Origin of the sequence: Limnobacter sp. MED105 (assembly GCF_000170915.1) — a bacterium.
Classification (GTDB): Bacteria; Pseudomonadota; Gammaproteobacteria; order Burkholderiales; family Burkholderiaceae_B; genus Limnobacter.
Genome location: NZ_ABCT01000011.1, coordinates 1 through 115,343 on the forward strand (window position 1 = coordinate 1; position 115,343 = coordinate 115,343).

The 115,343-nt window shown below is 51.9% G+C and carries 96 protein-coding genes and 1 tRNA gene (1 of these 97 running past the window's edge); 69 read left to right on the forward strand and 28 right to left on the reverse strand.

Features of this window, described 5'->3' with window-relative positions; all coding sequences use genetic code 11:
- From LMED105_RS10595 to LMED105_RS16680, 5 genes are all read right to left on the reverse strand, one after another.
- On the reverse strand, window positions 1-326 hold a 326-nt coding region (locus LMED105_RS10595), incomplete at its 3' end, for a TetR/AcrR family transcriptional regulator (protein ID WP_008251048.1).
- A 5-nt stretch (window positions 327-331) separates the two neighbouring features.
- Window positions 332-1,186 carry an SDR family oxidoreductase gene (locus tag LMED105_RS10600; protein ID WP_198006840.1) on the reverse strand — a complete coding sequence of 285 codons (855 nt, stop codon included), beginning with the start codon at window positions 1,184-1,186 and terminating at the stop codon, window positions 332-334.
- Window positions 1,187-1,222: 36 nt separating this feature from the next.
- Window positions 1,223-2,290, reverse strand: coding sequence for an oxygenase MpaB family protein (locus tag LMED105_RS10605; RefSeq protein WP_008251050.1), 1,068 nt, complete (start codon window positions 2,288-2,290; stop codon window positions 1,223-1,225).
- A 217-nt stretch (window positions 2,291-2,507) separates the two neighbouring features.
- The gene (locus LMED105_RS10610) at window positions 2,508-4,589 is read right to left on the reverse strand and encodes an FkbM family methyltransferase (RefSeq protein WP_156799660.1); all 2,082 of its coding nucleotides are present in this window, start codon (window positions 4,587-4,589) and stop codon (window positions 2,508-2,510) included.
- Window positions 4,590-4,693: 104 nt separating this feature from the next.
- Window positions 4,694-4,933, reverse strand: a complete 240-nt coding sequence (locus LMED105_RS16680) for a DUF2798 domain-containing protein (protein WP_083797173.1) — start codon at window positions 4,931-4,933, stop codon at window positions 4,694-4,696.
- A 103-nt stretch (window positions 4,934-5,036) separates the two neighbouring features.
- On the opposite strand from LMED105_RS16680, the gene LMED105_RS10620 reads away from it, so the two are divergent.
- On the forward strand, window positions 5,037-5,522 hold the full coding sequence (locus LMED105_RS10620; RefSeq protein ID WP_008251053.1) for a hypothetical protein: 486 nt from the start codon (window positions 5,037-5,039) through the stop codon (window positions 5,520-5,522).
- Here LMED105_RS10620 and LMED105_RS10625 read toward each other — a convergent pair.
- Window positions 5,447-7,150 (reverse strand): acyl-CoA dehydrogenase family protein, encoded by a 1,704-nt coding sequence (locus tag LMED105_RS10625; RefSeq protein ID WP_156799661.1) that lies wholly within the window; start codon window positions 7,148-7,150, stop codon window positions 5,447-5,449. The genes LMED105_RS10620 and LMED105_RS10625 overlap by 76 nt on opposite strands.
- Before the next feature lie 177 nt (window positions 7,151-7,327).
- Between LMED105_RS10625 and LMED105_RS10630 the strand changes: the two genes are divergently transcribed.
- Both LMED105_RS10630 and LMED105_RS10635 read left to right on the forward strand, forming a co-directional pair.
- The gene (locus LMED105_RS10630) at window positions 7,328-7,651 is read left to right on the forward strand and encodes a hypothetical protein (protein WP_156799662.1); all 324 of its coding nucleotides are present in this window, start codon (window positions 7,328-7,330) and stop codon (window positions 7,649-7,651) included.
- Between the two features lie 74 nt (window positions 7,652-7,725).
- A complete protein-coding gene (locus LMED105_RS10635; protein WP_008251056.1) occupies window positions 7,726-7,929 on the forward strand; it encodes a YjfB family protein in 204 nt (67 codons plus the stop codon).
- 19 nt (window positions 7,930-7,948) lie between these two features.
- Here the strand turns inward: LMED105_RS10635 and LMED105_RS10640 are convergent, their stop codons facing one another.
- Window positions 7,949-8,554 (reverse strand): TetR/AcrR family transcriptional regulator, encoded by a 606-nt coding sequence (locus tag LMED105_RS10640; RefSeq protein ID WP_008251057.1) that lies wholly within the window; start codon window positions 8,552-8,554, stop codon window positions 7,949-7,951.
- 127 nt (window positions 8,555-8,681) lie between these two features.
- On the opposite strand from LMED105_RS10640, the gene LMED105_RS10645 reads away from it, so the two are divergent.
- The 8 genes from LMED105_RS10645 to LMED105_RS10680 all read left to right on the forward strand — a co-directional run bounded on the left by LMED105_RS10645 (window position 8,682) and on the right by LMED105_RS10680 (window position 16,780).
- The gene (locus LMED105_RS10645) at window positions 8,682-9,824 is read left to right on the forward strand and encodes an acyl-CoA dehydrogenase family protein (protein WP_040513244.1); all 1,143 of its coding nucleotides are present in this window, start codon (window positions 8,682-8,684) and stop codon (window positions 9,822-9,824) included.
- 335 nt (window positions 9,825-10,159) lie between these two features.
- A complete protein-coding gene (locus LMED105_RS10650) occupies window positions 10,160-11,764 on the forward strand; it encodes a methyl-accepting chemotaxis protein (RefSeq protein ID WP_008251060.1) in 1,605 nt (534 codons plus the stop codon).
- Window positions 11,765-11,790: 26 nt separating this feature from the next.
- Complete coding sequence (locus LMED105_RS10655) at window positions 11,791-12,858, forward strand: methyl-accepting chemotaxis protein (RefSeq protein ID WP_008251062.1); 1,068 nt, start codon at window positions 11,791-11,793, stop codon at window positions 12,856-12,858.
- 16 nt (window positions 12,859-12,874) lie between these two features.
- Complete coding sequence (locus tag LMED105_RS10660) at window positions 12,875-13,240, forward strand: response regulator (RefSeq protein WP_008251063.1); 366 nt, start codon at window positions 12,875-12,877, stop codon at window positions 13,238-13,240.
- Window positions 13,241-13,265: 25 nt separating this feature from the next.
- The gene (locus LMED105_RS10665; RefSeq protein ID WP_008251064.1) at window positions 13,266-13,574 is read left to right on the forward strand and encodes a lipid asymmetry maintenance protein MlaB; all 309 of its coding nucleotides are present in this window, start codon (window positions 13,266-13,268) and stop codon (window positions 13,572-13,574) included.
- Window positions 13,564-15,543: a chemotaxis protein CheA gene (locus LMED105_RS10670; protein ID WP_008251065.1), complete on the forward strand. Its 1,980-nt coding sequence runs from the start codon at window positions 13,564-13,566 to the stop codon at window positions 15,541-15,543. The genes LMED105_RS10665 and LMED105_RS10670 overlap by 11 nt, the downstream gene beginning before the upstream one ends.
- 16 nt (window positions 15,544-15,559) lie before the next feature.
- Window positions 15,560-16,066 (forward strand): chemotaxis protein CheW, encoded by a 507-nt coding sequence (locus tag LMED105_RS10675; protein ID WP_232222743.1) that lies wholly within the window; start codon window positions 15,560-15,562, stop codon window positions 16,064-16,066.
- A 24-nt stretch (window positions 16,067-16,090) separates the two neighbouring features.
- Window positions 16,091-16,780: a hypothetical protein gene (locus LMED105_RS10680; RefSeq protein WP_008251067.1), complete on the forward strand. Its 690-nt coding sequence runs from the start codon at window positions 16,091-16,093 to the stop codon at window positions 16,778-16,780.
- A 5-nt stretch (window positions 16,781-16,785) separates the two neighbouring features.
- On the opposite strand, the gene LMED105_RS10685 is transcribed toward LMED105_RS10680, so the two are convergent.
- Window positions 16,786-17,595: a sulfite exporter TauE/SafE family protein gene (locus tag LMED105_RS10685; RefSeq protein ID WP_008251069.1), complete on the reverse strand. Its 810-nt coding sequence runs from the start codon at window positions 17,593-17,595 to the stop codon at window positions 16,786-16,788.
- A gap of 151 nt (window positions 17,596-17,746) precedes the next feature.
- Between LMED105_RS10685 and LMED105_RS10690 the strand changes: the two genes are divergently transcribed.
- The 3 genes from LMED105_RS10690 to LMED105_RS10700 all read left to right on the forward strand — a co-directional run bounded on the left by LMED105_RS10690 (window position 17,747) and on the right by LMED105_RS10700 (window position 19,587).
- Entirely contained in the window at window positions 17,747-18,496 is a 750-nt protein-coding gene (locus tag LMED105_RS10690) for an MBL fold metallo-hydrolase (protein ID WP_008251072.1), read from the forward strand.
- An 87-nt stretch (window positions 18,497-18,583) separates the two neighbouring features.
- Complete coding sequence (locus tag LMED105_RS10695; RefSeq protein ID WP_008251073.1) at window positions 18,584-19,177, forward strand: isochorismatase family protein; 594 nt, start codon at window positions 18,584-18,586, stop codon at window positions 19,175-19,177.
- Window positions 19,178-19,257: 80 nt separating this feature from the next.
- Entirely contained in the window at window positions 19,258-19,587 is a 330-nt protein-coding gene (locus LMED105_RS10700; protein ID WP_008251074.1) for an H-NS family nucleoid-associated regulatory protein, read from the forward strand.
- A 73-nt stretch (window positions 19,588-19,660) separates the two neighbouring features.
- Here LMED105_RS10700 and LMED105_RS10705 read toward each other — a convergent pair whose 3' ends face one another.
- Together LMED105_RS10705 and gltX are read right to left on the reverse strand one after the other, a co-directional pair.
- Window positions 19,661-20,875 carry an O-succinylhomoserine sulfhydrylase gene (locus LMED105_RS10705; RefSeq protein WP_008251075.1) on the reverse strand — a complete coding sequence of 405 codons (1,215 nt, stop codon included), beginning with the start codon at window positions 20,873-20,875 and terminating at the stop codon, window positions 19,661-19,663.
- Window positions 20,872-22,293 (reverse strand): glutamate--tRNA ligase, encoded by a 1,422-nt coding sequence (gene gltX / locus LMED105_RS10710; RefSeq protein ID WP_008251076.1) that lies wholly within the window; start codon window positions 22,291-22,293, stop codon window positions 20,872-20,874. The genes LMED105_RS10705 and gltX overlap by 4 nt, the downstream gene beginning before the upstream one ends.
- 71 nt (window positions 22,294-22,364) lie before the next feature.
- On the opposite strand from gltX, the gene LMED105_RS10715 reads away from it, so the two are divergent.
- From LMED105_RS10715 to LMED105_RS10735, 5 genes are read left to right on the forward strand one after another with little or no spacing between them, the layout of a single operon-like run.
- Window positions 22,365-23,006: a DUF882 domain-containing protein gene (locus LMED105_RS10715; protein ID WP_008251077.1), complete on the forward strand. Its 642-nt coding sequence runs from the start codon at window positions 22,365-22,367 to the stop codon at window positions 23,004-23,006.
- A 40-nt stretch (window positions 23,007-23,046) separates the two neighbouring features.
- Window positions 23,047-25,329: an ABC transporter substrate-binding protein gene (locus LMED105_RS10720; RefSeq protein WP_008251078.1), complete on the forward strand. Its 2,283-nt coding sequence runs from the start codon at window positions 23,047-23,049 to the stop codon at window positions 25,327-25,329.
- Window positions 25,329-26,306 carry an ABC transporter permease gene (locus LMED105_RS10725; protein ID WP_008251079.1) on the forward strand — a complete coding sequence of 326 codons (978 nt, stop codon included), beginning with the start codon at window positions 25,329-25,331 and terminating at the stop codon, window positions 26,304-26,306. Before LMED105_RS10720 ends, LMED105_RS10725 begins: the two co-directional genes overlap by 1 nt.
- 14 nt (window positions 26,307-26,320) lie before the next feature.
- A complete protein-coding gene (locus tag LMED105_RS10730) occupies window positions 26,321-27,718 on the forward strand; it encodes an ABC transporter permease (RefSeq protein WP_008251080.1) in 1,398 nt (465 codons plus the stop codon).
- Window positions 27,719-27,722: 4 nt separating this feature from the next.
- Complete coding sequence (locus LMED105_RS10735) at window positions 27,723-29,552, forward strand: dipeptide ABC transporter ATP-binding protein (RefSeq protein WP_008251081.1); 1,830 nt, start codon at window positions 27,723-27,725, stop codon at window positions 29,550-29,552.
- Window positions 29,553-29,558: 6 nt separating this feature from the next.
- Here LMED105_RS10735 and LMED105_RS17110 read toward each other — a convergent pair whose 3' ends face one another.
- Both LMED105_RS17110 and gloB read right to left on the reverse strand, forming a co-directional pair.
- Window positions 29,559-30,809, reverse strand: coding sequence for a transglycosylase SLT domain-containing protein (locus LMED105_RS17110; RefSeq protein ID WP_008251082.1), 1,251 nt, complete (start codon window positions 30,807-30,809; stop codon window positions 29,559-29,561).
- 164 nt (window positions 30,810-30,973) lie between these two features.
- Complete coding sequence (gene gloB, locus LMED105_RS10745; RefSeq protein WP_008251084.1) at window positions 30,974-31,747, reverse strand: hydroxyacylglutathione hydrolase; 774 nt, start codon at window positions 31,745-31,747, stop codon at window positions 30,974-30,976.
- Between gloB and LMED105_RS10750 the strand changes: the two genes are divergently transcribed.
- From LMED105_RS10750 to LMED105_RS10795, 10 genes are all read left to right on the forward strand, one after another.
- Window positions 31,738-32,556 carry a class I SAM-dependent methyltransferase gene (locus tag LMED105_RS10750; RefSeq protein ID WP_008251086.1) on the forward strand — a complete coding sequence of 273 codons (819 nt, stop codon included), beginning with the start codon at window positions 31,738-31,740 and terminating at the stop codon, window positions 32,554-32,556. The genes gloB and LMED105_RS10750 overlap by 10 nt on opposite strands.
- Window positions 32,557-32,589: 33 nt before the next feature.
- Window positions 32,590-33,030, forward strand: a complete 441-nt coding sequence (rnhA, locus tag LMED105_RS10755) for a ribonuclease HI (protein WP_198006846.1) — start codon at window positions 32,590-32,592, stop codon at window positions 33,028-33,030.
- Window positions 33,027-33,749, forward strand: coding sequence for a DNA polymerase III subunit epsilon (dnaQ, locus tag LMED105_RS10760; RefSeq protein ID WP_008251089.1), 723 nt, complete (start codon window positions 33,027-33,029; stop codon window positions 33,747-33,749). The genes rnhA and dnaQ overlap by 4 nt, the downstream gene beginning before the upstream one ends.
- 11 nt (window positions 33,750-33,760) lie before the next feature.
- Entirely contained in the window at window positions 33,761-36,055 is a 2,295-nt protein-coding gene (locus LMED105_RS10765) for an AsmA family protein (protein WP_008251090.1), read from the forward strand.
- A 78-nt stretch (window positions 36,056-36,133) separates the two neighbouring features.
- Window positions 36,134-37,873, forward strand: coding sequence for a patatin-like phospholipase family protein (locus tag LMED105_RS10770; RefSeq protein ID WP_008251092.1), 1,740 nt, complete (start codon window positions 36,134-36,136; stop codon window positions 37,871-37,873).
- A 30-nt stretch (window positions 37,874-37,903) separates the two neighbouring features.
- Entirely contained in the window at window positions 37,904-38,683 is a 780-nt protein-coding gene (locus LMED105_RS10775; RefSeq protein WP_040513245.1) for a 3',5'-cyclic-nucleotide phosphodiesterase, read from the forward strand.
- Window positions 38,684-38,701: 18 nt separating this feature from the next.
- Entirely contained in the window at window positions 38,702-40,342 is a 1,641-nt protein-coding gene (locus LMED105_RS10780) for a ShlB/FhaC/HecB family hemolysin secretion/activation protein (RefSeq protein WP_008251097.1), read from the forward strand.
- 11 nt (window positions 40,343-40,353) lie between these two features.
- On the forward strand, window positions 40,354-45,738 hold the full coding sequence (locus LMED105_RS16385; RefSeq protein WP_008251101.1) for a filamentous hemagglutinin N-terminal domain-containing protein: 5,385 nt from the start codon (window positions 40,354-40,356) through the stop codon (window positions 45,736-45,738).
- A gap of 11 nt (window positions 45,739-45,749) precedes the next feature.
- Window positions 45,750-47,204 (forward strand): FecR domain-containing protein, encoded by a 1,455-nt coding sequence (locus LMED105_RS10790; protein WP_198006841.1) that lies wholly within the window; start codon window positions 45,750-45,752, stop codon window positions 47,202-47,204.
- Window positions 47,205-47,217: 13 nt separating this feature from the next.
- Entirely contained in the window at window positions 47,218-49,482 is a 2,265-nt protein-coding gene (locus LMED105_RS10795) for a CHASE2 domain-containing protein (RefSeq protein WP_008251105.1), read from the forward strand.
- A 30-nt stretch (window positions 49,483-49,512) separates the two neighbouring features.
- Here the strand turns inward: LMED105_RS10795 and LMED105_RS10800 are convergent, their stop codons facing one another.
- From LMED105_RS10800 to LMED105_RS10830, 7 genes are all read right to left on the reverse strand, one after another.
- The gene (locus LMED105_RS10800; RefSeq protein ID WP_008251107.1) at window positions 49,513-51,975 is read right to left on the reverse strand and encodes a cyclic nucleotide-binding domain-containing protein; all 2,463 of its coding nucleotides are present in this window, start codon (window positions 51,973-51,975) and stop codon (window positions 49,513-49,515) included.
- A gap of 3 nt (window positions 51,976-51,978) precedes the next feature.
- A complete protein-coding gene (locus LMED105_RS16390; protein WP_008251109.1) occupies window positions 51,979-53,328 on the reverse strand; it encodes a multiheme c-type cytochrome in 1,350 nt (449 codons plus the stop codon).
- Between the two features lie 3 nt (window positions 53,329-53,331).
- On the reverse strand, window positions 53,332-57,231 hold the full coding sequence (locus LMED105_RS10810; protein WP_008251111.1) for a hypothetical protein: 3,900 nt from the start codon (window positions 57,229-57,231) through the stop codon (window positions 53,332-53,334).
- A gap of 16 nt (window positions 57,232-57,247) precedes the next feature.
- On the reverse strand, window positions 57,248-59,482 hold the full coding sequence (locus LMED105_RS10815) for an SH3 domain-containing protein (RefSeq protein WP_008251112.1): 2,235 nt from the start codon (window positions 59,480-59,482) through the stop codon (window positions 57,248-57,250).
- Window positions 59,479-61,446: a heme-binding protein gene (locus LMED105_RS10820; RefSeq protein ID WP_008251114.1), complete on the reverse strand. Its 1,968-nt coding sequence runs from the start codon at window positions 61,444-61,446 to the stop codon at window positions 59,479-59,481. Before LMED105_RS10820 ends, LMED105_RS10815 begins: the two co-directional genes overlap by 4 nt.
- A 104-nt stretch (window positions 61,447-61,550) precedes the next feature.
- Window positions 61,551-63,017 carry a cytochrome c3 family protein gene (locus tag LMED105_RS10825; protein ID WP_008251115.1) on the reverse strand — a complete coding sequence of 489 codons (1,467 nt, stop codon included), beginning with the start codon at window positions 63,015-63,017 and terminating at the stop codon, window positions 61,551-61,553.
- A 6-nt stretch (window positions 63,018-63,023) separates the two neighbouring features.
- Window positions 63,024-63,839 (reverse strand): hypothetical protein, encoded by an 816-nt coding sequence (locus tag LMED105_RS10830; protein ID WP_008251116.1) that lies wholly within the window; start codon window positions 63,837-63,839, stop codon window positions 63,024-63,026.
- A 129-nt stretch (window positions 63,840-63,968) separates the two neighbouring features.
- Here LMED105_RS10830 and LMED105_RS10835 point away from each other — a divergent pair, with 129 nt between their 5' ends.
- From LMED105_RS10835 to LMED105_RS16400, 7 genes are all read left to right on the forward strand, one after another.
- Window positions 63,969-65,219, forward strand: coding sequence for a hypothetical protein (locus LMED105_RS10835; RefSeq protein WP_008251117.1), 1,251 nt, complete (start codon window positions 63,969-63,971; stop codon window positions 65,217-65,219).
- Entirely contained in the window at window positions 65,219-66,538 is a 1,320-nt protein-coding gene (locus LMED105_RS16395) for a heme exporter protein CcmB (protein ID WP_198006842.1), read from the forward strand. Before LMED105_RS10835 ends, LMED105_RS16395 begins: the two co-directional genes overlap by 1 nt.
- Window positions 66,539-66,540: 2 nt before the next feature.
- A complete protein-coding gene (ccmC, locus tag LMED105_RS10845; RefSeq protein ID WP_040513247.1) occupies window positions 66,541-67,233 on the forward strand; it encodes a heme ABC transporter permease CcmC in 693 nt (230 codons plus the stop codon).
- Window positions 67,234-67,417: 184 nt separating this feature from the next.
- Window positions 67,418-67,825: a cytochrome c maturation protein CcmE gene (gene ccmE, locus LMED105_RS10850; protein ID WP_008251122.1), complete on the forward strand. Its 408-nt coding sequence runs from the start codon at window positions 67,418-67,420 to the stop codon at window positions 67,823-67,825.
- Entirely contained in the window at window positions 67,822-69,813 is a 1,992-nt protein-coding gene (locus tag LMED105_RS10855; RefSeq protein WP_008251125.1) for a heme lyase CcmF/NrfE family subunit, read from the forward strand. Before ccmE ends, LMED105_RS10855 begins: the two co-directional genes overlap by 4 nt.
- On the forward strand, window positions 69,810-70,379 hold the full coding sequence (locus LMED105_RS10860) for a DsbE family thiol:disulfide interchange protein (protein WP_008251126.1): 570 nt from the start codon (window positions 69,810-69,812) through the stop codon (window positions 70,377-70,379). Before LMED105_RS10855 ends, LMED105_RS10860 begins: the two co-directional genes overlap by 4 nt.
- On the forward strand, window positions 70,376-70,792 hold the full coding sequence (locus tag LMED105_RS16400) for a cytochrome c-type biogenesis protein (RefSeq protein WP_008251128.1): 417 nt from the start codon (window positions 70,376-70,378) through the stop codon (window positions 70,790-70,792). The genes LMED105_RS10860 and LMED105_RS16400 overlap by 4 nt, the downstream gene beginning before the upstream one ends.
- Window positions 70,793-70,845: 53 nt before the next feature.
- On the opposite strand, the gene ettA is transcribed toward LMED105_RS16400, so the two are convergent.
- Together ettA and LMED105_RS10875 are read right to left on the reverse strand one after the other, a co-directional pair.
- Window positions 70,846-72,507: an energy-dependent translational throttle protein EttA gene (gene ettA, locus LMED105_RS10870; protein WP_008251130.1), complete on the reverse strand. Its 1,662-nt coding sequence runs from the start codon at window positions 72,505-72,507 to the stop codon at window positions 70,846-70,848.
- Between the two features lie 38 nt (window positions 72,508-72,545).
- Entirely contained in the window at window positions 72,546-73,688 is a 1,143-nt protein-coding gene (locus LMED105_RS10875) for an NAD(P)/FAD-dependent oxidoreductase (RefSeq protein WP_008251132.1), read from the reverse strand.
- Window positions 73,689-73,949: 261 nt separating this feature from the next.
- Between LMED105_RS10875 and bamE the strand changes: the two genes are divergently transcribed.
- Window positions 73,950-74,789: an outer membrane protein assembly factor BamE gene (gene bamE, locus LMED105_RS16405; RefSeq protein WP_008251134.1), complete on the forward strand. Its 840-nt coding sequence runs from the start codon at window positions 73,950-73,952 to the stop codon at window positions 74,787-74,789.
- A gap of 75 nt (window positions 74,790-74,864) precedes the next feature.
- On the opposite strand, the gene LMED105_RS10885 is transcribed toward bamE, so the two are convergent.
- On the reverse strand, window positions 74,865-75,920 hold the full coding sequence (locus tag LMED105_RS10885) for a trans-acting enoyl reductase family protein (RefSeq protein WP_040513248.1): 1,056 nt from the start codon (window positions 75,918-75,920) through the stop codon (window positions 74,865-74,867).
- 52 nt (window positions 75,921-75,972) lie between these two features.
- Window positions 75,973-76,437: an SRPBCC family protein gene (locus LMED105_RS10890; protein WP_008251138.1), complete on the reverse strand. Its 465-nt coding sequence runs from the start codon at window positions 76,435-76,437 to the stop codon at window positions 75,973-75,975.
- A gap of 387 nt (window positions 76,438-76,824) precedes the next feature.
- Here LMED105_RS10890 and LMED105_RS10895 point away from each other — a divergent pair, with 387 nt between their 5' ends.
- From LMED105_RS10895 to LMED105_RS10920, 6 genes are all read left to right on the forward strand, one after another.
- Window positions 76,825-79,320: an acyl-CoA dehydrogenase gene (locus LMED105_RS10895; RefSeq protein WP_008251140.1), complete on the forward strand. Its 2,496-nt coding sequence runs from the start codon at window positions 76,825-76,827 to the stop codon at window positions 79,318-79,320.
- A 115-nt stretch (window positions 79,321-79,435) separates the two neighbouring features.
- Window positions 79,436-81,235, forward strand: coding sequence for an MFS transporter (locus LMED105_RS10900; protein WP_198006843.1), 1,800 nt, complete (start codon window positions 79,436-79,438; stop codon window positions 81,233-81,235).
- 199 nt (window positions 81,236-81,434) lie between these two features.
- Entirely contained in the window at window positions 81,435-83,399 is a 1,965-nt protein-coding gene (locus tag LMED105_RS10905) for a PrkA family serine protein kinase (RefSeq protein WP_050771217.1), read from the forward strand.
- Between the two features lie 27 nt (window positions 83,400-83,426).
- Entirely contained in the window at window positions 83,427-84,683 is a 1,257-nt protein-coding gene (locus LMED105_RS10910; protein WP_008251146.1) for a YeaH/YhbH family protein, read from the forward strand.
- Between the two features lie 10 nt (window positions 84,684-84,693).
- The gene (locus LMED105_RS10915) at window positions 84,694-86,160 is read left to right on the forward strand and encodes a SpoVR family protein (protein WP_008251149.1); all 1,467 of its coding nucleotides are present in this window, start codon (window positions 84,694-84,696) and stop codon (window positions 86,158-86,160) included.
- Window positions 86,150-87,127 (forward strand): aminotransferase class I/II-fold pyridoxal phosphate-dependent enzyme, encoded by a 978-nt coding sequence (locus LMED105_RS10920; RefSeq protein ID WP_008251151.1) that lies wholly within the window; start codon window positions 86,150-86,152, stop codon window positions 87,125-87,127. The genes LMED105_RS10915 and LMED105_RS10920 overlap by 11 nt, the downstream gene beginning before the upstream one ends.
- Here LMED105_RS10920 and LMED105_RS10925 read toward each other — a convergent pair.
- The 5 genes from LMED105_RS10925 to LMED105_RS17090 all read right to left on the reverse strand — a co-directional run bounded on the left by LMED105_RS10925 (window position 87,124) and on the right by LMED105_RS17090 (window position 89,485).
- Window positions 87,124-87,591 (reverse strand): RDD family protein, encoded by a 468-nt coding sequence (locus tag LMED105_RS10925; RefSeq protein WP_040513249.1) that lies wholly within the window; start codon window positions 87,589-87,591, stop codon window positions 87,124-87,126. The two genes, LMED105_RS10920 and LMED105_RS10925, sit on opposite strands and share 4 nt — an antisense overlap.
- A 49-nt stretch (window positions 87,592-87,640) precedes the next feature.
- Window positions 87,641-88,051: a DUF3106 domain-containing protein gene (locus tag LMED105_RS10930; RefSeq protein ID WP_198006844.1), complete on the reverse strand. Its 411-nt coding sequence runs from the start codon at window positions 88,049-88,051 to the stop codon at window positions 87,641-87,643.
- A 26-nt stretch (window positions 88,052-88,077) separates the two neighbouring features.
- Window positions 88,078-88,578, reverse strand: a complete 501-nt coding sequence (locus LMED105_RS16410; RefSeq protein ID WP_008251155.1) for a DUF3619 family protein — start codon at window positions 88,576-88,578, stop codon at window positions 88,078-88,080.
- Window positions 88,575-89,135, reverse strand: coding sequence for an RNA polymerase sigma factor (locus LMED105_RS10940; RefSeq protein WP_008251156.1), 561 nt, complete (start codon window positions 89,133-89,135; stop codon window positions 88,575-88,577). Before LMED105_RS10940 ends, LMED105_RS16410 begins: the two co-directional genes overlap by 4 nt.
- 218 nt (window positions 89,136-89,353) lie before the next feature.
- Window positions 89,354-89,485: a hypothetical protein gene (locus tag LMED105_RS17090; protein WP_008251157.1), complete on the reverse strand. Its 132-nt coding sequence runs from the start codon at window positions 89,483-89,485 to the stop codon at window positions 89,354-89,356.
- Window positions 89,486-89,525: 40 nt separating this feature from the next.
- Between LMED105_RS17090 and LMED105_RS10945 the strand changes: the two genes are divergently transcribed.
- The 26 genes from LMED105_RS10945 to nuoN all read left to right on the forward strand — a co-directional run.
- A complete protein-coding gene (locus LMED105_RS10945; RefSeq protein ID WP_008251158.1) occupies window positions 89,526-91,238 on the forward strand; it encodes an acetolactate synthase 3 catalytic subunit in 1,713 nt (570 codons plus the stop codon).
- Window positions 91,239-91,252: 14 nt separating this feature from the next.
- Entirely contained in the window at window positions 91,253-91,744 is a 492-nt protein-coding gene (gene ilvN, locus LMED105_RS10950; protein ID WP_008251159.1) for an acetolactate synthase small subunit, read from the forward strand.
- Window positions 91,745-91,813: 69 nt separating this feature from the next.
- On the forward strand, window positions 91,814-92,830 hold the full coding sequence (gene ilvC / locus LMED105_RS10955) for a ketol-acid reductoisomerase (RefSeq protein WP_008251161.1): 1,017 nt from the start codon (window positions 91,814-91,816) through the stop codon (window positions 92,828-92,830).
- A gap of 175 nt (window positions 92,831-93,005) precedes the next feature.
- Entirely contained in the window at window positions 93,006-93,650 is a 645-nt protein-coding gene (locus tag LMED105_RS10960) for a phosphatidylserine decarboxylase (RefSeq protein WP_008251163.1), read from the forward strand.
- A gap of 2 nt (window positions 93,651-93,652) precedes the next feature.
- Entirely contained in the window at window positions 93,653-94,471 is an 819-nt protein-coding gene (pssA, locus tag LMED105_RS10965) for a CDP-diacylglycerol--serine O-phosphatidyltransferase (RefSeq protein ID WP_008251164.1), read from the forward strand.
- A 69-nt stretch (window positions 94,472-94,540) separates the two neighbouring features.
- Window positions 94,541-96,082 carry a 2-isopropylmalate synthase gene (locus LMED105_RS10970; protein WP_008251165.1) on the forward strand — a complete coding sequence of 514 codons (1,542 nt, stop codon included), beginning with the start codon at window positions 94,541-94,543 and terminating at the stop codon, window positions 96,080-96,082.
- Window positions 96,083-96,215: 133 nt separating this feature from the next.
- Window positions 96,216-96,479, forward strand: coding sequence for a 30S ribosomal protein S15 (rpsO, locus tag LMED105_RS10975; RefSeq protein WP_008251166.1), 264 nt, complete (start codon window positions 96,216-96,218; stop codon window positions 96,477-96,479).
- A 132-nt stretch (window positions 96,480-96,611) separates the two neighbouring features.
- Entirely contained in the window at window positions 96,612-98,756 is a 2,145-nt protein-coding gene (gene pnp / locus LMED105_RS10980) for a polyribonucleotide nucleotidyltransferase (protein WP_008251168.1), read from the forward strand.
- On the forward strand, window positions 98,756-99,775 hold the full coding sequence (locus tag LMED105_RS10985) for an NAD(P)H-quinone oxidoreductase (RefSeq protein WP_008251170.1): 1,020 nt from the start codon (window positions 98,756-98,758) through the stop codon (window positions 99,773-99,775). Before pnp ends, LMED105_RS10985 begins: the two co-directional genes overlap by 1 nt.
- Before the next feature lie 20 nt (window positions 99,776-99,795).
- The gene (tpiA, locus tag LMED105_RS10990; protein ID WP_008251177.1) at window positions 99,796-100,581 is read left to right on the forward strand and encodes a triose-phosphate isomerase; all 786 of its coding nucleotides are present in this window, start codon (window positions 99,796-99,798) and stop codon (window positions 100,579-100,581) included.
- Window positions 100,582-100,589: 8 nt separating this feature from the next.
- Window positions 100,590-100,952 (forward strand): preprotein translocase subunit SecG, encoded by a 363-nt coding sequence (gene secG / locus LMED105_RS10995; protein WP_040513251.1) that lies wholly within the window; start codon window positions 100,590-100,592, stop codon window positions 100,950-100,952.
- A gap of 34 nt (window positions 100,953-100,986) precedes the next feature.
- Window positions 100,987-101,072, forward strand: a tRNA-Leu gene (locus LMED105_RS11000).
- Between the two features lie 87 nt (window positions 101,073-101,159).
- The gene (locus tag LMED105_RS11005; protein WP_008251186.1) at window positions 101,160-101,519 is read left to right on the forward strand and encodes an NADH-quinone oxidoreductase subunit A; all 360 of its coding nucleotides are present in this window, start codon (window positions 101,160-101,162) and stop codon (window positions 101,517-101,519) included.
- Between the two features lie 75 nt (window positions 101,520-101,594).
- Window positions 101,595-102,071: an NADH-quinone oxidoreductase subunit B family protein gene (locus tag LMED105_RS11010; protein WP_008251188.1), complete on the forward strand. Its 477-nt coding sequence runs from the start codon at window positions 101,595-101,597 to the stop codon at window positions 102,069-102,071.
- Window positions 102,072-102,083: 12 nt separating this feature from the next.
- A complete protein-coding gene (locus LMED105_RS11015; RefSeq protein WP_008251190.1) occupies window positions 102,084-102,695 on the forward strand; it encodes an NADH-quinone oxidoreductase subunit C in 612 nt (203 codons plus the stop codon).
- Between the two features lie 2 nt (window positions 102,696-102,697).
- Window positions 102,698-103,951 carry an NADH-quinone oxidoreductase subunit D gene (locus tag LMED105_RS11020; protein ID WP_008251193.1) on the forward strand — a complete coding sequence of 418 codons (1,254 nt, stop codon included), beginning with the start codon at window positions 102,698-102,700 and terminating at the stop codon, window positions 103,949-103,951.
- A 15-nt stretch (window positions 103,952-103,966) separates the two neighbouring features.
- Window positions 103,967-104,446: an NADH-quinone oxidoreductase subunit NuoE gene (gene nuoE / locus LMED105_RS11025; protein WP_008251195.1), complete on the forward strand. Its 480-nt coding sequence runs from the start codon at window positions 103,967-103,969 to the stop codon at window positions 104,444-104,446.
- The gene (gene nuoF / locus LMED105_RS11030) at window positions 104,443-105,738 is read left to right on the forward strand and encodes an NADH-quinone oxidoreductase subunit NuoF (RefSeq protein ID WP_040513254.1); all 1,296 of its coding nucleotides are present in this window, start codon (window positions 104,443-104,445) and stop codon (window positions 105,736-105,738) included. The genes nuoE and nuoF overlap by 4 nt, the downstream gene beginning before the upstream one ends.
- Window positions 105,739-105,758: 20 nt before the next feature.
- A complete protein-coding gene (gene nuoG, locus LMED105_RS11035) occupies window positions 105,759-108,035 on the forward strand; it encodes an NADH-quinone oxidoreductase subunit NuoG (RefSeq protein WP_008251205.1) in 2,277 nt (758 codons plus the stop codon).
- 14 nt (window positions 108,036-108,049) lie between these two features.
- Complete coding sequence (gene nuoH, locus LMED105_RS11040) at window positions 108,050-109,099, forward strand: NADH-quinone oxidoreductase subunit NuoH (RefSeq protein ID WP_369746080.1); 1,050 nt, start codon at window positions 108,050-108,052, stop codon at window positions 109,097-109,099.
- A 13-nt stretch (window positions 109,100-109,112) separates the two neighbouring features.
- Window positions 109,113-109,604: an NADH-quinone oxidoreductase subunit NuoI gene (nuoI, locus tag LMED105_RS11045; protein WP_008251211.1), complete on the forward strand. Its 492-nt coding sequence runs from the start codon at window positions 109,113-109,115 to the stop codon at window positions 109,602-109,604.
- A 30-nt stretch (window positions 109,605-109,634) separates the two neighbouring features.
- Window positions 109,635-110,267 carry an NADH-quinone oxidoreductase subunit J gene (locus LMED105_RS11050; RefSeq protein ID WP_008251213.1) on the forward strand — a complete coding sequence of 211 codons (633 nt, stop codon included), beginning with the start codon at window positions 109,635-109,637 and terminating at the stop codon, window positions 110,265-110,267.
- Between the two features lie 16 nt (window positions 110,268-110,283).
- Window positions 110,284-110,589: an NADH-quinone oxidoreductase subunit NuoK gene (nuoK, locus tag LMED105_RS11055; protein WP_008251215.1), complete on the forward strand. Its 306-nt coding sequence runs from the start codon at window positions 110,284-110,286 to the stop codon at window positions 110,587-110,589.
- A gap of 6 nt (window positions 110,590-110,595) precedes the next feature.
- Window positions 110,596-112,581 carry an NADH-quinone oxidoreductase subunit L gene (gene nuoL, locus LMED105_RS11060; protein ID WP_008251217.1) on the forward strand — a complete coding sequence of 662 codons (1,986 nt, stop codon included), beginning with the start codon at window positions 110,596-110,598 and terminating at the stop codon, window positions 112,579-112,581.
- A 39-nt stretch (window positions 112,582-112,620) separates the two neighbouring features.
- Window positions 112,621-114,102 (forward strand): NADH-quinone oxidoreductase subunit M, encoded by a 1,482-nt coding sequence (locus LMED105_RS11065; protein ID WP_008251220.1) that lies wholly within the window; start codon window positions 112,621-112,623, stop codon window positions 114,100-114,102.
- 7 nt (window positions 114,103-114,109) lie between these two features.
- Window positions 114,110-115,343: the 5' portion of an NADH-quinone oxidoreductase subunit NuoN gene (gene nuoN, locus LMED105_RS11070; protein WP_008251221.1), read on the forward strand. Its footprint extends 263 nt past the window's final position; the window shows 1,234 of its 1,497 coding nt (coding positions 1-1,234); its start codon is at window positions 114,110-114,112; its stop codon lies beyond the right edge, outside the window.

Consider the following 115,343-nt stretch of genomic DNA (forward strand, 5'->3'; position numbering starts at 1 on the left):
ATGGCCAGGCCGTCGTCGGCACGTAAAAAGCCCATGCCAAAGTGAACTGACTTTTCGACCATGTCGCGCAGGTCGGTGGTTTTCAAAAGCACCAGCGTGTTCAAGCCTGTTCGCAAATTCTGGGTTACATCCTCCAGAAGTGCTTCAACCAGGTCTTCGCGTGAATCAAAGTACTGATAAAGCGAACCCACGCTAACCCCGGCCAGTTCGGCCACATGGTGGGTGGTGAACTTGTCCATGCCATGTTCTCGAACCGATTGCGCTGTAGCCTCAACCAGGCGCGCCACCAGTTCTTTCGAGCGCTGTTGTTGTGGAATTTTGCGCATGGTGTTCAGAATTTGCCGATGTAGAAGTCCCGTTGAATTTCATTTGCGCGCGCGGGGTTGTTGGCATATTGGGTGAAATCGGAAATGCCTGTTTCGCGCAGAACTTCCTCATCCAGCCAACTGACCTTCGATGAAAAACGGTCGCGCTGGTTGATCAACTCAAAGGCTGCATCGGCCATTATCTCGGGTTTGCGAGACACATTCAAACCTTCTTCGCCGCTGAACATGCCCACCGCCGCAGTCGCAATCAAGGTGGCCGGCCACAGTGTTTTTACTGCAATACCTTTGGCTTTCACCTCTTGCTGAAACCCCATGCTGAGCAGTGTCATGGCGTACTTGGTGCTGGTGTAAGGGATGAAAGCACCTAGCCAGCCTTCGTCAAGATTCATGGGTGGGCAAAGGTTCAATACGGTGCCCTTGCTGGCTTGCAAGTGTGGCAAACATTCGCGCATCGTAATCAAGGGGGCACGGGTGTTCAAAGCATGCATCAGGTCGAATTTTTTGGTTTCAGTAATGCCCAGTTGGGTAATACCCAAGAAGCCAGCATTGTTGACCAACAAATCAATGCCCCCAAACTGCTGCACGGTGGCTTGTACTGCTCGCTTGATTTGCTCCTCATCCCGTACATCGGTCGCAACGGGCAGGGCGTTGCCCCCTGCTTCACGTGCCTCTTGTGCCACAGAATGAATGGTGCCTGGCAGCTTGGGGTTCGGCTGGTCTGACTTTGCCGCAATGGTAATGTTGGCGCCTTCGCGGGCCAGTCGTAAAATGATTTCCCGACCAATACCACGACTGCCGCCGGTGATGAACACGGTTTTATTCGCCCAGCTTCCCATGGTGTCTCCCTTGTTTTTATTCAATCAAACGTTCAGTTTAATACGACTTAATGTTCGTATTCAATTCGCGTTGATAGAAATTGGGGCTATGGGTTGCTCGGCTTGTCGTTGTTGAAGTTCAGCCACGGCAATTTCTTGCGACTCGCGACCCAGCTTGCGGTGTCGGGCTGAAAGCCCAGGCACACAGCGGCTCAACAAGTGCGATGAGGCTCTGGCCGGTACAGCCAACAGGGCAATGAACGGGCCGAAAGGTGCGCGCAGCCCCAGCTTGTTAAACAGGCGTGGCCCCAACAAATACCAGGAAGAACTCAAGTGCTTTTGGTGTGCATAGTGCCTGCGCAGTGTTTGCAGCGAGGTGTAGTTGCGGCTTAACGGTTCACCGGCCAGCGCTGTGGCCAATCTGTGGGTTGACTCGTCGGGTGGGGAATGGGTGAATAAAAATTGTCGAAGTGCAATCAGTGCCTGTGTTTCGGTGTCTACAAGCCATTCTTCTTTCACGCCCATTTGCCAGCCAATCAGTTTCCACAATTGCATCACCGCTCTTGAATTGCGCGGTGTCACGACGATGCCCATTTTTCTCAAGCCAAGCAGCATGACCACGCTGAATCCCAAATAGGTGGCGGCCATGTCAACCTGGTTGATTGGCAAACCCCATTGGCTCGAATCCCAGTCGGAACTGTTTCGCAACTGGTGGCGAACCAAGGCATGCATCCACCGCACGCGAAGCGTGGCAATAGCGCCGGGGCCACCTGCATGGTTGGCACGTGGGTTGACCACTTTCAGCCACCATTGTGCAGTGCTGGCCAGCCGAGGCGCTGCACCTTTTTCAAGTTCACCTGTGAGAATCAAGGTTTTGTTGAACGCCACCATCAAGTAGCCGCCCATTAGTGCCATATCGCGCAACACATCGGTTGCAGCCCGCCCGGTGCTGTGAATAAACTGCACTCCTTCTTCAATCAATTTCCAGTCTACCCACACGGGGTTGATACAGGTGGACTGAATCAAGGTGTGGAGCGCATCGCTGCCTTGAAAGGCCAGTGGATCGTCTGCGAGCAGTGCTTGGTGAAACTCTCTCCAGTCGGCTTTGTGGGGCGATTGCTCAATGCGGGCTTGAATATAGCAATCCATTGCAGGGTCGCCTTCAAAAAGGCCGTGGTGCAGCCTTGCGTATTCCTCGGGCGAGGGGGCGAATGGCCGGCCCAAGAGTTTTCGAATGAGCCAAGGTGTTTTAATTTGCGTGAAATGGAATGGTCTAAGCCGTGCGGGGTGTGGATGATCTATGGTCGTCATGGGGCATAAACACACAATGTGAATGCCCAAGACTAAAGCGAATTTTTAGTCGCATTCAAGTCGCATTTTGAAACCATCGTCTGTCCATTGCGATCATGTCGAATTCATAGCGATAAAACACGTAGTCTTGAGCAAACAAGTCCTGCTCAAGTGCATGCATTTCGTCTGCGTTCAGGTTCACGATTTCAAGGTTGACAATGGTGGGTCTGAACTTCGAGAAATCGAGTTGTTTGAATACTTTGTAGTCGTATCCCTCGGTGTCGATCTGGAATACATCGATGTGTGGCAATGGGTTGCGCTCAATCAGTTTCATCAAGGGCATGCACTGTACTTCTTCCACTGTGACGTATTGTTGATAGTCTTTCAATTTGGTGTCACTGAATGTGGACATGCCTTTGAGCCAGTCAGGCAGCTTGTGTTTCACAATCACTTCAGGAGCAATGCGATACAGTGGTTTCGTTTCTACCTGTTCTGTAATTGCCACGTTTTCATACACAAGGCCAGTGCAGCCTTGATAGTTATTGCGTGTACGCTCCAGCATGTCGGGCAGGGGCTCAACCAACACGCCGTGCCATCCAAAGTTGCGAATAAACGGATGAATAGGGTCGTAGCTGACCCCGTCCATGGCACCCACTTGAATAAACTGAACCGGTTTTTTTTGCTGGCTGATGGCCAGGAACGCATCGTTGGGGCTTGAGTAAGGCAGTTGTCCGTGGCGCTGTTGCAGAGCGCGTTTGTAATCGGCGTAGGCACCCGCTGCGTGTTTTTGGTTGGTCACTACCCAGGTCAGCGCATTCTCGCCATGGTTTACGTCCATCAACCTGTCTGGCGCAATGCTGGCGAATTGTATTCCCCATTGGTGTTTGTTCGCCTCGTGGTGGCAGGCCGACAGGGCAATTTGATCGAGAAACCAGAGTGATTTTCCTTTGCGCAAATTGTCTTCAATGAAGGCGACTACCTGTGCAATGTAGCGTTGTGCTGCGGGGGTGTTGTTCAGGTACACCATACCAGCGGCCACATGCTCCCAGAAAGGTGCTGCCTTGGGTTGGCAAACGATGACATCGTTGTCACTGGCCAATTCACCGATGGTTTGCCTCCAGGGTTTACGCCACAGTGCATCGGCATCCAGCAATATAATGGGTGCGTCGAAATGCGCAAGCAATGCCTGACAGGCAGCAAACCGGCGGGTTGCAAATTCAACCACCTTGGTCGGCGATTTCAAATCGATTGGTTCGGACGTTGCAGTTATTTCAAGCTGCGGGTATTTTGCGACCAATTGGTGCACGCCCTTTACCACGCTGGCATTGGGTGTATACAGGTGAAAGTGAATCAGCAAATCGGCCTGGTTGTGTTCAAGTACGGAGTACACCAAGGCCAAGGCGTGCTCGTAGAAATATTTGTCATCACAGGCAATCAGCAGTGTGGGTTTGCTGCGGTTTGCGCTACCGGGCGCAATCAGCCATTCGTATGGAAATGCAGAATTGAGGGTTTCCGGTGCATTGGCAAGGCTTGCGAAATCAACTGGTTCATCGGGCAGTGCCCCCAGCTTGTACATGCAAGCCATACTCATCAGCTTGATCAGTGAGTTGCTTTGATGCGCACCCGAATCAACAAGCTTTAACAGGTAGGGCAACGCGTCTTCATAGCGTTCTTCCATGGTGTAAACCATGGCCACAATTTGTTGCAGGTGTGGTGAGGTGTCGACTACTTTTTCATTTTTGCGAACCAAGGCCATGGCCTCGTCAATTTCACCAATGCGATACAAAATCTGAATGGCATTGATCAGGTATTTCACGCTGGGCACTTTTTGCAGCACGCGCATCAGCCCGTCGCGAATCCCTTTTTTGTAGGCTGCAGGCAGCGGGCTTTGAATGCCATTGCGATGTTTATCCATCGACAAATGAGATTGCGCAATCAGCATGACCATTTGTTTGAGTGCCAAGTCTTTTGCAGCGGGTAACCCAGACTGAAAGTTGTGTAGCGCTTCAGCGCAGAATATGGGGTCGCAGGCACTGGAGTCGATCAGGGCGATCAACTTGTCCTTGGGTATTTTTCCAAATTCATCAAAAAAGTAGGTTTTCACCAGAATGTCGCGATAATACTGGTGCATTTCCTGAGTGCGCTTGAATTCCGTCACGTGCTGGCTCCTGAGCCTGTTACTTGGGTGTTGTTCACCACAAGGATAAGCTCGGGGCCGGTCTGTTCAAAACCAGAGAAAAGGGGGAATGCCGGTTCAGTGCATTAGTTCAGCAATTGGACTGTAAGTCGTCTGGCAATGGGGGCCAACATGTAAATGGCAGGTACGGCAGCCACATACCCGATGACATAGGTTTTGCCCCAGGTGGCCAGAAAATTACTGCCGAAACCAAAATTGCTGGCAGTAGTAACGAAGGTGACAATGCCCACCATGAGAAATCCCATAATGAGAGCAAAGACCAGCTGGAATAGTTTTCCGGGTTGGGCTTGGGGTACGGCGTTCATGTTGTGTTGTGGAGGTTCTCGAACTTGGGCATTTTAGCGACAATTGTGGGCGGTCACCCTCAGGGTAAACACCCTCATTTTTATCAACAGATTGGCTTTTTTAATGGATGTAGCGTTCATGGTGTTTCGTGTGGCCGTGGAAAATCGAACGACAGCCGTGTTCGGCACAGGAAGGCATGTGCTGGTGGATGCCTCGGGCGCCGGACAGGGGCGTTACTGCATGGCAGCGGTGTGCATGGAGAACGGCGAGGTTGTGCAACTGCACAGCAAGCCTTGTGAGGCGTTTAGTTCGGTGCTGGCCGAGCAGGAAAGCATTGAATGGGCTTTTACCTTATGGCCCCACGCCTTGGTATGGAACGACTGTATACCCGCTATTGAAGCAGTATTGGATCAGCAACCCGCGTTGGCTGGGCAATTGTATTGGCCCACTCCCCGCATGCGAAAGCCTTTTCACGACATGGTGCACAGTCTGTCGGTCAAGGCGCGGGGTGTGGCAATACCCGCTCAATGGAATTACGCTTTCACCACGCCTGGGTCGGCCCGCTCGATAATTGACTTCACATTCAAGCCTTTGGGTAATGCACCGTAGTTGTGGTGGCCCTGTGCTGCCAGGCGGCTTGCACAAAATGCCTCGCTGACCGCATCGGGCGCATGGCGCACCAGCAGCGATGCCTCAAAAGCCAACGCCATTTGATCCACCATGGTTCGGGCGCTGTATTGCAGGCCGTGCATGTCAGCAGGGTTCAATTGCATGAATTGGTCGTTCAATCTGTCCAGGTATTGGTCCAAAATTGAATTGCCGCCACGCGCCTTATTCAGTTCGGCATTGAAGGCCATGAGCACGGCTGGTGTTTTTCCAATGGCGCGAAGCACATCAAGGCATTGCACATTCCCGCTGCCTTCCCAAATCGGATTGATCACGCTTTCGCGGAACAGACGTGGATAAATCGAATTTTCCATCACGCCACTGCCACCAATGCACTCCATGATTTCGTAGCTGTGTTGCGGCGCGCGTTTGCAAATCCAGTACTTGCCCACGGCGGTGGCCAGCCGCGCCAGGTGTGCTTCGTGTTCGTCGCTGTCTTTCAAATCAAGTGCGCGGGCCATGCGCATTGAAAAAGCCATGGCACCTTCGTACTCCAGCTGTAAATCCGCCAGTACGTTTTGCATCAGCGGTTGATCAATCAGCTTGGCACCAAATGCCGCGCGCTGTTTGCAGTGGTGAATGGCGTTGGCCAAGCCAGCGCGCATCAGGCCTGCCGATGCACCCATGCAGTCAAAGCGGGTCAGGCTGACCATTTCAATAATTGTGGGTACGCCGCGCCCCTCATCGCCAATCAGCCAGCCCTGGGCACCGCGAAACTCCACTTCGCTGGAGGCATTGGATTTGTTGCCCATTTTGTCTTTCAGGCGAATCACGTTCAATGCATTCTTGGTGCCATCGGGCAACCAGCGTGGCACTGCAAAGCACGATACCCCTGCAGTAGTTTGCGCCAGAATCAAAAACACATCGCACATGGGTGCCGACAAAAACCACTTGTGGCCCACCAGGGAATACATTTGCCCGGCACCGGGCTGGTTCACTGGTGTTGCCACTGTGCTGTTGGCCCGCACATCCGAGCCCCCCTGTTTTTCGGTCATACCCATGCCCACAGTAATAGACAGTTTTTCATCGACGGGCAGGTTGCGGGGATCGTAGCCGCGATGCAGTATTTTTGACTCGAAAATGGCAGCCACTTCAGGTTGCAGGCGGAAACTTGGAATGGAGGCAAAGGTCATGGTGACGGGGCACCCATGGCCGGCCTCCACCTGGCTTTGCATGAATGCCTTGGCGCCGCGCACCACATGCGCACCCTCGCGTGGGTTCGTCCATGGCTGGCTGTGCAGGCCTTCTTCCAAGGCCGATTTCATCAATTCATGGTAAGCACCGTGATAGCGCACGGAATCGACCCGGTTGCCGAACCTGTCGTGTGTGTCCAGTTCAGGGGGGTATTTATTCGCCAGAAAACCCAACTCAAGGTACTCGGGTTTGCCACATTTGTCGCCAAAGGCCGCGATTTCTGGAATTCCCCAGGCACCACCTTCGCGCTTCACGCCTTCAAGCAGCGCCGCATCGGTGGTGAACAGGTTGTAGCTGTGCAATTCGCTGGCCACATTCTGTACTTGGTGGGTTTCGCCCACGATTGGGCTGGCTTGCAGTTCTTTGGCGGTTTTCATGGCGTTCATCCCTGTAATTTTTGGCTTATGTTTTAATAATTACTTAATTAAATCATAAATGCAAATATTTGTAATTATTTAATGGCCCAGTTTAAGGTTGGTATCCCACCCATTTTGTGCTGGTTTTCTGTACAGCGCTATGGTAGAACGAAGGTGTGCTCACCACGGAGAAACACCATGGCAACAACGCATCAAGTAGAAATTGATTTGAACACCCTTGTGATGTTGGTCAATGAAGTTGCCAAGGAGGACCCACTTGATTACGGGGACCTGGCCGTGGATGAAATGGCGCTGCGCCATTCTTGTTGTCTGGGCGCGTTGAATATTCTTCAAAATGCCGCCATGTTCAAGGCAGAAGACCTTATCTATGTATTGCTGAGCTCTATGGCAAAACTGATTGAAGAAAATGTTTTGTTGCATACCCAGAATGTGGAACGGGGTGAGCAAATACGCAGCGAACTGGTGGTTCAAATACTGGACCGTGCCAAAAAAGGGCACTGAAATCCTGCACCCATCAAACACTCAAGTTTCAGCGCAAACTGCCGTTATCAGAATTACAGATACGGAGAGAATAAATGGATGTTTCCCCAGCAGCCATGGTGAATGCCACGGTACAAATGCAGCAAGCACAGTCGATTCAACAAGGCCAAATTGCGGTGTTCAAGAAAACCATGGACATCGCAGAGTCTTCCGTGGCGCAGCTTATTCAGTCCATTCCCCAGCCCCCAGCATTGGCCACCAGTGGCAACTTGGGTACCCGCCTGAACGTTTACGCCTGAAGATTGGCTGCAAGGCCGGTCAGGCCTTCGTAGCCAACATCAAAAAGCTTTGCCTGGCAGCTTGTTCCAGTTGCTTTCGGCTAAGGCTTGGGTCGTTGTCTTGAGCCAGTTGTGAAACCAAGCCGTGAATTTGCACCACAATCATGGCAGCTCTCAACTTGTATTCCGCTTTGCTGATCTTTGGCTCCAAGCCGTAGATCAGTTTGAAGATTTCTTTTCTTTCCCGGGCGTACACCGCCTCGACCAAACGTGCTGCGAATGGCAAACGGTTTGACAAGGCATAGATTTCTGCCAGCACACCAAAGGTTTCAGGCCGGCGAATTTCAATCAGAATCAAGTCAATAATGGTTTTAAAACGCTCAAGCTGGCTTTTGTCACTCATTGCGTTCATTACTTGCTCAACCGCAGCCTGGTAGTTGTCCATCACATAGGTCAGCAAGGCTTCAATCAGTGCTTCCTTGTTGGTGTAGTAATGCTGCACCGTACTTAGCGAGATGCCCAATTGCGTGGCCACGCCGCGCATGCTCAGCCCCGCATAACCCTCGGCGGCCAATACAGCTTGGGCGGTGCTAAGAATTTCCTGCGAACGAATTTGACCTTTGTCTGTGGTGGCGTGTGTGTTCATGGGCGTACTTTAACTCAAATTTTGCTTCAAACGTGGGCTTGATTGTTGACAAATAGGTCATGTGACCTATAATCATTTCACGACATTCGGTCATGTGACCTATAACTTTGAGAGTGTGAAGAGACAAATGAGATACCCCAAGCCCAGCTGGATGAATTCCGACCTCGAACTTTACCGTTCCAACGTTCGCCGTTTTGTAGAAACCGAGATCAAGCCCAACCAACACAAGTGGGCCAAGCAGCAGCATGTGGACCGTGAATTGTGGAACAAGGCCGGCGAAATGGGCTTGTTGTCGGCGGATATTCCTGAAGAATATGGTGGTGCAGGCGGTGATTTCACGCACATGGCTGTGTTGTTTGAGGAACTGGCCTACAGTGGCGATCGTTCATTCGGTGTGCATGTACACGCCATTGCAGCCCAGTACATTTTGAATCACGGTACGGAAGAACAGAAACAATACTTCCTGCCCAAAATGGCAAGCGGTGAAATGATTGGTGCGATAGCCATGAGTGAGCCCGGTGCCGGTTCAGACCTGCAGGGTATTCGTACCAGTGCCGTGAAAGACGGCAATCACTACGTGGTGAATGGTTCGAAGATTTTTATCTCCAACGGTTACCTGGCCGATGTAATTATTCTGGTCACCAAAACCGACCCTTCCGCCGGTGCGAAAGGTACCACGTTGTTGTTGCTTGAAACCAAGAAAGCAGAGGGTTTTAAGGTAGGCCGTATTCTGGAGAAGCTTGGGCAGAAAGGGCAAGACACCTGTGAATTGTTCTTCGACAATGTGCGCATTCCAACCCAGAATGTGTTGGGTGCCGAAGGCATGGGCTTCATGCAGCTGATGGTTGAATTGCCCTACGAGCGTTTGATGCTGGGCGTGGGTGCGATGGCTGCCATTGAGATGGCCATTGAAATTACCCTGGAATACACGAAAGAACGCAAGGCTTTTGGTAAATCGATTTTCGAGTTCCAGAACACGCGTTTCAAAATGGCCGAACTGAAGTCTCAAGCGGTGGTGGCTCGAGCTTTCATTGACAATTCGATTGAGAAACTGGTGGCTGGTAAGCTGGATGCGGCGACTGCATCGATTGCCAAATTGCATTTGAGCGAGCTGGAATGCAAGGTGATTGATGAATGCCTACAGTTCTTTGGCGGTTACGGTTACATGATGGAGTACCCGATTGCACAAATGTATGCAGATGCCCGGGTGCAGCGTATTTATGGTGGTTCAAGCGAGATCATGAAAGAGATCATTGCCCGTTCGCTTTGAGCAGAACCGGCTGAAAAAGAACCCGCCTTCTGGCGGGTTTTTTTATGCCCGTACTCCCCCGCAAGTAGGGGGGATCCCCTTTTTTCAGACACTATTTTTCGTCCTTTCTTACCGACAATAAGTCATGGCTTTGGATTAACCCATCGGGTTGACCCAGCAATTCTTGCCTTGATCAAGCAGTTTGATTCCTGAATGACAAGCAGTTCCTCATCGGTTTCTAGATCACCTAAATAGACAAAGAAAGCCTTCCTGAAGTACGAACGACCCATTCATTCAATGGGCGATTCGTCACCGCCAAGCCATTGCAAAGAACACTTCTATTTGTGGGAACTCAAATGAAATTGACGCTGAAAAAATTACTACTGACCGCCTTTGTGGTCACCTCCATTCTTACGGCCGCGGTTGGCGGTCTCGGTTTGTATAACATGAACCAGATCAATGACGCGTCACGCGCAATTTATGATCGTGAGTTGATGGGCCTTTCTTACATCAAAGACGCGGGTATTCATCGCGCCGCGGCCGCGCGGGATTGGCGAACCATTCTGATTGCCAAAGATGAAGAAGCTCGCAAAAAGGCCCGTGCGGGTCTCGAAGGACGCTTTACCAAGCTGGAAGAGGTCATTGAAAAAGCGGATCCGCTTTTCATTTCTCCTGAGGGGCGTGAATTGATCAAACAGGTTCGCGAAAAACACAAAAACTGGTTAAGTGCGACCCGTGCTTTGGCAGACGCAGCAGAGAAAGAGCCATACATGGTATTGCCAGCCGAGTTTTTGGCCACTTGGAAAGTACAAGGCCAGCATGCAAAGGAAACGGATGCACTGTTTGAGCAATTGACTGCCAACAAGGAAGAAAATGCCTTGAAGACTGTCGGTTTTATTGAAAGTTTGTATGAATCATCCAAGTGGACATTGACGGTGTTTGTGCTGTTTGCTTTTGCAGCAGGCATTGCCTTGGGCTTCTTGATTACCCGAAGTGTGATGCGACAGATCGGTGGAGAGCCTTCCTATGCAGGTGATTTGGTGAAACGAATTGCTGATGGCGACATGACCGTCGATATTCAACTGGCCAAAGGTGACACCACCAGTTTGCTGTACGACATGAAAAAGATGACTGAACGACTGGCTGGTGTTGTAACCGAAGTACGTGCCAGTTGTGACAGCCTGGCCACGGCCAGCGAGCAGGTCAGTGCAACTTCCGGCAACCTGTCGAATGCAACAAGTGAGCAGGCTGCCAGCGTTGAAGAGACCACTGCGTCGATTGAACAAATCAGTTCATCCATCACCCAGAACTCGGACAATTCACGCGTTACATCGGACATTTCAACCAAGGCTGCTCGCGATGCAGAAGAGGGTGGCAAGGCGGTTGCAAGCACTGTAGAAGCCATGCGAAGCATTGCTGACAAAGTCATGATTATTGATGACATCGCCTATCAAACCAACTTGTTGGCATTGAATGCAGCCATTGAGGCAGCCCGTGCAGGCGAGCATGGCAAAGGGTTTGCGGTCGTGGCCACTGAGGTTCGGAAACTGGCTGAGCGCAGTCAGGAAGCGGCGCAGGAAATTGGCAAACTGGCAGAGTCCAGTGTGGATGTGGCCGAGAAAGCTGGCACTTTGTTAAACAAGATTGTGCCCGATATCAAGCGCACCAGTGATTTGGTACAGGAAATTACCGCAGCCAGTGACGAGCAAAAATCAGCGGGTCAGCAAATCAGTTTGTCAATGACTCAGCTCAGTCAGATCACCCAGCAAAACGCCAGTGCAAGCGAAGAATTGGCGGCCACCGCCGAGGAAATGAATGACCACGCAGCCCAACTGCAGAACCTGGTGGCTTTTTTCAAGACCAGCAGCCAGCAAATGAGCCGCATGAGCAAACCAGCGCGTGGGAAAGTAAAGCAAGGCAATGCAGTCGCGAAAACCGATGATGAATTTGGTGAATTCTAATCTGCATTCGCGTACTGGAGTCGGTCATGAAATTCATGAAAAAATGGTTTACAGGTCGTGGCAAGGCGGGTGGTGCACAGTGTACTGAAGAAAGGCTTTCCGCCTTGGCTACTGAGCATGCGAAGGCAGAAACCTTGATTGAAACAAGTCACTTGAACCTCAAGGATTTGGCTGAGCGATGGGCACCCACTTTGTGCTCGCAGTTAAACACTGCAAATGGGCAAATGGAACAAGGCGTTGTGAAACTGACCTCGGCTTTTTCATCCATCCATGAGCGCTTGAACGAAACCATGAGCCTGGCCACAGAGGCCGCTGGCATTATTGGTCAAGCGGGCGGGTCAGATCAAAGTTTGATCAACCAGTCCCAGTCAAGCCTCGAGGCCATGCAGCACAAGATTCGCCGGGCCTTTCTGGAGAAAGCCGAGTTGATGGAAGAAGTGAAAGGTTTTATCGCTTCAACCGAAGAGCTCAGCAAAATGGCTTCAGCAGTGGAGGATCTTGCTGCCAAAACCAATTTGTTGGCCCTGAACGCTGCTATTGAAGCTGCGCGTGCCGGTGAAGAGGGACGCGGTTTTTCGGTGGTAGCCGATGAGGTCCGGAAACTTTCAAATCAGTCTGCACAAACCGGGCAGCAAATCCGTACCCGTATTCAGCAAATTGCAATTGCCGCGAGAAAAGCCAGTGAAGGCGCCATTCGCATGGAAGCCTCTGATCAGGACTTGCTATCTGATTCAGACCATACCTTCAAACAGGTGATTCAGCAGTTTGAGGCGGTGACACGCCCCTTGCAAAGTGCCAGCGATGGCATTGTGAAAAACACCGGTTATGTCAGCAATGAACTCAGTGCTGCCATTGTTCATTTTCAGTTTCAGGACCGTGTCAGCCAGATCATCGGCCATGTGGATCACAGTTTGAAACAGTTTGGTGAGCAATGCACAACCGGGCTGGAGGCGATCTCGGTGGGCGAATTGATGCACACCCTGGAGAGTGGATACACCATGGCTGAAGAGCGTCAGAACCACGGCAGTGGCGCTACAGAGAACAAAGCCGCGAAGTCCGGAAAAGCAGGCAGCGATGAGCTGACCTTTTTCTGAATCAGGAGAATTGAGCATGAGTAAAACAGTATTGGTAGTTGACGATTCCACCTCACTGCGTCAAGTGGTGGGCATGACTTTGAAGTCTCAGGGTTTTGAAGTGATAGAAGGTTGCGACGGCAAAGACGCATTGACCAAGCTGGACGGGCGCAAAGTACATTTGATCGTGAGCGACTTGAACATGCCAAATATGGATGGTTTGAGCTTTGTAAGGGAGGTTAAAAAGATGCCCGATTACAAGTTTGTACCCATCATCATGTTGACCACTGAAACCGACGACACATTGAAAGCGCAGGGTCAGGCGGCAGGTTTGAAAGCCTGGATGGTCAAACCATTCAAGCCCGAGCAAATGCTGGCCGCTGTCAACAAGCTGGTGGCTTAACTGCTGCGCCACAGGAGGGTGAACCATGGAACATACTATCACCGGGCAAGCGCAGGTGTTGCGCTTCAATGCCTTGACGATTGCGCAGGCCAGCAACAACCTGAACCAAATTTCAGTTGCACTGGAAACTTCAGAAAACTTGCTGTTGGATCTTTCTGCATGCGACGACATTGACACCGCAGGTCTTCAACTGCTTGCAGCCATTCGACTCGATCCGATGTTTCAAAACAGGGTCGACTGGACTGGGGTTACACCCGAGTTTCTGGCCAAGGCAGAGCGACTCGGTTTGAGTGAATTGTTGGTACCTGGCAAGCGAGGTTCTGATGAGCACTGATATTGATCTGGACTCCATCAAGAGTGTGTTTTTCGCTGAGGCTTACCAGTTGTTGGCCGATGTGGAAAATCTGATTCTTCAACTGGAAAAAAATCCCGAAGACCTGGAATTGCTGAATGCAGCTTTCCGCGCCATCCACACCATCAAGGGCAGTGCGGGGGTGTTCGGTTTTGCAAACATTACTCACTTTGTTCACGATCTTGAAACCGTGTTGGATCGCGTTCGAAATCAGGAACTTCAATTTGATTCTGCGTTGGGTAATCTGGTGCTGGCTTGCTGCGATCAGGTTCACACCCTGGTTGAAAGTTTGGAGCGTGGTGTTGATGCAGCTGATCTCGATCAACAGTGTGTGGCTGAGCAAGCCGGGCTGACTGGGCAGTTGAAGGCCTATTTGCTGGATGAGCCAGCGGACGCCGTGTCAACTGGTACAAGCCAGTGGCTGATACAGGTTGAACTGGGCGTGGACACATTTCGCGATGGTTTTGATCCTTATTCGATTTTCAACTATCTGGCAAAGTCAGGAAAGTTCAAGTCGATGGAGCCTCAGTTACAACACATTCCAAAACTAGGCGAGTTTGATCCTGAATCTTGTTTTCTAGGGTTCAAAGCAATTTATGAAACAGAGCAATCGGAAGCAGAAATTCTTGATGCCTTTGAGTTCTTGCCCGAAGAGTGCAAGGTGTCTGTGACTTCTGCTGCCGTGGCTGTTCCTGTGACCGAAGAGAAGAACACGGTCTCAGAGCAAGTACGCGAGTTGAAAACTGCGGCCAGAAAAGCGCCAGTCAAAGCAGCCACTTCCACCATTCGAGTGCAGTCCGACAAACTGGACGCGCTGATCAATTTGGTTGGTGAGCTGGTAATTGCCAACGCGGGTACCGTTGAGCAAGCGCGAAAGTCTCAAAGCTTTGCCCTGTTGGAAGCCACCTGTGCAGTAGGTGCCCTCATCGAAGAAATTCGTGATGGTGCTCTGGGTTTACGCATGGTTGAAATCGGTGAATGTTTTCAGCGTTTTCAACGTGTGGTGCGTGACACAGCACAATCCTTGGGCAAGGAGGTCGACTTGATCATTCAGGGTGAGGAAACCGAACTGGACAAGTCGGTGGTCGAGAAAATCAGCGACCCGCTGATGCATTTGGTTCGCAATGCCATGGACCACGGGCTTGAAACACCCGATGAACGTCTGGGCGCTGGCAAACAAGACAAAGCCAAACTTACACTGAATGCCTATCACGATGGTGGTCATATTGTGATTGAAGTCAGCGACAACGGTCGGGGTTTGGTACATGAAAAGATTCGGACCAAGGCCATTGAGAAAGGCATTGTGTCGGCTACACAGTCCTTGAGTGAGTCGGACATCAATATGCTGATTTTCGCTCCAGGTTTTTCAACGGCGGCAGCGGTCACTGACATCTCGGGACGTGGTGTAGGTATGGATGTGGTCAAGCGAAACATCGAAGCACTTCGCGGCACCGTGAATGTTCGCTCCAAAGAGGGTGTGGGCACTACATTTGAAATTCGCTTGCCCCTTACGCTTGCAATTATTGATGGCTTTCAAATTGCCGTTGGAAATAGCGTGTATGTCATTCCACTGGCCTACGTGCGCGAATGTGTAGAACTGACAGGCCAGGGCGGCGGCAGCGATGCAGTGGACTTAAGTTACGACTTGCGAGGCGAATACTTGCCTTGCATTCGTCTGCGTAAAGTGTTTGGTGAAACAAGTGACAAGCCCAAGCGCGAAAACATCATCGTGGTAAGCCATGGCGGGCTGAAGGTTGGCATTGTGGCTGATCGTTTGCTCGGTGAATCTCAAACCGTCATCAAACCCTTGGGTGGTTTGTTTGAAGGCAACCCAGCTGTCAGCGGCGGCACCATTATGGGCAACGGTGAAGTGGCTTTGATTGTGGATATCCCAAAACTGATCAGTGAAGTGGGGCAGTCCATCACTCGCAGTTTCATGGGAAAAAACTGAATCTAAAGGAATGGAAATGAACGCAGAAATCAAGCAGTACCTAACCTTTCAAGTGAATCAACAAAAACTGGGCGTAGAAATTTTGCGCGTCAAAGAAATTATCGAACACGGCAATATCACATTGGTACCCATGATGCAGGCTTGTATCAGCGGTGTGATCAATCTGCGCGGCGCAGTGGTACCGGTCATTGATTTATCGGCGCGATTCGGTCAAGGCAAAACTTCAGTGAATCGCCGTACCTGCATTGTGATACTTGAATCAAGCGTACAGGATGAGTCGCAGGTAATCGGCTTCATGGTAGATGCAGTCAACGCCGTGGTTGATGTGTCCAGCGACTCCGTGAACCCGCCACCCCAGTTTGGTGCTGGTGTGAATACCGATTTTCTGAAGGGCGTTGGGCGAGTAGGCGAGGAGTTTGTGCTACTTTTAAATGTAGAACGCCTGATGGATTTCAATATTGATCAGGACGCTTTAACACAGGCATCAGCCGGCATCGAAGAGGAAGCCATTGCGGGTGCCTGAACTTCTTTCAGGAAACTTTTTTTGATGCGATTCGCCGCCTGTGCCTTGTTGATGTTGGCCAATATTCAATCGGCACAAGCTGGCCGCCCCATTGAAACTGACGATGCGTCGGCTGCAGAATTCAGAACCTGTCAGCTTGATTTTTGGACCGAATCATCGCGAGAACTGCGACGACATAATTTCAATGGTGGTTGTAACTTGTTGGGCCAGGGCGAGTTTAGTCTTGGGCTGGGTAGGGTTCATGGAAATCAGGAAGATCAACTCCTATCCTCGCTTGGTTACAAACATATTTTTCAAGACTTTACGAGCGACTCTCCTGGGTTCGGCCTGGCGGCCAGCAGAGAGTGGGGGCGCCTGAAGTCTACCGATGAGTCTTCACAAGAAACACTGCTGACCACGATTGCATCTGTGCCTTTGAGGGGCGAGGATTTACTGCTTCACCTGAATCTTGGCTATTTGCAATACAGTGATCAAATTCAAAGCGACAACAGTGTTTTCAAGGCCGCGGCGCTCGATTATTCACTCAACGAGCGAATCGGGTTTTCGGTTGAAACTTATTCAGGTGTCGAAGACGCTTTGAGTTGGCGGATCGGTGCGCGCTACACTCTCATTCCTGATTTTTTGCAGATCGATGCCAGCTATGGCAGTGACTACGGCACCTTTCAAAATGCCAGGGCATTCACCTTGGGTTTCGGAATTACGCCTGGATTTTGACAGGCTTAAATATTCTTGATCACCATCAGAATTGCGACCACGACGCACATTGCACCAAATGCTTTTTTCAACTGGGTACTTGGCATTTTGTTTGAAACCAAGCGGCCAAACAACATGCCACACAGCGCAGCGGCTGCAAAGGTAATACCTATTTCATAGTTGAAGACACCAGCGCCAACGCTGTTCAATACCCCGAAAGTTGAAACAATCGCTATCACTGCCAAAGAGGTCACCGTGACTGATTGAACGCTTAAATTGGTGAAGCGTTGCAAGGCGGGCACCAACACAAATCCGCCACCCACACCCAATAAACCCGATAGAAAACCTGCCACGGCACCCGAGAAAACAAGTGCCCGTGCACATGGCCAGGTCCAGATGAAGCGACCGGTTTCCGGACTTCGAATGCAAGGGCATTTACTTTTTTCGGAATCGGGTGGTGCATCAATCACATTCATTTCCGAATTGGCGGCCCCCCGAAATGCATTGAAAGCAACCCACAGCAGAACCACTGAGAAGGCCAGCCCCAGTGCCTTGGTGTCTACTTGCTGGGCCACCCAAAAACCAACTGGCGATAGCAGCAAGCCAACAAACCCCATAAGGCCAGCCGCCTTGTAACGCACCTCGCCTGCCCGCAAACCCAAAAAAGCGCCGAGTGTGGCTGCCAGGCCCACTGCCAGCAAGCCGATTGCAGACACTTCTTGCACGGGCAGCCCGGTGGTGAAAACCAGCAAAGGTACCGCCAGCACTCCTCCACCAGCGCCAGTCAGCGCCATGACCAAGCCCACCAAAAGCCCCAAAGCCAAGGTACCAATCATGCGAATGCCTGTTTCAAAAGTTGTCTGGGGATGTGTTGAATGTCGTACATTTTGACAGTGTGTGCCCGGATACAGTATTGCAGGCGACAAAAAAGAAAGATGTGTCTATTATATGCGTAGTTGCGCATATATAGAGCATTGAGGTTAAAAGATGATTTTCAAACAGCTTTTTGAGCCCGTATCCAGCACCTACACCTATTTGGTGGGTTGCGAACAAACCGGGCAGGCCGTGTTGATTGATCCGGTAGTGTCTGTGATGGAACGAGACCTCGCCGTGTTGAGTGAACTCGGTTTAAAACTGGCCTACACCCTGGATACGCACATTCACGCTGATCACATTACTGCCGCGCTTGAACTGAAAAGCAAGGTGGGCAGTAAAATTGCTGCGCCTGCTTTTGATCGTTTGCCTTGCACCGACCATGCGATCGAAGAGGGGCAGCCATTTGTGGTGGGCAGCGTGCAAATTGAACCGTTGCACACCCCTGGTCATACCGATGGCCACTTCTCTTATCGCTTGGGAGAACGCGTCTTCACCGGGGATGCCTTGTTGATTGATGGTTGTGGGCGAACTGATTTTCAGAATGGTGATGCACCCACTTTGTACAAAAGCGTGAAAGAGAAACTATTTTGCTTGCCTGAAGATACTTTGGTCTATCCTGGGCATGATTATCAAAATCGACGGGTTTCTTCGATTGGACAAGAGAAAAATCGAAATCCTCGCTTGGGTGATCAAAAAACGCTCGAAGAGTTTATCGAAATCATGGGCAATCTGAATTTGCCTTATCCCAAGTTTATTGATTATGCAGTTCCAGGCAATCGTCTTTGTGGAGTTTGTCCCAGCCATTTGCCGGAAGAGCTTGAAAAATATTGTCAGCAGATTACGGAAAGTAAACAAGGCTGATTCAATGATTGAGTTGTTCCATGGTTGGTGTTTTTGACATGAATTACCTTGTATGCTCTTATTTTGCACTTTGGTTTTTCACATCGAATGTTATTGAACCACGAATCCAGTCAACTCGTTTTAATTGATTATCAAGAAAAACTGATGCCAGCCATACACCAGGCTGACGATGTTTACAAAAACGCCTTGATATTGGCCACGCTGGCCAAAAAGCTGCGCGTGCCTGTATTTGGTACCGAGCATATGCCCGACAAAATAGGCCCTTTTGTGCCTGCTCTTGGTGCACTGTGCAAAGCCACCATGCGTAAAACTCATTTCAGCGCCTGCCCTGAAGGTTTGATTGATTTGTTGACCAGCAAAGCACCTGCTGGCAATGCACGCAGTTTACCCAAGCATTTGCAGAAAAATAATCAGGAATCAGAGCGTCCCAGTATTGTAGTTGCCGGTGTTGAAGCCCACGTGTGCCTGCTTCAAACAGCGCTCGATTTACTGAATGAAGAAATGGAAGTTTGGGTAGTCACCGATGCGTGTGGCTCGAGAACCGATAGAAATCGTGATGCAGCCTTTGATCGTTTGGCCGGTAATGGCGCAGAATTGGTGACCACAGAAATGGTCGTATTTGAATGGCTGGAAAGTGCAGAAAATGAGCATTTTAAATTTGCACTTGACCTCATTAAGTAATCAATTTAATTTCACGTTTGTGATTAACAATAAATTTAATTACAATCGGGCTTGTTAATAAACTTTTTTAAAAAGAAAAAATGAAAAAACTAAATCTATCCGCTTTAAGTGCTTCTGAGCTTCAGCAGTTGAAGTCAGACATTGAAAAAGAATTGAATGACCGCAGCTCTAAACTGCAAGCCATTGAAGAAGTCAAGAAATTGGCAGCGTCGAAAGGGTTGAAGCTTGAAGAGCTTTTTGCTGAGTTGGGCGGATCCAAGCCCAAAGGCAAACGCGAATTGGGCCCAGCGCCTGTGCGTTTCCGCCATCCCCAAGACGCTTCACTCACTTGGTCGGGTCGCGGCAAACGCCCAAACTGGATGAAAGAAGCCATGGCGAAAGGCATGACTGAAGACCAAATGCGTGTTTGATTTTGTGGTGTTGATTTATTAAAAAAAGCCGCTGGTTTAAATCAGCGGCTTTTTTGTTGAGCGCTTGGCTTAATTACCCACCCAAGCCGCGTAGCAAATCTTTCTTCAAGTCAGCCACATCTTCCAGGCCAATCGCCAAACGAATCAAACCTTGCTTGATACCCGCGGCTTCACGCGCTTCAGGGCTAAGCCTTCCGTGCGTGGTGGTGCCCGGATGGGTAATGGTTGTTCGCGTGTCACCCAGGTTCGCAGTAATTGACATCAACTGGCTGCTGTCAATGACATGCCAGGCCTTGGCACGGGCATCGTCCTCGTTGCTTGCCTTCACCTCAAACGACACAATAGCACCACCGGTTTTTTGCTGTTTCATGGCCAGCGCATGTTGCGGGTGGCTTCCCAGGCCGGGGTAGTACACCTTGCTGACAGCGGGGTGCGCTTCCAGCCAGCCTGCAATTTCAAGCGCCGCAGCAGACTGCGCCAGCATGCGAATGTTTAGCGTTTCAAGGCCTTTGAACAACACCCAGGCGTTGAAAGCAGACAAAGTGGGGCCTGCCGTGCGCAGCACGGGCAAAATTTTGTCTTTCAGCAAGTCTTTCGGGCCGCAAATGGCACCGCCCAACACTCGGCCCTGGCCATCCAGGTATTTGGTGGCGGAGTGAATGATGATTTCCGTGCCAAAGTCGACTGGTTTTTGCAAAGCAGGGGTGCAGAAGCAGTTGTCCACCACGTTGTAAATACCATGTTTCTTGGCCAGGTCGCTCAGTGCGCGCATGTCCAGAATTTCGGTCAGCGGGTTCGAAGGCGTTTCGCTGTAGAACAACTTCGTGTTGGGTTTGATCGCCTTTTCCCAAGCTTCCATACTGGTGCCGTCAACGAATGTGGTCTCGATCCCGAAGCGGGAGAGGATATTCACAAACAACTGCACTGTGGCGCCAAACAAGGCTTTGGACGCAATAATGTGGTCACCCGCATTCAACAGGCCCATGCAGGTTGTTGTAATTGCCGCCATGCCGCTGGACGTGGCCAGGCAATACTCCATGTCTTCAAGCACAGCCAGGCGCTGCTCAAACATTTGCACGCTGGGGTTCGTAAAACGCGCGTACACATTGCCTTCTTCGGTGCCGGCAAAGCGGGCTGCGGCTTGCGCTGCATTGTCGAACACAAAGCTGGATGTCAAAAACATGGCTTCAGAGTGCTCGCCAAACTCTGTGCGGTGGCTGCCCGCACGAATCGCCTTGGTGGCAGTGGCCCAGTCTGCCGGGTTGGCCTTCGGTTTGTTGTTGCTCATGATTGCAGTCCTTGCGCAATTCGAGTTTGTACAGTGTGCTTGCCCAACAGGTTCATCACCTTGTCGATTGAAGGCGTTTGTGTAATGCCAGTCAACATCAAGCGCAGAGGCATTGCAAGCTTTGGCATTTTCAGGCCATGGTTTTTAATGGTGGTTTTAACCAAACCGCTCAGCGCTTCCACATTCCATTCCACACTGTTCAAGCCTTCATTGAATTCGGCCAAGGCTGCACGCACGCCAGCTTCTTCCAGCATGGGTTTCAATTCTTCAACATTTACACTTGGCACCTTGTAGAACAGGGCGGCTTCATCGCGCAATTGCACCAAAGTGGAAGCTCGCTCCAGCACCACGTCGAGCACGTCGGCCAGCTTGGGGCCTTCAAACGCATTCACACCCTCTTTCTCAAGGCGGGTTTGCAAATCCGACAGCAATACTTCCTGCTGCGCTTGCTTCATGTAATGGGCATTAACCCACTTCAGCTTTTCCGGATCGAACTGCGCGGCCGATTTCGACAGGTTGGTGGAGTCAAACCACTCAATAAGCTGTTCGCGGCTAAACAATTCATCGTCACCGTGGCTCCAGCCCAAACGGGCCAGATAGTTGATCATGGCATCGGGCAAAAAGCCTTCTTCGTGGTACTGCACCACGCTGACCGCACCGTGGCGTTTGGACAGCTTTTCACCGTCGGGTCCCAGAATCATCGGGATATGCCCATAAATGGGTTGATCGCCGCCCAACGCTTTCAGGATATTGATTTGGCGGGGCGTGTTGTTGATGTGGTCATCACCGCGAATCACGTGGGTAATTTTCATCTCCCAGTCATCCACTACCACACAGAAGTTGTACGTGGGTGTGCCGTCCTGGCGGGCGATAATGAGGTCGTCCATTTCTTCGTTGTTGATCGAAATGGGGCCTTTCACCAGGTCGTCCCAAGTCACCGCGCCGCTAAGCGGGTTCTTGAAACGCACCACGGGTTTTACATCTGCAGGTGGCGTGGGCAGTACCTTGCCGGCCTCTGGGCGCCATGTGCCGTCATATCGAATACGTTGACCATTTTCCCGTTGCTTTTCACGCATTTGATTCAATTCTTCTTGCGTACAGTAACAAAGGTAGGCATCGCCTTTTTCAAGCAGTTTGTCGATCATGGCCCGGTAACGGTCCATGCGTTGCATTTGAAAAAACGGGCCTTCGTCGTAATCCAGATTCAACCAAGCCATGCCATCCATAATGGCCTGAACGGCTTCTGGGGTGGATCGCTCTACGTCAGTGTCTTCTACGCGAAGAATGAACTGTCCCTTGTGGTGGCGGGCAAAAGCCCAGCTGTACAAGGCGGTTCTGGCGCCACCCAAATGCAAATAGCCTGTTGGGCTGGGTGCAAAACGGGTGCGAACTGTTTGATTTTGGTGATCTGTTGACATGGATTAGTGACTTTTTTTCAAAGAACTCATATTATAAGTTCAAGTAAATTCTTAGGTTTCGGCTACAAGCTATGGCAATGCACAATTTCGACCGGCGTTCATTCATCAAGGCAGTAAGTACTTTGGCTGTTATTGGCTCAGTCGATACCTTTTTGAATCGGGGAGTATTGGCAGCTGGTTCAGACTTGGTGCCACCACCCGATCTGTTCGATCCAGGCTTGGTAGATCTGACTTTCTGGCTTCAACCACGCACCCTTGAAATGGTACGCCCACAATCGGGCGAGCGCTTGAACATTACCTACTGGAAAGACGGACATCTTAACCCAATCGCCTATGAACAGATTTGTGGTTTGCTTCGAGACGTGCAGGCAAATCAAGTTTTCCGCATGGACACGCAAATTATCGACACACTGTGGGCTGCACAGGCTTTCGTGCGTCGTTATGGCTTTGTGGCACCGGTTGAAATTACTTCGGGTTACAGAAGCCCAAAAACAAATGCCCGTTTAATCGAGAAAGGCTTGCCCGCTGCCCGCAATTCCCTGCATCTGAAAGGTCAGGCGGTTGATTTCCGTTTGCCTGGCCTGCATCCCAGGGTGCTGGGCGAACTGGTAGAGGGCTTCCGCGCAGGCGGCGTAGGTTTCTATTTCCGTGTGGGCGCAAAAGGTGGCTGGATTCACGCTGACACTGGTCCGGAGCGTGTTTGGCGTGGTTAAATAAAGCCATCTAAAAAAACAACAGTGCGAGGGTGGTTTTTTGGCAGTTTTCGGTCGCATTACAGGCAGTTTCGCAGTGGCGGTGGCTTTGTGCCTGTCGCTCGCTGCATGTGGCAAGGCGCCCAACAATCCTTACGTTGAAACTGCGGAAGACAAAAAGCTCAACACCCTTTACACCGCCTTCACGGCACGCCCCAAGCATCTGGATCCAGCGCAGTCTTACACCTCCGACGAAGCGGAATTCACTTACCAAATTTACGAGCCGCTGTTTCAGTACCACTACCTGAAACGGCCCTATCAGCTAGAGCCCTTGGCTGCTGCTGCCATGCCTGTACCGGTTTACCTGGATGAGGCGGGCAACGAATTGCCCGATGACGCGCCGCTTAACGCGGTGAGGACCAGCGTTTATACCATTCAATTAAAGCCTGGCATTCAATATCAACCGCACCCGGCTTTTGCGAAAGATGCCCAGGGCAATTTTTTGTACCACCAGCTCGGCGAAGAGGCCCGCAAATACAGCAGCCCCTTGCAGTTTGAGCAGCAGGGCACGCGCGAATTAACGGCGCACGACTATGTGTATGAAATCAAGCGGCTTGCAAGCTCGCGAATCGTGTCTCCAATTCTGGGGCACATGGGCGATTACGTGGAAGGCTTGGGGGACTTGTCAAAAACCCTGCAAGAACACGACAAAGCGCTGAAAGAGAAAATCCAGAAAGAAACCGGCAGTGCCTTTCCGCCTGCCACAGCTGACTTGCCCTGGCTTGATCTGCGTGAATTTGATTTGCCTGGTGCCAAAGCGCTGGACGACCACACACTAGAAATTCGCGTGAACGGCAAATACCCCCAGTTTATTTACTGGCTGGCCATGCCTTTTTTTGCACCCATTCCCTGGGAAGCTGATGCGTTCTACAGTCAAAAAGGTTTTATAGAAAACAACCTGGTGCTGGATTGGTGGCCTGTGGGCACGGGTGCTTACATGTTGACTGAAAATGATCCGAATTCCCGCATGGTGTTGTCGCGCAACCCGAACCACCGCGGTGAGCCGTATCCATCAGAGGGTGAGCCCGGCGACAAGGCCAAAGGCCTGTTGGCCGATGCCGGCAAAACAATGCCCTTTATCGATCGAGTGGTGTTCACGCGCGAGAAAGAGGGCATTCCTTACTGGAACAAGTTTCTGCAGGGCTATTACGACACCTCTGGGGTCAGTGCAGACACCTTTGATCAGGCCATTCGTGCCAGCGCCGATGGCGATGCAGCTTTAACCCCGGACATGGCGGAAAAGGGCATTCGTCTGGAAACATCATTGTCCACCAGCATGTTTTATCTGGGTTTCAATTGGCTGGATCCCGTGGTGGGGCCGGGCAGCTCCGCCGAAGAGGCGCGCCGTGCCAAATTGCTTCGCCAAGCCATTGCAATTGCCATGGATTGGGAAGAGTTCTCGCAAATTTTCACCAACGGTCGAGCTGTACCCGCACACGGACCAGTGCCACCTGGCTTGTTTGGCTTCGAAGAAGGTGAGGCAGGCTATAACACGCAGGTGTACAACATTGTTGATGGCAAGCCAGTGCGTAAACCGGTTGAAGATGCTTTGGCCTTGTTGAAACAAGCGGGTTACGAGAACGGAATAGACCCGAAAACAGGGCAACCTTTAACCTTGGCGCTCGATACAACAGGCGGTGGCCCAGGCGACAAAGCCCGCTTCGATTGGTACCGCAAGCAGTTCGCCAAGCTGAACATTCAATTGGATATTCGTGCCACCGACTGGAACCGTTTTCAGGAAAAAATCCGCAAGGGCAATGCTCAAATTTTCTTCCTTGGGTGGAATGCGGATTACCCCGATCCGGAAAACTTTTTATTCTTGCTTTATGGCCCCAACAGTCGTGCCAAAACTGCAGGTGAGAATGCCTCCAATTACTCGAATGCCCAGTACGACGCCATGTTTGAGCGCATGAAAACCATGCCCAATAACGAAGAGCGTGCCGCGATCATTTCGCAGATGACCGACCTGGTTCAAGACGATGTGCCTTGGTTGTTTGCCTTTGTGCCCCAACAGTTTGGCTTGATTCACGAATGGTATGGCAACGTGAAACCCAACGACCTGGCCCGCAACAGCATCAAATACAAAACAATTGACACTGCCAAACGCGATGCCGCCCGAAAGGAATGGAACCAGCCAGAGTGGTGGCCAATCCCGGTGTTGTTGTTAGCACTGGCCCTGTTCATATGGCCCGCTTGGGCCGCCTGGAAGCGCCGTGAGCAGGCCATGGGTATTCGCGAAGATTTGGCCGCCACCGTGGCAAGCAGCACAGGGGGCAAGCGCTGATGGGCAATTATCTGCTACGCCGTGTGCTGTACGGCTTGTTGGTATTGTTGGGTGTGAACCTGATCACTTTCGTTTTGTTTTTTCAGGTGAACAGCCCCGACGACATGGCCCGTTTGGCCCTTGGCGGCAAGCGGGTTGCGCAAGAGTCGGTGGATCAATGGAAACGTGAAAAAGGATACGATTTGCCTTTGCTGATCAACAGCGAAGCGCCAGGCTCTGACAAACTCACTGAAACGATTTTCTTTCAAAAGTCGGTGCCCATGTTCGTGGGTGAATTTGGCAGTTCCGACGATGGTCGCAACATCGCCAATGAAATCGTAAAGCGTGCAGGGCCAAGCCTGGCTTTGGCTGTTCCCGTGTTTGTGCTGGGTTTGTTCCTGAACATTGTGCTGTCACTGCTGCTGACTTTTTTCCGTGGCACCTACCTTGATTTAACTGGCGTGGTGTTGTGCGTGTTGGCTATGTCCATTTCAGGTTTGTTTTACATCATTGGCGGGCAGTACCTGTTTTCCAAAACGCTGGCGCTGGTGCCAATTTCCGGTTACGACGCAGGCGTTGATGCATGGCGCTTTTTGATACTGCCGGTCATCATCGGTGTAGTCAGCGGTTTGGGCGGTGGCACCCGCTGGTATCGCACCATTTTCCTGGAAGAAATCAACAAAGACTATGTACGCACTGCGCGTGCCAAGGGCTTGTCTGAAGTTCAGGTGCTTGGTCGCCATGTATTGCGCAATGGTCTAATTCCAATTCTGACTGGTTCGGTCACAGTCATTCCACTCCTGTTCATGGGTTCATTAATCTCTGAGTCTTTCTTCGGTATTCCGGGCTTGGGCAGCTACACCATCGAGGCCATTCAGTCGCAAGATTTTGCAATTGTGCGTGCCATGGTGTTCATTGGTTCGGTGCTTTATTTGGTGGGTTTGATTTTGACTGACATTGCTTACACCATCGCGGACCCTCGGGTTCGTTTGGCATAAGGAGCGCCAGCCACATGATGCCTACCTTATTGCTTACCGATGTGTTGATCTGGCTGCTGGTATTTGGCGTGTTGGCCTATGCCCGAAGCGTGATCAAGAACCCGCTGTCCCGCGCCTCATGGGGTTTGGTTTTTCAATCGAAAATTGCCAGTGCCAGTTTGGTGGTGTTGTTGTTGGCGGTGGTGATTACCCTGCTCGACAGTGTGCACCTTCGCCTGAATGCCGAGCAGCAAAGCCGTTATGCCAGTCCGATCATTTCCGTACTCGACGTTGCCCTGGGTCCTTTGGCCTATGAACGTGAAAAGTCTTATTCAGCGCCTTTGGCCACCCGCTCCCTGAGCAAGGAAACCATGGAAGTCGATGGCAAGCCGGTGCGTGATTACGCCCGTTTGCAGTTTGGCGGTGCGCATTTGAGCGATGAAAGCATGAAGGTGCAAGATCTGCTCAAGCGCGCTTACCAAGGCGCTTTGGGCGGTGCCGTGCTGTGGGCATTTTTCCTGGCAGCGTTGTGGGTGATCCGCCGGGCCATGGTGCCTGTGGATCATCAAAACAGCATCACCGTGTTTACAGGCAGTGGCGCCTACCAAGCCGTTGTGTGGACTTTATTTGTACTTTGTATTGTGGGTGGCGTTGTGTGGAAATGGGCCGAGGCCTACCACGTGCTGGGAACCGACAAAGTGGGCGTAGACGTGTTTTACATTGCCTTGAAAGGGCTGCGCACCGCCATGCTGATTGGTTTGCTGACCACCTTGCTTACGCTGCCGGTGGGCATTGCAATGGGGTTGGCGGCGGGTTATTTCCGCGGTTGGGTTGATGACATTATTCAGTACATCTACACCACGCTGAATTCAATTCCATCGGTGTTGTTGATTGCCGCCACGGTCTTGATGTTGCAGGTGGCCCTGGATGCCAATCCAGAGGCCTTTGCATCATCAATCGAAAAAGCAGACCTGCGCCTGTTTTTCCTGTGTGCAATTTTGGGGCTCACCAGCTGGACTGGATTGGCCAGGTTAATTCGCGGCGAAGTGTTGAAAATGCGCGAGCAAGATTACATTCTTGCTGCCCGGGCCAGTGGCGTATCCAGCGTGAAAATTCTGTTCTCGCATTTGTTGCCCAATTTGATGCACCTGATTTTGATTGCCATGGTGATGGATTTTTCTGGCCTGGTACTGGCCGAGGCAGTGCTGAGTTATGTGGGTGTGGGCGTAGACCCCAGCACCTTCAGTTACGGCACCATGATCAATGCGGCAAGGCTGGAGCTAAGCCGGGAACCTGTTGTGTGGTGGAGCTTGGTGGCCGCCTTCGTATTCATGCTGTTGTTGGTGCTGTCGGCCAACCTGTTTGCCGACGCCGTACGCGATGCGTTCGATCCGCGCGCGCGCCAGTTGAAACAATCTTTGGTAAGGGTGTAAGCGTATGAGTTTGCTCGACATCCATGGACTGACTACCCGATTGGCCAGCGAGGCCGGTTGGGTGCACGCGCTCGACGACATTTCACTGGCCATTGAAAAAGGCCAAACTTTCGCCCTGGTGGGTGAATCAGGTTGTGGCAAGTCAATGACCGCACTCAGCATAGCTCGCCTGTTACCCGACAGCGGCGCAATTGTTGCAGGGCAGGTGAAATTAAGCGAGGCCAGTCAAGCTGACACCGATGTGTTGCGTATCAGTGAAACCGCCATGCGCACCTTGCGCGGCAAGCGGATTGCCATGATTTTTCAGGAACCGGGCACCAGCTTGAACCCGGTGATGACGGTGGGCGATCAGCTCACTGAAATCATCTGTTTGCACACTGGTGCCAGCAAGTCGCAGGCTTTAGGTGAGGCTGAAGAGTGGCTGGGTCGGGTCGGTATTCCAGAACCCAAAAAGCGCTTGCAGCAGTATCCGTTCGAAATGTCGGGGGGGCAAAAGCAGCGTGTCATGATTGCCATGGCGCTGAGCGTAAAGCCCGATTTGCTGATTGCCGATGAACCCACCACTGCGCTGGACGTGTCCATTCAAGCGCAGGTACTCGATTTGCTGAAAACACTGCAGCGCGAGCAGGGCATGGCCATGCTGCTGATTACCCACGACCTGGCGATTGTGAAACAAATGGCCGACACAGTGGGGCTGATGTACGCTGGCCAACTGGTTGAAAAAGCCAGCACCGCTGAGTTTTTTGCTGCACCACGCCACCCCTATGCACATGCACTGGTGAAGTCGCTGCCCAGCCAAGCCCAACGTGGGCAGGCTTTGTACGCGCTTGAAGGGCGTGTTCCGTCGTTGGTAAATCCCAAACCTGGCTGTCGGTTTGCCGCACGCTGCATGCATGCGCAAGACCACTGCACCCAGAACACCCCCGAACTTGATCTGGCCACCACTACGCATGAAGTGCGTTGTTTTTATCACGCCGACCTGTCGTTTCACAAGCCGCAGTCGGGCTCGCAGCCGGGTGGTGATTCCACCCAGTCCGGTCAGGGCAAGGTGGTGTTGCAAACCGTGTCTTTGTCGGTCGCTTATCCCGAAAAGGGTGGGCTACTGCGCAAGCAATTCAAGCCCGTGTTGAATCGGCTTGATCTCACGTTGCAGCAGGGGCGTACGGTGGCCTTGGTGGGCGAATCGGGTTCAGGCAAAACAACTGCTGCTCGCGCATTGTTGGGTTTGATCGGCAGCAATGCAAAAGTGGAAGGCGATGTGTTGATGGACAGCAGGCCGCTTCGCCAATGGGCGGAGCGCGGCCCTGAGGGCTGGCGCTCGAAAATTCAATTTGTATTTCAGGACCCTTTTGCTTCTCTGAATCCTCGCCATCGAATTGCAGAAATTCTGGAAGAACCTTTGCTGAGCTTGCGCCCCGATCTTGATGTGGCAGCGCGCAAGGCCCGGGTGCTGAAAGTGATCGAGCAAGTCAGCATGCCCGAAGAAGCCCTGGCCCGATTCCCCCATGAATTTTCGGGTGGGCAGCGGCAGCGCATCGCAATTGCACGCGCCTTGGTTTCTGAACCCAAAATTTTAATTTGCGACGAACCGACTTCGGCGCTGGACGTATCAGTTCAGGCCCAAATACTGAATTTGCTGAAACGGTTGCAGAATGAAACCGGCGTGGCCATGCTGTTCATTACACACAATTTGGCTGTGGTTCAGTACCTGGCCGATGAAGTGGTGGTGTTAAGGCATGGCGATGTGGTTGAGCGCGGTTCGGCAGAACAGTTGTTTGCCAACCCGCAGCATGCATACACCCGTCAGCTAATCGATGCGGCGCCACTGCTGTAAAACGGTTCAAGATTCCCAGCTGCCTGGTTTCGGGGTGTGTGGAATGCTTAATTTCATGCCGGGTTTGATCAACTTCTTCTTGCCCAAGCCATTGAGTTTCTGCAAGGCCTTCACGCTCACATCAAAGCGTTGGGCTATTTCTCCCAAGGTGTCGCCTTTCTTGACCGTGTAGCTGCGTTGGGTTTTGGGTGGTTTGTACTGTTTCAGGCTGGCCTGAATTTTCGCGCTGTATTCAACAGGCACCAGCAGCGTATTGCTGTGGGCCGCGTACAAAACCGGTTGGTTCAAACCGGGGTTCAGTTTGCGAATCAACTCCAGTTCCACGTCAGCCAGGCGAGCAATCTCCCGAAGGTCCACATCAGCGCTGCGTTTGATTTCAGCAAAGTAAGGTTTGTTCGGGAACTTGGGTAAACTCAGCCCAAAGCGTTCCGGGCTTTGAATCAGGTTTTTAAGCGCTTGTAGTTTCGGAATGTAATGTCTGGTTTCCAGAGGCAATTCAAGGTTGTCCAAGGTAGGCTCCAGGCCTGCCTCCTGTGCTTTTTTAACTGCCCGTAGCACTGAACCTTCTCCCCAGTTGTAAGACAGTAAAGCCAGGTGCCAGTCGCCATGCATATCGTAGAGGTACGTCAGGTAGTCTAGTGCCGCGCGAGTAGAGGCCACCAGGTCTCGCCGCTCATCAACCCACTTGTTTTGTTTCAAGTCAAACTGACGGCCCGTGCTCGGTATAAATTGCCACAAACCTTCGGCGGCTGAGGGGGAGCGGGCATGTGGGTTGAACTGGCTTTCAATGAAAGGCAGCAAAGCCAGCTCAGAAGGCATGCCACGTTTGGCACATTCTTGCGCAATGAAATAAATATATGGTTCGGAGCGTTGCAACATATTGTTCACCATGCGCTTGTTTTTCAGCAACGCGCGTTCGCGAACATCGACTGCTTGTGTTTCCAGATCAGGTATCGAAAAGCCTTTGCGGATATCAGCCCACACATCTCCAGCTTCTTCAGCCAGGTCGAGGGTGATCAGGTCGAATGGCCCAGACATCTTCAGTTCAAGACCGGGGTTGGGGGCAACCAGGCCAAACAGTTGAACCTCCTCGCTGTCAGCATTCAGCGCAATCTCGGCCTGTTGCGCGTTGGCCCAGCTTAGGTTGGGCCCAGCGGCGATAAGTCCAGCCAAAATACCAAATACCGCCTTGAAACGACCGTTGGTGGCCGCTTTGGTATAAGGCTTGATTCCATTTTTGAACGAGTCAGATTTCAAAGGGCTTGGGTGCCGGACAGGGCAAAGAGCGAAATGAAAGTGCATCCTATGTTGAACTTTTGTGTAGGTCAATCGAGAGTTGACCCATGCCCCAGCCTGAGTGACACCCCTTGAATTATTTCAAATAAGTGATTTTGTAAAAAATTGTTAACTCGTTATTGCAATCAGAAAGTGTCTTTTGCGTCGCGTATTTGTTTGAATTCAATGGGGTTTTTGGCATTGATAAACAAATTGCTGAGCCGCTCAATACCCAACGTTGTCGGAATAGTGCTTAAGCCCTGTTCCCGAATTCTGCGGACTTCATTTTCCCTGGCTTCAATATTTTTGGACTCGGGTGAATAGGTCCGTGCAAACCGCATATTCGATTCCGTGTATTCATGCGCGCAGTAGACGCGGGTGTTTGCCGGAAATTGATTGAGTTTTTGAAGGGATTCAAACATTTGTTGGGCGCTGCCCTCAAACAGGCGTCCACAGCCGCCCGAGAACAGGGTATCGCCTGGAAACATCCAGGTCTCTTCGCTGTTCATGGTGTCTTTTAGCTCAATCACGTAAGCCAAGTGGTCCACCGTGTGACCAGGTACTTCCAATACCTGAGCGACCAGGCAGTGCACATCCACGGTGTCACCTTCCCGCACCGGGCGGTTGATCTGTGCAATTCTTCCACTGGCTGGGCCATACACCGGAAGGTCTTTACCCGCTTTACTCAACAGCGCGTCGATTCCACCCACGTGGTCCATGTGGTGATGGGTAACCAAAATACCGCTAAGATGGTAACCATGAGAATCCAGAAATTCTTGAACTGACTTGCTGCAACCGGGGTCTACCACCATGCAGGCCTTACTCGGTTCATGAACAATCGCCCACAGGTAGTTGTCCTGAAAGGCCGGAATGCCATAGACCGACCAATTCGAAACTTGAGAAGACTTGAATGATTCCATCTGAACCCCTGAACGACTTGAGTACACAACAAGCCCAAATGTTAGCACTCGACGCCTGGTTGAACACACCGGCGGGGCGGTACTTCACAAGCCGTGAGCAGGCCTGGATTGATTCTGTTGTGCCCGATCTGTTCGGTTTCAGGGCTGTGCAACTGGGTACCAGGCTGGTCGATGGCTTGAAAGAAAGCCGCATTCCCCATAGGGCTTACGTGCAGCAGGGTTTGGTGGCCAGCAAGCCCGAGGGTGTGGAAGTGGTTACACCTGATTGCTTTGCCGAGTTTGAAGAACTGCCTTTCGAGAGCCAGTCGCTGGACATGATTGTGCTTCCTCACGTGCTCGAATTTTCAGAAGACCCGCACCAGCTGCTGCGTGAAGTGGAGCGTGTGCTGATGCCCGAAGGGCGGGTTGTGATCACTGGTTTTAACCCGATGTCGCTGTGGGGTCTTCGCCACGCAGCCCTGAAACGCTGGGCACCGGTGTGGCCCGAAGGGTGCGAGCCGATCCATTTGAGTCGCTTGAAAGATTGGCTGAAGCTTTTGTCTTGCGAACCCGAGTTTGGTCGTTTTGGTTGTTACCGTTTTCCGGCATTCACCGAAAAGGGGCTAAGCCGGATGGGTTTTATGGAGCACGCGGGCGACCGGTGGTGGCCGGTCTGTGGTGCCGTTTATTTTGTGTGCGCGGTAAAAAGGGTGCGTGGCATGCGCTTGATCGGGCCAGCCTTCAAAGACAAGAAAGTATCCGCACGCCAACTGAAACCTGTGGCCAATAAGGCGCTGAATAAAACACCTACAATAGGCGACCGTGGATAAGGCCAACAGGATTGAATTGTGACAGAACAAAGAATTGCCAGCGTCGTGATGTATGCCGACGGGGCTTGTAAAGGCAACCCAGGGCCTGGTGGCTGGGGTGTGTTTTTGCAATCGGGTGACCATGCCAAAGAATTGTGCGGTGGTGAATTGAACACCACCAACAACCGCATGGAATTGACCGCCGTGATCGAGGGTTTGAATGCGTTGAAGAAACGTTGCAGCATCGACGTGTACACCGATTCGCAGTACGTGCGTAAAGGAGTATTGGAGTGGATGCCAAAGTGGAAAATGAATGGCTGGAAAACCTCGGATAAAAAGCCGGTGAAAAATGCTGACTTGTGGCAAATACTCGATGAAGCCAGTGTTCGTCACTTGGTGCGCTGGCATTGGGTGAAGGGCCATTCCGGTAATCCCGGAAACGAAAAGGCCGATGCGTTGGCCAACTTGGGTGTAGAGAAGGCGATGAAACAATGAGATATGTAGTACTGGACACAGAAACAACAGGCCTGGAAGTTCGGCAAGGTCACCGCATCATCGAAATTGGATGCATTGAAGTGAACGGTCGGCAAGTGACTGACCACCACTTTCATCAATACATCAACCCCGAGCGTGAAGTGGATGAGGGCGCCTTTCAGGTGCACGGTATTTCCGACGAAATGCTCGCGGACAAGCCCAAATTCAAGCAAATCGCGAAAGATTTTCTCGATTTTGTGCAAGGCAGTACGCTGATTATTCACAACGCATCATTCGACATTGGCTTTCTGGACGGTGAACTAGAGCGCCTTGGTTTGGGGAAGATGGCCGACTATGTGGATGGCGTGATCGACTCCTTGGGTATGGCGCGCGAAATGTTTCCGGGCAAGCGCAACAATCTGGATGCACTGTGTGACCGACTTGGCGTGAACAATGCACACCGCCAGTTACACGGGGCGCTGCTGGACTCGCAAATTCTGGCAGAAGTCTATTTGGCCATGACCCGCGGGCAAGATAGTTTGGTAATTGACCTGAATGCGCAGCACGATGACGACGGTGTAGAGAGAATCAAACTTAGCGCACTGAATTTGCCCGAACCTGAGCCCACTGAAGAAGAGTTGGTCTTGCATCAGGCGTATTTGGCTGACATTGAAAAAGCGGCCAAAGGGCCAAGCGTGTGGAGCAAAATTAGCCAGGCGACTGAAGAACCCGCAGTTTAAGGAGGTTTGCCATGAAAAAGGCAATTGTATGGGGCATGGGCATTGTGGTTGGTGTGCCGCTTGTGTTGGCAGCCACCGCAGCGATCTTGGTGAATACGATTGACCAACAGGCTTTGTTGAACAAAGCCAGTGCCATCGTCAAGGAAAAGCAGCAGCGTGATTTGGCATTCACCGGCCCCGTGCAGTTAAAGTGGTTTCCCTCGATTGGTGCCGACCTGAATGGCGTAACACTCTCGGAATTTCAAAGTACCGATCAATTTCTGAAAGCTGACAAAGTCAGTATTTCATTGGCTTTGTTGCCTCTGTTAAGTTCAGAGGTGGTGGTTGACGCGATACAAGCCAGCGGCGTCACTGTCAATGTCGCAAAAAATGCGGATGGCAAGTTCAACTTTGATGATTTAAGCAAATCCGACAATCAAGATGAAGTTCAAAGTGAGTCTGAACCAAGTCCGGACACTGGTGAACAGGCACTTAATTTTTCAGTGGATTCAATTGCACTTGAAAATCTGAATGTAGCGTACATTGACAAGCAGACTGGCTCGGAAGCCTCGCTGAACAACTTTGCCATGCAAAGTGGTCGCATTGAGCCTGGTGTGCCCACCGACATTGAACTGAAAGGCAATGTGAAGGCCAACAAGCCGCAGGCCGATTTGAACATCGACCTGAACACCCGCCTTGAATTTGGTTTGGGTGAAAACCTGTATGCGAATTTTGAAAATTTGAAATTTGCGGTGTTGGGTCAACTGGATCAGCAACAAGCCGATGTGAATGTGCAGGCCAGCACCTTGAATGTGAATCCGAATACTTTGGAAATCAAGGCGCAGTCGCTGGATGCCAAAGCCAAAGGACAACTTCCCAATGTGGGTGCATTCGATGTCAGCTTGATCTCACCCTCACTGGAGCTCAGTGAAACTGTGGCGCGTGGTGAGGCCTTGAATTTCAAGGCCGACTTGAAGCAAGCCACACGCAGTATCAACGCCACGCTTGACTTGGCAGGCTTGCAGGGCAATTTGAAGCAGGCGGTGTCTGCTGCATTGAAAACTACAGTGAATTTGGTGGAAGGTGAGCGCACGGTGAATTTGCAGCTGGCCAGTCCCATGACCTTGAACATGAAAAGTCAATTGATCGAATTGGCAGCGCTGACTGGTCAACTCGATGTGAAAGATCCTGCTCTGCCTAAAAAGCAGGCCAGCATGCCCTTGGCTGGCCGGTTGGCAGTGAACAACACGGAAAAAACTGCCGAGCTGGATTTGAACTCGAAATTTGAAGCCACCAGTTTTGATTTGAAAGCGGCCGTTAAAAATTTTGCCAAACCAGCGATTACCGCAGTACTGAATGCTGACAAGCTGGATATCGATGCCTTGTTGCCTCCCAAGAAAAACTCAGGCACCAAGACCACGTCAAGTTCGGCTGAAAAGCCTCAAGACACGCCTGTTGACCTAAGCCCGCTGCGCAACTTGAACCTGGATCTGACTGCCAATATCGGCGAACTGAAAGTGTCGAATATTCAAGCCCAGCAATTGAAAACAAAGGCAGTGGCGCGAGGGGGCAAGCTGACCATCTCGCCGCTGGATGCAAAGTTGTACGGCGGTTCAACCACGGGTGTGATTACTGCCGATGCGAATACTCAAACAGTGACCGTGAACCAGAACATGACCGGCGTGCAAATTCAGCCTGTGATCAAAGCGCTGCTCGACAAAGACATGGTCGAGGGCAAGGGCAATGTAGGTATCAATATTCGCACCACAGGCAACACGGTGAACCAGATGAAAGCTGCCTTGGATGGCAAGGTTTCGGTCAGTCTTCAAGACGGTGCCATTAAAGGTATTAATCTGGCTGAACGGTTCAGAAATGCAAAATCGCTGTTAAGCAGCGGCAGCAACTCCACCCAAAAAACAGACACTGCCCAGAAAACCGATTTCAGTTCATTGGCGGTCAGTTTTGACATTGCCAATGGCGTGGCCAGCTCCAATGACTTGAATGTGATGGCCCCCCTGTTTCGAATTGGCGGCGAAGGGCGGGTGAATTTGGTGAACAATTCTCTGGATTACCTGGCGAAGGCATCGGTGGTGGCCACCAGCACAGGGCAGGGTGGAAAAACCCTCGACTCGGGTTTGAATGGCGTGACTGTGCCGGTTCGCCTGTACGGTCCGTTCACGGGCGTTCAGTGGGAGTTGCAGTTCAAAGAGTTGGCCAAAGAAGCGGCCAAAGCCAAATTGCAACCCAAAATTGATGAGAAGAAAGAGGAACTGAAAAACAAGGCTGAGGAAAAAGTAAGGGATGCTTTGAAAGGTTTCCTGAAATAACCGCCCCGTGGGGGTTGGTGCTTTGGGGGGCAATAGTTTGCTACCATCAAGGCAAATTATTCTTAAAACGGTGCCCCTGTGTCCGAACCTGCTGACTTGCCAGTCATTGAGCTAAGTTATGCCATCGAGCTTTTGTCCAAAAAGCTTGAAATTCAGCCCGCTGAAGCTGAACAGTTAATTCGACTCGCAAAACTGGTCCACTTGCCTCGTGGCGCTACTTTGTTTGAACAAGGTCACCCCAGTCATCACTTTTATCTCTTGCTGCAGGGGCAGTTGAAAGGGCAGCGCTTTCGCCCAGATGGTTTGCAAGACCTGACTCTTTCTTTTTTCCCGGGGGAAATGATCGGCGAGCTCGGTTTTTTCGACCAGGCGCCGCGCACACTCACCATCTCTGCCCGCCGGGACAGCGTACTGCTTGAAATTGATCAAACCGCCTTGGAGCAGTTTGGCGAGTTCAGCCGCTCGGTCTATCACCACTTGATCCGAATGCTCGTTTCCCGGTTCAAGCGTGAACTGGGCTACAGCGGCCCTTTGAAACAACACCAATTCATTTTGTTTCAGTCTTTTGTTCGCCCGGAGGGTTTTAGCACTCAGGCGATCGAGGGATTTCAGTCTGCCATGGCTCGGCATTGTGAGTTGCGGCGCTGGAAGCAGCTTAGTGATGTAACGCCGCCAGTTTCGGCCCATATCAAAGACTGGGTGGTGGAAATGATCGAGACGGAGCCCTTGGAGGTTTTGGACGACCGCCTGATTGAAGAGCTTGATTGCATGGTGGTCATGCTGTGCGCAAGCACTTTGAATGATTCGCGCAGTTGTGAGTTGTTGAAAGCCCAGCTAAAGAGCGCAGACGACGATTTGCCCGTGTGGTTTGTACTGGTGCATGAAGCCGCGTGGGTTGAGCAGTCGGTGGTGGAACGCATACGCAGCAAATTTGGCACTGGATTCAAGCTGTTGCACGTGCGGCGCGGGCATCACTCTGACAATGCGCGTGTGGCACGACACATTCTGGGACTGACCTTGGGTTTGGTACTGGGCGGTGGCGGTGCCCGCGGATTCGCGCATGCTGGTTTTTTTCAGGCACTCGAGGAGGCCGGCGTGGTGGTGGACACTGTGGGTGGAACGTCCATGGGTGCTTTGGTCGGTGCGCTCATTTCCTCTGGGCGCTCAGCTGTCGAGGTTAACAAGGCGCTTGCCATCAGTTTCAAGAAAGGTTTGCCGTTCAAACTGACAGACTACTGGATACCCAAGCATGGTTTTGTGAAAAGCAAGGCCGTTGACGAGGTGTACCGCAACGCATTTGGCGATCTGTTGATTGAAGACCAACCCATTCCGTTTTTCGCCATCAGTTGCAATTTGACCACGGGCAACCAGTATTTGTTTGAACAAGGCCCCTTGTGGAAAGCCGTGCGTGCCAGTACTTCTATTCCTGTTTTTTTTGAGCCGTTCATGGCCGGAAGACATGTGATGGTGGATGGGGCACTGGTTAACAATGTGCCGGTAGATTGCATGCGTACCCGTGGCGCACGAAAAATTCTCACAGTGGATGTGGGTCTTGAGGAAGACATTACCGCGCACATGCTGGATGACAGCAGTGTACAAATGCCCACCATGATGAAATCGCTGATGCGGGTGATTGAACTGGGCGGTATTGAGAAGTCAAGACAGGCCAAAGTCATTAGCGACCTGTATGTTCAGCCTTCCATCGAAAAAATCGGTTTGATGGAGTTTGAGCGCAGAGAAGAGATCGTTGCCTTGGGTTACGAGGCTGGGCGTAAGGCAATTCCGGATATACTGGATTTGCTTCACAAAACTACATAACAACGCAGTCGTCATTCTTACGAGGCTTTGATGCAAAAACACTCTACGGTAGAGGTGTTGGGTTGCAGCGGCAGTATCGGTATTCCCGGACAAGGAACAACAAGCTTCCTGATTGACAGCGATATTTTGATCGATGCGGGCACAGGCCTGTGCGAACTCGATTTCGCCCGTCTTGAGCAAATCGAGCATGTTTTCATAACCCACTCCCACTTGGACCACATTTGTGGTTTGCCATTTTTGATCGACACAGTTGGCGTGGGCCGCAAAAGCCCTTTGCGTGTGTACGCCACCCTCCCCACAATCAGGGCCTTGCAGCAACATATTTTCAATGAGGAAATATGGCCTGATTTCTCAAAGATTCCTACAGCGGAAAACCCGGTTCTGGAGTATGTTGAGATAAAGCCTGAGCAGGAGCTGTTGTTTGGTGAACGTAAAATTACCACTGTAGAGGTGGATCACACGGTGCCCGCCGTGGGTGTTTTCTTGACTACTCCCACGGGTGGGTGGTGCTTCTCCGGAGATACGCACAAAACAGACCGGTTATTCACCCTTATCAACCAAGCAAAAAAGGTAGATTATTTCTTTATTGAAGCTGCTTTTCCTGACAAGGAGAAATGGCTGGCAGATTTGGCCAAGCATTTGTGCCCAAGTTTGTTGTTTGGTGAGCTTCAAAAATTAAACGCGGCATGTGAAATCTGGATTAGTCATCTAAAGCCCAGAGAGCACGACGAGATTCAAAAAGAGTTACAGCAGTATCCGGGAAGCCAGCCGCTGCGCATTTTATCGGCCGGAATGATTTTTAACATTTAACGGTTACACAACAATTCTATGAAATTCAAACTTTCCGCAGTCGCCTGTGCAGTGGTGCTGTTGGTCAATTCGCATTTGCAGCTTGCAAATGCGCAAACCCTGCCTGAAAGCACATCAGGTTCTCAGTCAAGCAGTGAAGAATACAAGGAACCCAGTTTCGCGGTGTCGGGTTTTGAGGTGTTGGGACCGGAATTAATTCCGCGGGACCAAGTCATGGCTGTGCTGAGTGGTTTTTCCGGTCGTGAAATCACTTTTTCCGATTTGCGAACTGCCACCGTGGCCGTTGAACAATTACATGCCGAGGCGGGTTATGAAGTAGTTCGTGTGTTGATTCCTGAGCAGGAAATCAAACCCGGTGAACAGCTTAAACTGCAAATTGTCGATGCGCGGCTGGATGTAGTCACGGTTGCGGGTAACGACTACTTCACGGCGGAGTCCATTCAGGAAAGCTTGGTGGTGCTTCAACCAGGGGCCTTGATCAACACTGTGGACATGGATAAAAACCTGCGTTTGATCAATGACAACCCGGCGAAAATCGTCCGTGTACGCCTGGAGCCCAGCGACAAGCCAGGCTTGGTGGACGCGAAAGTGCAGGTTTCTGATCAAAAACCATTGGCTGCATATTTGACGCTGGACAACTCTGGTACCAATGCCACGGGTGACTTCCGCATGGGCTTGGCCTTGCAACACAACAATGCCTTTAACAAAGGTCACATGGCTTCGTTTCAATACGTGACCTCGCCGGGGCGTTGGTCAGATGTCGAGGTATTTGGCCTGAATTACAAAGTACCGTTTTACAGCATTAGCTCCATGCTTGAATTGGCGTACAGCGATTCGAATGTGGACGCGGGTAACTTGAGCGTTGGAGCCAGTTCTGTGTCAGTGGCCGGTGCCGGTACCACTGCTGCAATTCGGTGGGTGAAGTTGCTGGATCGTTTGGCCGGGTTCGATGCTCGACTTACCTTTTCTCACGAAATCAAAGAGTTTGTCAGTCAGGTTCAATTGAACGGTTTTGGGCCAAGTTTGGTTCCAGAACTGGAAAGCAGACCTGTGGGCGTGTCTTATTCCCTTTCCGAGGCACTTGATTCGCGGCAACGGGCTTTTCAAATCGGGTACTTTAAAAACTATGTCACCGGTGGTAACAATTCAACCACCCAGTACCGCATGACCAACCCGGCCGCCGAGGCCAATTTTGATGTCATTCGAGCCAACGCCAGTTGGTCTGAGCAGGTGATGCCTGGCTGGCGCCTGACCGCGCAGCTGGATGCACAACACACCGATTACTCTTTGATTCCCGGCGAGCAGTTTGGTGCGGGGGGTGTTTACTCCGTGCGTGGTTTTGAAGAACGGGTTATTTCCGCAGACCGCGGTACCCGCCAGTCGCTCGAGCTGATGGGCCCGAATGTCAGCAAAAATTTCGGCACTTTGTTTGAGCGTTTGCAGTTTGTTGGTTTCGTGGACGCCGCTCAGTTGAAGTTCAACAACCCAGTGTTCGGATCACCTGTCGAGCCGCATTTAATGTCCTATGGTGTGGGCGCGCGTTTCGCATTTTCCCCCAAACACCAATTCCGAGTCGACCTGGCCAAGGTGGTGTCAGGCGTGCCCATTCAACCGCATGGTGATGTGATGTTGCACGTCACTTTTGCCACTTCCCTGTAAGGAAAGACACCATGAAATCCAATCGTCTTTCAAGCCGCAGCTCAGTTCGCAGTTCAGGTACCCAGTTTCGACGCAAGGCCGTGGCTTTGGGTGTTGCCATGGCCATTGCCAGTTCAGCTTATGCAAACCCCACCGGGATGTCGGTGGTTGCTGGGCAGGCCACCGCGCAAACCATTGGCAACCTGATGCAGATTACCAATACGCCGGGTGCCATTCTGAATTGGCAACAGTTCAATATTGATGTTGGGCAAACCACGCAGTTTGTTCAACAAAATGCAGCCAGCCAAGTGTTTAACCGTGTTACCGGTGGCGATGTGTCCCAAATTCTTGGCACCTTGCAAAGCAATGGGCAAGTATTTTTGATCAATCCGGCGGGAGTGTTTTTTGGCCAAGGTGCCGTGGTTGACACCGCAGGCTTTTTGGCCAGCACCCTGGCAGCTTCCGATACAGATTTGCTGAACGGACATCTGCGTTTCAACGACTCCGCGGGTACGGCGGGCAACATCGTCAACCAGGGCTCACTGACTACGCACTCGGGTGGCTCCATTGTTCTGTTGGCCCCCAGCATTGAAAACAGCGGCATCATTCACGCCGATGGTGAGGTTTTGTTGGCCGCAGGTCACAGCGTTACCATTGTCGACATGAGGCATCCCACCATTGGCTTGACCGTTGCCTCCAAGGACGGCGACAAAGCAGTGAATCTGGGCCAAATCATCAGTAAAAATGCATCACTGTTTTCGCATTTGGTGAAAAACAGCGGCGTGGTTGAAGCCACTGGTGCGCAAGTGGGTGAAGGTGGCGTTATACGGTTCATCGCGCAAGGTGATGCATTGGTGGGCGGACAGGTGCTTGCCGAAAGTACCCAAGGCCAAGGTGGTGAAATTGACATCACCGGCCAACGCGTGGCTGTGCTGAGCGGAGCACGCATTTCTGCCGATGGTGGTACCGGTGGCGGCACAGTGCATGTGGGTGGGGGCTGGAAAGGGCTAGATGAAAGCCTGGCCAATGCGCAGCAAACCGTGGTGCAGGCCAACACCCAAATTTCTGCGAATGCGACGGCCAATGGCAATGGCGGAGAAGTGGTGGTATGGGCCGATGGCCACACTGCTGTGGATTCTGAAGTGCAAGCCAAGGGCGGTGCCCTGGGTGGCAATGGCGGTCGGGTAGAAACCTCGGGTAAGCAAAGCCTGGCAGTGAATGTGGCTGCGAATACTTCAGCAGCCCAGGGGGAAGCAGGGCAGTGGCTGATCGACCCGGCTAACTTGACGATTGTGGATCAAATTCCCCAAGGTGGTTTCAACCTTGAAAACAGCTCACAAGGCCCATTTTTTTCCACCGACGATATTTCTTCAACCTTCTCGCCCACTGAGTCATTTCTTTTGAACACCACGGTAGTGGCTGGTTTGGAAAACAATGGTTTTGTCCAAATTTACACCACTGGTACGCAACCAGGCGACGGTAATTTGACCATTGCTGCACCCATTTTGATTGATCAAAACTCCTCTCAATCGACTGGTTTTAATCCGGAACTGTTTTTGGAAGCCAAAGGTGAAATCAATATTGATGCAGCCGTGGGTTTGATGCCTGGGCAGCAAGTTTTTGATGGCTTCGATCTGTTCTTGAGTTACGACATTGCAAAGCCTGTGTATGTCGATGCCCCGCTGTACTTGGGTAACACCGGTAATTTGATTTTGTCGCCGTACGATCTTGGTACGGCTTTACCCACCAACACGCAGGGCCAGTTGCCCCTGGATGGTGTGAATTTGTTGTCGGGTATGAACACCGGTATAAGTGGCCCATTGGCGTTAAATCGAATATCCGTGACCAGTGCGGTGGCCACCGATCCAATGACCCAGCAAAGCTACATTGTCAGTCCCGAGAAAACGGTGAAATTGAATGTGCTTGGGGCCAACTTGATGGTGAATGATCTCAGCTTGTTTGGCATTGAAACTACCCCAGCTACTGATATTCGCGTTGGTGTAGACAATTTTGACTTGCCCGCACCCATTCAAGGCAATTTGCAATACAACTTCCTGGATGCGAATAGTCTGACTGTAGATGCCGGTAGTACAGTGTCGACCTTTACACGATTTGATCCCGAATTTTCGTTTGATTTGAATCCCAATACCACCTTGAACCAATTGGTCTCCAGTGGCACTGTCAATTTCAACGGTGGCTTCAACGACATTGTCGAAATTGACACCAATGCCGGCACTTTGAATTTTTCAAGTAGTGCTGGCAGCAGCAGCTCACCTTTTGGTTTTTACCAAATTGGTGATATTGCAGCCGGTACGGGAAGTACCATCAATCTGGTGGGCTCTAGTTTGTATTACCAAAAGGCAATTCTGAACGGCACATTCAATATGATGTCCAACGAGTTTGGCTCATCCTCTTTCCTGAGTGCGATTGATACTGATTTAAACGGAAGTTTCAATATTGGTGCAGGTTTTAACAATGCAAGTTTCCAGGCACTCGGCATGGGTGCCAATTCCCGAATTACCCTGTCGACTGGCTCTTTTCTTGAACTGGGGCGTGCGTTTAACTCCTCCTCTTCAGAGGTGAGTGTTACCCCGATGGTTCCAGCCAAGCAACCTGGTGCGTATATCTCAACAACACAAGGGCAGTTTGTGGCTCAACAGGGTGCGCGTATTGTGATGAACGGGGCGGCCACAGATGACATTATTCACTCGATGCCACCTTTGGAAACTGCCAGCTTTTCCGGTTCTCCCTCGGGCGGTGCGATTGTTGACATCACTGGTTTGGATGGGCGCCTAGAGGCTCCTGTGACCATTGAAGTCAAAGGTTTCCTGAATTCCATCCAAACCAGTACTGAGAACTTTGACCTCAACTCTGAGGTCAGCATGTCGACTCCCATCAACACCATGTTGATTCAGTCTGCCAATATTCAGGTCAATGCTGGGGGTGACGGCCGCTCACTCAGGATTGGTGAAGTTCAATTCTCGCAAATGCTAAACACTGATTTTGAACCCGTTGTGGATCTCGATTTCAATGGTTCGCTGACTGTGAACAGTGGGCGGGTACGCCTCGAAGGCAAAAATGTATCGTCCGCGGACGGTACCCTGAATGTAAATGGTATGAATTCCACCCTGGTGTTGTCAGGCAATTTCACTTCTGCAGATTTGTACGATGTAAACCGTACGAATGGAGGCCGCCTGGCCGCTGAAGGTTTGTGGGACAACAGCCTCGTTAACGCAAGCAACGCCGCAACTTCAGCCCCGCTGAGCAAGGGCAACATTCTGGTGGGTGACGATTTGGTGGTAACCGGTGGTTTACTGACCAGCGCCGGTACAACCAATGCAATCAATATTGCGCCAGACAGTTTTCTGGAACTGCGCAACACCGAAGTAACTACTACTATCAATGTATCGCCAACTGGTGTGGTCTTGTTGGCAACCCAAGATGGAAATGGCGCACCAGTGACGCCCGCCGTTTTGAATGGTGCGACCATCAATATGGGCGGCGATGCATTCCTGATTGTGGAAACAGATGCTGCGGGCGTGGCCAACTTGAATGGCTCTGCAACGATCAGTTCAGGAACGCAAGGTAACTTGATTATTGCTGGCAGACGAGCTTATGACCCGATGGCCGCTGATTCCATTCCAGACTCAATGACCTTGAATGTAGGCAGTGGTATTCGTTTGAATGTAACCGGCAATGCGCCAAGTTTGCCACCGGCTTTACAACTGTTTTATGGTTCATCAACGCCACCACAGCGTCCCGTCTTCCTCGTGGGCCAACTGACCCCAGAAGCTGTGGCTTTGGCTGAGTATGATGATTTTGACGGTTTCTCCACGCCAGTCACTACTGTGTTAAACGGATTTGCCAACCCTTCCTTCGTGATTGATGGCACCCCTGATGCATCGGCGGTCAATGGCTTGACCTGCTCGGTGTCAGATTTCTGCGTGAAATTCGATGTGGCCCAGGCTGGCACTTTTGCGGGCTCAGTGATTACTAATCTCAACTCAGCAGGCGTCACGGGAAGTGGGGTTGAATTTGCCCCCGATTTGACATTGAATTTTTCTCAGATTCAAACGCCTACCGACATTATGTTGATGGGAGGTCTCACCACGATTACAGCCTCAGACCTGATGAGCGGAAGAAGGCTGCTTGTCGGGAGTGATGCAATCGCCCGGTTCGTCAATAACGCATCCAATGAAAATATTTCAAATAATCTGGAAAACAACGGTACGCTTGAGTTTCAGGGTAATTACACACTCAGTGGCTTGCTGACCGGCACGGGTATGTTGAACAACAGCGGTGTTTTGAACCTCAACAATACCAGTGGGGGTATTGTTCAAAATTCGATTGTAAACAGCGGCACAATTAACAACACTGGCACCTACACTTTTTCAAATTTGGTCTCCGGTACAGGTCTGTTTTCTAACGCAGGAACTTTGAACTTAACCGGCTCTGGCCTATTTGGAAATAGCTTCGTGAATGTGGGCACTGGCTCATTGAACTTCTCAGGTGGGTCGGTGCAGGACATTTATTTCGGTGGTTCTTTTCAGAATGCTGCGAATGTGTTCTTCAACGGCGGATTGTTTACGTTTGATACAGGTTACAGTCAATCCGCCGGTAACCTCACTGTCCAGCCAGGAACCCAGTTGGTGGGTAACATCAACATCAACGGCGGGGCCTTGCGTGGATTTGCAAATATCACTGGCAATTTGAATGCCCAAGGTGGTCGAATCGTTCCAGGTGCATCTCCCGGCTTGATGACAGTGAGTGGTGACTTGAACCTGGATGCCAGCAGCATTATCGACATTGAAATTGCCAGCAACGGTGGGGTTCAGGGTACTGATTTCGATTGCATCGTGGTACAGGGCAACGCCAACCTGGCGGGTCAATTGAATTTAATTGATATTTCAGGTGGTACGCTGGTTGCGGGTAGTCAGTACGCCTTTTTGGAGGCCAACACCATCAACGGCACTTTCGGAGGTATTTCCACTTCACCTGCCAGTTCTGCTTACACCTTCTCTTCACCTGTAATTGCCAACGCCACAAATGGGCAGCAGTTGCCAATTCAGCAAATGAGTACATCAACAGTGGCTGTAAGTTCACCGCCGCCAGTGACCCCCGAGCCCACCTCGCCAACAAGTCCAACCTCGTTGACGCAAAGCACCGGAACCGACAGTACTGCAGTGGGGCAAAACCTGAATCAGGCCTTTACGCCCACGTCCACTTCCACAAGCAGCACCGAGCCAAGCTCGGGTACCACATCCACAAGCAGCACGCAGCAAACCCAGCAGGAAGAGGAGGCTGTCGAGGTGGCCAATCAAAGTACCGCAGGTACCACCATCTCACAGCAGTCCAATGACATTGAGTTGAAGACCACCCAAAGTGATCCACAACGGGCTTCGGCGGTGTGCAAATGAGGACCAACAACATGCAAAAATTATTGGCCTTCAGCTTGCTAGCCTTGAGTGTTTTTGGCAACAACACAGCGTTCGCCCAAAATATTCAACCCAAAGACCTCGCACCCACGGGTGGGCAATCGGCAAGTCAACCTGCTAAAGCAGTGGTAGGTACCATCAAAGTAGTGACAGGCTTGGTTAATCTGCAAACTTCGGAAGGCAAAAATAAATTTGCCAGTGCAGGTACCAAGTTGAATGTGGGCGATGTCATCAATACCCAGGCAAAAAGCACTACAGTGCTGGAGTTTGTGGATACCACGCAAGTGGCGTTGCGTCCAAATACGCGCTTCGTGGTTGAAAACTACGAGTATCAACCGGAGCATCCCATCGCCGACAAGGCAGAATTCAAGCTGGTGAAAGGTGGTTTGCGTACTCTCACTGGTTTGATCGGCAAGCGCGGCAGCGCAGATGCTTTTGCACTGAAAAGCGAAACAGCCACCATCGGCATTCGAGGAACCGACTTCACCGCCCGAATTTGCAAAGGCAATGAATGTACTCGCCTGGCCAAGGGCGAGTCTGACAAAGCCACAGCCACAAATACTTCTACTGCTGATGTGGCGGGGCGTATTTCCCAACTGACTGGCGAATTATTTGCAGTGTCGGTTGAAGGCAAGCGACGCGCTTTGCAAAAAGGCTCGGCAGTGTTTGCCGGAGAAACCATTGATGTATCGGAAGGCGGGTTTGCCGTGGTCAGCATGGCCGATTCTACTCGGCTCACTTTGCCGGGCGGCAGTTCCATGCAAGTGGCAGCCTATCGATATGCGCCCGCTTCGCCACAAACCTCTGTAGCGTCCTTCAAGTTGCTCAAAGGCGCAGTGCGCGCTGTCACTGGCGCAATTGCCAAAGCTGAACCCAACAACGTGAAGTTTTTTACTGAAACTGCGACGGTGGGTATTCGAGGCACGGCAATTGATATTTCATGTACATCCGTGTCGGGTGGTTTGGTGGTTTGCTCGGGTGGGGCCAATTTGACAGTCGAGCTTCGTGACGGTCAGATTATCGTAACGTCGGGCGGTGTGAATTCAATCATTAATGCCGGGCAATCTGCTGTGATTCCGGCAGATAATGTGAATATTCAAGTGATCAATTCATTGGCCAATGTTCTCGGCAATATACCCAATGCCGGCCCGCTGCCTGAAACAACACCTGCAAATTTTGAAACATTGTCGTCTACGCCAGTGCAGTCACTGACTCAAGGTGGTGCTTCTTCTGACGAAGGTTCGCAATTGTTTGTTGCCGTGAATGACGGCACCATTGTGATCAGCAACTCGAATCAGGCCCCGCTCGAGGTGAACCGGGGTGAGGGCGCTTTTGTGCAAACGCTGAGTAATTTGCCTCCGCAATTGCTGACTGCACCGCCCGATGTGATTGTTCAAGACGTCACCTTGTCTGCTCCGCCATTTTCGGCGCCGCAATGTGCGCCTTGATGGGTATTAAGGCATGAGCAAATTGATCAAGTCCTGGCGAAAAATCGCGGGCAAGGCATTCCGTATTGGTGTCGGTTTTTCGTTCACGGCAGTCGCTTTGTTACATGTGTTGGGTTTTGCACCCAGTGAAGTGGTGAAGCGCCTCGACTACCTGGTTTACGATGTGCGCCTTCGGGCAGAGGCACAGCTGCCCGAGCTAGACCCGCGCATTGTGATTGTTGATATTGACGAACAAAGCTTGAGCGAGGTGGGGCGTTGGCCATGGTCTCGCGATGTGGTGGCCAAGCTTGTGGTTGAGTTGACCGACAGGTTGGGCGCCGCTGCAGTGGGTTTTGACATTGTGTTTGCCGAACCTCAGCAAAGTGATGCGCTTCTTGCTTTGGACACTATCATTGAAAACAAACCTGCGCTGGGCAGTCAGTTGCAGGAAATGCGATCTGGAATTCAAGCGCAGTTTGATCGAGATGCCCAGTTGGCCCAAGTTCTGGCTGATCGCCCTGTGGTGTTGGGGTACTACCTGAATCAGGATGCGACAGCATTGTCTGGCGCGCTTCCGCCTGCATTGTTCAAGAAAAGCCAGTTGGGCGAGTTGAGCCTGGACAGCACAAGCTGGCAGGGCTATGGCGGCAATATACCCGTACTGCAGAAAAACGCAGAGGGTGGGTACTTCAACCCGATTGTGGACGAGGACGGCACCGTTCGCTCCATTCCATTGATTGCGCAATTCAATGATGCTTATTACCAGAGTTTTGCGCTGGGTACCCTACGACGTGCCTTGGGTAACCCACAGGTCATACCGGTGTTTCCGGAAGGTGTGCCAGACGACTATGGTGCAGTGGAGCTGATTGCATTAAGGTCTCCTGAAGTCGAGTTGGACATTCCAGTTGAACGTGGCTTGTTAACCCGTGTTCATTTCCGGGCCAAGGGTGGTCCGAATGCTGGCGGCTATCGCTATGTGTCTGCTGCCGATGTACTTGCGGGTGCGTTGAAGCCTGAAGACATTGAAGGTCGAATTGTATTGATCGGTACTACAGCGCCAGGCCTGCTTGATTTGCGAAGCACACCCGTGAACCCGGCCTACCCGGGGGTCGAAGTGCATGCCAATGTGATCAGTGGCATGCTCGACAGCATTTACAAACTTCGACCCGAGTATTCGCAGGGTTTGTTGTTCATTACGGTGTTGGCAGTGGGTTTCGTGCTGAGTGTGATGATGCCCATTCTGAGCGCCACCTGGTCTCTTTTGGTTGCGCTTGCGGTGTTGGTGGCCAGCGTGGCGATCAATTCCGTGCTGTATTTCCAGGCGGGCCTGGTCTTGCCAGTGGCGGTGGTGTTGTTGCTGGTGCTTGCCATATTCATGTTCGACGTTGCCTATGGATATTTGGCAGAATCGCGCAGCAAGCGGCAAATGGTGGATTTGTTCGGGGAGTATGTAGCGCCAGAATTGGTGTCTGAAATGGCCTCAGACCCCACGCGTTATTCCATGGAAGGTGAAAGCCGCGAACTCACGGTGCTGTTTTCGGATGTTCGAGGTTTTACCACCATTTCTGAATCGCTTCAGCCCAATGAGTTGCGTGAGTACATCAATGAATACCTCACCGTGATGTCAGAAATCATTCGCTCCCATCGAGGTACCTTGGACAAATACATCGGTGACGCCATTATGGCCTTTTGGGGCGCACCCATTGCCGATGCCGAACATGCCGAGTTGGCCACCAAAGCAGCCATTGCCATGCAGGAGGAGGCTGTGCGTTTGAATGAACGACTTTTGGCGCGCAATTGGCCCACGCTGGCCATTGGGGTGGGTGTTAACACAGGGCAAATGCGAGTGGGCGACATGGGTTCAAAAATTCGCCGGGCTTACACCGTCATGGGCGATGCTGTGAATCTGGGTTCGAGGCTGGAGGGCATCACCAAAACCTACGGTGTGGGCGTTATTGTTGGTCCGCAAACCAAAGCCGCTGTGCCCGGTATGGTGTTTCAAGAGCTGGATGCCGTCAAGGTGAAAGGGAAGAATGAGCCCGTTTCAATTTATGCCCCCTTGGGGGAGCGCACAGTGCTGACCCAAGCCAGTCTAGATCAGTTGGAACAATGGAATCGGTTTTTGAAGGCATTTCGTGCCCAGCAATGGCTGCCGGCACGTGAACAGTTGGCAGGTTTGCAGGGCAGCTTGGTTACGAATCCCACTTTGCATGCCCTCTACGAAAACCGCATCGCGTATTTTGAATTGAATCCACCACCTGATAACTGGGATGGTGTAACCCAATTCGACACGAAGTAAAACGAATCGACTTGATTGAATCTGGTCGACTTAGATCAATTCGTTTTGCTGGTTCAAATACACCTCGGGTGAAATTCGAAAGGCTGCGCCGGTAGGGCATGCACGAACACAAGCTGGGCCGCCATCTTTGCCGTGGCATAAGTCACACTTGTAGGCTTTTTTGATGGAATTCGCGTCGTATTTCACTGGACGTTCACCCAGGGGACCGCCCGAGCCAAACAGCAACCAAGACAACAAGCCAGTTTTTCTGGGGGGTGGTTTTACCCGCAATTCAATGGCGTTGTAGGGGCAGTTTTTGGCGCAATTACCGCAGCCAATACAGGTGTCCGCAATCATCACCTCGCCCTTTTCATTGCGGCGAATGGCATCGGGTGGGCAGTCTTTCATGCAATGTGGTTGTTCACAATGTCGACAGGAATGCGCCAGGTGAATGTTCTGGAAGGTGGGGCCAGCGTCTCGATCCAGGCGAGGTATCCCGTCGTGTGTTTCTGCACATGCACGTTCGCAATTGTCACAATGCACACACAAATTCTCATCGATAATCAAGGCGTTGGTTGCATCTCCCAAACCTTGCTTCATCAGAAAATGAATCAAATCGCTTTCACGTTTCGCTGTACTTTCCCGGAAAATCGCATCATGAACGCGTTTGCCAATCTTGGCTTGCAGGGCTTTTTTCCAGTTGCTGTTTTTGCTCAACACGTCGATGACCGCGTCTGCTTGAATCAACAGCACTTCGGTGAGTACCGTCGCGGTACATGTCGTTTGGCGATCCGTACCATTCACCAAATCAATTTCACCCACATAGCTGCCTGCGGATACATACGACAGTACGGAGTCTTGATCATCAATCAACTTGGATACAGACACTGACCCGCGCCGAATCAGGTGCAAGCCGTCAGTTTTGTCGCCTTCACTGAACAGTTTTTCACCTCGCACGTAGCGGGTCACACTGATGCCTGATGCGATCAGTTGTTCGATTTCCTGGGGTTCTAGCTGCGGGGCAAGGTGTGTAGACAAGGCTCTGCGCACAAACGTTTCGTCGATGGTTCGTCGCACTGCATCCACCGAGGCAATTAGCTTCAACATGGCTTTGCGAGGCGTTTCAATCAATACGCAGTTTTCTCCCGCGTAAACCGTGGCTGTGCGGCGTCGCCCGGAGATCAGACCCATCTCGCCAAAATAGTTGCCTTTGTCGAGATTAAGAATGAATGGTTTGCCTTCCTTGTTCACCAATTCAATGCCCACGCCACCCTGCACAATCGCAAAGAAAGTGCTGGTGTAGTCACCTTTGTGGAAAATGACAGAACCTTTCTTGGGTTGGTGAAGTGTTGATTCCAGCATGAATTCCCGCAGCTGAAGGCGAGTCATCTGGTTGAACAGAGGAACGTTTTCCAGAATCATGTCCAGCACGGTCGAGACTGAAACATCGCCCAAGGGTTTGAATTTCTCAGCCAGCAATGGTTCGTCTGCGGGAACCACCGGCAAGCCCATGATGGAGTCAACTACTTCATGGCCCTGGTTCATCGCCTGCTTGATCAAAGGGTAGCCGCCCAGCGCACCTACGATGAACAGGCCCGGCACATTGGACTCATAAGTTTCACTCAGTGCGGGCACTGCGTTTGGATCACTGTTGGGAAATGTCACCCCGAAGCTTTCTACCAGGCCGCGGGGTGGTGTCGCCCCCAAACGGGCAATAATTCGGTGAACTGGCATGGCCTGCTCACCTTCGGGGCCTTTATAGCGGTAGTTGAGCGAGGGCTCTCCCTCTTTGGCCTCTGGGATTTCTTCTACTGCACTCGTACTGGTGTTGTAGAAGATACGCAAATCTTCATTCCTGTCTGCCGCAAGAATCTGATTCAGATTGCCTTCTTTACAGCGGGCAAATTCATCTTTGCGGTTGATCAATACCACCTTGTTGTTCTTCATCAAGGCCAGGGCGTTTTCAATGGCGGCATCACCCGCGCCAATTACAATAATCGTTTCATTGTTGAATTCGTCAGGGTCAGCCAGGGTGTATTGAACATTCGGAAGGTCGTCACCAGCGGTTCCAATCTTTCGAATATTGCCCTGCAAACCAATCCCCAGAATCACAGTTCGGGCAGTGGTTGTGCTTCCGTCCTCACAGGTCAGCTCAAATGGCCCGGCGCCATCATTGAGTTTGATTATTTTGCTAACCGTTTTCTTGTACTGAATATTGATTTTTTGATTGAGCAACTGAGAATCCCAGGTACCCAAAATACTTTCCCGTTTTCCAGCTTCGAATGACATGCCACTGCGAAGGGGCAGAAAGCCGGGCTCGGCCATGACGTGCTTGCCCTTTTGGTACTTGTAAATTGTGTCCGATGCGTGGTTCTCTGATTCAAACAACACATACTTACAACCCAGTTGCTGCGCCCGTGCAGCAGCGGATAAACCTGCCGGTCCGGAACCTACAATGGCGACATCAAGTTCTGCTTGTATTTCGGCGAACATGGGTTTGAGATTGTCTTGCATGGTTTACGCTCCCACCGCGGCTTTCAGGGCCAGCAGTTCGGATTGGAATGCTTCGCGATCGTAGGCCTCATCATTGCTGAGTAATTTCAGCAAACGGTCCATTTTTGAATTCACGGTTTGCGCAATGCGCGAATTTCCTTTGCGGGCCAGGCCGTTGGCTACGCTGCTGATCGACATGTAGGCTTGCTCGGCCCCTGCGAAATCAGCGTACTGATTGTTGGCTGCCATGTTCACCAGGTCCTTCAGGATTTTTTCCAGTACCTGCTCCGTAAACGGCACGGTGGCCACCACTTTGCGCACTGTGTTGAGTTGGGCGTGAAGTACATTCGCGGCACGTTCAACTTCGTTGAAGTTGGCGGCTGGCGATGTACTTGCAATGTGCAACTGGTTCACCAGTTTTCCGATATCGCTGCTGTGTTGTGGCGCAGCCGCACGAATAATTGCTTGAACCATGATGAGGCTTGAGTTGTTAATACGTGCTTGCCCGGGGCTGCGCGCCAGGTCTTTGGACCAGTCTTTTTTGCTCATGGGTGAATGGCAGGCGTGGCAGTCGAACATCATGAGCTCGGGCATGATGCCCTGGCGGTTCCGCTTGGTGTCTGCAATCAATTCCAGCAAATTGGCGCTGCTGGCGAATTGCCCCATTGCCCAAATTTTACCGGCATCGTAAACGCCTTTGCGCTGCACCCAATCGTCGTCAATTTTGTAATGCGGTGGCTCCAAGGCCATAAAGGTTTCTACTTCAATGGAAATGCGTGGGTGACCCGCACCCATAATTTGGTGGGTAATGGGGCGGCTTGAATCACCCACATGGCAACTGGTGCACAGCTTGGCAGCAGCATAGGGATCACTGGTGGGGTACAAGCCATTTTCAATGTTTTTTGCATGGCTTGCCTTGGGTTCAACATGGGTTTTAATCCATTTTTCGGCTGGGCCATGGCAGGCCTCGCAGTTCACGCCGTCGCTTTTGTCAAACCGCGGGCCTTGCTTGCTGGCCGGCACGTTGTGGCTGTGGCAATCCAGGCAAACTTTGGCTTCATGGGCTGGTTGGGCAAGCCCCAGGTTTTTTGCAATGCGTTGCGATTGTGCGTTTTTTAGTACGGCATAGGCTTGTGTGTGAGGGTCTTCACGTAGCCAAGTGGTGTATTCGTTTTGCAAAACAGGTGTCGCCGTGCGTTCAGCAATGCTGCCGTGGCAGGTGCTGCTTGCACAGTTCACTGTGCCCACCGATTGGTGTTGCGACTGGTGTGGCATGGTTTGGGCCATACCGCCTGTGGGCGCAGCCATCAGCACGCTTGTGCCCAGCGCAAGCAACAGGCGATTGAAGCATCGATTCAAGGCGTTTGCTTTCATGGCTTAATCCTTTCTGAAAGCCACTGAATTGACTTTGGGCTTGGGCAAGTAGTTTTCCTTTTCAACCTTGTCGGTCACAGTCCACAAACGGCCATCCGGGCGCAGGTAAAACGCTTCCATTTCCTTGCGGGTAAATGGGCGCGAACCAATGCGGCCAAACACGGCAATTTGCCCACCTGTTTCATCCACGGCACGATCGCGGTCCAACCCTTTCGACACCGACAAAGCCGGGCTTGGGGTTTTACGCCATGCAATCAATTCCGGCATGGGCGCAGGCGAGAAGCCGTAAAATTTGGGCTGCGTGTCGGGCGATGTCAGTTGCAACACTTTCAAACCATTCACACCGTCGGCCACATACGCAAACAGCGATGCGTTGGTAGAACCCACCACCACATCATGCGCGTCATTCAGTTGCCCGTCAGCAGTAAATTGTTGATACACCACGGGCTTTCGCGGACGTTCAATGTCTACGATGACCAAGCCCTGTCTTTTTGCAGCCACGTAGGCGTAGGTACGCGCCAAATAAACCCGTTGCGCATCGGCCAGTGCTACCACCGCACCGGTGTGCTCGGGTTTCTCGGGGTGGGTAATGTCGATCACTTCCAGCCCTTTGGCCGTGGTGGCAAACAGGTAGCGGAATTGAACCGCTGTGGCGCGTGCATCCTGCAAGGGCAGGGTGGTGATGTGGCGCGGCTTCAAGGGGTTGTTGATGTCGACAAACACCAGGCCTTTGGGGGTGGTGATGTAGGCATAGTGCCCGCCCAGGGTAATGTGGCTGGCGCCGTTCAATACGCCGTTTTCATTCCACGTTACAGCGCGCTCGAAAAAGTTGTTGCGTGGTTCGCCGTCGGCCAGTGTATTTACATTCACAGCAATCAAGCCCTCTTCGCTGTCGGTGATGAAGGCATAGTTGTAAATGGGGTGGAAGGGCTGTTCCATATTGGTGATGCGCATCAAGTCACCCTGGTTTTTCTCGGGGTTGATGGGCTGGTTAGTGGGCAAGGCCATGCACGTCGCGTTTTTCGTGGCCACATGGGTGTCGTGCCCCAAGGGGCTGAATGGTGCCGTAATTACGCGCTGGCCATAACCCTTGTTGGCGACACTGGCTGCATCATAGGCGCGAAAGCCTCCTTTGCCTTCAGCCACAAACACATATTCGCCGCGCAGTTGCAGGCAGCTGGCCACGCCCTTGGTGGTGTGGTCCATCAGCGCTGGCACCACGGTATCGGCCAGTTCTCGGTTGCGATTCAAGTGGTTCTGGTAATAGTCGGGGTAGGCATACTTGTGCAGGTAACTGCCCAACACGGCCTGGGGTTCGTCCCACTCTGTCACAGTGACTGCCGCAATGTGTTCGCTGCCACCCAGCCAGGCGTTGAAGCCAATGAAGTTCACGAAGTTGGTGCCCTGCAGCAGCAACTGCGCCATGATGGCGTTGTTGTCATCTTCTCGTGACAAATGGCAATCGCTGCAGGTTTTGGTTTCTTCCTTGCGCTCGGTGTGCGGGTAGTGTGGTGCAAAAGCCTGCGAGGAAAAACCACTGGCTGCAATCGGTGGCTGCTGAATGTAAATACGCTCGCGGTTCGCGTTCATTGACGACAGAATCAAAGCCGAGCTTGAACGAATTGGCGCTATGCGGTTGCCTTTCACCGGGCCATGTACGCCAAGCTGGAACATGTCGTCGCGTGCCACTTGCGGGTTGTAGGTGGCGTAATTCCGGGTTTCTCCACCCTCATAGTGGAGGCGTTCAGTTTTCCAGTTGGCTTGAATGGGCAAGTGGCAACCCGCGCAGCTGGTGGTCCAGCTCAAGTGACAGGTGAAGCAGGTCATCTTGTCGTTGTCGTGTGCCAGTTCTTTTACGCCCGGGCCCCATTTGCCATCCTGACCCTCTGCGCCTGCACCCATCAATTTGGCGCGTGCTGCTTTGGCGTTGTACTCAGGGTGGGCCGGGTTCATGTTGTCTTTCACCAGACTCATTTCCCATTCTTTGTTGGGGTCCAGTGCCGCGCGCTGGTATAGCTTTCCATCGCGCCACTCGAAACGCTTACGCCCGTCTTGCGTTCGCAATTGGGTCAGATCGCTGCCGCCGGGTGGTGCGGCAGGCCCGCTGGTGCGCAAGGTGGGGTATTTGGTGGCAGTGCCATGGCAATCGGCACAATCCACTTCAACTGCAGCAGCCACTTCGCCGTAAATGTGGCCATTGCCGTGCATGTCTTGCGCAAAGTGGCAATCCACGCAGTGCATGCCCACGTCCAGGTGAATGGAGCTTAGGTGTACTGCCTTGTCGAATTTCTTGGGGTCGTCGTCGGCAACAACATTGCCCTCGGCATCCAGCAATGCGCCTTTGCGGTTGCGCTTGAACACCGCGCGGAAGTTCCAGCCATGGCCATGGTAATCAGCAAACTGGGTGTCTTTCAATTTGCTGTTCAGTGTGGACACGTTTTTAAGAAACTCAGGGTCACTCCACTTGCCACGCACCGCCGCTTCTTCGGGGTTGCGATCCAGAATTTCGCGCATTTCCGAATCGGTGGGGTAGCGTTGCTTTTCTGGCCACATGTGCGGCGCATCGCTTTCGTAGTCCCACATGATGTAGCCGTAATAGCTGTTCACAAACACGTTAGGCTGGTGCATATGGCACACCATGCACTGCGAGCTTGGAATGGCGCGGGTGAATTCATGCTTCACCGGGTGGCCACTTTCATTTTTTGCAATTGTTGGGTCAATGGTTTGTGTGGTGCCATCGTGACCAAACTTGGCGTAGGGTCCTGCGTGCTTTGGGTCGCGGTCGTTGGTGTAAATGGTGTGGCAACCTGTACAGCCGGATGAGCGGTAGTCACCCGGTTGCTCATTGGTGCCCAGAAACCACAGGTGCGGGTCGTTCAAACGGGTTTTCGTCACGTTAATCAAAGGTACCGCAATTCGCTGGCCCGTGCCGGGACCCCGGTTGGACTGTTTGATGTCGGGCCGCCCTGGTTCATCCAGGCGCTGAATTTGACCCAGCACGTTGGGCAAGCCCACCTCGGGAAATATGCTGTTAATCACCTTCCCACCGCGTTCAAATACGCGGAATATGTCGCCCGGGGGCGTGGTTTCCCACGCGGGCAATGGCGCCAGTTCATTCAGAATGCCCTTGTGAACAAACAGCTCGTTGTTGGCCTCCACCGGGTTTTTCAGCAAACCAGGTTGACCATCTTGCGTGTAAGCCTCGCCAAGAATGTAGCGCTTGTAAGGCAAGATTCCATTGTTATAAGAAGCACCGCCCCACAGCATGGCCGAGGTGCTCATCAGGCTACGTTCCTGGGCTTGAATGACCGGCAAATGACATGCACCACAGGCCTCGCGTGCAACACGCAAATCGCCCGGGTTGATGAAACGAATGTAAGCAGGGTGCTCTTTGTTCAGCTTGGCATAAGAACGTTTTGGGTTGGCTGACGAAGGGTAGTTCCAGAATTTCTCGTTGCGTGGCGCAATGTGCGCTTTGTCCAGCGCGGCACGGTATTCGGGTGCAAAGCCTTTTTCACGCGCAGCGCGGGTGTGGTCGTATGCCAACGAGCCTTGCTTGTCTTCTTTGCCGTTCCATTTCACGGTGGCGTCACCGCCATGGCAATCGGTGCAGCCCAACACCACGCCAGGGTTGGCATGCATGGTGTGTTGGTCGGTTTGTGTGTGGCAGGTCATGCAGCCTTCGGTTTTTGCAAAGGCCTGTTGCGCCGTTTGGCGTTCAGGCGCTGCAGGCGCCATGGTGTAACTTTTTTCAGGCAGCTTTTCACTGGCGGCATGAGCCACCGGGGCGATACCCAGAGTGGAAACAGCGGCCACTGCGAAACCCAATGCAAACAGCCAGCCCTTCCAGCGATTGTTGCTGGCGGGCTTTGTTGGAGGAGCAATGGCGGTATTCAAATTCATCAACAAACAACCTGCTTTAGAAACTCAAAATCACGTTAAACAGAAAGGAGTAAGGGTCCTTGTCTTCCGGAAACAATTCTTTGTAGCCCTTGCCAGGCAACAGCTTGGCAAACGACCCGTTCACCACAATATTTTGTGAGAAGAATGGTCGGTACTGAAAACCCACTGACGCATCAATGCCCAGGTCGGTGGAGGGAGGGCGCTGTTGTCGCAATGTGCCCAGCACATTGGTGTTGTCGAACTCAAGCTTGTTCAGGTTGGCCACCAAACGCAACTCGGGCAATACATCAATATCGGCACCAATACCCACTAACAACAGCCCTGGGTTGATGAAATTCGATTGTCCCTGTTCTTTGCTTGAACGCAGGGAGGGCAACACGCCGTTTCGGCCTGACAAAGCCACTCCACCGCCGCCGATCAAAGGAATATTTTGACGGATGAAAAAGCTGGTGTCGGCCCCTGCAAATTGGGGGTTCTCAAAAATTGCATCGAAACCTTCGGCTTTGCCATCAAAGGGATCTTCATCACCCGATGCATACAGGAAACTGCCACGCAAGCGGAACCAGTCAAAGTCGCGCGACAATTCCGTGGCATGAAAGAATGCATCAATGTCTTGCTCGCGCTGGGCGAGCGGGTGTCGATCCGTTTTACCTGTGGCGTAATAAGTTGACGTGGTAATGTTCATGCGGCCGTAATGGCCGTCACCGCTGAAACCAAAATAGTCCACGTGGTAGCCAAATGGTTTTTGATCGCCAAGCGATGAAGGGCGCGCCAGAAATCCGTTCGCATCAAAGTAACGCTCACCGTCTTCATCATTGCGGTTGTGAATATAGGAAACCTGGCTGGTGAAACCCAAAAACGGGAAGTCTTGCCGATACAGGTTGGCCACGAAAAAATCATCGTCGCGCAAGTCTTGCCGAATGTCGTTCAAACCGCTGTTGGTGTCTTTTTCAACCCGCTTGAAGTAGCCAATGTTGTACTGGTAAATGTTGTTGTTGCGGTTGCCGAACAGGCGGATACCCATGGGCAAATCCTGAAACAGGAAACCACGGAAATCGCTGATGAATGGCTGAATACCCACACGCAAACTGTCGAAATCGTAACGATCGGATACGTTGCGCAGGTGTACATCGACAAATGCTTCCTGAATACCCACAAACCCTTCACGGCGAACATCACCGGAAGAGGATGCAATTTTCAGCAGGCGATCTTCATTCACTCGCACATCGGTGTAGTTGAATACCGGTGTTAAACGGAACTCGTAGTCTGGTGGTTTGAACGTGGTGTTGCCTTTGGTCAGCGACAAACTCACGATCAGGTTGTGGGCAAATATGGATTGTTCACCATCACCAAAAATATTGGCCTGCCCAGGGGTACTCGATGTGGCCGGTGGCACAGGCACCGGGAAGTTGCGTTGCTCGTACAGCGTGTCGGCAATAATACCCAGGTTGAAAAACCAGTCGGGGCCGAGTGTGTTTTGCAACACGGGCAGGTCGCCCTTGATCACGTTCTGGTTGTAAGGGTCAAACAAGGGAAACTTGAAACCCAGTGACTGCATGATGCGCCAGCGATCCGGCACTGCCACGGTTTCACGGGGCAGGTTGGGCAAAGGCGGGGGCACTTGGCTGGGGTCGATCACTGGTATTGCAATGTCGCGCGGCACGATTGGTGTGTCTCGGCCCGGAATGGCACGTTGTACCTGCGGTGTTTGAGGAACCAGGCCAGGTGTTGCAGTGCTCGAAGGGCGAATGCCAGTGCCTGGCTGGTCTTGCAGCACATCGGCGGAAAAAGCGCGGGGCGCGAATACGCCCAGGGATTGCTCGCCGAATTGGCCGGTACCCTGTTGAACCCAGCCGTCGGTGCTGCCTAAGAAGCCACCCAAGAGGCTGTCTTGAATACGAACTCGGTACCAGCCGTCTTTCTCTTCATACGCATCCACCAATTGGCCCTTGAAAAACTCGCCGATTGCGCGAGATTCCTTGTTGGGCTTTGCATGCACAATGCTGCGGTTGTCGAAAACCTGCAGTAACACCAGTGGGCGTTCGGCGTTTTCAAGTTCTGCCATGTCCGGTATGCCCGCTACTTTTCGGGTGACCTTCTCAACAGTGTCCGTGACCTGGGTAACCAAATTGGGCTTTGTTTCGCCTCGAATGTCTGCCCGAATTTGTGCTATTGCGGGCAGGGGCAACAAACCGGCCAAGATAAGCCCCACGGCCAAGGGTTTCAAACGCATGATGTTGTTCTTGTTCATGGTGTTGGGCACACGTTTTGTTCACTGCTGTTGTTGAACGGAGTTTGCGGGCATTGCACATACTTCAAAAATTCACCAGAACTGGACAGTTCATTCGCGGTCAGCAAGGTTGAGGGGAACGGCCGCATGGTACTGCCCACAGCTGCTGCACCATTGATCACGCCCAGGTAGCCCACCATGTCATCCTGGTCCACGCCATCACCGGATACGCCGACCGCACCCACCAGTGCATCGCCCTTGTAAATCGGGAAACCCCCCGGGAATATTTGCATGCCATTTGCAAAGCGGTTTTGTCGACCTGCCGGAATATTCGCGTCGTCAACACAGGTGAGCGCTGCTGGTGGTGAAAATTGATTGGCTGCGCGTGTAGTGGCGGTGAGGGTACCCAGCACCTTGTTGGTCACAATGTTCAGTTGAAAGCCAACGTTGAATGGGCTCCATTGTGCGATCGGGGAGGAAAGCGGTCCTGTTGGGGTACCCACTTCACCGTCTGGAAAGTAAGGGCGGTGCACGTTACCAATTGCCCGCGCTGAGTAGGCCGCAGAGCCGTTCAAGGCTGTTGTCGTTTGTGTGAAAAACGTATTCATTGCGTTGGCAAATGCCGCATGGTTACCTGCATCAATTGCATTGAAGTCAGTCAATGCTTCAGCTGAACTGAATGTGAGCGCAGAGCGCGCTTTTTGTACTGACACATCGGTGCCAAATATCGGTGCATCGGATGAACGAACCAAACCCAAAACCTGACCAGTGGTGTCAACCACGCTGACTGTAACCTGTGCGGCGGCACCTAGCGGTATGCGAATTTGTGCACGGGCCCGGTTGGCAATCTTCATGCCTTCAACCAGAATATTTTGAACCTCAGTTTGGGTCAGATTGCCGCCAGCACTTGGAGGAAAACGTACCGATGTGTTGTCCGCGGGGTTGGTGATCAGGGTAAATGTATCCAAGCCGTTGAAGGCAGGGGCTGTGGTTGCCACGTAGCCGGATTGACTGGTGCCATAGGAGGTTCCGGCAATGACACCTGCAGCTGTTTTGTATCCGGCAACCGCTACAAAATTTCCGTTTCCACCCAAGGCCGCCGCGCCAGCCACTGCGGGCGTGGTGTTGGAAAACTGGAAGGTTTGTCCATTCGCTGTAATGCGGTTTGCACGAATTTGGGCGGGTGCCCGGAAGGCCTCAGGCAATGCGGCAAACGCGATTTCTTCTTCCAGGTCGACTTCATTGGTGAGGATGTCACGGTCCAGGCCGTACACGCCTTGGGTACCGGCATCGGTTGATGCAATCACGCCAATGCCACCCACCACCCGGCCTTCCTGATAAATCGGGAATCCGCCCGGATCGGCCGACAATCCCAATGGCGATCGTTTCGGTCCAATAGTCGCATTCTGGGAAAGCCAAACATTCAGATCAGAACAGGGCAGTTGACTGAATTGCACACCGTAAAGTGGACCGCTTGGCTGGCCTGTTTCCCCTGGCTGAAAAAATTCCTGAACAATTTGGCTGGCCGTACGGGTGCTAAATGCATTGCCGGTCGAAGACAAGTAGGCTCCGGTAATTGCTTTCGCAATCGCAGCCAATTCGCTGGGTACCGGTGTAAACCCGTCGAGGCCTCTGCCATTGGCACCGCTCAATCCGCTTGTGATGATGACCGTCGGACTGGAGTTTGTCATCCGATAGACAGCCAACACATTGCCAACCCGGTCTGTAATGGCAATGGTTGATTGCACGCCGCGGGAGATCGAAGCCTGCACCGCGCGGGCCACAATATCGTTCACCTCCGGGATGGACAGGCTTTGTGTTCCCAAAGGTTCGATATTGAAATTAGTCTCGGACGAGCTTCCACCGCCACCCCCGCCACCGCAAGACACCAAGATGAATGGTGTTGCAAGGCATACGGCCACTCCCATGGCCATTCTTTTTAATTGGGTTGCTGTGCCTGTCATGGCATTTGTGCGTTTGCGCATCGACTTCTAACTCGCTCATCTTTGTTTTTCAATGGACTTGCTTGCCTGCAAAGTCCCCAGTTCACTGCTGGTCTGTCTACTCAAGCTACTGCGTCGAATGGCGATTACTTCACTGCCACTTCTTTTTTATGTATATGGTATTCGTGGCAAACGCCACAGTCTGACTGAACTTTGTTGAGCACGGGTTTACTGCCCGCATGACAAGTTTGACAACCTTCAATTGCGGGCATCAGTACATCACTGGCTTCTTCGGATTTGGCCGCTTTGTGACAACTGTCACAACTTTCAAAGGCGTGTGCCTGGTGGTCGAATTTGGCCATGGGCATCCACGGGTGGGCAGGATTGATCTCGGCAATCTCGTACTGTGGCATTCTGGAGCCAGAGGTTTTCGTATTGCCCAGACCATCCACGGCTTTTACTTCGTGACATACCGAACATGCGGTGTTCTCAAACAACTCCACTGTGGCAAAAGCAGCCTGCGCACGTGGGTTTCCGCTCAGGTTTCGCAGGTTGGATCGATTCGGGTCTTTCTCGCTAGGGCGCGCCCGTAAAACAGCGCGTTGCGCATTTACCCTGTTCCGTTCTTCAGGGTGAAGTGCCAGATAACTGTAAAACTCTTCAACGGTGCTCAGCACTGCATCGACTGGGCCGTGGGGAACCTGTCGATCAGGCAAAGCAGGCTCAAAACTCAGTTTGTGACATTCCTGGCAGTGGCTTTCCATGCTGAGTGTTTTAAACCCTGTAGCTGTGTCCGCTGGCTCGTGACAGTTGGCGCATTCCATAACAACCTTCTTGCTCGGGCTGTCAATGCCCTTGGGGTCGAGATGAATGTCGTGGGGGAATTTCAGGCTGGTTTTCTCGGTAATGGGTGTGTTTGCCACCATCCGAATTCGGCGCAAATCACTGGGTTCCGGACCAGTAGCCACTGTGATTCTGAATGCCGGGTGTTTGTCTGCGGCAAAGTCGTTGACTGCCAATGTTTCAGTTTTGGGCGCCACAGTTTTAATATCTGCATGGCAAGCCGCACAGTCGGTGCCCACAAAATGTTTGTTTTGTTCTGCAAGGCTTTCGCGCCCTTTGTGGTCTCGATGGCAGCTTGCGCAGCGGCCTTCCTCAAATGAGGTGTCGGGCAGCGTTTGCTCGGTCACATGCAGACCCATATTGCTGTGGCACACCAAGCAGCTTTCGTCTTTCACTCTTGAGAAATTACCGGTATGACAAGCTTGGCAGTCGCCTTCCAGATTCGAGTGCGCTGAGGCCAACGGGCCCGGGTTCCAGATTGAATCGAGTGCCAGTGCCGTGGTGTTTCTCGTGCTTGAAACCTGGGTACTTTGAAGGCTTGGGTGCGCATTTACCGGCAATTGGTCGGCAGGCACAGTTTGCGTCTTTTCGTCAGAGCCTTTGGACTCAAAGCCAAACAGCTCAGGTGCTTGCATGGCCACTAAAGGCAAAACAAAGAACGCAAAGAGAATGGGTACGAAAAATATCCAGGACAGGGGGCGCTTTAGCCCCAAGGGTTTTTGTAATGCCTGTTGCTCACGTTGAAGCGGGCTTTTTTCTTGTTCGGCCATGTTCGCTTACCAGTAAATAAAAACAGACAGCACGTGCGTAATCAACGCCGCCAGAAGGCCAAATGACAATGGAACGTGGATGGATAGCCACAGCTCAAGCCAGTACCGTAAGTGGTAATAACGGCGCAATTGTTTCAAGGCGCGCAATCGCTGCACCTGGTTTCTGTACAGGTCAGAGAGGTTGTCAGCCTGCGTCATTTCCCGCTGCAGATAATTGACAGCATTCTCGGTGGCGCAGTCTTTAACATTCCCCCTGCGTTGGCTTTTGCGATTGGGGTAAATGCTTTGTTTGAGTGAAGCAGCGATAACACGCCCGACCATATCAGCTACATTCTTAAGCTGTTTTTGTGCCTCGCGGTCGAGGGTTTGAATTTGTTCCACTATTTGTTCGGGACTTTGGCGATTCAGAACGTTCGACATTTCAGTGGGATAACGCAAATAAAAACTGAGTCCCCAAACACCTGTGCCAATGGTTGCCATGGTCAGCACATACGCCAACGAATGCACGTTCCAGCCAATCTGAAAGCCGGTGTGCAATGTTGCTACCACCGACAAAGCCAAGCCCAAATAAATATGTGCGGATACCCAGCCGCGTAGGTTGCCTGTTTCGTTGGCGTACTGGCGCTTGCGTACACCAAACCACATCAGCCAAACAATGAGTAGGGCACCAATGGTTCCCAGGGTATAGCCCAGCCAGGTTCCGCCATTGGCATTGATTCTTGGTTGATCGAAAAGGTAGGCAAACGATGAAATGAGCGTCAGCAGCAAGGCCCATTTCAGGAAAACAAATCGTTTGTAGTTGAACAGGTTGTCCTGAATCATGTGTTCAGCGCCTAGGCGAATGGTCAGAGGTAATGCTGCTCAGGGTTTACGCTTAATTCTGTATAGCCGTTAATGTTACGTGATCATTGGTGATGTTAGTATCCCTACTTCATGTCTGGGGGTTAACAATTGAGTCTTGACGTGGCCTTTGTCGGCTTTATCTTCCTGTTTTTCCTAGTATTTTGCCTGTATTTTGCGTGGAAAGGATTTTTTTTCTCCAATGATCAAAAAACCACGAATGAGGTAGGGTCTCTGGAAGAAAGCCCTGAGTGGCGGGCTTTTTTGAACCGGCGCCAGGAAATCGAAACAGACCCCACGCTCGACACTTCCAGTAAACAGGTATTGATCGACAATTGGCTAACCATGGCCAGCGAGAGCAAGCCGCACATGGCTTCGGCCGCAGTTGTTTCTCCCCTTCGTCCGTCTTGGGCGCGACCAAATACCATGTCATGGTTGATCGTGGCCAGTTTGGGGTTTGCAGTTTTGTTTACCTACCTCATTGGTGCAATACATCCCGGTGCGTTGAAATGGCCTGAAGCGAACTCAGTGAATGCGCTTGCGCCCAGTGTTGATCAATCAGTGGTTGCTTCCGCCGGGCATCCTGGCGATGGTGCCAGTCTCGAGGACCGGCTTGCGGGCTTGCAAGCAAGGCTTGCGCAGCAGCCTGATGATTTGCGTGGTTGGGTACTGCTGGCACGAACACATGCCTCCATGTCCAATTACCTTGAAAGTGCGAATGCTTTGAAAAAAGCGCTGGAATTAACGCCAGGGCATCCAGACATTCTTGCGGATCTTGCTGACATGACCGCGATGGCACAGGGCAGGCAACTGGCAGGTGAGCCTGAAACTTACATTGCAGCTGCGCTGCAAAACGATCCCCGCCATGAAAAGGCGCTTGCCTTGGCTGCAAGTGCAGCGGAGCAAGCCGGTGACAATGACAAAGCGCAGGTGTACTGGCAATTGCTTAGCCAGGTTCAGCAAGCCAGTTTGAAAAATTCAAACCCAACGCCCGAGGACATTCTCACTTCCGTGAACGTCACTATTCCCGAGGCAGCCTTAAGTAGATTGAAAGAAAACTCTGCACTGTTTGTTTTCTTAAAGGCGCAGCCTGGCCCTGGCATGCCCTTGGCTGTGGTTCGTGTACCCGCATCTCAATTGACGGTGGGTGAACAGGCTGTGCGAATAGGGCCTGGTGACTTTATCCAGGAGGGTGGCGTTGCGGCCATGCCCGACACGGTTCATATTCAAGCACGTTTGTCGATTCAAGGCATGGCCCAAACTGGTATGGGTGATATCGAGTCAAGTTGGCAAACGCTTTCCCGCAATCAACTCGCTTCAGGTGTGGATTTAAGTTTGCCGGAACTTACGGCCAATCGATGATGCATATTTCACTCTCCGCCACTCGTCTGCAAGTTAAAACGCAGGTACTGGAAGCAGCTGGTGTGGTGTTGTCCGGTCCAATCGGATTTGCATTAATGCCGGGTGAGATCAATGTGATTCGTGGTGGAAACGGCGTTGGAAAGTCGACCTTGCTGAGGTTGATGAGTAATGCGTTGCCGGGCCAGTGTGTTTTGTTCAAGCCCGAGTTTGGCCTGCGCGATGAATTGTTGGTCCACACACATCTGCAGATTGTGTTGGATCATTTGGGCGTTGACAGTGCCCAAATTGAACCGTTGCTTGACAGGGTAGGGTTGGCCAATTGGCAATACGAGCGAATTGGAACCCTGTCCTCAGGGCAACGTGCACGTTTGGGTCTGTGTACCTTGATGGCTGGGCAGTTCAGGGTGTGGTTGCTCGATGAGCCTCTGAATGCACTGGACCACCAAGGCGTTGCAACATTGGCCAGGGTGTTGGCCGCGCATTTACAGCGGGGTGGCATTGTACTGATGGCCACACATGTGGATGCATCGGTATTAACACAGCACTTGGCGGGCGTCTCCGTGAAAGAAGGCAGGATTGACCAGGGTGCCTTGATCGGAGATTTCTCAACGGATGCTGGCGTGGGTGATGCTTGTACTCAAGCAATCGAGCAGGCCGCAAAAGTCAATTTGCGTGCATTGCTCAAACGCGATTGGGCGGTGGCTTTGGGCAATCCACAAGCCCTGTTGTGGGGTGCTTTGTTTCACTGGATGGTGTTGAGTTTTTTTGGAATCGGGCTTGGAAAGCCAAGCGCCGAATTTGCACAGGTGGCCGTGTGGGTCAGCTTGTTGCTCGCATTGATGTTGGGTGCCAAAGACTGGTTTGCAGACGATTACCGCACAGCTTGGCTTAGTTTTGTATCAGGCCTTAATCCCGATAATATCGCTTTGTATTGGTTGGTGAGGGTTATATTTTTGGTGCTGTGCCAAGTGATCGTGCTGGTACCTGTTACTGGTCTGGTGGCGTTACAACTGGGTTTGCACGCCACGCAAACCTTCGACTTGGCCTTGGCTTTGAGCCTGGGTATTTGGGCTGTGGCACCTGTGTTGGGATTGATTGCCCTGTTGGTGATGTTGACCCGCGGTGGTGCAGTTCTGGTCTATTTGTTGGCTTTGCCATTGTTGGTCCCGGTTTTAATTTTTGGGCTTGAGGCCAGTCAGGCCAATGGCTTGGGTCGCAGTGCAATTGCACCGCTCGCTGTGCTTGCGAGTGTGGGAATGTTGGGTTATTTGCTCGGGCCTTTTGTGGCCAAGCGCCTTGTTGGTTTAATACAGGAATAGTGATGTTTGCACAGTTGGCTTCACCCCCCAAATTCCACGCCCTGGCCAGTTGGCTTTGGGTGTGGCTGCTCGCAGCGGGCGTGCTGCTGCTGGGGTTTGGTTTGTACACGGGTTTGTTTCTGGCTCCTGTCGATGGGCAGCAAGGCGAGGTGTATCGGGCCATTTATGTGCATGTTCCAGCCGCCTGGATGTCGATGTTCCTGTATTTGGTGGCCTGTGCCTATGCAGGTTTGAATTGGGTGTATCGCAGCGATGTATCTGCAGTGATGATGCGGGCTTTGTTGCCTACCGGTGCTTGGATGACTGTGTTGGCCCTGGTCACTGGTGCGCTGTGGGGCAAACCCACTTGGGGTACCTACTGGGTTTGGGATGCACGGATGACTTCCGAGCTTTTGCTGTTGTTCATCTACTTAGGTCTCATTGCTTTGGGCCAACTGACCACCAACCCGGCCAAGGCTGATCGTGTGTTGGCTGTTGGGCTGTTGATTGGTGCTGTGAACATTCCCTTGATTTACCTCTCGGTGGTTTTCTGGAATACGCTTCATCAGGGTTACAGCGTGTCGATGAGTGGCAGCCGAATTCACCCTGACATTGCCATGGGCATGTGGCTCAGCGTGTTGGGGTTCTGGTTGATTTGTGCCAGCTCGGTGTTGAACCGAGCGCGGCGTTTGTTGGTACAAAGGCGTTGGGTGTAAAGGGCAGAAGGCAAAACAATGATTCTTGATGCATGGCAAACAATTTGGGCTTGCGTAGGTTTAAGCCTCTTGATTCTGGTTGTGGATGGTGTGTTGGCTGGCCGAGCAGGCCCCAGCAAAACCGATCTGGTTCGTCAAAAAAAGAGAGATGACCGAATGGTTGGGCTCGGTAAAGGGGTAGGCAATGAGTAATGCACGCGCGCATCGCGCGGCTTGGCTGGCAGCCATTGTTGTGGTGGCTTTGGGTTTTGGTATTGCCTTGGTTAAAGTGTTTAACGAGAACCTGGTTTTTTTCTACACCCCCACTCAAATACTGGGTGGCGAAGTGCCCACAGGTGAAAAAACCTATCGCCTGGGTGGCATGGTCGAGGTGGGCAGCGTTCAACGCGAGGCCGACTCATTGAAAGTTCGTTTCGTGGTCAGCGACCTGAACAACAAAGTGCCGGTTGAGTTCAATGGCATTGTTCCGGATTTATTCAAGGAAGGCACAGGCGTTGTCGCAGATGGCCAATGGGACGGCACCACATTCAAAGCCTCTGAGGTGTTGGCCAAACACGATGAAGACTACATGCCACCCGGAGTTGAGCAGTGATCGCGTTGATATCCCAGTTCAGTTTGGCACTGGCCACTGTCTTGGCCCTGTTTGGTGCGGTGGCGGGGTTCGCCGCAGTGCGCGGCGTGTACAACCATAATCCAGCAGTTCCTTTGTTGAAATCGATTCAACGCAATGTGTTGCTGGTCTCCGGGCTGGTCAGTACTGCTTTTGTTGGCTTGGTGTATTCCTTTGCTATCAGCGATTTCTCTGTTCGCAATGTGGCTGAGAATTCCAATTTGGCTTTGCCTGTTTTTTACAAGGTGGCTGCAAGCTGGGGTTCTCATGAAGGCTCATTTTTGCTTTGGGTGCTCATGTTTGCGGGTTGGACTCAAGCAGTGGCATGGGCCAAATTCGAGGTGTCTGCCTGTTTCAAAGTGCGCGTACTGGCCACCTTGCAATTGGTGCTGGTGGGTTTTCTGCTTTATTTGTTAATTGCCAGCAACCCCTTTGAATACCTGTACCCCACACCTGTAGATGGAAGAGACCTTAACCCGCTGCTGCAAGACATTGGCATGATCATTCATCCGCCCCTGTTGTACATGGGTTATGTAGGTTTCGCAGTGACCTTTGCTTTCGCAGTGGCAGGTTTGCTCGAGGGGCGCTTCGACATGACTTGGGCACGCTGGAGCCGCCCCTGGACCAATGTGGCCTGGGCCTTTTTGACCATGGGTATTGCCTTGGGCAGCTGGTGGGCTTATCGCGAACTGGGCTGGGGTGGTTGGTGGTTTTGGGACCCCGTTGAAAACGCATCCTTGATGCCATGGCTGGCGGGTACAGCATTGATCCACTCTTTGGCCGTGTCTGAAAAAAGGGGTGCCTTGCGCAGTTGGACTTTGCTGCTGGCGCTCACCACGTTTGCTTTGTCGCTGTTGGGTACATTTCTGGTTCGCTCGGGTGTGCTTACCTCGGTGCATGCTTTCGCAACAGACCCTGAACGTGGCGTGTTCATTCTTGCCTTGTTGTTTCTTGTGGTGGGTTCTTCCTACATTCTGTATGCCCTTAAAACAGGTGAGGTCGGGCAGGGTGGTAACTTCAAGGCCACTGGGCGCGAGTCGCTGCTGTTGTCCAATAACGTGCTGATGAGTGCTGCTTTGGTGGCTGTGATGTTGGGCACCCTTTACCCTTTGGTCGTCGAGGTGATTGGTGGTCGAAAAATGTCGGTGGGGCAACCTTACTTCGAGGCCATGTTTGCGCCTATTTTGTTGCCTGCGGTCTTACTGATGGCATTGGGCCCTGATTCACGCTGGCGCGAAACGCGTTTGGCGCAATATATCAAGCCGGGGGCGGTGGCTTTTGCTGTGGCTGTGCTGGTGTTGTTGGGCGCAGCGCTATTCAATGGTTATTTCAGCCTGTTGTGGGCTGTTGGTGTGGTGTGTGCGGTGTTCATGGCGGTGGCCACGCTGGCCCACGCAGCGGTGGCCACACGCAAAGCAGGGGCCAACATTCCCGAAAGCGGTTTGCTTTATCGCATACGCCGTTTGTCCTTGTCCTATTGGGGCATGGTGCTTGCGCATTTGGGAGTGGCGGTGTTTGTGGTGGGTGTCAGCTGGGTAAAAACCTTCGAGACTGAAACTGATTCTGTGCTTAAGCCAGGAGAAACCTCTGAAATTGGCCCATGGCGTGTCACTTTCATTGGCGTTGATTCCGTACAGAGGCAAAACCATGTGGCTGCTCTGGGCGTGTTCGAGTTGACCCGTGGCGATGGCACCTTGATCCACTTGCTGGAACCGGAGAAACGTCGCTATCAAAGTTCAGAGCAAATCATGACTGAAGCGGCCATTCACAGCGATTGGTTTTCCGACGTGTACATCGGCCTCGGCGATGCAGTTCAAAGCAGTGAAAACGCCGGGGCGTGGGGCGTGCGCCTGTATTACAAGCCTTTGATCAACCTGATTTGGTGGGGCTGTGCGCTCATGGCACTGGGTGGTTTACTCACCGTATTTGATCGCCGTTATCGCCCCAGAAAGAATGCGGTGGCGTCATGATCAAGAAACGCTTGCGCCTGTATTTGCCAATTTTGGTCTTGTTGTTTTTGGGTGTGTTTTTGCTGCGTGGTTTGTGGCTTGACCCCAAAAAATTACCCTCGGCCCTGATTGGCAAACCTGCACCTGCGGTAGTGCTGCCCGTGCTCAGCTTTACCGGGCCTGAAGCCGGTGCAGTGCAAATTGCCGACATTCAAACACTGCAAAATATTGATGCACTAAAAGGCCAGCCTTGGGTGCTGAATGTGTTTGCATCCTGGTGCCAGGCTTGTCTGGTTGAGCACCCGCACTTTATTGCCTTGGCCAAACAGAAAAAAATAAAGCTGGTGGGCTTGGCTTACAAAGATGATTTGGCCAACACCCGCCGCTGGCTTGCGCAATATGGCAACCCCTACGATTTGATTCTTGTGGACCAGCAAGGCCAGTACGGCATTGAATTGGGTGTGTATGGCGTGCCCGAAACTTTTTTGATGAGTGCCAACAACACCATTATTCACAAGCAGGTGGGGCCAATTCCCGCCGATTACTTTGACAGCATGGCACTGCCTGCCATCGAGGCTTCCCGATGAATGTGAACGACCTGAATGCAGTTGAAAAAGAACAGTACAAGGAAGTGGCCAGCGAGTTGCGTTGCCTGGTGTGCCAAAACCAGTCGCTGGCCGATTCGCATGCTTCTTTGGCAGTCGATTTGAAAGAGAAAATCGCTGAACAAATTCGCGCCGGAAAAACCAGTGAAGAAATCAAAAGCTACATGCAAGACCGGTATGGCGAGTTTGTGATCTACAAACCTGCTTACAGCATGGAAAATGCGGTGCTGTGGCTGGGTCCTTTTGTGGTGCTGGTTATTGCCATGGTGCTGGCGCGCAAAGTGGGCAAGGGTTACAAAATACCGAAGGATGATATGCCCCCCACCATGGCCGGCGACAGTGACTGGGCAGAAAAACTTTACGACGACGCAAGAAAGCGCGAAGCGAAGAAATAAAAAAACCGAACCGTGATTGCTCAGGGTTCGGTTTTTTGTATCAAACAACAGCTTTACTTCAATGGCTTATAACGCACTCGCTTCGGGCGAGCACCTTCTTCACCCAGTCGCTTGATTTTGTCGGCTTCGTATTCCTGAAAGTTGCCGTCAAAAAACACCCACTGGGAATCGCCCTCACAGGAAAGAATGTGTGTGGCAATGCGGTCCAGGAACCAGCGGTCGTGCGATGTCACCAGCACAGTGCCCGCAAATTCCAGCAGTGCGTCTTCCAGCGAACGCAGTGTTTCCACGTCCAGGTCGTTTGATGGTTCGTCCAGCAGCAACACGTTGCCGCCGGAAATCAGTGTTTTCGCCAAGTGCAAACGGCCACGTTCACCACCGGACAAATTGCCGATCAGCTTTTGCTGGTCGCCACCCTTGAAGTTGAAGCGGCCCAGGTAAGCGCGTGAAGGCATCTCGAACTTGCCCACGGTCAGAATGTCTGCACCATCGGCCACGCCATCAAACACGGTTTTGTCGTTGGGCAGCGAATCACGGGCCTGGTCTACAACAGCCATGCGCACAGTTGAGCCAACTTTGATTGAACCACTGGTAGGCTCTTCCTTGCCCGCAATCATTTTGAACAGGGTTGATTTACCCGCACCGTTGGGGCCGATTACACCCACAATTGCACCAGGTGGAATCTTGAAGCTGAGGTTGTCGATCAGCAAGCGGTCGCCAAAGGCTTTGCTCACATTTTCAAATTCGATGACTTCATTGCCCAAACGCTCGGCCACAGGAATGAAAATTTCCTGTGTCTCGTTGCGCTTCTGGTACTCATGGCTAGACAATTCTTCAAAGCGTGCAATACGCGCCTTTGACTTGGCTTGTCGGCCTTTGGGGTTTTGACGAACCCATTCCAATTCTTTCTTCAAGGCTTTCTGGCGAGCGCTTTCGCTGCTTTCTTCCTGCTTCAGGCGATCCTGTTTCTGGTCCAGCCAGGAACTGTAGTTGCCTTTCCATGGAATGCCAGATCCACGGTCCAGTTCCAGAATCCATTCCGCAGCGTTGTCCAGGAAGTAGCGGTCGTGGGTTACAGCAACCACAGTGCCGGGGAACTTGTGCAGGAACTGTTCTAGCCAGTGCACTGATTCAGCGTCCAGGTGGTTGGTGGGCTCGTCGAGCAGCAACATGTCCGGTTTGCTCATCAACAGGCGACACAAAGCCACCCGGCGTTTTTCACCACCGGACAAATTGGCCACATTGGCTTCCCAGGGTGGCAGGCGCAGTGAATCGGCTGCAATTTCCATCAAGTGTTCTGCATCATTGCCTGCGGCAGAAATGACCGCTTCCCACTTGGCTTGTTCTTCAGCCAGCTTGTCAAAGTCGGCTTCCGGGTCGGCATAGGCAGCGTAAATTTCTTCCAGTTTTTGCTGGGCCATGCCCAGTTCACCCAGGCCTTCTTCAACAGCTTGGCGCACAGTGTGTTCCGGGTTCAGTTCAGGTTCCTGGCTCAAATACCCAATGTTCAAATTGGGCATGGGCACGGCTTCGCCTTCAATGTCTTTGTCCACACCCGCCATAATTTTCAGCAGGGTGGATTTGCCAGAGCCGTTCAAGCCCAGCACACCAATTTTCGCACCGGGGAAAAAGCTCAGCGAAATGTTTTTCAAAATCTGGCGCTTGGGGGGAACAATTTTCCCCACGCGGTTCATGCTGTAGACGTACTGGGCCATTCGGTTTCCAATTCAATAGGTTTAACGTTGCCGCAATTTTAAATCATCGCAGGCAGTTGGGGGGTTAAAGCTTGGCGTTCTTTGCTGGCCTCACCCAGCAGGGCCATGCCAAGCAGGGCACCGTCCTTGCCTTTGAACAAGGCTTTCACGCCGTTCTCGTCTGCTGTTATTTCCCATTCACCCTCATGTTCAGGCAAGGGTGGGTTGACCACTGCCGGGCAATCGGGCGTTTTGATGCTGACCGGCATGGCCGGGAATTTGATCTCGGTGGGCTTGCCAGCCAGTGTTTGCGCCATGGCGCGTGCGGCTTGCATCACTGGCATGATGTAGGGCAGAACGAACTTGCCCAGGTATTCTGCGCAATCACCCAAGGCATAAATGTTTTTGTTGCTGGTCTGTCCAAGGTTGTTCACCACGATGCCGCGCGACACATCAAGATTCGCATGTTTCGCAAGTTCAGTACGTGGCTTCAAGCCGACGGCTGATAACACCAAATCAGCTTGCGTTGTTTCGCCTGTGGAATCAGTGAGTGTGTAGCCTGCCCCGTTCTTTACAACGGAACTCACTGTGCGACCCAGTTTCCAGCTCACGCCTTTCTCGGCCAGTTTGTTTTGCATGAAGGTACTGGCTTGTTCGGGCAGCAGGCGCGCCAAAGGGCGATCGGCCAAGTCAAACACGGTGGTGTGAATGTCAGCTTTCAACAAATCGTTGGCAAATTCACAACCAATCAAACCCGCACCCAGCACTGCGACTTCTTTCTTGCCGTCCAGCAGTTTTCTGAATTCCGCATAATCATTCAGGTCGTTCACGCTCACCACATCGCCAGCACCATCACCTTCAATCGGCAGTTTGATGGTGTCGGCACCCAGAGCCAATACCAGATTGTCGTAGCTGAACTCGCCTGCGCTGCTGGCCAATTTGCGCGTTGATGCATCGATCGAGCTCACGTTTGTATTGGCGATCAGTTCAACTTTTTGCTGGTCTGCAAATTTGGCTGCTGGTGTCATCACCAGGCTTTCGGCTGTCTTGCCGCTGGCCAGTGCATTGCTCAACATAGGCTTGGAATAAAAGTCACCGCTGTCCGCGGTAATCAGGCGAATTTCCGCCTCGGGGTCGGCTTTGCGGAGTTCTCGTACCAAAGTCCAAGCGGCCACGCCGCTGCCAATGATGGTGGTGTTCATAGTTTTAATCCTGTGTGTTGCACTTGAATTGCAATAGTCAATTTCTATAGTTGGTGTTTATCAATCGCCAATCGCTATCGTAAACGCTGAGTACTGGCATTGTAAGCGCAATCCAAATGTATACGGGTGTTTACCAAACAGAGTGGCATTGGTTAAGATGCGCGTAGACATTCGGTTTTCAAGCCATATTCTCAGTTAGGCTTGCTACATTCCTTTATTATCAAACGACTTTTACACAATACACATCAAAGGGAGACAACTTTGAGTACATTTGATCGCGTCGGCACTTCTCGTTTTATCAAAACCGCAGCCTTGGCTTTGTCAGTGACTGTTTTGGCCGCTTGCGGATCAATTACAGGCATCAAAGACATTCCTGAGTATCTGGATTCCGATTTCGAACACGTGGGTCCGCGTGATTTCATCACGAATATCGATTTGGCCCGAATCAAGCTGGGCATGTCGCCGCTTCAGGTGCAAAACCGTTTGGGTATGCCCATGTTGAGCGCGAAAGATCAGGACGATCGCTGGGACTATGTGTTGAAAAAAGGACAGGGAGCCAGCGAAGAATTCGTACCCTATGCTGTCTACTTTAAAGACCAAAAAGTGGTGCGCTTGGCACCGTTAACCCCACCGCCAGCCCCTGTGGCTGAAGCCCCTGCCGAGGCGCCGGCAGTTGATGCGTCTGCTGTTGCAGCGCCTGAAGCCAGCGCAGGCGAAGTGATGGCTCCAGAACCCAGTTTGGCTGTTGGTGCCGATGTGGGCGATGCTGCGGCAATCAACGATATGTTGAGCAACTGGGCCGCAGCCTGGTCTTCCAAAGACGTTCAAGGCTATTTGGGTTTCTATGCAGATACTTTTGAACACGGTAAAAAGTCTCGCGCTGCATGGGAAGGTCAGCGTCGCGCACGCTTGTCTGACAAAGAAACCATTTCTGTCAGCGTGTCTGATGTACAAATTGATGTGCAGTCCGAGGCCTTGGCCACCGTCAAATTCAAACAAGACTATTCATCGAATCGCTACAATGACTCGGGTATTAAGGTACTAACTTTGTCCAAGGCCAGTGGTGCCTGGAAAATTCAACGCGAAGAATTTCAGAAGTAATTCTTGGCCTGAATGAAAAACCCCTTGCTGAATCAAACAGCAAGGGGTTTTTTTTATGGTGATTGCTTGGAGAATTTACTGTTCGAAAATCTGAATTTTTCCACAGCCATCGAGACGCTCAACCAGATCACTGCCCATCAGTTTTGATGGAGTGTATGCGCCACCTGCCACATTCTTCTCCATCAAAATAAAGCTGGCCACTGCCAGTGATCCCATCACTGTCAAAGAATATCCGTTGGCCGTTTTTACACGCGCCACCACTTTTTTGCCCTCGGCATTCGTTGCCTCACCCCACACATAAGCTGGCATCTTGGCACGTTGTTCTTCGTTGGGCCCTTCCACTTTCGCAGCCTGTTTTTTCAGAATGCCTTGAATCAGAGACATGCCTAGAATAGGGCGGGCCAGGTTTGCAGCGCGCATCATCCGTACCGATTTAGGTGAGGAAGGAATGTACACCTCAATATTCCGAATCCCAGTGCTGTGGAATGCCGTGGATACATCGCCCCAAGGAATCGTGACTGCAAATTTGGTGCCATTGCCAAAGTTGATTTCACGGGTACTGTAACCCAAGCCTACCGCCTTGATTTCACCATCTTCTCGCACCCGTCCACCCAGCTTCATGGCTTCGACTGTTGTTTTGGCGGTGCCAGCCGACAGTCCGCTTCGGGAATCAAATCCCAATGCCAGGTGTGTTGCATCAGGCAACAATTCATGCAGGCGGGAAGCCACGCAATCTGTGGGAATCACGTCGAACCCTACGCCAGGACACAGCACAATTTTTTGTTTGCGCGCCTTGCCGCTCAGCGACTGGGCCAACTCGAACACAGAAATTTCACCAGTGATGTCCAGGTAGTGTGTTTTGGTCTGCAGGCAAGCCATCATCATCGGCTCGGCTGTCTCTGAAAACGGGCCTGCACAATGCAAAACCAGATCAACCTCATTCAAGCCTTCAAGCACCGCAGCTTCATCATTCAATGAAAAGACACGGCTAGGCAAACTCAATTTGTTGGCCAAGGCCGTCACTGCTGCCTCGTTGCGACCTGCCAGAATGGGGCGCATGCCGCGTTTGGCGGCTTCACGTGCAATCATTTCACCGGTGTAACCATTGGCACCGTAAATCATCCAGGGCATTGCGTCTCCTAAAGCGCTTTGGAGCCCGTGTAGGGCTCCCTTGTTGTTTTGTTCAAGATTCCAGTTTGGCTTTTACGCGATCGAGAAACGTACCGACCTGTGCGTCGAATTCAGATTTCACAATGCCTTCTGCAATTCCTTTCATCAGTCTGGGCACAGGCATTTCGAACTCGCCGGTGGAGCGGAACGAGATTGTACATGCCTTGGGGCTGTCTTCCTTAATTACCCAGCCGCCCGACACGGTGGCATTGCCTTCGCCAGGAACCGGATTCCAGTCGATTTTCGATTTGCCGTCGTTTGTGTATTTCACTGCGTACTTCACTTGATGAGAAATACCTGCTGCACCAATCTTCGCCATTTCCCAGCGCCACACCGCATCGCCAAGATCAACAATTTTGTCCAGTTTGGGAAACAGGGCCACGGTGTCTGCAACATCTGCCAACTGGTCGAATGCTTTCTTGGCACTGCATGCCACTTTGAACGATTTTTCGATTTTCACATTCACGTTAACTGCCATATGTCCCTCGCTTTTTATTGTGGATGTTGTACTGCATGGGTTGAAGTGTATCGGTTAATTGGCGCGCTTGTTAGCCCGATGAGGCAACTGGGTGGCGCTTGATCGGGGGCTTGTGAAATCTCGTGAAATACCGGGTTCAATCAAAAACAGCTGTGTTGCGGCGCACTCGAGTGATTGTGTGTTCAAACCGTTGTCCAGACTGATTCTCTTCTATTGAGCCGAGAGATTATGCTGCGCTGCAATGTAAATCATTGATTTTTTTCGAATTGAGGCTCTAGAAAAGTCGCTGTTTTTTTGGTGCAATGAGGTTGACAGTTGTTCACTGAAAGCGCATGTTACGCCTAAGTAACTTAGAAGTAACTTTGATGACATTCAAGGGGTATAAACATGTCAAATTCTCTTTTCGCCGTTTTCTCAGCAGTTGTGCTGATCGGCCTCGTCTACAGCGGTGCGAACCTGCTGACCTTCACCGCCGCAATCGGCGCGTCTGCTTTGGGCTTCTATGCTTTGGGTGGTCTCGGTGAGTTCGGTCTCATTGTGTTTGCAGCAATTTATCTGCCCATCGCCGTGGTGCTGAATGTATCCAGCCTTCGCCGTGGTGTACTGACCGCACCAATTTTCAAAGCCTTCAGCAAGGCCCTGCCAGCCATGAGCCCCACTGAAAAGGACGCGCTTGAAGCAGGTGACACTTGGTGGGAAGCCGAAATGTTCGGTGGCAAGCCAGATTGGTCCAAGTTGATGAACGTGAAGTACACCGAGCTGACTGCCGATGAAAAGTCTTATCTCGAGAATGAGACCGAAGAGCTGTGCAAAATGCTCGACGACTGGAAGATCACTTTCGAATTGAAAGACCTGCCGCAAGAAGTGTGGGATTTCATGGGCAAGAAGAAATTCTTTGCCATGTTGATCGCCAAGGAACACGGCGGTTTGGGTTTCTCCCCTTACGCACAAAGCTGTGTGGTCGCGAAGATTGCAACGCGTTCGCTGACCGCGTCAGTGACCGTGATGGTTCCCAACTCCTTGGGCCCAGGCGAGCTGATCATGCACTATGGTACGCAAGAGCAGAAAGATTACTGGCTACCACGCTTGGTAGATGGTCGCGAAATTCCATGTTTCGGTTTGACCGGTCCTGAAGTGGGCTCCGATGCCTCAGCAATCCCTGACACTGGTGTTGTTGTGAAGCGCGTGGTGAATGGCAAAGAAGAACTGGGCATTGTGCTGAACTTCAGCAAACGTTATATCACCTTGGCCCCAGTGGCCACTGTGGTTGGTTTAGCATTCAAGTTGAAAGACCCTGAAGGGTTGCTGGGTGACAAAAACAAGGTCGACTACGGCATTACCTGTGCCTTGTTGCCTGCCGACACTCCCAATGTTCAAATTGGTCGCCGCCACTTCCCAGGTGCGGTGTTCATGAACGGCCCAATCATTGGTAACGACGTTTACATCCCACTGACCTCCATCATTGGTGGCCGCGAAATGGCTGGCAAAGGCTGGAGAATGCTGGTTGAGTGTTTGTCAGCAGGCCGTGGTATTTCATTGCCAGCTTTGTCTGCAGCCTCCGGTTGGGGCATGTACCTTGCCACCGGCGCTTACGCACGCATTCGTCGCCAGTTCAAAATGCCGATCGGCCGTTTTGAAGGTGTTCAGGAAGCAACCGGTAAAATCGGTGGCCTGACATACAAGCTGGAAGCGTCGCGTGTATTGACCGCCACTGCCTGTGCAGAATGCGCACCTTCAGTAGTTACTGCCATGATGAAGTACCACATGACCGAAATGATGCGTGAAATCATTCTGCGCTCCATGGACGTACACGGTGGCCGCACCGTTATTCTTGGCCCACGCAATTACTTGGGTCAGGCTTACCAGGCCATGCCAGTTGCCATTACAGTTGAAGGCGCGAACATCATGACACGTAACCTGATCGTATTTGGTCAGGGTGCAATCCGTTGTCATCCTTGGGTCCTGAAAGAAATGCAGGCTGCCCAGAACCCCAACAAAGAAGAAGGTCTGCGTGATTTCGACACTGCATTCTTTGGTCACTTGGGTCATATTTTCAACCGCGCCATGCGTGCCTTGGTTCTGGGTTTGACAGGCAACCGCCTGGCGAAAAGCCCGGTCAGCGGCCCCATGGCCGACTATGCAAAAGCCATTGAGCGCCGTTCTGCTGCACTGGCATTCACCGCCGACGTGGCCATGGGCGTACTGGGTGGCGAACTGAAGCGCCGTGAACGCCTGTCAGCCCGCCTGGGTGACGTGTTGAGCCACCTGTACATGGCCACAGCGGTGCTGAAGTACTTTGAAACCAACGGTCGGTTGGCCGATGAGCTGCCACATGCACAATGGGCGATTGAAGACTCTTTGTTTGAAATCGACAAGGCATTCACCGAGTTCAACCGCAACTTCCCCAACAAGGCTGTTGGCAAGCTGCTGAGTTTCGTGGCTTACCCATTGGGCATGGGCAAAACCAAGGGTCCAAGCGACAAGGTGAATGCTGAAGTGGCTGAACTCTTGATGACTCGCAATGCTTTCGCCAATCGCTTGCTTGACAAGGTGTTCGTGGGTGAAGGTTTGTCTGACCCGACAGGGCGCATTCTGGAAGCTGCCGACAAGCTGTTGTCCATCGAGCCTGGTTACAGCAACTTCCTGAAAGCAGTGTCTTCAGGCAAGGTGGTGGGTGAAGGTCTGGAAGCCCAGTTGAAAGACGCTGTGGCCAAAAACGTCATCAGCCCAGATCTGGCCCAAGGCATCCGCGAGTACGAGCCAATTCGTTTCGATGCGATCCTGACAGACGACTTCAGCAAAGACTATTTGCGTACCAATGGTCAAATTCCTGACGAGATCATTGAAGCCAAGCCAGTCACGGAGTACAAGGCAGCTGCTTGATTTTAAAGGGCAAGTTTTTCGACAATATTTTGTTGTAGTGAAAACATCGAAAGGCCTCGCGAAAGCGGGGCCTTTTTTGTTACTCGTTCAGAATTTTTTGCGCTATGCTGAATACATGGCAATTGAATTGATTCGTGACAATCGTTTTGGTGCATTTTTCTGGACGCAGTTTCTTGGCGCGTTCAACGACAACCTTTTGAAATTCGCGGTGACCCTCGCGGTGACCTACAACGATGCGCTTCGCGGCAGTTTTTCTCCCGGCCTGCTCATTAATCTGATCGCAGCACTGTTCATTCTTCCCTTCGTGATTTTTTCAGCCACCAGCGGGCAACTTGCCGACAAGTTCGACAAAACCAAGGTCATGCGTTTGGCCAAGTGGCTAGAGCCGCCTATTGTCTTGATTACCGCTGCTGGATTTCTCCTGAATTCAGTTGAACTACTTGTGCTTGGCGTATTTTTGCTGGGTACGCAATCTGCATTTTTCGGTCCTGCAAAATATGCCTATTTGCCTGAACAACTCAAGTCGAGCGAGTTGGTGATGGGCAATGCTTTGGTCGAATCCGCAACCTTTATGGCAATTTTGTTGGGCACAATTGCCGCGGGTAGTTTGATGAGCCAAGAAACCGGCAATCTAGCGGTCTACATCGTTTGCGGGTTTGGATTTCTGGTGGCCCTGTTGGGTGTCTATCAAGCGCAGCGCATGCCGTTGACGCCCTCTCATTCGCCTGATCTGAAGGTGAATTGGAACCTGTTCACAGAAACATGGCGCAATGTCAGTCTGGCAACCAATCTGCCCAAGGTTTGGCCTGCTTTGCTCGGAATTTCCTGGCTTTGGTTTGTAGGGGCAACCTATTTGACCCAGTTTCCGCTGTTATCTAAAACCTTACTCAATGCCAGCCCGGGCGTGGCCACCGTCTTGCTGTTTGCCTTTACCGTAGGTTTGGGTATTGGTGCGTTTTTGTGCGAGAAATGGTCGCGCAAGCGAATTGAAATGGGTTTGGTGCTGTGGGGCCTGCTTGTCATGATAGTGGCGGGTGTGTTGCTGCATTGGGTGTTGGTGACCTATCAAACCAATCCCGATCAACGAACTGTAGTCGAGTTTTTTAGTCAGTTGAATAATCTGGCTGTTCTAGGGCTTTTTGTGTTGATTAGCATTGGCGTTGGTTTGTACAGCGTGCCCCTATACGCCACCATGCAAGCTTTTGCACCCAAGGAGAGTCGCTCGCGGGTGGTGTCAGCCAACAACATTGTCAATTCTTTTTTCATGGTTGTTTCTGCCGGGTTTGCAATCGCTATTTTGCTGGCCATGAAAGGCGAGGTGTTGTGGGTGTTTACTGCAGTCACCGCAATCAATGTGGTGGTTTTGGTCCTGTGGTTGTTCAAGCAGCCTTATGTGGTGCTTCGCGCTCAACTGCTGCTTAAGGTGCCAGGTAAATACTTGCCACGTATTGAAAACATGGATCACCTCGGTGATTCGGGTGGCAACCTCATTGTGTTCCCAACTTTGCTTCATGAAAATTACCTTCAACGCATGGCGGGTTTGCCCATCGAGATGACAGTGGTGCTTTCGGGGCGTCTGAAACAATCCAGGTTTGTGAATCGCTTGCGCAAACACGGCTTTGTGCTCGAATTCAGCAAACTTTCGGAAACTGATACCCAAAAGGAATTAATCAAGGCGATCGCGTCACATATTCAGCAGAACCGGTCTATTGCTATTGATAAACCCATGTTTGAGCTTCTGCGTAAACAGTATCGTCTTGATGACATGCCCGGCGTGTTGGCCAAAAAGGGTGTGGTGATGAATGTGCTGGAATTTATGGAAGAGCAGCGACAACAAAAAGCTGAAAAAAATGCAATTTCTCAAACAGTCTGGCGTCTAAACAAAAGAGAAGCTCTAACCGTTTCAGGGGTTTGATACCCCACTTGGCAGGGAGATAGTGGTAACAGCATAGTTAATTCGAAAGTGTTGCAAGCACCAAAACAGCACAAAAATGTAAACAAACAAGCTGGCCTGTTTTTTGCAACTTTTTCGAGAGATGAAAGTGATTGCTTTGGGCGCGAAATAGGTTCACGGCCGAAGTAAAAGGCAAAGAAGCGTTGTGCAGGAGGACATCATGAACACAGAGCTTGAACCGCGTGATTTGAATTCCAGCGATTCTGACATTTTCGGTCAGTTTCAGTCTCGTTTTGCAGCTTTGCAGCAAACCGAGATGAGCCTCGAAGAATACCTCGACCTGTGCAAAGCCGACCCCCTCACATACGCCAGCGCGGCTGAGCGCATGCTTCATGCCATTGGCGAACCCGAAGTCATCAACACCCGGCACGATCCCCGTTTGTCTCGTATTTTTGCCAACCGTGTAGTGCGTCGTTACCCCTCATTCAAAGAGTTCTATGGCATGGAGGAGGTGATTGAAAACATTGTTGCCTATTTCCGCCACGCCGCGCAGGGTCTTGAGGAGCGTAAACAGGTGCTTTACCTGCTTGGGCCTGTCGGTAGCGCAAAGTCCTCATTGGCTGAACGTTTGAAAGCCTTGATGGAGCAGCAACCCATCTATGCCTTGAAGGGTTCACCCATTAACGAGTCGCCATTGGGCTTGTTCGATCCGGCCCAGTTTGGTGCTTCGCTTGAAGACAAATACGGCATTCCCCGCCGTTACTTGACGGGTATTGCCAGCCCTTGGGCCACCAAGCGTCTGGCGGAGTTTGGTGGTGACTTGCGCAAGTTCCGGGTGGTTCGCTTAATGCCTTCAACCTTGAATCAAATTGCGATTGCCAAAACCGAACCGGGTGACGAGAACAACCAGGATATTTCAGCCTTGGTGGGAAAGGTCGACATTCGCATGTTGAACCAGTTCAGCCAGGACGATCCCGATGCTTACAGCTTCAGCGGTGGCCTTTGCCTGGCCAACCAGGGTTTGCTCGAATTCGTAGAGATGTTCAAGGCACCCATCAAAATGCTGCATCCTTTGCTCACAGCCACCCAAGAACGCAACTTCAAGGGCACGGAAGGCTTTGGCTCCATTCCATTTGACGGCATTATTCTGGCGCACAGCAACGAGTCGGAATGGCAACAGTTCCGCAACAACAAAACCAATGAGGCGTTCCTGGACCGTGTGTACATCGTGAAGGTGCCTTACTGCCTGCGCGTGTCCGAAGAGGTAAAAATCTACGAGAAATTGCTTGAGCATTCATCATTAAACAAGGCGTCTTGCGCGCCTGGAACCCTGAACATGATGGCGCAGTTCAGTGTTCTGACCCGCTTGAAAGAACCGGCGAACAGCAATCTGTTTAGCAAAATGCGGGTGTACGACGGTGAAAACCTCAAGGATGTGGATCCCCATGCCAAGCCAATTCAGGAGTACCGTGACCAGTCCGGACCCGATGAGGGCATGAACGGTTCGTCCACACGTTGGGCCTACAAAGTATTGTCCAAAGTATTCAACTTCGACCATCATGAAGTGGCAGCCAACCCAGTGCATTTGTTGTATGTGCTCGAACAGCAGGTCATTAAAGACAACCTGCCCGAGGAACAAACCCGGAAGTATCTTGATTTCATCAAGAGCTACCTGACGCCCAAGTACGCAGAATTCGTGGCCAAGGAAATTCAAACCGCTTACCTGGAAAGCTATAGCGAGTACGGTCAAAACCTGTTCGAGCGTTACATACAGTTTGCTGACAAATGGATTCAAAACGAGGAGTTCCGCGACCCCGCTACAGGGCAAATTTTTGATCGCGACTCGCTGAACGAGGAATTGAATCGGATTGAAAAACCCGCGGGTATTGCCAATCCAAAAGATTTCCGCAATGAAGTGGTTAACTTTGTGTTGCGTGCACAGGCCAGCAATTCCGGCACCATGCCTGCATGGACCAGCTACGAAAAGTTGCGCGAAGTCATCGAGCGCAGCATGTTCTCGAAAACCGAAGACCTGTTGCCTGTTATTTCTTTCGATCACAAAGGTTCGAAAGAAAGCCAGGAAAAGCACGAGAATTTTGTCGATCGCATGGTGGCCAAGGGCTACACCGAAAAACAGGTTCGTTTGTTGGTGGAATGGCATTTGCGCGTGAAAAAGGCGTCTTGATCACGCAAAACGCATAGGGAGTTTGCCATGGGCGATTCAACCATTATTGATCGCAGGCTCAACGGCAAAAACAGAAGCTTGCCCAACCGCGAGCGCTTTATTCGGCGTTACAAAACGCAATTGAAAAAAGCGGTCGCGGATGTGGCTGGTGAGTCGTCAATTTCTGATGTCAGCGGTGATGGGCGGGTGAAAGTGCGCATTCCCACCCGTGAAGTATCCGAGCCGACGTTCATTTTTGGCCAGGGTGGTGATGTTGAGCATGTGGTTCCAGGTAACCGCGACTTTGTGCCGGGCGACCGAGTCCCACGTCCTGGCGGCGGTGGCGAAGGGCAGGGCGGAGGAAAGCCCGGTAAAGGCGAAGGTGAGGACGGATTTACCTTTGTGTTGTCGCGCGAAGAGTTCTTGAACCTTTATTTCGATGATCTTGAATTGCCGGAACTCCTGAAACGCGAAATTTCATCGGTGAAACGTATGAAAAGTCGCAACGCAGGTTATTCCCGCACCGGCGCGCCCACTTCGCTTTCTGTACTTAGAACCATGAAGGCTTCGCTCATGCGTCGCGTTGCACTCGAGCCTAGAGGCGAGGATGAAGACGATGATGAGGAAGAAAAGGGTCAACTTGATCTCCTTGACGATGTCAAAAAGAAGCCCTATGTGCCGTTTCTCGACGAAGTTGACCTGCGCTATCGCAACCGTGTCACTTATCCCGAGCCCTCCACCAACGCAGTTATCTTTTGCCTGATGGATGTCTCAGCTTCGATGGACGAAGCCAAAAAAGACTTGGCCAAACGTTTCTATACACTGCTTTATCTTTTCCTGACCCGCAAGTACGAGGAAGTCAAGCTGGTTTTTATTCGCCATACCGATGAAGCGGAAGAAGTGACCGAGGAGGATTTTTTCTACGGCAAAAAAAGTGGTGGCACAGAAATCATGCCAGCCATGGAGTTGATGCACCACATTATCGAGACCCGCTATCCTGGTAGTGCATGGAATGTGTATGTCGCACAGGCATCAGATGGCGATGCCACCTCGCGCGATGCGCGAGCCAGCGCGGAGTACCTCTCTTCCAAAATCATGCCGCATGTGCGTTACTACGCTTATGTGGAAACCATGCCCACACCCATGTTTGGCATGGCTCGTGCATCCGATTTGTGGGAGAGCTTTGAACGTCTGGAAGACAGCTTCGCGGGGCATTTTGCGATGCGCAAGCTGTTTAACCGCCGTGATATTTATCCGGTATTTCGTGGTTTGTTTGAGAAGAAAGAAGTCGCCTTTGGGCGCTAGGAGTAGCAACATGGCCCAGCAACTCGACCTGGCTGGCAATGAGTGGACGTTCGATCTGCTGCGTGACATTGACACGCAGCTTCACGACATTGCAGCCAACAAATTCAAACTCGATACTTTCCCCAATCAAATTGAAGTGATCAGCGCTGAGCAAATGCTGGACGCATACTCCAGCGGGGCGATGCCCGTCATGTATCCGCACTGGAGCTACGGCAAATCTTTTTCTGTCAACGAACATCTCTACGAGACGGGACAACAGAACCTGGCCTATGAGGTGGTGATCAATTCCAACCCCTGCATTTCCTACCTCATGGAAGAGAACACCATGACAATGCAGACACTCGTGATTGCGCACGCCTGTTACGGACACAATTCCTTTTTCAAAGGCAACTATCTGTTTCGGCAATGGACGCAGGCCGACGCAATTATCGATTACCTGGTTTTCGCCAAAAAGTACGTCATGGAATGTGAAGAAAAATATGGCATCGATGTGGTCGAGGAAGTACTCGATGCAGCCCATGCCATACAGCATTTCGGGGTTGATCGCTATAAAAGACGCTTCGAATCTGAAGCATCGTTGAAGGTGAAGCGTGATGATCTGGCTGAAGAGAAGCGACGTCAGTACGATGAAATCATGGCCAAGGTGTCACCAGTCGAGGCTGCTCAAATAGAGCGTCGTCAAGACAACTACCCCCGTGAGCCGGTTGAAAACATCCTTTACTTTATCGAAAAGGAAGCTCCAAAACTGCGAGATTGGGAACGAGAACTGGTGCGCATAGTTCGCAAAATGTCTCAGTACTTTTATCCTCAGGGGCAAACCAAGGTCATGAACGAAGGGTGGGCGAGTTTCTGGCATTACACCTTGCTCAATACCCTGTATGACGAGAAGCTGGTATCCGATGGTTTCATGCTTGAATTTCTGACTTCTCACACCAATGTCGTTTTTCAGCCAGATTCGCGCGATGGGCGGTTCCGGGCCTTGAATCCCTATGCTTTGGGCTTTGCCATATTCAGTGACATTCGCCGCATGTGTGAAAAACCCACTGAGGAAGACAAGCGTTGGTTTCCCGAACTTGCTGGAAGTGGTAACTGGTTGAAAGCCGTTGATTTTGCCATGCGCAATTTCAAGGACGAATCATTCATTCGTCAGTTTTTGTCACCCAAGGTCATTCGCGATTTCCGCTTGTTTGCAATCGCAGATCATAAAACGGAAAGCGAGTTGTTCATCGACAGTATCCACAATGACGAGGGCTACAAGCGCATCCGCACCCTGTTGGCCAACCAGTACTCTCGTGAAAGTATGGTGCCCGACATTCAGGTGACATCGTATGCTCGAATGACAGACCGCTCACTCACCCTGACTCACATGAGTCGTCGCGGCAGACCGCTGAATGTAGACGAAGCCGAGAAAACACTCGCCCAGGTCGAACGCTTGTGGGGCTTTCCGGTACATCTGGAAACATCGGATGCGCATTGAAACCCAAGTCATACAGCAGGCCAAACTAGATCTTTCCGGTTCGGTCGCGCCTTTCGAGTTGAGCCTGCCTGACATGCCCGCTTCGGTGTGGGCCAGCCCAGACCTGCTTCGTTCTCGCTTTCATCTCGAGGCAGCCCGTTTTTTCGAATGCGAATCCGTGTTGGCGGTCACTGGCATAGAAAGCGGTATTTCTGCGCTCGCACGTTTGTTTCAAACCTGGTACGGCTCAATGCGGGTTGTCCTGGCCGAGCCCAGTTTCGATCAGTGGGACAAACGGTTTCGAAGGGCCAATCACGTTGTGCTGGACTGGCCTGTGGAACTTATACTGGAGGGGGAAATTCCAGAGTGCGATGTAGTGGTGCTAGGTCGTCCGGTCAATCCCACTTGCCAAATGATCGGCATCCAGCAAATCAAGCCTCTGGCCCGAAAGCTTCGTGAGCAGGGGGGGTGGCTAATTCTCGACGAGGCTTATCTGGATTGGACTGGAGAGGAGTCTTACGCCTCTTTTATTGAAGCCGAGCCTGCCATTGTGCTTCGCTCCGTGGCGCCCTTTTGTGGTTTGGCTGGCGCGAATCTGGCCTTTGTCTGTGCCCCCAAGGCGGTTTGCACAGCATTGCTCAACGAAGTAGGTACACAAGCAGTTTCTTCACCGCAATGGTGGCTGGCGCTACAGTATTTTGCGGCAGAGCAATGGAGAGCCAAGCAGTTCGTCAGGCTTGAGGCGGTGTGTGAACGGCTTGCTTCACTTTGGCGCGTTCGACTGGGCGAGCATATTCCAATTCACAAAGGTGGTTACTTCATCAGCTTTGCTCACCCGAACAATGAACGGTGGGCTGTTGATCTGGAGAATATGGGTATTCTGGTGCGTGCCTATCCTGCGGAGTACATCATTTTGCGTTGTGGCGCGCCGAAGTCAGAGGCAGATTGGTTTCGCCTGCAGAATGCGGTTAATGCGCTGAGCGATTAATCGTGACGCATCACTTCTTCGATACCTCGTTCTCTTGGTTTGGTTGAAACCAGCAGGGTTTTTGCCAAACGGTCTTGAGGAAATTGCCCGTTTTTATCAAAAAAAGAGTAGATGAAGGCGATGCCAGTCAAATTGAAAAGCCAACAGAGCACATAACGCAGCAGCGCCTGAGTAAGTCCAACGCGCTCCCCGTTCTCTTTCACTAATCGAATATGCCAGGTTTTCATGGCAAGGGTTTGGCCTCCATGGCGCCAAAACCACACAAAATACAGCCCCAATACGGCAAAGAACCACCACTGGCGTGCCTCTCTAAGATATAGGGCATGTCGGCTTTGGGTGAGTGTGTCGAAAAAGTAGCCTGCAATGAACAAAACGCCGAACAGCAGCATACTTTCGTACAGCATGCTTGCAAATCGGCGTTTTCTGCTGGGACTGATGAGCCCGTTGTCTAGTAGTCGTTCCATTTCACTATTTTATCGCTGGCGCGCTTTCGAAATGGAGCGGGGAATTAATTCAGCGAAGGTTTGTTGCTTTTCCCTTGAATTCATCGCGTTGCTTTTGGTCAAGGCTTTGATAGCTATTCCAGCTCGAATTTCGCTCGCCTTGGCGCTTTTCTTTCAGGGCTTTGTAGTTTTCGCGGGCAGCAGCTTTCTCCCTTGGGCTTAATTCGCTCCAGGTACTCACGCGCTCACGCATGATCGCCTGACGTTCAGGGGGCTCGCTTTCGTATTTTCTACCCACTTTGAGCCAGCGTTCTTGCTGGGCATTGTTCATGGAGTTCCAGTCGTCTTTCAGGGGGGCAAGCAGTTCTTGCTGTTTGTCTGACAACTCTGACCAGTCGGTCGCGGCGAAAGCATTGTCACTCTGAATGCACAGCACCAGGACCAAGCCCAAAGTCATCAATCCGGAAAAGAGTCTAGTCATGATCATGCCCCTCAATCCTTAAAATACTAGATCGACGTGGTGAAGTCGGCGGGTAATGAGTCCATCCATTGCTCAATTCCGTCCTCAGCTGGAATTGCATTGTTTTTCTGCAACTCAGTGGCGTAATTGATAAATCCTGGATCCAGGTAAGCATCGGGTGGCAAATCGTCCGACAAAATGGCCGCATCAAGATCTGCTGTTTCAGAAATTCGTGCGTCTGAATTTTCCAGACCAAACTGCGCCACACCAAATGCTGCACCGGCAATGAACAGCGCACTCACAGCCATCGACAAGGCAGGGCGGTTGAACCACTCAGAAAATTGATGAAACAGGCCGCCTATCGAGCCATGATTGGGCCCATCCTTGATGTGCTTCGTTTTGCCTTGAATGCTGTGTTTCTCAGCATGAAGTTGCACCGATTTGGCGATGGCGAGGTTAAGGCGATCTTGAATGTGGGGCGGAACTTGGCCTGCCGACTCATCAAGTAGCCTTTTTACTACATTTGCGGTTAGCCGATCTTCATTCATTCCCGAAACCCCTGTTGCCTCAATACCTGTGCCAATGCCTTTGTCGCTCTGGAGCAGTGCGTTTTCACACTGCCCTCAGAACACCCCATGATCTCTGCCGTTTCTGCCAAGTCCATCTCTTCCCAATAACGCAAGATGAATGCCTGGCGTTGACGTTCTGGCAAATTTGCGATGGCCTCTTCGATGGCGGCCATGTTTTGTGACTGCTCAATTTCATCCTGGGCGCTCGCGTTCTGAGATTCATCTTGTGCGAGAAGGTTCTCAAGCACATCGTAATCTTCTTCATCTTTCTTCTGAAAACTTGAAAACAGCGTTGTCCAGGTGTTTCTAACCTTCTGACGGCGGTGGTAGTCCAAAATTGTGTTCTGCAAGATGCGTGTAAACAGCATCGGCAGTTCTTCTTTGGGTTTGTCGCCATATTTGTCAGAAAGCTTCATCATGCTTTCCTGCACCAGGTCCATGGCACTTTCTTCGTTCTTGACGGCAAAAAATGCTTGGCGATAAGCCCGGTGCGACACCTCTCTCAAAAAATCCTCTAATTCTCGCGTGCTGGCCATAAATGTGTGTGTCGAGGTGGTGTCAGAGGGTTTGGGGGTCGAGGCGAGAATGATTCGCAATATTTAACAATACGGCATGATATCAAAGCCACAAGCTTTTTTCTTGACCCACAGCGGGCTTCGCACTAAGATCTCGTTCTACCCTGTTTTTGTCTCTAGTTAATCAGCATACCCTTGTTGTTTTAGCGAAAGACGCGCTAGGGCGCTGAACTTGTAGTTCAGAAGCCCATGGCCAACCTGCCCGACATAATCGGGTTGTGATCGCCAGCGCTTTGCGACATGTCCACACCCACAAGGTTGTTCATTTTCAAAAAGCCTGTGCCCCACGGCAATGCGATCCAGGACGGCATCCGACCAATGTCCCGTGGATTTTGTCAGGATTTTTTAAAAATGGAATATACCGGCGCGGAAATCGTTGTCAAATGTCTGGAAGAAGAAGGCGTCAAGCACGTTTTCGGTTACCCAGGCGGAGCAGTACTCTACATCTACGATGCCATCTTCAAACAAGACGGTTTCGAACATATTCTGGTACGTCACGAACAAGCTGCAGTGCATGCGGCCGATGCCTACTCGCGTTCAAGCGACAAGGTGGGTGTCTGTCTCGTTACTTCAGGCCCAGGTTTGACCAATGCCGTTACCGGCATTGCAACTGCCTACATGGATTCAATTCCCATGGTGATTTTGTCTGGTCAGGTGCCCACGCACGCGATCGGTCAGGATGCATTCCAGGAATGCGACACCGTGGGTATTACACGCCCTTGCGTCAAGCACAACTTCCTCGTGAAAGATGTGAAAGACCTTGCGCGTGTCATGAAAGAAGCGTTTTACATCGCCCGCACAGGTCGTCCAGGCCCGGTGTTGGTCGATATCCCCAAAGACATCACCATTCACAAAACCACGTTTGATTACTCCGAGCCCGTGAAAATGCGCTCATACAATCCCGTGGTCAAAGGCCATCAGGGTCAAATCAAGAAAGCCGTGCAAATGATTCTGGAAGCCGAGCGCCCCATGATCTATTCCGGCGGTGGCGTGATCCTGGGCGATGCATCGGCTGAGTTGACCCGCTTGGTCGAATGGGTTGGTGCGCCTTGTACCAATACCCTGATGGGTTTGGGTGCATTCAAAGCCAGCGACAAGAAGTTCATGGGCATGCCTGGCATGCACGGCACTTACGAAGCCAACCTGGCGATGCAAAACTGCGACGTGCTGATTGCAGTGGGTGCCCGTTTCGACGACCGAGTGATCGGAAACCCGAAAGATTTCGCGTCCATTCCACGCAAAATCATTCACATTGATATCGATCCGTCCTCTATTTCCAAGCGCGTGAAAGTGGATGTGCCCATTGTTGGCAACATCAAAGACGTGCTGGTTGATTTGATCCAGCTACTGGAAGAAAGCGGCAAGCGCGTTGATCAGGGCAAGCTGCAAGGCTGGTGGGAACAGGTTGAGAAATGGCGTGGCCGCAAGTGCCTGGATTACGCCAAGTCCGATGAATTGATCAAGCCCCAGTTTGTGGTTGAAAAGTTGTGGGAAGTCACCAACGGTGATGCATTCATTACCTCCGATGTTGGTCAGCACCAAATGTGGGCTGCCCAGTACTATCGGTTTGACAAGCCACGCCGCTGGATCAACTCCGGTGGTTTGGGCACCATGGGCGTGGGCTTGCCTTATGCCATGGGTGTTCAAATGGCCAACCCGGATGCCCAAGTCGCCTGTATCACCGGTGAAGCATCCATCCAGATGAACATCCAGGAATTGTCGACCTGCTTCCAGTATCATTTCACGCCGAAAATCGTGAACTTGAACAATCGCTACCTCGGCATGGTTCGCCAGTGGCAACAGCTGGATTACGGCTCACGTTATTCCGAAAGTTACATGGATGCGCTGCCTGATTTCGTGAAGCTGGTGGAAGCCTACGGCCACATTGGCATGCAAATCACCAAGCCATCGGATGTAGAACCCGCATTGCGCGAAGCCTTCGGCAAGTACAAAGACCGCTTGGTGTTCATGGACTTCATCACTGATCGCACAGAAAACGTGTGGCCCATGGTGAAAGCTGGCAAGGGATTGTCTGAAATGCTGCTGGGTTCGGAAGAACTGTAAAGGAGATGGCAAATATGAGACACATTATTTCCGTTCTCCTTGAGAACGAACCGGGTGCCTTGTCCCGCGTGGTAGGCCTTTTTTCTGCCCGTGGTTACAACATCGAAACGCTGACAGTGGCCCCCACTGAAGATGAAACCATGTCCCGCATGACCATCGTCACTGTGGGTTCAGACGACATCATCGAGCAAATCACGAAACACCTCAATCGCTTGATTGAGGTGGTAAAAGTGGTTGATCTAAGTGATGGTGCGCATATTGAACGCGAACTGATGCTGGTAAAATTGCGCGCAGTGGGCAAAGAGCGTGAAGAGCTGAAGCGTACTGCGGACATTTTCCGTGGCCGCATCATTGATGTCACCGAGAAAAGCTACACCATTGAATTGACTGGCAACAAATCCAAGCTGGATGCATTTCTGGAGTCGATTGATCGCACAGCCATTCTGGAAACAGTCCGTACGGGCAGCTCTGGCATTGGTCGCGGCGAGCGTATTCTGCGCGTCTAAAAGGTGGGCCCGGTTTTGCAACCGGATTCCCGAAAATGAATTAAATACCTGAATCAAAAGGAAAATGACATGAAAGTTTATTACGACAAAGACGCGGATCTGTCCCTGATCCAGAAAAAGAAAGTATCCATTATCGGTTACGGTTCACAAGGCCATGCTCACGCGCAAAACCTGCGCGATTCTGGCGTTGAAGTCGTTGTTGGCTTGCGCAAGGGTGGTGCATCCTGGTCCAAAGCTGAAGGCGCTGGCCTGAAAGTAAAAGAAGTGGCGGACGCTGTAAAAGAAGCCGACGTGGTCATGATTTTGTTGCCCGACGAAAACATTCCCGACGTTTACAACAAAGAAGTAGCCCCCAATATCAAGGCTGGCGCTGCTTTGGCATTTGCCCATGGCTTTAACGTGCATTACAACCAGGTTGTTCCCCGCGCCGACATCGACGTCATCATGATCGCCCCCAAGGGTCCTGGCCACACAGTTCGTTCTGAATACCTGAAAGGTGGTGGTGTACCTTCACTGATCGCGATTTACCAAGATACAACTGGCAACGCCCACGACATCGCTTTGGCCTATGCTGCTGCAAACGGCGGTACAAAAGGTGGCGTGATCGAAACCAACTTCCGCGAAGAAACAGAAACAGACTTGTTCGGTGAGCAGGCTGTATTGTGCGGTGGTGCAGTTGAGCTGGTAAAAGCCGGTTTCGAGACATTGGTAGAAGCTGGCTACGCGCCAGAGATGGCTTACTTCGAATGCCTGCACGAGCTGAAGTTGATTGTTGACCTGATGTATGAAGGCGGCATTGCCAACATGAACTATTCCATTTCCAACAACGCGGAATATGGTGAGTACGTAACCGGCCAGCGTGTAATCGCCGACCAGGCTCGTGCAGCCATGAAAGAATGCCTGACCAACATCCAGAACGGTGAGTACGCCAAACGTTTCATCCTGGAAGGCAAAACGAACTATCCAGAAATGACAGCACGTCGCCGTTTGAACGCACAGCATCCCATCGAAATCGTGGGCGCCCAGCTGCGCGGCATGATGCCCTGGATCAGCAAAAACAAGCTGGTTGATCAGTCCAAGAATTAATCGACTGCTTTACCGCTTTATCAGAAACCCACAGTGCGAAAGTGCTGTGGGTTTTTGCTTTCTGCTCAATTGGGGGTACTCTTCGGATTCTTATTGAGCAATTCGCACGAAAGTTACCGCGCTTGACCTTTTTGGCTTATAAAATCGGTCTCATAATCATTCACAACACTGAACTATGAACTATCCACATCCCATCATTGCCCGCGAGGGTTGGCCTTTTCTTGCAATCGTCGCGATTCTTGCGCTTGCACTTCAGTCGTTTGGTCTCACATTCTTGTCGGTCCTGGCCTGGATTCTGTTCATTTTTGTATTGCAGTTTTTCCGTGATCCTCCCCGTTACATTCCCGCCCAGAAGAATGCGGTCGTGTCACCTGCCGACGGACGTATCGTGGCAGTAGAGCGCGTGGAAGATCCCTATGCCCAGCGTGAAGCGCTGAAAATTTCCGTGTTCATGAATGTATTCAATGTGCATTCCAATCGCATTCCAATCGGTGGCGAAATCAAGTCGGTGGATTATTTCCCCGGATTGTTTGTAAACGCCGATCTTGACAAAGCCAGCACCCAAAACGAGCGCAATGCGATTGTTATTCACACCGAAAGCGGCGCAACAGTAACTGCTGTGCAAGTGGCTGGTTTGATCGCACGCCGGATTCTCTGCTATGTGAAACCGAGCGAGACCGTTGAAAAGGGTCAACGCTATGGTTTCATTCGTTTTGGCTCACGTGTCGATGTGTATTTGCCAACTGACTCGGTTCCCAAAGTTGCAATCGGAGACAAAGTGTCTGCGTCCTCGACAGTATTGGCTGAGCTGGTGTCCTGATCATGCGATTCAAGCGGAACAAAAACCGTTTTGGCGCGCCCCGCTCATTTTCGGGTGGTGCAACCCGTCCGGCGGGTAAGCCTCACAAGGGCGTTTATTTGTTGCCCAACCTGTTTACCACCGCGGCCTTGTTTTGCGGTTTTTACGGCATTGTGATGGCGATGGGGCAGCAGTTCACCACTGCGGCCGTGGCCATTTTCGCGGCTCTGGTGCTTGATAGCCTGGATGGCCGTGTTGCCCGAATGACCAACACTCAAAGTGCCTTTGGTGCCGAGTATGACAGTTTGGCCGATATGGTGTCCTTCGGTGCGGCACCGGCTCTTATCATTTACGAATGGTCGCTAAGTGGTATGGGCAAGCTGGGCTGGGTTGCCGCTTTCGTATACCTGGCAGGCGCAGCCCTGCGCCTGGCACGATTCAACACCAATGCAGCCGTGGTTGATAAAGCCTGGTTTCAGGGCTTGCCCAGCCCTGCAGCAGCGGCCTTGGTTACCGGGTTTGTGTGGGTAATGGACGATGCCAAAATGGCCGGAGCCGAACTGGACTGGCTGGCATGGGGCATTACCTTCTACGCCGGCATCACCATGGTGTCCAACGTTCCTTTTTTCAGCGGCAAAGATTTCCATTTTCGCCGAAGCGTCCCGTTTCTGGTGCTTGCCTTGATTCCTCTGGTATTCGCACTGGTCTCTCAAGATCCACCCAAAGTTCTTTTTGGGGTTTTTGTGTTGTATGGTCTGTCGGGATACGTGGTCTATGTTGTTCGCAAAGTACGCGGGCAGGGGTTGAAGGGGCTCGACATCGAAAGGGATGAACATTTCTAAGTCGGGTTCCCCGCAATACCGCTGCCAGCCTGCATTGCTGTATCCTTAGCGCATAATCAGGAGAACAGCATGTCAGACCGCCTCATCATATTCGACACCACCTTGCGCGACGGCGAGCAAAGCCCTGGCGCATCCATGACCCGCGAAGAGAAAATCCGCATCGCCAAGCAGCTGGAAAAGCTGAAGGTCGATGTGATCGAAGCTGGTTTCGCCGCTTCGAGCAATGGCGATTTCGAGGCCATCAAATCCATTGCGTCGGTCATCAAAGATTCCACGGTGTGCTCACTGGCCCGTGCCAACGACAAAGACATCACGCGAGCAGGTGATGCGCTCGCACCAGCCGAACGTCGCCGCATTCACACCTTTATTGCCACTTCGCCTCTTCACATGGAAGTCAAGCTTCGCATGACGCCGGACCAGGTTCTGGAGCAGGCGGTGAAAGCCGTGAAGCTGGCTTTGCAGTACACCGATGACGTGGAGTTCTCCGCTGAAGACGGTTATCGTTCTGAATTGCCTTTCCTGGCCAAAGTCTGCGAGGCGGTCATCAAGGCGGGCGCCAAAACAATCAATATTCCTGACACGGTGGGGTACGCAGTGCCCTCGTTGTACGGCGAGTTCATGCGCGACTTGCGCACCCTGACGCCCAACAGTGACAAAGCCGTTTGGTCGGTACACTGCCACAACGATTTGGGTATGGCTGTGGCCAATTCCCTGGCTGGTGTGGCCATTGGTGGTGCGCGCCAGGTGGAATGCACAATCAACGGGCTGGGTGAACGCGCAGGCAACTGTTCCCTCGAGGAAATTGTGATGGCGGTCAAGACCCGTCGGGATTTCTTCGACCTGGATGTCGGCATCGACACCACTCAAATCGTGTCTGCCAGCCGCCTGGTCAGCAACATTACCGGTTTTGTGGTTCAACCCAACAAGGCCATTGTCGGGGCCAATGCTTTTGCTCATGCCTCCGGTATTCACCAGGATGGTGTGCTGAAGGCGCGCCAAACCTATGAAATCATGACTGCTGAGGATGTAGGTTGGTCCGCCAATAAGATTGTTCTGGGCAAGTTGTCCGGTCGCAACGCTTTCAAGCAGCGTCTTGAGGCCCTGGGCATCGAGATGGAAAGCGAACAGGCCTTAAACGACACGTTTCAGCGATTCAAGGATTTGGCGGATCGAAAAGCCGAAATTTTTGATGAAGACATTCATGCCTTGGTCTCTGGTGATGGTTCGGGTGGCGAGTCCGAGCATTATCGTTATGTGTCTTTGGTTCAGCATTCGGAGACAGGCGAGCGTCCCAAGGCGCGCGTGGTGTTCTCGATCGATGGCCGCGAGGTGGTCTCTGAAAGTCAGGGCAACGGGCCTGTGGATGCAACCGTCAAGGCCATTGAAGCCGAAGTGCAAAGCGGCGCTGAGTTGTTGCTGTTCTCGGTCAACGGCATTACGTCGGGCACTACTGAATCGCAAGGAGAAGTGACCATGCGCTTGCAAAAGGGCGGTCGAATCGTCAATGGCGTGGGTGCAGATCCCGATATCGTGGTCGCATCGGCCAAGGCCTACCTGTCTGCGTTGAACAAATTGCAGTCAAAACATGAAAAGTTGAATCCGCAGGTTTGATTTATTTTCAATTTCCCCTACAATAGCGGGTTCAGGTGATCGCCTTTTGAATAGAGGCGATCTTTTTACACGGAACTGCGGTCACCATTTGTTCAAAATCGGGCTGCAAGTTCACGCAAGTGGAGTAATAAAGATGTCAGAAATCAATAAAGCGGCAATTCTTGCCGAATATCAACGCGCCAAGGGCGACACAGGTTCTCCCGAGGTTCAAGTGGCATTGTTGACAGCCCGAATCAACTCGTTGACCGATCACTTCAAGGCCAACGCCAAAGACCATCACTCACGCCGCGGTTTGCTGCGCATGGTGTCTCGTCGTCGTAAGCTGCTTGATTACCTCAAGCGCAAAAACGCAGATGCCTACCGCAACCTGATCAGCAGCTTGGGTCTACGCAAGTAATTGGTCGCTGCTACAAGCCGTTGATTTGACTCAAATGCCTGCAACCCCGGTTGTGGGCATTTGTGTTTTAAAACTGACGGGCTCTCGCATCCGGGTATTGGCCCGGCGAGATTACTAAAAGGAAAAGACAAAGTGTTTGAAATTCATAAAGAAACCTTCCAGTACGGTCAACACACAGTGACCCTGGAAACCGGTGAAATCGCCCGCCAGGCGGGTGGCTCTGTAATCGTTACCGTAGACGACACCGTAGTATTGGCCACAGTGGTGGCTGCCAAGTCGGCCAAGCCTGGTCAAGATTTTTTCCCGTTGACAGTTGATTACGTTGAAAAATTCTATGCTGCCGGCCGTATCCCCGGCGGCTTCTTCAAGCGCGAAGGCAAGGGCACTGAGCAAGAAACCCTGAATGCACGTTTGATTGATCGCCCACTGCGGCCCCTGTTTCCTGAAGGCTTCTTCAATGAAGTGCAGGTGACATTGACCGTCATGTCGATCAACCCAGAAGTCAATCCAGACATTCCAGCCATGCTGGGTGCATCTGCTGCGCTGTCAATCGCCGGCATTCCATTCAACGGCCCCGTGGGCGGTGCTCGCGTGGGTTACATCAATGACCAGTACGTGTTGAACCCCACAGCCACGCAGCTCAAAGACAGCAAAATGGACCTGATTGTTGCAGGAACCGAAGCCGCTGTGCTGATGGTTGAATCCGAAGCCCATGAGCTGTCTGAAGAAATCATGTTGGGCGGCATCATGTTCGGTCACGAACAAATGCAAGCGGCAATCAATGCGATCCACGCGCTGACAGCCAAAGCTGGCAAGCCAGAATGGGACTGGAAGCCAGCCCCGGTGAACGAGCCCCTGTTGGCTGCAGTGACTGAATTGGCCGGTGAAAAGCTTGCCGCAGCTTACAAAATGACTGAAAAGCAGGCACGTAGCCAGCGTTTGAAGGAAATTTCAGCTGAAGTCGCAGCAGAACTGCCAGCCAAGTTGACTGAAGAGCAGCGCGCGGGCATTACCAATGCCGACGTTGGCGACATCATGTTTGGTCTGGAAGCGAAGATTGTTCGTGGCCAGATCCTGAATGGCGAACCTCGTATTGATGGTCGCGACACACGCACCGTTCGTCCAATTACCGTTCGCACTGGTGTTTTGCCACGCGCACACGGTTCAGCCCTTTTCACCCGCGGTGAAACACAGGCTTTGGTAGTTACCACCCTGGGTACCGGCCGTGACGAGCAAATGATTGATGCAGTCGCTGGTGAATACCGCGACCGTTTCATGTTCCACTACAACATGCCCCCGTACGCCACCGGCGAATGTGGCCGCATGGGAGCACCAAAGCGTCGCGAAATCGGCCATGGCCGCTTGGCACGCCGCGCAGTGGAAATGATGTTGCCCGCGCCTGAAGACTTCCAGTACACCATGCGCGTTGTGTCTGAAATTACTGAATCCAATGGTTCAAGCTCAATGGCCTCCGTGTGCGGTGGCGCATTGTCACTGATGGATGCCGGTGTTCCTCTGAAACAGCTGGTGGCCGGTATTGCCATGGGTCTGATCAAGGAAGAGAACAAGTTTGCGGTGCTGACCGATATTCTGGGTGACGAAGACCACCTGGGTGACATGGACTTCAAGGTCGCAGGTACTGAAAATGGTGTGACTGCGCTGCAGATGGACATCAAGATTCAGGGCATCACCAAAGAAATCATGCAGGTTGCACTGGCACAGGCCCGTGAAGGCCGCATGCACATTCTGGGTATCATGAAAGAAGCCACAGGCGGTAATGTGGGCGAATTGTCAGCCTACGCGCCACGCATGATCACCATGAAAATCAACCCGGAAAAAATCCGCGACGTAATTGGCAAGGGTGGTGCAACCATTCGCGGCATTACCGAGCAAACCGGTGCAAGCATCGACATCAAGGAAGATGGCTCCATTACCATCGCCTCTGTTGACGGTGATGCAGGCGAGCGAGCCAAGAAGCTGATCGAAGACATCACCGCTGAAGTTGAAGTGGGTGCGGTTTATGAAGGCACCGTGCTGAAGTTGCTTGATTTCGGCGCAATCGTTAGCGTATTGCCTGGTAAAGATGGTCTGTTGCACATCTCCCAAATTGCCAACGAACGCGTGAACACCGTGGGCGATTTCCTGAAAGAAGGCCAGGTTGTGAAAGTGAAAGTGTTGGAGGCCGATGAAAAAGGTCGTCTGCGCTTGTCCATGAAGGCCTTGTTGGCCCCCGAAGCGCCTGCCGAGCAGGCGTCTGAAGGTTCCAGCGAAGGCTGATGAGTACAGTGCTTGCACAACAGCTGCCTGTCACGATGAAGGCAGTGGGTGTGAAGGCTCCCGGTGGTGCAGATCAGCTTGAACTGATTGAGCTGCCGGTTCCCTTACCCAAGCCCGGTGAGGTACTTGTTCAGGTGAGGGCAGCAGGGGTTAATCGCCCCGATGTTCTTCAGCGCCTGGGTTTGTACCCGCCCCCTCCTGATGCCAATCCCAATCTTGGGTTGGAAGTGTCAGGAGTGGTCGTGGCCGTGGGGCAGGGTGTCTCTGAAAGCATGTTGGGTACACCTGTCATGGCTTTGTGCAATGGTGGCGGGTACGCGGAATATGCGTGCGCGCCAGCAGGGCAATGCATGCAAATACCAGAAGGTTTGAGTTTCACCGAGGCGGCCAGTCTTCCTGAGGTGTACATGACCGTTTGGCAAAACCTGTTCATGAAGGGTGGCGCCAAATCGGGTCAAACAGTATTGATTCACGGTGGAAGCAGCGGCATTGGCACCGCTGCGATCCAGTTGTGCAAAAAACACGGATTGCGCACTTTTGTCACCGTGGGCAATCAGGAGAAAGCTGACTTTTGCCTGGGTTTGGGTGCTGAAAAAGCCTACCTGTACAAAACCCAGGACTGGGAGCAGCTGGTATTGCAGGATACGCAGCATCAGGGTGTCGATTTGATTCTCGACATGGTGGCAGGCGAATACCTGAACAAGGATTTAAGTTGTGTGAGGCCGCAAGGCATGGTGATCGTAATCGCCTTGCTGGGTGGGCGCTTTGCAAATATTGATGCTGCAAAACTAATGACCAAGCAGGTAGTGCTCACTGGCACCACACTGCGCCCGCGCTCTGCTGAATTCAAGGCAGAATTGGCGCGGCAGGTTGGGCATGAATTGAAAGAGGGTTTTTCTTCTGGGGTGCTGAAATCGCTGGTTCAGGCCACTTTCGCACTTGATGATGTTGCCAAGGCGCACCTTTTGATGGAGTCGGGCAACTCATTGGGAAAAATTGTGCTCTGTATTGAGAATTAAGGAAGGGAATCAGGACAAACATGAGCGAGACAAACAAACAAAATCCAAGAAAAAAGTTGGTAGCAGGCAACTGGAAAATGAACGGTAACTTCGATTCGAATGAGGCCCTTATTCTGGGTTTTCTGACCGAAGTTGATGATCAGGTTGATGTGTCCGTATTTTGTCCTTTTCCCTACCTGTCTCAGGTTGGCAAACTATTGGAAGATCAAAGCGTTGTTTTCGGTGCGCAAGACGTATCGGCAAAAGCCAGTGGCGCCTATACCGGTGAAGTTTCGGTAGATATGTTGAAAGAGTTTGGTGTGAAGCAGGTGCTGGTGGGGCATTCCGAGCGTCGTCAGTACCATGCGGAAAGCAGTGTTACAGTGGCTGAAAAGGCTGTAGCAGCCATTCAGGGCGGTATTACCCCAATCGTTTGTGTGGGTGAAACGCTTGCAGAACGAGAGGCGGGGAAGGTTGAGGCGGTGATTGCCTCTCAGCTCGATCCGGTTATTGAGCGTTGTTCAAAGTTTGTCGAAAACGGCATCTGGAACCTCGTGATTGCCTACGAACCTGTCTGGGCGATCGGCACTGGCGTCACGGCCAGTCCGGAGCAGGCCCAAGAAGTGCACGCCATGATACGTGCCCGATTGAATGCCATGTTGGGGCCGGAAGTGGCTCAGAACACACGAATTTTGTACGGTGGAAGTGTAAAACCGGGCAATGCAAGCGAGATTTTTGCAAAAGTTGATATTGATGGTGGCCTAATTGGCGGTGCCGCTTTGTCTTCTGATGATTTCTCTGGAATAATACGCGCCGCGAGAGGTTAAATAAATTTATGAGCATTTTCAATACATTCTTAGTCGTGATGCAGATCATCTCTGCAATCGCTGTAATCGTTCTTGTTTTGCTGCAGCACGGCAAAGGCGCAGACATGGGCGCAGCCTTCGGTAGCGGCTCGTCCGGTAGCCTGTTTGGTGCAACCGGATCGGCGAATTTCTTGAGCCGGGCCACTGGCTTTTGTGCTACAATCTTTCTGCTTTGCACACTGGGTTTGGCCTTTTATTCAAGGGCTGGCGTTGAAGCAGAATCTGGCGGTGTGATGGAGTCTATTCAGGCTAATCCTGCAGAGGGAACGGCAACCCCTGTTGAGACCAAGCCAGCCGAGCCAAAAACGCCGGTGCAAGACATTCCAAAATAATTTGTTGCCTGGCTTGATTGCCGGGTAGCAACACGCCGACGTGGTGGAATTGGTAGACACGCTATCTTGAGGGGGTAGTGGCCACAGGCTGTACGAGTTCGAGTCTCGTCGTCGGCACCAAGATATAAATTAAAGCCGGTCATATGCAAAACGACCGGCTTTTTTTCGGACTAATCGAAGGCTATTAGGGTTTACACGGGAGTCACAGTGAATTTAGAGTCTTACTTTCCAGTGTTGATGTTCATCCTTGTGGGGATCGGTGTAGGCGGTGGCGCCATGCTGGTCGGACGTGTGTTAGCCCCCCACCGCCCCGACGGGCAAAAACTTTCTCCATACGAGTGTGGTTTCGAGGCGTTCGAAGACGCCCGCATGCAATTTGACGTGCGCTACTACCTCGTTGCAATCCTCTTTATTTTGTTTGACCTGGAAATCGCCTTTCTTTTCCCATGGGCTGTGGCCTATCGTGAAATTGGTCCGGTGGGTTTCTGGGCCATGATGATTTTCCTGGGTGTGTTGGTTGTTGGTTTCATTTACGAATGGACCCGTGGTGCACTGGACTGGGAATAAATTGGCTGACAAGCGGGCTATTTATGGGCAATCGACCTGAAATGGTTTGCCCCACTTTCGTGAAGGTAGTAAGCAATGGGTATTGACGGCGTTTTAAACGAAGGCTTTATCACCACCACGGCTGATAAATTGATCAATTGGGGCCGCACCGGTTCGTTGTGGCCAATGACATTCGGCCTGGCGTGTTGCGCGGTTGAAATGATGCACGCAGGTGCCAGTCGTTACGATCTGGACCGTTTCGGTATTATTTTCCGACCAAGCCCGCGTCAATCCGACCTCATGATTGTGGCAGGTACGCTATGCAACAAAATGGCTCCGGCATTGCGCAAGGTCTACGACCAAATGGCCGAGCCACGCTGGGTTTTGTCCATGGGTTCCTGCGCCAACGGCGGCGGCTACTATCACTATTCTTATTCGGTGGTTCGTGGTTGTGATCGCATCGTGCCGGTTGATGTGTACGTGCCCGGTTGCCCACCTACCGCAGAAGCGCTGATGTACGGTCTGCTCCAATTGCAGAACAAGATCAAAACCACTTCTACCATCGCTCGATAAGGGGTTCTATTCATGACGCAGAACCAATCATTGAGCTTGGAAAAGTTAAGCGCCGATCTGGTCGCAGCGCTTGGCGATCGCATTGTCGAATGCAAACTGGCCTTCGGTGAAGTCAATCTGACCGTGAAAGCTGATTCCTACATGGAATCCTGTCTGATTCTTCGTGATCATGAAGATCTGCAATTTGAGCAGTTGATCGACCTGTGTGGCCTTGACCGCAGCGAGTACGGCAATGAATTGAACGAATCCCAACGTTTCTGGGTGGTATGCCAATTGTTGTCGGTGTCCAAAAACATGCGCGTGCGCCTGAAGGTCTGTTGTCCCGATGACGATTTGCCCACAGTGGCCTCAGTCATCGACGTTTGGTCTTCAGCCAACTGGTACGAGCGTGAAGCGTTCGATCTGTACGGCATCGTGTTTGAAGGGCACCCTGATTTGCGTCGTATTTTGACCGACTACGGTTTTGTGGGTCATCCGTTCCGCAAAGACTTCCCCTTGTCGGGTCACGTTGAAATGCGTTACGACCCTGAATTGGGTCGTGTGGTGTACCAGCCGGTCACCATCGAGCCGCGTGAAATTACACCTCGCATCATTCGCGAACCTCAATACGGTGGAGCGAAATAATCATGGCTGAAATTAAAAATTACACCCTGAACTTTGGTCCCCAGCACCCCGCGGCACACGGCGTATTGCGCCTGGTGCTTGAACTGGATGGTGAGGTGGTACAACGGGCCGATCCGCACATTGGTTTGCTGCACCGTGGTACTGAAAAGCTGGCAGAGCACAAAACCTTTATTCAATCGCTGCCTTACATGGATCGTCTCGATTACGTGTCCATGATGTGCAACGAGCATGCCTACTGCATGGCCATCGAAAAGCTGTTGAACATCGAAGTGCCGGTTCGTGCGCAATACATTCGCGTGATGTTTGATGAAATCACCCGAATTCTGAACCACCTGCTGTGGCTCGGTGCGCACGGCCTTGATGTGGGTGCGATGGCGGTATTTCTGTACGCCTTCCGTGAACGTGAAGACCTGATGGACTGCTATGAGGCGGTTTCAGGTGCCCGTCTGCATGCTGCGTATTTCCGCCCTGGTGGTGTGTACCGTGACCTGCCAGACCGCATGCCCCAGTACAAGCCTTCCAAGGTTCGTTCTGCCAAAAAGGTAGACGCGTTGAACAAGAACCGGCAAGGTTCCCTGCTTGATTTTCTGGATGACTTCACACAGCGCTTCCCCAAGTACGTGGATGAATACGAAACGCTGCTGACAGACAACCGCATCTGGAAACAGCGCTTGGTGGGTGTTGGTGTGGTTACACCGGAGCGCGCCTTGTCCATGGGTTTCACTGGCCCAATGTTGCGTGGCTCTGGCATTGCCTGGGATTTGCGCAAGAAGCAGCCTTATGAAGTGTACGACCGTCTGGATTTCGACATTCCGGTGGGCAAGAACGGTGACTGCTACGACCGCTATTTGGTGCGCGTGGAAGAAATGCGCCAGTCGAACAAAATCATCAAGCAGTGTATTGACTGGTTGCGTGTCAACCCGGGTCCGGTGATGAGCGACAACCACAAGGTAACGCCACCGAAGCGCGTGGACATGAAAACCAATATGGAAGAACTGATCCACCACTTCAAATTGTTCACGGAAGGCATGCATGTGCCCGAAGGTGAATCGTATGCGGCGGTAGAGCACCCCAAGGGTGAATTCGGCATTTACCTGGTTGCAGACGGTGCAAACAAACCCTATCGCCTGAAGATTCGTGCGCCTGGTTTCGCGCACCTGCAAGGATTGGACGAGATGTCCCGTGGCCACATGCTGGCCGACGTAGTGACCATTATTGGTACCCAAGACATTGTGTTCGGTGAAATTGATCGCTAAGGATTGAATTGAATCATGAAGTTGAGCGAAAACGCCTATCGTTTGATAGACAAAGAATTAACGAAGTACCCCGCCGACCAGAAAATCTCTGCCGTGATGGCGGCTCTTCGTATTGCGCAAGTTGAATTGGGTTGGCTTCCCAGTGAAGCCATCGAAGCTGTGGCCGAATATCTGGAAATCCAACCGATCGCAGCCTATGAAGTGGCCACGTTTTACAACATGTACGACACCAAGAAAGTGGGCAAGTCGAAAATTGTTGTTTGCACAAACCTGCCTTGCGCCTTGTCCGGTGGTACAGATGCCGCTGAATATTTGAAGAAAAAACTGGGTATCGATTACAACGAAACCACCAAGGACGGCCTGTTCACCCTGAAAGAAGGTGAGTGTATGGGCGCCTGTGGTGATTCCCCAGTCATGTTGGTGAACAATCACCGCATGTGCAGTTTCATGAGCAACGAGAAAATCGATGCGCTGGTAGAGGAGTTGAAGTCATGACTTGTTTGCACGGACGACATATTAACCCGGTGATTCTGGCTGGTCTCGATGGCAGCAACTGGGACCTGAAAGGTTACGAAGCACGTGGTGGTTACAAAGCCCTGCGCAAAATCCTGACTGAGGGTATTTCTCAAGAAGATGTGATTGCGGAAGTGAAGAAATCGGCGCTGCGCGGTCGCGGTGGTGCAGGTTTTCCAACTGGCTTGAAGTGGAGCTTCATGCCTCGCCAGTTTCCGGGTCAAAAGTATTTGGCCTGTAATTCCGATGAAGGCGAACCCGGTACATTCAAAGACCGTGACATTCTGCGTTACAACCCGCATTCCGTGATTGAAGGCATGGCGATTGCTGCCTACGCCATGGGCATTTCTGTGGGTTACAACTACATTCACGGCGAGATCTGGGAAACCTATGAACGCTTTGAAGAAGCATTGGAACAGGCTCGCGCTGCAGGTTACCTGGGCGATAACATCATGGGTTCGAAGTTCAGCTTCCAACTGCATGCGCACCAAGGTTATGGCGCTTACATTTGCGGTGAAGAAACTGCGCTGATTGAGTCGATCGAAGGCAAGAAGGGCCAGCCTCGTTTCAAGCCACCGTTTCCGGCTTCCTACGGCATTTACGGCAAGCCCACCACAATCAACAACACTGAAACATTTGCAGCGGTGCCGTTCATCATTCAAAACGGTGGCGACTGGTTCCTGGAATTGGGCAAGCCCAACAACGGCGGCACGAAGATTTTCTCGATTTCCGGCGATGTTGAGAAACCAGGGAACTACGAAATTCCATTGGGAACACCCTTCGCAACCTTGCTTGAAATGGCGGGTGGTATGAAGGGTGGCCGCAAGATCAAGGCTGTGATCCCTGGTGGTTCATCCATGCCTGTTTTGCCTGGCGATGTGATGATGGCCACTGACATGGACTACGACTCGATTGCGAAAGCAGGTTCCATGCTGGGCTCGGGCGCGGTGATTGTAATGGATGAGACACGCTGCATGGTAAAAAGCCTGTTGCGCCTGTCTTACTTCTATTACGAGGAAAGCTGTGGTCAATGTACACCGTGCCGCGAAGGCACCGGCTGGTTGTATCGAATCATCAATCGCATTGAACACGGGGAAGGGCGTCCTGAAGATCTGGACATGTTGAACTCGATTGCAGACAACATTCAGGGTCGCACCATCTGCGCGCTGGGTGATGCTGCGGCCATGCCGGTTCGCGCTTTCCTGAAACATTTCCATGAAGAATTTGAGCATCACATCACACACAAGTCGTGCATCGTGCCGGCTTACGTTTGATTCCCTGCGGGTAGATACAAATGGTTGAACTAGAGATTGATGGCGTAAAAGTTGAAGTGGCCGAAGGCAGTATGCTGATGGATGCCGCTGAAAAAGCTGGCAGCTATGTGCCTCACTTTTGCTATCACAAAAAATTGTCGATTGCGGCCAATTGCCGCATGTGTCTGGTCGATGTGGAAAAGGCCCCCAAGCCTTTGCCTGCGTGTGCCACGCCTGTGTCGCCCGGCATGATTGTTCGCACAAAAAGCGAAAAAGCGGTGAACGCCCAAAAAAGCGTGATGGAGTTTTTGCTGATCAACCACCCATTGGATTGCCCGATTTGCGACCAAGGTGGCGAATGCCAGTTGCAAGACATTGCCGTGGGTTATGGCGGTGTGTCATCCCGCTACCAGGAAGAAAAGCGCGTGGTGTTCTACAAGGACATCGGCCCGCTGGTTTCCGCTCAAGAGATGAGCCGTTGCATTCACTGCACACGTTGCGTGCGTTTTGGTCAGGAAGTGGCCGGCGTGATGGAACTGGGCATGGCTAATCGCGGTGAGCATTCGGAAATTCTGAGTTTTGTGGGCAATTCCGTTGATTCCGAACTGTCGGGCAACATGATCGATCTGTGCCCAGTGGGTGCACTAACATCCAAGCCTTTCCGTTACAACGCCCGAACTTGGGAAATGGCGCGGCGCAAGTCAGTTGCTGCACACGACAGCCTGGGTTCGAATGTGGTTGTGCAAGTGAAAGCCGACAAGGTGATGCGCATCGTTCCGCAAGAAAACGACAGCGTGAACGAGTGCTGGATTTCTGATCGCGACCGTTTCAGCTATGAAGGTTTGCAGGCTGCTGATCGTTTGACTGAACCAATGATCAAAAAGAATGGTCAGTGGGTCACAACGGATTGGCAAACCGCACTGAACGCGGCCTTTGAAGGATTGAAAAAGGCCCGCCGTGAATCGACGGACCTGAACAGCATTGCAATGCTGGTTTCACCGAACAGCACCTTCGAGGAAATGGCGCTGGCCAAAGCCTTGATGACAGGCATTGGTTCAACAAGTATTGATGCAGGTTTGCGCCACAGCGCAAACCTGAACCTGAGTGGTGCAACGCCTTGGTTGGGTGCTTCCGTTCAGGAATTGGCTGACGCTGAGTCTATTGTTATTGTGGGCGCAGACCCCCGCAACGATCAGCCTTTGCTGACCCAGCGTATTCGCCAGGCCGCAAAGCAGGGTGCCCGCGTGGTGCTTGTGAATGCGGGTGGATTGGATCCCTTGATGCCCAAAGCCGTGTGGCTGAAGGTTGCACCATCGAAATGGGCTGACACTTTGGGCCATGATGCTGTAGCCAATGCGTTGAGTGCTCCAGAGGGCGGCAAATTCGTATTAATCGGCCAGCAGGTTTTGATGAGCCCGTTTGCAGGCCAGGTGTTGGCCAAGGCCGTCGAGTTGGCCAAGTCCACAGGCGCCACCCTGGGCTTCCTGGGTGATGGTGCCAACTGGGTGGGATCTTTCGTGGCCGGTATTCAAGCCGGTGCCCACGGTGGCAAGAACGCCCATGCCATGTTGGAAGGCAAGGCCAAAGCAGCCATTGTTTTCGGCGCTGAACCAGATCTGGACAGTGTACAAGGGCAAAAAATCGTTCGCGGTTTGATCGATGCCGAGTTTGTGGTGCAAGCCAGTGCTTTTGTTGGCAACGCCAAGCAGTATGCGGATGTATTGTTGCCCATCGCGCCAAGCACTGAAACATCAGGCACTTTCATCAACATTGCGGGCATGGCACAAACCTTCAAAGCGGCAGTTCGTCCTTTGGGTGAAACCCGTCCGGGCTGGAAGGTGTTGCGTGTATTGGGCAACCTGTTGGGCCTGGATGGTTTTGAGTTCAATAGTTCCGAAGAAGTGCTGAAGACATTCATGCCAGCCAATCTGGCTGCTTTGTTGAGCAACACCATTCCTGAACAAACGGTTGCTGGTGTAGCCTTGAGTGGTCAACTTGAACTGGCTGCCTTTGCGCCTATTTATGACACCGATGCATTGGTTCGCCGTGCAGATTCATTGCGCAAAACCAAGGCTGCTAAACCGGCACTGGTACAAATCAGTGTGCAAACAGCCGAGTCGTTGGGTGTGAAGTCCGGTGACAAAGTTCAATTGACAGACTCTGAGGGCGGCACGTTGCGGGCTGCAGTTCTAGTGAATAAAACAATTGCTGAAAATACCGTGTTGGTACCAACGGGTCGCGCTGATTCGCAAAGCCTGCGTGCCGTGTTTGGTGGTGTGACGGTCGAGGCGGTGGTGGCCAGCGAGGTGCAGGCATGAGTTCACCAGTTGAAATGATCACCACGTTTGGTTCTGATTTGCTGGGCCCAGCTTGGACGCCAGTCTGGACACTGATCAAAATTTTGTGTGTCACCTTGCCCCTGTTGGGTTGCGTTGCCTACCTAACCTATTGGGAACGCAAAATGATTGGTCGCATGCACATTCGCATGGGCCCAAGCTATGTTGGCCCCATGGGTTTGCTTCAGCCAATCGCTGATGCGGTCAAGATGATGTTCAAAGAAATCATCGTGCCGATGAACGCCAATAAAGGCTTGTTCATCATTGCGCCGATCATGACCATCATGCCGGCTTTGGCTGCATGGGCTGTGATTCCCTTCGGTCCGGAAACTGTTTTGGCCAATGTGAATGCGGGCTTGCTTTACCTCATGGCGATTACGTCGCTTGAAGTGTATGGCGTGATCATTGCCGGCTGGGCATCCAACTCCAAGTACGCCTTCCTTGCGGCCATGCGCGCCTCTGCGCAAATGGTTTCCTATGAATTGGCGATTGGTTTTGTGTTGGTCACTGTGCTGTTGGTGGCGGGTAGCCTGAACATGACAGACATCGTGATGACTCAAACCACTGGTCAGTTCGCTGACATGGGCTTGAATTTCCTGTCATGGAACTGGTTGCCTCTGTTGCCATTGCTGGTGATCTACATGATTTCAGCGGTTGCGGAAACCAACCGTCACCCATTCGATGTGGTGGAAGGCGAATCGGAAATTGTGGCTGGTCACATGGTGGAATATTCCGGCATGACATTTGCCATTTTCTTCTTGGCTGAATACGCCAACATGATTTTGCTGTCCTGTTTGGCCGCGATTATGTTCTTCGGCGGTTGGGATGCACCGGTTGCTTTCCTCAGCTTCATACCAGGCTGGATCTGGCTGGGCATTAAAACTTTCCTGCTGGTGTCCATGTTCATCTGGTTCCGCGCATCATTCCCGCGTTACCGCTATGACCAAATCATGCGTCTGGGCTGGAAGGTATTCATTCCTCTGACCTTGGTGTGGCTGGTGGTCGTTGCTGCCTGGATGCAGACTCCCTGGAACATCTGGAATTAATTGAGAGCGAACCATGTTTCAAGTTGTTAAAGAGTTTTTGAACAGTTTGTTGTTGCGCGAAATGCTCAAGGGCATGGCATTGACTATGGGCTATATGTTCACCCAGCCGATCACCGTGCTGTATCCCATGGAGAAAACGCCGATGTCGCCGCGTTTTCGTGGATTGCACGCTTTGCGTCGCTATGAAAATGGCGAGGAGCGCTGTATTGCTTGCAAATTGTGTGAAGCCGTGTGTCCGGCCATGGCAATTACGATTGAATCCGAACAGCGCGAGGACGGCACACGCCGTACCAGCCGTTACGACATTGATTTGACCAAGTGTATTTTCTGCGGCTTCTGCGAAGAATCGTGTCCAGTTGATTCAATTGTAGAAACCCACATTCACGAATATCACGGTGAGAAGCGTGGTGATTTGTATTTCACCAAAGAAATGCTGCTGGCTGTGGGCGATCGCTATGAGGCTGAAATTGCAGCCAATCGCGAAGCCGACGCAGCCTACCGTTAAACCGATACAAAACTTAAAAGATTAAATGCAATGGATGCAATAACCGGTTTCTTTTATGTGTTCGCCGCCATTTTGGTGTTCGCCGCGGTGCGCGTAATCACAGCCAGCAATGCTGTACACGCAGCGTTGTACCTTGTGCTTTCGTTCTTTTCTGCATCTGCCCTGTGGATGTTGCTTGAAGCGGAATTCTTGGCCATTTCTCTGGTGCTGGTTTATGTGGGTGCGGTGATGGTGCTGTTCCTGTTCGTCGTGATGATGGTGGATGTGAACATGGACAAAGTACGTGCTGGTTTCTGGAAAAATCTGCCAGTGGCTGCAATCGTTGGCTCCTTGATCGCCTTCCAAATGTCAGTGGTCTTGTTGCGTGGTTTCTGGGACCCCAACCTGGAAACGCCCGAACAGGCTGCCAACAACACAGAAGCCCTCGGCAAGCTGCTTTACACCGAATACCTGTACCCATTTGAAGTGGCTGCCTTGATTTTGCTGGTGGCGATGGTTGCTGCGATCGCACTGACCCTGCGCAAGCGCAAGGACACGAAAGGTCAGGTGCCTTCAGACCAGGTTCGTGTGAAGTCCACCGACCGCGTGAAGCTGGTCAGCATGCCTGCAGATCTTGACCGCAAACAAACAAAAAGCGAGACCCCCAGTGGTCCCAAAGCCTGAACGGGAATAGACAACAATGATTTCTTTATCTCATTACCTCGTGCTGGGCGCGATTTTGTTTTCGATCAGCGTGATCGGCATATTTTTGAACCGCAAGAACCTGATCGTGATTTTGATGGCCATTGAACTGATGCTTCTGGCTGTGAACATGAACTTCGTCGCGTTTTCTCACTTCCTGGGCGATTTGTCCGGGCAGTTATTCGTTTTCTTCATTCTCACAGTGGCTGCCGCCGAGTCTGCAATTGGCCTGGCAATTTTGGTGGTCCTTTTCCGTAACATGAATTCAATCAATGTCGAAGACCTCGACCAGCTGAAGGGGTAAGCGCGAATGAATCCCTTGTATTTGATCGTTCCGTTCGCTCCGCTGGTCGGTGCCATTCTTGCCGGTTTCTTCGGCAAGCAGATTGGTCGCACGGGTGCGCACACAGTGACCATTGCTGGTGTTGCGATTTCCCTGATTGCCTCCATCATGGTGTTTATGGATGTCATGGAAGGCAACACTTTCAATGGCACCCTGTATGAATGGGCCGCTGTGGGCACCTTGGTCTTCGAGGTGGGTTTTCTGATTGACACGCTGACCGCCACAATGATGCTGGTGGTGACCAGTGTTTCATTGATGGTGCACATTTACACCATCGGATACATGGAAGAAGACGATGGTTATCAGCGTTTCTTCTCCTACATTTCCTTGTTTACCTTTTCCATGTTGATGCTCGTGATGAGCAACAACTTCCTGCAGCTGTTTTTCGGCTGGGAAGCGGTAGGCCTGGTGTCTTACTTGCTGATCGGTTTCTGGTACAAAAAGCAAAGCGCGATTTATGCAAACCTGAAAGCATTTTTGGTCAACCGTGTTGGTGACTTCGGTTTCATTTTGGGCATTGGTTTGGTCATGGCGGCGACTGGCTCCATGAATTACGCCGAAGTATTCGCGCAGGCGGACAGCCTGGTGGGTCAGACCATGCCTGGCACGGATTGGCCTTTGTTGGCTGTGGCTTGTATCTGCCTGTTTATCGGTGCAATGGGCAAGTCAGCCCAATTCCCTTTGCACGTGTGGCTGCCTGATTCCATGGAAGGTCCAACACCGATTTCCGCCCTGATTCACGCGGCGACCATGGTGACTGCTGGCATTTTCATGGTCAGTCGCATGTCGCCGCTGTTCGAACTCAGCGATATCGCCTTGAATTTCGTGTTGGTGATCGGTTCCATCACCGCCTTGTTCATGGGTTTTCTGGGCATCATTCAAAACGACATCAAACGCGTGGTTGCCTATTCAACCTTGTCGCAGTTGGGCTATATGACTGTTGCGCTGGGTGTGTCGGCCTATCCTGTGGCGATTTTCCACTTGATGACCCACGCGTTTTTCAAAGCCTTGTTGTTCCTTGGCGCGGGTTCCGTGATCATTGGTATGCATCACAATCAGGACATCCGCTACATGGGCGGCCTGTGGAAGTACATGCCAATTACCTGGATTACCTCACTGCTGGGATCACTGGCTCTGATTGGTACACCGTTTTTCTCGGGCTTCTATTCGAAAGACAGCATCATCGAAGCAGTGCATTTCAGCAATCTGCCCGCAGCCGATTTCGCGTATTTCGCAGTGGTGGCTGGTGTGTTCATCACCGCCTTCTACAGCTTCCGAATGTATTTCCTGGTGTTCCATGGCAAAGAGCGTTTCCATGATATTCAACACCATGACGACCATGGTGACGACGATCACCACGCGCACCACGGACCGGTACAGCCTCATGAGTCCCGTTGGGTGGTAACGCTGCCTTTGATCCTGTTGGCGATTCCATCGGTCATCATTGGTTACATTGCAGTGGAGCCCATGTTGCACGGTACTTTCTTTGAAGGTGTGATCACCATTAATCCTGAACACGGTGCCATGGCAGGTCTTAGCAGCATTTTCCACGGCGCTGCAGCCATGGGTGTGCATTCTTTGCAAACCGCACCTTTCTGGCTCGCCTTGGCTGGTGTGGTTGCTGCTGCGGTGTGCTACCTGTGGGTGCCTGCCATTCCGGCGGCCTTCATGAAAGCATTGAAGCCAGTGCACACATTGCTGGACAACAAGTACTACATGGACAAATTCAATGAAGTGGTTTTTGCAGGCGGCGCACGCGGCTTGGGTGAAGCACTTTGGAAGTTTGGCGACCGCATGTTGATCGATGGTTTGTTGGTCAATGGCAGCGCCAAACTGGTGGGTTTGATCTCGGGTGTGGTTCGATTTGCGCAAAGCGGTTTTATTTACCACTATGCGTTCGCGATGATCCTCGGCGTTTTGGCCATGATCATTACTTTCATCACACTCAAATAAACAGGGCGGAACCTCGGTTCTTACGATTGGAAAATATCAATGTCTAACAATATTCCTTATCTGAGTTTGGCGATCTGGCTGCCAATCGCCTTTGGTGTCTTGATCATGGCCCTGGGCAATGACAAGAACGCAGGTGCAGTTCGGGGTGCGTCCCTGATTGCTGCACTGATCAGTTTTGTCGTGACCCTGCCTTTGTATTTTGGTTTTGACACCAGCACAGCCCAACTGCAGTTTGTTGAGAAACTGCCCTGGATCGAGGCCTTCGGCGCGTCTTACGGCTTGGGTGTTGATGGCTTGTCTGTCTGGTTTGTTATTTTGACTGCCTTGATCACTGTTTTCGTGGTGGTCGCGGCTTGGGAAGTCATCACCGAGAAAGTGGCGCAATACATGGCCGCATTCTTGATTTTGTCAGGTTTGATGGTGGGCGTATTCACGGCGACAGATGGTTTGCTGTTTTACGTGTTCTTCGAAGCAACGCTGATCCCGATGTACATCATCGTGGGTGTGTGGGGTGGCCCAAACCGCATTTATGCAGCTTTCAAGTTTTTCTTGTACACGCTGCTGGGTTCGTTGCTCACGTTGGTCGCGATTATTTATCTACAGTTTCAATCAGGTACTTTCGAAATCGCGGCGTGGCACAAACTGCCGCTGGACATGACCGAGCAAATCCTGATTTTCCTGGCTTTCCTCATGGCCTTTGCTGTGAAAGTACCAATGTGGCCGGTACACACCTGGTTGCCAGATGCGCACGTGGAAGCACCCACTGGTGGCTCCGTGGTGTTGGCAGCAATCATGTTGAAGCTGGGCGCCTATGGTTTCCTGCGTTTCAGCATGCCGATTGCTCCAGATGCGAGCCACGAACTGGCCGGCTTCATGATTACCCTGTCGCTGATTGCGGTGGTGTATATCGGTGTTGTGGCTTTGGTTCAGAAAGACATGAAAAAGCTGGTGGCGTATTCATCAATCGCTCACATGGGTTTTGTCACCTTAGGCTTCTTCATGTTTCAGGACCTGGCAGTGCAGGGCGCCATCATCCAGATGATTTCTCATGGCTTCGTATCGGGCGCGATGTTCATTTGTATCGGCGTGCTTTACGACCGTGTTCACAGCCGTGAAATTGCCGCCTACGGTGGTGTGGTCAATACAATGCCGAAGTTCGCGGCATTTTTCCTGCTGTTCGCCATGGCCAACGCCGGCTTGCCTGCCACCAGCGGTTTTGTGGGTGAGTTCATGGTGATTCTGGGGGCCGTGAAGTACAACTTCTGGATCGGCTTGCTGGCCGCGACTACCTTGATCTTCGGTGCTGCTTATTCCCTGTGGATGTACAAGCGCGTGGTGTTTGGTGAAGTGGCCAACGACAACGTGAAGGAATTGACTGACGTAAACACCCGGGAATTCATGATGCTGGGTGCATTGGCAATTCTGGTCATGGCCATGGGCCTGTACCCCAAACCCTTTACTGATGTGTTGCAGGTGTCCGTTGATGCCCTGTTGCAACATGTGGCTCAGTCCAAGCTTTAATTGAGGAATGTTCGTGGATCAGATGAATCTCTCACTCGCTATTCCTGAAATTGCCCTGGCGCTATTCGCCTGTGCGTTTCTGATTGCAGACAGCGTGACCAAGGGCCGCATATTGCCAATGCTGCACAATATTGTGGTGTTGTTCTGTATCGGCCTTGGTGTGTATTGCCTTGCGCAGGTACCCACCGCTGGCACTGAACTGGCTTTTACCAATATGTACATTGCCGACAGCATGGCATTGGTATTGAAAGGCTTTTCCGCCCTGGCAATCGCATTCACCTTGATTGTGGGTGCGAATTACGCCAAAGACCGTGACATGTTCAAGGGCGAGCTGCACGCATTGGTGTTGTTTGCTTTGCTTGGTCAGATGATCATGATTTCCGCCAACAACCTGTTGCTGGTATACTTGGGCGTTGAATTGCTGTCGCTTAGCCTGTATGCCGCTGTGGCCATGCAGCGTGACAATGTGCGCGCAACTGAAGCGTCTATGAAGTATTTTGTTCTGGGCGCCTTGGCTTCAGGTTTCCTGTTGTACGGCATGTCGATGATTTACGGTGCTACTGGCTCCTTGAACCATTCGGATATCGCATTCGCTGCCACTGCCGCAGTATCGGGCCAGAAGTCGATCATTTTCGTATTCGGTATTGTATTTTTGGTGGCCGGTTTGGCCTTCAAGCTCGGTGTGGTGCCATTCCACATGTGGGTTCCTGATGTGTACCAGGGGTCGCCCTCCATTTCCACACTGCTGATCAGTGGCGCACCCAAGCTGGCTGCGTTTGCAATGATGATGCGACTGCTGGTGGATGGTCTTTTTGTGATGGCTTTTGATTGGCAAAACATGCTGATGGTGTTGGCGATTGCATCGCTGGCCATTGGTAACCTGACTGCCATTGCACAAACCAGTTTGAAACGCATGCTGGCATATTCGACCATTGCACAAATGGGCTTCATGTTGCTGGGTTTCCTCTCCGGAGTCAGTGGTCAAGGCGCAGGACAAGACACCGGCAATGCCGCGCAGGCTTATTCTTCGGCCATGTTCTACAGCATCACCTATGTGCTGACCACACTGGGCACCTTTGGTGTGATCATGGTGATGTCGCGCAAAGGCTTTGAAGTTGAAAACATTAGCGACCTGAAGGGCTTGAACAAGCGCGCACCTTGGTTGGCCTTGATCATGCTGTTACTCATGTTCTCGCTGGCGGGAATTCCACCCATGGTGGGTTTTGCAGCGAAACTGTCGG

What these genes read in the sequence shown, in the direction of transcription:
- LMED105_RS10605 (WP_008251050.1), bottom strand. Translation starts at nt 2,290, where the DNA reads ATGGATTGCTATATTCAAGCCCGCATTGAGCAATCGCCCCACAAAGCC.
- LMED105_RS16680 (WP_083797173.1), bottom strand. Translation starts at nt 4,933, where the DNA reads ATGAACGCCGTACCCCAAGCCCAACCCGGAAAACTATTCCAGCTGGTC.
- LMED105_RS10620 (WP_008251053.1), top strand. Translation starts at nt 5,037, where the DNA reads ATGGATGTAGCGTTCATGGTGTTTCGTGTGGCCGTGGAAAATCGAACG.
- LMED105_RS10625 (WP_156799661.1), bottom strand. Translation starts at nt 7,150, where the DNA reads ATGAAAACCGCCAAAGAACTGCAAGCCAGCCCAATCGTGGGCGAAACC.
- LMED105_RS10630 (WP_156799662.1), top strand. Translation starts at nt 7,328, where the DNA reads ATGGCAACAACGCATCAAGTAGAAATTGATTTGAACACCCTTGTGATG.
- LMED105_RS10635 (WP_008251056.1), top strand. Translation starts at nt 7,726, where the DNA reads ATGGATGTTTCCCCAGCAGCCATGGTGAATGCCACGGTACAAATGCAG.
- LMED105_RS10640 (WP_008251057.1), bottom strand. Translation starts at nt 8,554, where the DNA reads ATGAACACACACGCCACCACAGACAAAGGTCAAATTCGTTCGCAGGAA.
- LMED105_RS10645 (WP_040513244.1), top strand. Translation starts at nt 8,682, where the DNA reads ATGAGATACCCCAAGCCCAGCTGGATGAATTCCGACCTCGAACTTTAC.
- LMED105_RS10650 (WP_008251060.1), top strand. Translation starts at nt 10,160, where the DNA reads ATGAAATTGACGCTGAAAAAATTACTACTGACCGCCTTTGTGGTCACC.
- LMED105_RS10655 (WP_008251062.1), top strand. Translation starts at nt 11,791, where the DNA reads ATGAAATTCATGAAAAAATGGTTTACAGGTCGTGGCAAGGCGGGTGGT.
- LMED105_RS10660 (WP_008251063.1), top strand. Translation starts at nt 12,875, where the DNA reads ATGAGTAAAACAGTATTGGTAGTTGACGATTCCACCTCACTGCGTCAA.
- LMED105_RS10665 (WP_008251064.1), top strand. Translation starts at nt 13,266, where the DNA reads ATGGAACATACTATCACCGGGCAAGCGCAGGTGTTGCGCTTCAATGCC.
- LMED105_RS10670 (WP_008251065.1), top strand. Translation starts at nt 13,564, where the DNA reads ATGAGCACTGATATTGATCTGGACTCCATCAAGAGTGTGTTTTTCGCT.
- LMED105_RS10675 (WP_232222743.1), top strand. Translation starts at nt 15,560, where the DNA reads ATGAACGCAGAAATCAAGCAGTACCTAACCTTTCAAGTGAATCAACAA.
- LMED105_RS10680 (WP_008251067.1), top strand. Translation starts at nt 16,091, where the DNA reads ATGCGATTCGCCGCCTGTGCCTTGTTGATGTTGGCCAATATTCAATCG.
- LMED105_RS10685 (WP_008251069.1), bottom strand. Translation starts at nt 17,595, where the DNA reads ATGATTGGTACCTTGGCTTTGGGGCTTTTGGTGGGCTTGGTCATGGCG.
- LMED105_RS10690 (WP_008251072.1), top strand. Translation starts at nt 17,747, where the DNA reads ATGATTTTCAAACAGCTTTTTGAGCCCGTATCCAGCACCTACACCTAT.
- LMED105_RS10695 (WP_008251073.1), top strand. Translation starts at nt 18,584, where the DNA reads ATGTTATTGAACCACGAATCCAGTCAACTCGTTTTAATTGATTATCAA.
- LMED105_RS10700 (WP_008251074.1), top strand. Translation starts at nt 19,258, where the DNA reads ATGAAAAAACTAAATCTATCCGCTTTAAGTGCTTCTGAGCTTCAGCAG.
- LMED105_RS10705 (WP_008251075.1), bottom strand. Translation starts at nt 20,875, where the DNA reads ATGAGCAACAACAAACCGAAGGCCAACCCGGCAGACTGGGCCACTGCC.
- gltX (WP_008251076.1), bottom strand. Translation starts at nt 22,293, where the DNA reads ATGTCAACAGATCACCAAAATCAAACAGTTCGCACCCGTTTTGCACCC.
- LMED105_RS10715 (WP_008251077.1), top strand. Translation starts at nt 22,365, where the DNA reads ATGGCAATGCACAATTTCGACCGGCGTTCATTCATCAAGGCAGTAAGT.
- LMED105_RS10725 (WP_008251079.1), top strand. Translation starts at nt 25,329, where the DNA reads ATGGGCAATTATCTGCTACGCCGTGTGCTGTACGGCTTGTTGGTATTG.
- LMED105_RS10730 (WP_008251080.1), top strand. Translation starts at nt 26,321, where the DNA reads ATGATGCCTACCTTATTGCTTACCGATGTGTTGATCTGGCTGCTGGTA.
- LMED105_RS10735 (WP_008251081.1), top strand. Translation starts at nt 27,723, where the DNA reads ATGAGTTTGCTCGACATCCATGGACTGACTACCCGATTGGCCAGCGAG.
- LMED105_RS10750 (WP_008251086.1), top strand. Translation starts at nt 31,738, where the DNA reads ATGATTCCATCTGAACCCCTGAACGACTTGAGTACACAACAAGCCCAA.
- gloB (WP_008251084.1), bottom strand. Translation starts at nt 31,747, where the DNA reads ATGGAATCATTCAAGTCTTCTCAAGTTTCGAATTGGTCGGTCTATGGC.
- dnaQ (WP_008251089.1), top strand. Translation starts at nt 33,027, where the DNA reads ATGAGATATGTAGTACTGGACACAGAAACAACAGGCCTGGAAGTTCGG.
- LMED105_RS10765 (WP_008251090.1), top strand. Translation starts at nt 33,761, where the DNA reads ATGAAAAAGGCAATTGTATGGGGCATGGGCATTGTGGTTGGTGTGCCG.
- LMED105_RS10775 (WP_040513245.1), top strand. Translation starts at nt 37,904, where the DNA reads ATGCAAAAACACTCTACGGTAGAGGTGTTGGGTTGCAGCGGCAGTATC.
- LMED105_RS10780 (WP_008251097.1), top strand. Translation starts at nt 38,702, where the DNA reads ATGAAATTCAAACTTTCCGCAGTCGCCTGTGCAGTGGTGCTGTTGGTC.
- LMED105_RS16385 (WP_008251101.1), top strand. Translation starts at nt 40,354, where the DNA reads ATGAAATCCAATCGTCTTTCAAGCCGCAGCTCAGTTCGCAGTTCAGGT.
- LMED105_RS10790 (WP_198006841.1), top strand. Translation starts at nt 45,750, where the DNA reads ATGCAAAAATTATTGGCCTTCAGCTTGCTAGCCTTGAGTGTTTTTGGC.
- LMED105_RS10795 (WP_008251105.1), top strand. Translation starts at nt 47,218, where the DNA reads ATGAGCAAATTGATCAAGTCCTGGCGAAAAATCGCGGGCAAGGCATTC.
- LMED105_RS10800 (WP_008251107.1), bottom strand. Translation starts at nt 51,975, where the DNA reads ATGCAAGACAATCTCAAACCCATGTTCGCCGAAATACAAGCAGAACTT.
- LMED105_RS16390 (WP_008251109.1), bottom strand. Translation starts at nt 53,328, where the DNA reads ATGAAAGCAAACGCCTTGAATCGATGCTTCAATCGCCTGTTGCTTGCG.
- LMED105_RS10810 (WP_008251111.1), bottom strand. Translation starts at nt 57,231, where the DNA reads ATGAATTTGAATACCGCCATTGCTCCTCCAACAAAGCCCGCCAGCAAC.
- LMED105_RS10815 (WP_008251112.1), bottom strand. Translation starts at nt 59,482, where the DNA reads ATGAACAAGAACAACATCATGCGTTTGAAACCCTTGGCCGTGGGGCTT.
- LMED105_RS10820 (WP_008251114.1), bottom strand. Translation starts at nt 61,446, where the DNA reads ATGCGCAAACGCACAAATGCCATGACAGGCACAGCAACCCAATTAAAA.
- LMED105_RS10825 (WP_008251115.1), bottom strand. Translation starts at nt 63,017, where the DNA reads ATGGCCGAACAAGAAAAAAGCCCGCTTCAACGTGAGCAACAGGCATTA.
- LMED105_RS10830 (WP_008251116.1), bottom strand. Translation starts at nt 63,839, where the DNA reads ATGATTCAGGACAACCTGTTCAACTACAAACGATTTGTTTTCCTGAAA.
- LMED105_RS16395 (WP_198006842.1), top strand. Translation starts at nt 65,219, where the DNA reads ATGCATATTTCACTCTCCGCCACTCGTCTGCAAGTTAAAACGCAGGTA.
- ccmC (WP_040513247.1), top strand. Translation starts at nt 66,541, where the DNA reads ATGTTTGCACAGTTGGCTTCACCCCCCAAATTCCACGCCCTGGCCAGT.
- ccmE (WP_008251122.1), top strand. Translation starts at nt 67,418, where the DNA reads ATGAGTAATGCACGCGCGCATCGCGCGGCTTGGCTGGCAGCCATTGTT.
- LMED105_RS10860 (WP_008251126.1), top strand. Translation starts at nt 69,810, where the DNA reads ATGATCAAGAAACGCTTGCGCCTGTATTTGCCAATTTTGGTCTTGTTG.
- LMED105_RS16400 (WP_008251128.1), top strand. Translation starts at nt 70,376, where the DNA reads ATGAATGTGAACGACCTGAATGCAGTTGAAAAAGAACAGTACAAGGAA.
- ettA (WP_008251130.1), bottom strand. Translation starts at nt 72,507, where the DNA reads ATGGCCCAGTACGTCTACAGCATGAACCGCGTGGGGAAAATTGTTCCC.
- LMED105_RS10875 (WP_008251132.1), bottom strand. Translation starts at nt 73,688, where the DNA reads ATGAACACCACCATCATTGGCAGCGGCGTGGCCGCTTGGACTTTGGTA.
- LMED105_RS10885 (WP_040513248.1), bottom strand. Translation starts at nt 75,920, where the DNA reads ATGCCCTGGATGATTTACGGTGCCAATGGTTACACCGGTGAAATGATT.
- LMED105_RS10890 (WP_008251138.1), bottom strand. Translation starts at nt 76,437, where the DNA reads ATGGCAGTTAACGTGAATGTGAAAATCGAAAAATCGTTCAAAGTGGCA.
- LMED105_RS10895 (WP_008251140.1), top strand. Translation starts at nt 76,825, where the DNA reads ATGTCAAATTCTCTTTTCGCCGTTTTCTCAGCAGTTGTGCTGATCGGC.
- LMED105_RS10900 (WP_198006843.1), top strand. Translation starts at nt 79,436, where the DNA reads ATGGCAATTGAATTGATTCGTGACAATCGTTTTGGTGCATTTTTCTGG.
- LMED105_RS10905 (WP_050771217.1), top strand. Translation starts at nt 81,435, where the DNA reads ATGAACACAGAGCTTGAACCGCGTGATTTGAATTCCAGCGATTCTGAC.
- LMED105_RS10910 (WP_008251146.1), top strand. Translation starts at nt 83,427, where the DNA reads ATGGGCGATTCAACCATTATTGATCGCAGGCTCAACGGCAAAAACAGA.
- LMED105_RS10915 (WP_008251149.1), top strand. Translation starts at nt 84,694, where the DNA reads ATGGCCCAGCAACTCGACCTGGCTGGCAATGAGTGGACGTTCGATCTG.
- LMED105_RS10920 (WP_008251151.1), top strand. Translation starts at nt 86,150, where the DNA reads ATGCGCATTGAAACCCAAGTCATACAGCAGGCCAAACTAGATCTTTCC.
- LMED105_RS10925 (WP_040513249.1), bottom strand. Translation starts at nt 87,591, where the DNA reads ATGGAACGACTACTAGACAACGGGCTCATCAGTCCCAGCAGAAAACGC.
- LMED105_RS10930 (WP_198006844.1), bottom strand. Translation starts at nt 88,051, where the DNA reads ATGACTAGACTCTTTTCCGGATTGATGACTTTGGGCTTGGTCCTGGTG.
- LMED105_RS16410 (WP_008251155.1), bottom strand. Translation starts at nt 88,578, where the DNA reads ATGAATGAAGATCGGCTAACCGCAAATGTAGTAAAAAGGCTACTTGAT.
- LMED105_RS10940 (WP_008251156.1), bottom strand. Translation starts at nt 89,135, where the DNA reads ATGGCCAGCACGCGAGAATTAGAGGATTTTTTGAGAGAGGTGTCGCAC.
- LMED105_RS17090 (WP_008251157.1), bottom strand. Translation starts at nt 89,485, where the DNA reads ATGCCGTCCTGGATCGCATTGCCGTGGGGCACAGGCTTTTTGAAAATG.
- LMED105_RS10945 (WP_008251158.1), top strand. Translation starts at nt 89,526, where the DNA reads ATGGAATATACCGGCGCGGAAATCGTTGTCAAATGTCTGGAAGAAGAA.
- ilvN (WP_008251159.1), top strand. Translation starts at nt 91,253, where the DNA reads ATGAGACACATTATTTCCGTTCTCCTTGAGAACGAACCGGGTGCCTTG.
- ilvC (WP_008251161.1), top strand. Translation starts at nt 91,814, where the DNA reads ATGAAAGTTTATTACGACAAAGACGCGGATCTGTCCCTGATCCAGAAA.
- LMED105_RS10960 (WP_008251163.1), top strand. Translation starts at nt 93,006, where the DNA reads ATGAACTATCCACATCCCATCATTGCCCGCGAGGGTTGGCCTTTTCTT.
- pssA (WP_008251164.1), top strand. Translation starts at nt 93,653, where the DNA reads ATGCGATTCAAGCGGAACAAAAACCGTTTTGGCGCGCCCCGCTCATTT.
- LMED105_RS10970 (WP_008251165.1), top strand. Translation starts at nt 94,541, where the DNA reads ATGTCAGACCGCCTCATCATATTCGACACCACCTTGCGCGACGGCGAG.
- rpsO (WP_008251166.1), top strand. Translation starts at nt 96,216, where the DNA reads ATGTCAGAAATCAATAAAGCGGCAATTCTTGCCGAATATCAACGCGCC.
- LMED105_RS10985 (WP_008251170.1), top strand. Translation starts at nt 98,756, where the DNA reads ATGAGTACAGTGCTTGCACAACAGCTGCCTGTCACGATGAAGGCAGTG.
- tpiA (WP_008251177.1), top strand. Translation starts at nt 99,796, where the DNA reads ATGAGCGAGACAAACAAACAAAATCCAAGAAAAAAGTTGGTAGCAGGC.
- secG (WP_040513251.1), top strand. Translation starts at nt 100,590, where the DNA reads ATGAGCATTTTCAATACATTCTTAGTCGTGATGCAGATCATCTCTGCA.
- LMED105_RS11010 (WP_008251188.1), top strand. Translation starts at nt 101,595, where the DNA reads ATGGGTATTGACGGCGTTTTAAACGAAGGCTTTATCACCACCACGGCT.
- LMED105_RS11015 (WP_008251190.1), top strand. Translation starts at nt 102,084, where the DNA reads ATGACGCAGAACCAATCATTGAGCTTGGAAAAGTTAAGCGCCGATCTG.
- LMED105_RS11020 (WP_008251193.1), top strand. Translation starts at nt 102,698, where the DNA reads ATGGCTGAAATTAAAAATTACACCCTGAACTTTGGTCCCCAGCACCCC.
- nuoE (WP_008251195.1), top strand. Translation starts at nt 103,967, where the DNA reads ATGAAGTTGAGCGAAAACGCCTATCGTTTGATAGACAAAGAATTAACG.
- nuoF (WP_040513254.1), top strand. Translation starts at nt 104,443, where the DNA reads ATGACTTGTTTGCACGGACGACATATTAACCCGGTGATTCTGGCTGGT.
- nuoG (WP_008251205.1), top strand. Translation starts at nt 105,759, where the DNA reads ATGGTTGAACTAGAGATTGATGGCGTAAAAGTTGAAGTGGCCGAAGGC.
- nuoH (WP_369746080.1), top strand. Translation starts at nt 108,050, where the DNA reads ATGATCACCACGTTTGGTTCTGATTTGCTGGGCCCAGCTTGGACGCCA.
- nuoI (WP_008251211.1), top strand. Translation starts at nt 109,113, where the DNA reads ATGTTTCAAGTTGTTAAAGAGTTTTTGAACAGTTTGTTGTTGCGCGAA.
- LMED105_RS11050 (WP_008251213.1), top strand. Translation starts at nt 109,635, where the DNA reads ATGGATGCAATAACCGGTTTCTTTTATGTGTTCGCCGCCATTTTGGTG.
- nuoK (WP_008251215.1), top strand. Translation starts at nt 110,284, where the DNA reads ATGATTTCTTTATCTCATTACCTCGTGCTGGGCGCGATTTTGTTTTCG.
- nuoL (WP_008251217.1), top strand. Translation starts at nt 110,596, where the DNA reads ATGAATCCCTTGTATTTGATCGTTCCGTTCGCTCCGCTGGTCGGTGCC.
- LMED105_RS11065 (WP_008251220.1), top strand. Translation starts at nt 112,621, where the DNA reads ATGTCTAACAATATTCCTTATCTGAGTTTGGCGATCTGGCTGCCAATC.